Here is a 90,329-nt window from a genome sequence, read left to right as displayed (position 1 = left end):
CCGACAATCGCCACAAAACCTAATCCAAAATAACAAACCCGCCGAAATCGACGGGTTTGTCAGCGGTCTGAAGGGCGGCCCCGCGGGCCGCCCTTTTTCATTTTCCTGTTCCGCTTCGGACCGCTTACATTGCCGTGACCACGGGACGATCCGGACAGCCATGACGCCTGCCACACTCAGCATTTGCGATATCGACGAGGCGGTTCGCCGGGAAGCCGCCGAGGCGCAGACGAAAATCCAGGACGCCTGGTATTGGGGGGCGGTCGGCAACCAGCAGGCCCATGCGGTTCACTGCGCCATCGGGATCATCCGGCAGCATGTCGATGAAAACGGCACGGTCGCGCTGGAGCCGTGCCTGGCGGCGCTGAGACAACAGCGCCAGACCTTCATGGACGGCAGCTACGACGCGGACGGCTACGCGGCCGCGACCATCCGGGCGATCCTCCAGCCGTTCGAGGCCGCACTTGCTTCGAACGCCGGTTCAGGAAAATTCCGAATGGGAAGGTTCTTCCGCAAACGGCGTGCCCGGCGGGTCCTGGCCTCCCCGCCATGGTCGGTTCAGTACACCCAGCAATGACGCCCGGACACGACATGTGGACCGTCCCCGCCCGCCTTTGACATTTTGCCCATAGCCGTTACGCTTGGCGGACACCAAGAGAACCTGCGCTAAATGCGTGGCCTCGCACACTCACCGTCCCCAAAAAATCCCAGACAGAATTGAGAGACACGCGATGACCGAAGTCAAAGCGGGCGATACCGTATCCATTCACTACAAGGGCACGCTGGAAGACGGTTCCGTTTTCGACAGTTCCGAAGGCCGGGATCCGCTGCAGTTCACCGTTGGCACCGGCCAGATCATTCCCGGCCTCGACAGTGCCATTCCGGGCATGAAGGTCGGCGACGAGAAAACCGTTCACGTTCCCGCCGACAAGGCCTACGGACCGGTTCAGCCCCAGGCACGCCAGCCGGTGCCGCGCGACCAGTTCCCGTCGGAAATTCCCCTCGAGGTCGGCCGGCAGCTGCAGGTCCAGACCCAGGACGGCCAGACCCTGCAGGTGGTGATCGCCGAAGTGGGCGACGACAACGTCATTCTGGATGCGAACCATCCGCTCGCAGGCAAGGACCTGACCTTCGCGATCTCGCTGGTCGCGATAGCCTAGAGCCATCTGATGCGCGTGCCGGTCATCGGGAATTTGCGACCGATGGCCGGTGACGAACAGAACTGGCGCACACTCTATTTTCGGATAATCTCCCGCCGACGCATTTGATCAGTCGGGGAGATTATGCGTGGACTTGCTTTCCGGTTTTTCTTCACAGCCTACTTCTATGCCATCGCCGGCATGGCCTTCGGCATTCATATGTCAGGGCGCAGGACTTCGAGCGCCCGCCCATGTCCACCTGAACCTGCTCGGCTGTGTGAGCATGACGTTTTTCCTCGTGATCGTTTTCCTGTCCCGCAGCTGGCAAGACGCTCGCGCCTGACCGAGTGACATTTACAGCAATTGTCCCGCACCGGACCGTATCACAGGTCCGGTAACGGGCCGGTCTGCGCATTGCCCGGGTTCTCGTCGCCAACCGATCACGGAATCGTGAAAACTTCCTTCGGATCGCCGTCCGGGGGTGGAACGAAAGATCGCAGAATGCCGCTCTAGGCATTCGCCCGCACAAGTGCGAGAATGCGGACAGGTGAGACCAATGCGGGAACCTTCGCTAAAACATTTGCAAATAATTGCATTTTCGGCCGCCTTGATCCTATTTAGGGGCCAGACTCACATTCAATCCGGTTAGGGACAAATAGTCAGACATGAGCCTTGATGCAGACGCCTTGGTGGACCGCAGACGGATGCGACGCAAACTGTCCTTTTGGCGCGGGGCCGCCTTTCTTCTGGTCGCAATCGCCATCATCACCGGCATCGCCTACGCGGCCGGATTTGCAGGCATCGGCAAGCGCTCCGCCCATATCGCGCGCTTGTCCATTGACGGCGTGATCCTGGAAAACCGGGACCAGTTGAAGCTGATCGAAAAGATCTCCAAGTCGGCGGCCGTCAAGGGCGTGATCCTCTCGATCAATTCCCCGGGCGGCTCCACCACCGGCGGCGAGGCCCTTTACGACGCCTTGCGCAAACTGGCCGAAAAGAAGCCTTTGGTCGCGGAAATCCGCACTGTTGGAGCCTCTGCCGGTTATATGATCGCCCTGTCTGCGGACCACATCGTCGCCCGCTACAACTCGATTACCGGATCGATCGGCGTCCTGTTCCAGTTCGGCAACATCGCCAAGCTGATGGAAACCGTGGGCGTCCAGATGGAAGCGGTCAAGAGCGCACCCCTCAAGGCCGAACCGGACTTCTATTCGCCGACGTCGCCGGAAGCCCGCGCCATGCTGAAAACGCTGGTGATGGATTCCTATGACTGGTTCGTGAAGCTCGTGGCGGAACGTCGCGGGTTGAGCGAAGAAGATGCCCGCAGCCGCGCCGACGGGCAAATCTACAGCGGGCACAACGCTCTTAACCTCAAGCTGATCGATGCCATCGGCGGCGAAGACGCGGCGATCTCCTGGCTGGAGACGGAACGGTCCGTGGCAAAGGACCTGCCAGTGATCAACTGGAGCGTGGATGAGGACAAGGACGGGCTGCCGCTGGCCAGCCGCATGAGCCAGGGCCTGGGCGAAGGCTTCGCAAAAGGTCTTACAGGTAGTCTTGGAGCCGCTAAAGGGCTGATTCCGCGAGGGCTTACGCTTGACGGCCTTGTATCGGTTTGGCAGGCTCCTGAGGCGGCAGACGAAAATCCATAATTCGAGGGGGCGCGGCCAATGATAAAGTCAGAGCTGGTTCAACATATCGCGGAACAAAATCCACACCTCTACCAGCGCGATGTCGAAAACATCGTCAATGCTATTCTGGACGAGATTACCGAGGCGCTGATGCGCGGTGACCGGGTGGAACTGCGCGGCTTCGGCGCGTTCTCCGTCAAGAACCGGCCGGCGCGGGTCGGTCGCAACCCCAGGACCGGCCAGAAGGTGGAAGTCGACGAAAAATTCGTCCCCTTCTTCAAGACCGGCAAGGAAATGCGTGTACGCCTGAACGACGGTGTGGACCACGGCGACGACTAAGGGGTACACAGGAATATATCCGTATCGACGGCTGCCAACCGCAGAGATTGGCAGAGACACCGTCCCTGCATGAAAACGGCTTCAGGAGGCCCCTGTGACCCGGTTTATCAAGAACATCATTCTTCTGGCCATTGCCGTGGTGCTTGTTCCCCTGTCTGTCGCCAACCGGCACGCGGTCTCCCTGTCGCTCAATCCCTTCGACCCGCAGGACCCGCGTCTCACCATTCCGGACATTCCGCTGTTCTGGGTGATTTTCGCCAGCCTGGGCGTGGGCATCCTTGTCGGCGGCCTCGGCGCCTGGGCCAAGCAGGGACGCTGGCGCAAGGAAGCGCGCGTCAAACGCCGCGAAGCCGACAAATGGCATCGGGAAGTCGATCAGTTGCGCGAACAGACCGAAGCCATGGCACCAGGCGCCACGTCGTCGGCTCCGAAGCTTTCAGGGCCCGACAGCAGGCACGCCGCCTGATTGCGTCTGCTGCATGCGTATCCTTTCCAGCGATGAAATCGACAGCGCACTTGCCTATCCGGAGCTGATCGAAACCCTGTTGCGTGCCTACCGCTCCCGAGTCGTCGTGCCGCAACCAGCGGGTTTTTCCATTGCACGGCCTCATCAGACCGCAGGTATCCTGAAAGCGGTCCCGGCCTGGTCCAATTTCGTGGCCCAGGGCCACACCGACCGGGGCTATATCGGCTGCGGGATCACACTTGAGCTTCCGCAATCGGACGATGCGCCCGACATCGGTTCCTCGCAGTCGGGTTCCGCCCTCTACCTGCTCCTGTCCGGCACGACCGGCCATCCCGTCGCCCTTCTCGACGGTGTGCGCCTTGCCGTCTGGCGACGCTGTGCCCTGCATGCCCTGGCCACGCGCTATCTGGCACGAGAGGATACCAGCCGTCTGCTGGTCATCGGCACAGATCCCATGCTGCCGAGCCTGTTGGGCGCCTACGCGGCGGTTCGCGACATCCGTTCCGTGCTGCTGACGGCAGGCGCGGAAGCCTTCCTCGACAATCTCCGGACCCATCCGAAGCTGAAACGCATCACCTTTGGGGTGACGGACGACCTGGCCGGTGCGGTTGCGGGGGCGGATATGATCTGCTGTGCATCCCGCGCCCCTGTCGACCTGCCTGGACCAGCCCTTTCGCCCGGTGCGCACATCGATGTTCTGGACCCGGATAGCCGCCTCGACGAAGGCACTCTGTCCCAGGTGCGGATCTTCGTCGGAGACCGGAACGAGGCCGGAGCGCTGGCAGACGAGGATATCGCCGCCGACCTTCGCGAACTGGCAAAGGGCGAGAAGGCCGGGCGACGGTTTTACGGACAGATGACCCATTTTCATCCCGCCGGATCGTCCGGGCTGGCGGATCTCGCGGTTGCCGGACACGTTTTTTTGAGAAGCTGATCCCCTTTCGGGATCCACAATTCCTCCCCATATACCGCCATGAGAAGAGAGGACAGACAAAACACCTGTATCTGCTTGAAAGGAACAGACCATGCTCAGAACGCTGGTCTATGCGGCAGGCCTGCCAATGCTGGCCCTCGCCGTTATCGGACTGACGGCATCGCTTAGTTCGATATAACTTCGGATCCCGCTGCTGAAATAGCCGGCCGTGAGGCCGGCATTTTCATTTCCGCGCCGCAGTCGCCCCTCCCCGATGATTAGGATTTCGGGCTGCTGTAACCAGGCAGCGTCCAGCCGAACTGAATGGCGCCGCCGCGCAGAACGAACGCCAATGCGGCCGAGGCAGCGGCCGCTGCCCATCCTCCGATCCCCAGTGTTGCCAGAAGCACATAGCAACCGGCTCCGGCAAAAGCGGCAGATACGTAGATTTCGGACTTGATGATGGCGGAAGGCTCACCGGCGATGACATCGCGCAGGATGCCGCCGAAGGTCGCCGTCGCCACGCCCATCGATACAGCCACCAGGGCCGTATCGCCAACGCTGAGCGCCTTGGCTGCCCCCATGACCGAATAGGCCGATATGCCGACGGCATCCGCCCACCTGAGCGGTTTTCCGAAGCCTTCCACGATATGGGCGAAAAACCACATAGTGACGCTGACCGCCACGCAGACCAGGAGATACGCGTTAGAGTGAATCCAGAAAACCGGCACACCCAGCAACAGGTCGCGCAGCGTTCCGCCGCCAATTCCGGTGAGGGTGGCGAAGAACAGAAAGGCGATGAAGTCCATCTGTTTGCGCGACGCGACGATGGCGCCGGAAATGGCAAAGACGCCAACACCAAGATAATCCAGAACCTGCAGCAGCATGCCGCCCCCAAACAAAAGCCGCCTCCCCGGCGTCCGGGGAAGCGGCATTATAGAGTTCAATCGGGCTTTAGAAAGCGTCAGGCGGTCTTGTCGACCGTCTGTCCGGCTTCCTCGTCGCCGTCCTTCGCTGCCGCCGAAGCGTCCTTTGGGGCTTCTTTCGGGCCGCCCTTGGATACGCCGACCATGGCGGGACGGAGGACACGGTCGCCGATCTGGTAACCGGCCTGCACGACCTGGACGACCGTGTTGTTCGGCACTTCCGTATTCGGAACCTCGAACATGGCCTGATGGAAATTGGGGTCGAACTTCTGACCCGCCGGATCGAGCTTCTTGACGCCGTTCTTTTCAAGCTGGTTGAGAAGCTCGCGCTCGGTCATCTCCACGCCTTCCAGCAGTGCCACAAGTCCGGCATCGGCATTCTGGCGCAGTTCGTCCGGCACGGCGTCGAGCGCCCGGCGCAGGTTGTCGGAGACCGTCAGTATGTCGCGTGCAAAGCCTGCGACGGAATATTGCCGGGTGTCCTTCAGCTCCTTTTCCGTGCGGCGGCGCAGGTTTTCCATTTCCGCCATGACACGCAGGGCCCGATCCTTGAGCTCGGCGTTTTCCGCCTTCAGCGCCTCGATCGGATCAACAGCCTCGTTGTCCGCAGATGCGTCCTCGGCGGCGGTTTCCGCAGCCTGAGCGGCGACCTCGGGCTCTTGATCTTCAGGGGTAGTGTTGTCGTTGCTCATATGTGGTCCGTAAGATTGCGTTCGGTCGGTTTAAACGGCTCGGGCGGATATGCCATAAGCATACCCGCCTGAAAACCTCCGATCATGTCACCCGCCGATGCGGGACGACTGGTCCAAAGGCCTCTGCGGCCCGTTTTGGAATCAGAGCGCGCTCTTGATCCAGTCGGCGATCTTGCCCTTCGGCGCGGCGCCAACCTGGCTTGCAGCCGGCTCGCCATCCTTGAACAGGATCAGCATCGGGATGGAGCGGACGCCATATTTCATGGCCATGTCCTGGTTCTCGTCGATGTTAAGCTTGGTGATCTTCACCTGGCCCGACATTTCCTCCGAGATTTCTTCAAGGGCAGGAGCGATCATTTTACAGGGGCCGCACCATTCCGCCCAGAAATCGACGACGACCGGTTCGGAAGACTTCAGAACGTCTGCTTCGAACGTAGCGTCAGTGGTTTTGTTGGTAGCCATGTCTTGCCTCTTTCGATAGGTCATGCGGACGCTGACAAACGTACACGCGCGTTGCGCCGAACGTAGGTAGCCATGGGCGATCCGTCAAGCGGGCGAACCGTCGCTGCGCAGGCGCGAAAACGTCTCGTCCAGAACCTCTGACGGCACCATCATGAGCGACGGGGTTACGGTCCACAGGAGAGCGGCTTCCACCGGCCGGTCCGAATAGATCCCGCAAAGCAGTTTCCGGTAGACGCTGAGCTGGGCAAGATATTCGGGCGGAATCCCCTCCGCCGCCACCGGCGGGCGCAGGTTGGTCTTGTAATCGACGATCAGGACCCGGTCCGGTTCGACGACCAGACGGTCGATCTGCCCGGAGATGGCCACCTCCTTGCCGTCGGACGCGATCAGATTGCCGACCACCGCAACCTCGGCCCGGGCCGAGCTTGCAAAAAGCGGGGAGAATTCGGCGGCGTTCAGAATCTCGTGAACTTCGCCGAGAAGTGCCTCGGCGTAGCCTGCGAATTCCTCCGCCAGCGCGGCGGCGATAAACCGTTCGGCGGCCGCTTCCCGTTCACCCGGCGCAAGGTCTGGAAGGGTTTCCAGCAGCCGGTGAACGAGCCGGCCCTTTTCCAGAGGCCAGTGGGCGGGTTGTCGGCGCGCTTCCAGCCTGGAAGCGGCGGGAACCGGTTCGATCCCTTCCTTTTCCTCCATGATCTCGAAAACACGGGACGGCTGCAGCCGGGGTTTTCGGGCGAAGGCCGGCGCCTTTTGCGTTAGCCAGGTCGGCAGCTCCGGCTTTTGCGCTTCGACAGGAGCCGCTGTTTCGACGGCAGGCGGTGCACGGTGTTCCGCGGCCGGCGCCTGTTCCTTCCGCCAACGCCAAGCGGCCGTCTCGCCATCGGTGCCTTTGATCTCGTCCGCCTCCGGTCTCAAAGCGCGGGCGACGATGTTGTACCAGCAATCGTCATGAGCGCCGCGTTTCGGTTCCCAGCCGCAGACGATGAGGCGGTCTTCTGCTCGCGTGAGCGCAACATAGAGCAGGCGGCGGTATTCCTCCTCCTGTCCCTCCCGCAGGCCGTCAATCGCCTCCGCATGCCAGGAGGTCCGTTCCTCTTTCACCGGCAACCAGACAAGAGCCGGCGGCAGCAACGGATTGTTGTGCCTTTGCCGCGGCAGGAAGGCCGGGTCGTGGATCGCGCTGACCGGCGCCCCGCCCGGATCGACCAGAAAGACGATCTTCGCCTCCAGCCCCTTGGAGCCGTGGACGGTCATGATCCGGACCATGCCCTTGGAGTTGGTCAGTTCGCGCTTGATCTCCGTCGGGGCCGCATCCATCCAGGCGAGGAAGCCTTCCAGCCCCGGCGTCCCGGTCTGTTCGTAAGCGATCGTGAGTGCCAGGAACTCGTCGAGGACGTCATCGACCTCGACGCCGAGGCGGGCCCGGAAGCCGTGCCTGCCGCCGTCCGCGGCAAGCAGGCGGGCATAGAACTCGTAGGGCGGCATGAAGTCGGCCCGCGCGCGCCAGACGTCGAGTTTCTTTCGGACCTCATCCCATTTCGGACTTGCTTCGGCCCTGCGCACGAGCATCTGCCACAGGGTTCCGGCCCGCTCCTTCTCCGGCGTTTCGCGGGCGATTTCCAGAAGATCGTCGTCATTCAGGCCGACGAGCGGGCTTTTCAGGACGGCGGCCAGCGACAGGTCGTCTTCGGGCAGAAGCAGGAAGCGGCCGAGCGCCGCCAGGTCCTTGACCGCGATATGGTCGGTCAGGATCAGCCGGTCGCTGCCGGCGGCTGGAATGCCGAGTTCCTTCAGTTCCCGGTTGAGCGCCTCCACGAAGGGCCCGCGCTTGCGCACCAGGATCATCACGTCGCCCGGATCGGCGGTACCGTCGCGCATCCAGCTGCCGATCGTCGCCGCGATCCGGCGCGCGACCTTGAGCATGGGGCTGCCGGAGCCGACCCGGTCGATCGGAACAACCCAGTCTTCCGGCTCCGTCATGTCCTCTTCCGTTTCCAGCGGCCAGAGTTCGACGATGCCCGGATCCTTGCGGATCGCCTCGTGCACCGGCGCCTTGACCTCCTGCGAGAGGCCGCGATGCGCTTCCTCATCCTTGAACACCCGGTCGACGGCGCCGAGCACGTCCGGGGTGGAGCGGAAGGAAAGCTGCAGGTCGACGGAGTGAAACAGTCTTTCCGCCGCGGCCGAGCGTTTGGAGAATTCCCGGCGCATTTCGTCGAAATAGGCGGGCACCGCGCCCTGGAAGGAATAGATCGACTGTTTCTCGTCGCCGACGGCGAAGACGGTGCGCACCTGGCCGCGCGCGCCCTCGCCTGTAAAGAATTCTTCCGCCAGCGAGCGGACAACCTCCCACTGGCGCGGGCTGGTGTCCTGCGCCTCGTCGACCAGGATATGGTCGAGGCCCTGATCAAGCTTGTACTGCACCCACTGGGCAGCTTCCGCTTCCCTGAGCATCTTGGCGGTGCGCACGACCAGATCCTCGAAGTCGAGGAAGCCGCGCGCGGTCTTGGCCATTTCGTAGTGACCGATCACCGCATCGGCGAGCCTCAGCAGCGCTGCCGTCCCCTCGAAGGTGACGGCGAGCCGGCGCTCCTGGAGAAGCTCCATGAGGCGGGCCTGTTCGGCCTCCAGCAGCTCGACGACATCCGGCGCGGTTTCGACGATCTTTTTTGTCGCAAGCGACTTCCGCGGCTCCAGCTTCCCGGTCAGGAAAATCGGCAGCCAGGTGTCCTTGAAGGCCTCGGGCTCGGAGAGTTTCCTGGCCTGGACGAGTTGATCGGCCCTCGCCTGATCGGTCTTGCTGCCGCTTCCCAGGATCTCCGCGGCACGGCGGGACGCCAGTTCATCGAGCACGGCCTCGTCGCGAAAACGCCGGTCCAGATCGCGCAGGTTCATCCCAGGCCGGACGCCGAGATCGGTCGCCAGATGGCTGAGCGCGGTTTCCAGATCGCCCTCGTCCGCGGTCCAGCGGCGGAAAGCATCCCGGTTCTGGATCAGTTCGTCGAGCGCTTTTTCCACCCCGGCATCGCTCATCAGGTCGATGACGGCGGCCAGCGCCCGACCGAAGGGACTGTCGGGTGTCGTTTCGGCGATATGGAAAACCGACGCGCGTGCATCGGCCATCAGTTCGGCGCCCTGGCGATCGTCGAGGACGGTGAAGTGACCGGCGACATTGGCCTCCAGCGGGAACTGGTGCAGCAGCGCCTCGCAGAAGCCGTGAATGGTCTGGATCTTCAGGCCACCCGGGGTTTCCAGGGCGCGGGCGAACAGACGCCTTGCCAGCGCAATCCGTTCCGCATCGGGCTTGCGGCCTTCGACCGCTTCCAGCTCAGCTGCCAGAGCTTCATTGTCCTTGGTCACCCAGTCGCCCAGGATCCTGAAGACACGGGTCGCCATTTCGGCGGCAGCCGCCTTGGTGAAGGTCAGGCACAACAGGCGCGAGGGATCGGTGCCGTCGAGCAGCAGTCGCACCACCCGGCGGGACAACACGAAGGTCTTGCCGGAACCGGCATTGGCGCTCACCCAGGCGGAGGCGCGCGGCTGGGAAGCGAGATCCTGCCTTTTGCGGGTCAGTTCGGGGATCTGGAAGCCGCTCATTCGCCCTCCTCCGATCCGACCGACCATTCCTGGACACGGGCCAGATGATCGTAAGGCCCGTCGATCTGCCGCTCACGCAGCACCCGCGCCCGGGACAGATAGCCGGTGGTCTCCTTGCCATAGTGGGCAATCAGCTGCTCCAGCCGCGTCCAGGCTTCCTCGATCAGATCGGCAAGATCCTTTTCCTTGGGATCGCGGCGCAGGGCCGCAACGGGATCGGAGCCGCCCTTGAGTTGCAGATAGAGGAGTTCGGAGACGGGCCGGTCGCCGGGCACGTCCTTGAAGCCGAGCCGCCGGATCATCGCTGCCTCCAGTGGCATCTGCGGCGACAGCAGGCTTTCCACCTGTTTGATCGAGGGTACCTGACCGGTCTTGTAGTCGAGGACGGCGATGGTGCCGTCGGTCATCAGGTCGATCCGGTCGGCGCGTCCGCGCAGGCGGAACTCGATCCCCGGCAGGGCCAGTTCCGCGCCGCCGGAGACTTCCAGAAACCGGGTCTCGACCGCCGGTGCACGTTGCGCCTCGAAGGCGACGAAGCCGCCGGCAATGCGCACGAAACGCGGCCACCACAGAGCCCGGACCGCCGGAAAGGCTTCAAGCGGCGCAAACAGGTCTTCCCCAATCTCGATCAGGCGGCGGACCGCGCTGTCGTCAAAGGGCCCGGTCCATTCGCCCAGGAAATGCGCCAGCGCGTCGTGGATGATGGTTCCCTTGTCGGCGGCATCCGGTTCCCCGCCGATCGGGTCGACCGGCTGGAGCTCCAGCACATGCCGGGCGAAGATGGCATAGGGGTCGCGAACGAGACGTTCGATCTCGGTGACGGACAGGCCCTTCGGCCGCGCGGCCAGGGGCGGCATCGGCTCCGGACGGCGCGCGGAGCGCACGGGGCCCTCCGGACGGTCGAGCAGACCGGCAAGGTCGGTATATCTGGTTCCGCGCGCTTCCATCTCCTTTGCGATGTCCGGACCGGCCAGGGTCAGAAGCCGCTGCAGCCAGCGGGAGGCGACGGTCGGTGCGCCGTCGGCGCGGGCGGAGCGGGAGAGAAGCACTCGTTTGGCGCCGAGCCCCTGGACGAAATCATGGGCGGAGGCGCCGATCCGGCGCTCCGGCGGATCGAGCCCGAGATCGCGTTTCATCGGCCGGTTGAGCCACGGGTCGTTGCGGGTGCGCTGCGGCCAGATGCCTTCGTTGAGACCGCCGAGGATCACCAGATCGGGCGCCTGCAGACGGGCTTCCATGGGGCCGAGGATCTGAATGCGCGGATCTCCCGGCAGCCGGCGGCGTACGGCCGTTCCCGACATCAGTGCCGGAAACACGGACGGCCACTCGGAAGGCTTCAGTTCCAGGCCGCTGTTCTGTGCTTCCAGAAGGCCGGTGAACATCAGCGCAAGCGCCTCGCCGGTTTCGCCTGAATAAAGCTCCGCGTCGGAGCCTGCCTCATCGCGGGCGATCCGGCTCAGCACCTCCGCATGCGCGCGGGCAAGGTCGGCAACGTTCAAGCTGTCCGTGCTGTCGGCAAGATCCTCCAGCGGCGCCAGAGCGTGCGTCAGGCGGTCCACCAGATCGCCGATGGCCTCCCAGTCCGCCTCGTGGATCTTCTTCCAGCGCGGCGTATGGGATGCGGTCCCTGCGGTCTCACGGCTGGCGGCAACGGCATCCCTCAGGCCTTGGGTTCCGGGCCTTGCCCTCGGCCCGCGCAGAACGCCGCGTTCAAGCGCGCGGGCGGCGGCGCGCATGTCCTTGATCGGAAGGCCGAGGCGGGCAAGCGGGTGCTTCAGGAGCGACAGCAGATCGACCGGTTCGCAGCCGTTGAAGGCAAGTTTCGCGGCCAGGCTGGCGAGGATTGCCGGTGGCGTCTGGTCGAGCGGGCGGCCTGCACTGTCGTCCACCTGGATCTGCCAGCGGGCCAGTTCGCTTGCGACCCGTCGGGTCAGCATCCGGTCCGGCGACACAAGGGCTGCCGTCTCGCCTCTTTCCAGCGCCTCGCGCAGGGCGACGGAAACGCTCAAGGCCTCATCGGCCTCGTTGCGGGCGGTAATCACCCCGACATCCGACAGCGCCTGCCGTCTTTGCGGTTCGGGAAACCCCGCCAGGAACGCCATCCAGTTCTCGGAGGTTTCGGCCGGGCGCAAGGCCTCAGACACAATCACCTCGCGATCGATGAGGCTCTTTTCCGGAAGGGCGCCGAGAACATGGACATCCCTGCGGGTGAGCCCCAAGGTCTCCAGAAGCAGTTTCAGGCTGAATTGGGGATGGCCGGGGACCGATACGGACGTGCGGAAGTCGGCGCCTGCCGGACGGCCGCCAAGGGCCGTCCAGGAGGTGTCGTCCATGTGCATATCAAGACCGGGCAGAACGATGACGCCGTTGTCCAGCCTGGCGACGGTCTTCAGGAGGGCTGCGGTTGCCGGTACCGAGCCGGTGGTTCCGGCAACGATCACCGGTCCCTTGGGCGGCTCAGCGGCGAGGCGCTCGGCTTCCCGGCGAATGAGGGCGGAACGGCGCGCCTTCGGGTCCATCCGGCCCTGTTCGGCCAGATGCCCCGGCCAGGCCTCCTGGACGATCTTCAGAAAATCCAGGGTGATCTGCCAGTAGCGGGCGTAGTCGTCCGGCACCAGGCCGGCGAGATCGGACCAGTCCGCCTCTTCCACCTCGATCTCGTCCATCAGCGTCAGGAGATCGGCGGCAAGCCAGGCGGCATCGGCGGCAGAGGCCGGCACGCCGAGGGGCTCGTCGGAGCGCAGGTTCAGGGCCTCGCGGCGCAAGGCGCCCTTCCATGCCATGACAAGGCGCGTCATCGCCAGATGGCGTTCCAGCACGGGCATGGCGGGCGGCAGGGGTTCTCCATCGGCTTCCGCCGACAGGGCCTGGGCATCTTCGTCGACATCGCCAAGCGGCCGGATAGCGGGAAGCAGGACGGGACGCCCGCCGAAAACTTCCTGGAACAGGTCGGGCAGGAGCCGCGCGGCGCGGCGGGTCGGCAGGTAGAGCGTTGCGGCCGACAGGAGAAGCGGGTCGTCGAGCGGGCGGAAGCCCGGGATCAGGGTGCCGTCGGCCAGGGTTTCGACCAGGCGCCTCAGGAAGGGAACCGAAGGCGGGATGGTAAAAATGCGCGGTGGTGTTCCCTGGCCCGGCATCGATCAGGCGGCGCTGTCGCGCACGGCGTATTCGGCGGCGCGGATCGCATCCGGCGTGCCGATGTGCAGCCAGATCCCTTCCATCTCCACCCCGAAAAGCCGACCCTCTTCGATCGCCTTGTCGAACAGGAGGTTCATGGAGAATGGCCCTTCCGGAGCGCCGTCGAAGAGACGGGGATGCAGGATCGCCGCCCCCGCATAGGCAAAGGCCGTCACGCTGCGTTCCGGACGCCGGATCAGGGAGCCGTCCTTGGCCATATCGAAATCGAAATCACCCCGGCCGGAATAGCCGACCGACTTCACGGTTTCCGCCACCAGAAGCAACGCATCCATGCGGCTCTCGTCCCAGGCATCGATCATGTGCTCCAGGTTGGGCTTCACGCCCTCGATCCAGTAGGCGGTGTCGGCATTGAGCTGGAAAAACGGCCGATCGCCCAGGAGCGGCAGCGCCTTCTTGATGCCGCCTCCGGTTTCGAGCAGTTCCTCGCGCTCGTCGGAAATCAGGATTTCCATGTCCTTGCGGCGGCGGGCATGAACCTCCACCAGGTCGGCAAGGTAATGGACGTTGACGACGCAGGAAGAGACCCCGGCTGCCGCGAGCCGGTCGAGCCCGTGGTCGATCAGGGCCTTGCCGTTGACCTCGATCAGCGGCTTCGGTGTGGTGGCAGTGATCGGACGCATCCGTTTGCCCCGGCCCGCGGCCAGGATCATTGCTTTCGAAGGACGAAACGTCTTCTCGTTCATTTCCCGTTCCAGTTTCGGTTTCCGGAACCGCTCGGGCTTCTAGCCGCGATTCCCGTCATACCAGAGCTTCAGATCCGACAGAACAGGATGCATCAGAACCCGGTCAAGGTAAGATTGCATCCTTGGCAAATGATCCAGATACGCCGGTTTGCCGTCCCGTTCAGCCAGGCGGATGAATATCCCCAGGATCTTGGTGACCCTCTGGGCCCCCATGACCGCATAGGCGGCGGAAAAGCCGGCTTCATCGAAATCCGGATCGGCGGATTGCCTCGCCTGCACATAGGCCTGATAGAGGTCTTTTTCCAGAGCTTGCGGAATGTCGGCGCGGGCATCGAGCAGAAGCGAGGCGACGTCATAGGCGACGGGCCCGATCACCGTGTCCTGATAATCGATCAGCCCCACCCGGGACGCTCCTTCCCGATCCTCCCGCCAGATCAGGTTGGGCGAATGATAGTCGCGCAGCACCCAGCCGGTTTCGGCATCGGCAATGGCGTCGAAAGCGGACTGCCAGAGCCGGCGAAAGTCCTCGCGCGCAGACGCGCTCGCCGCCGTACCGGTGGCATATTTCACATACCAGTCGAGATAAAGATCGGCCTCCGTCTGCAGCGCGTCGCGGGAATAGACGGGGACACTGTATTCAGAACCGTCGGGCAGACGGACAGCCTTCGGCCACTGAACACCATGCATCTCCGCCAGAACAAGAACCGCCTGCTCATACCGGTCCGCGATCGGTGTCCCGTTCGACAGCACGCTGCCGGAACCCAGATCCTCCAGCACCAGCAGCCCTGCATCGAGATCGGACGCAAAGACCGCAGGCGCGACAAACCCCTTGCGGCGCAGTTCTTCACCGACGGCGACAAAAGCGCGAACACCGGGCGCACGATGAACGAGGCGATTATAGGTGAGCGCCGCTTCGGACCCGGCTTCCCCTTTCGGCTCCGGCCAGTTCATGACGACGGCGGTCCCATTGTCGGAGGAGACCCGCTCATAGCTGCGTGTGGAGGCGTCGCCGGTCAGATGGCGCCGGTGCGCTGCCCCAAGGCCGGACTGCGTCAGCAACTGCCGGATTTTGAGCGTCCGGTTCAGGCGCTCCGGCCAGTCGGTCTTGTCGGAGGCAAACCAGACACGGCGGCTGTCATCATCTTCCCCGGCCTCGAAGCGAAGCCAGAGAGCGCCCCCGGGCAGAAGGTCTCCGCCCTGCTCCGGCCATTCGACCAGAGCCGCGCCGGTCTCCAGCAACTCGTCCAATCCCAGTTCCTCCAGTTCCTCCGGCTCCTCCAGCCGGTAGAGGTCGAAGTGGGAAACCGCGAATCGCTCGAAATCATAGGTCTGGACCAGGGTGAAGGTCGGGCTCGGGACTTCCAGATCTTCGTCGTCGGCAAGCGTCCGCAGGAGCGCGCGGGCGAAGGTGGACTTGCCGGCGCCGAGATCACCGGAGAGCGCGATCAGGTCGCCCGGAGACAGACTAGCGGCAAGGTCTTCCGCCAGACGAACGGTCGCCGCCTCATCCTCCAGGACGAGCGACAGGAAGGGATCGGAAATGTCACGAAGTTCCGGGCCGGACATGGTCCTGCCCGCTCATTCGGCAGCAATGCGGCCGGTCAGTTCCGGCTTGGCGGGAAAGATACAGGTGACCGTCGTGCCCTTACCTTCCTCGGAATCGATTTCCACCTTGCCGCCGTGCAGTTCGACGAAGCTCTTGACGATGGCGAGACCAAGTCCAGCGCCCTGGCGCTTGGAGCCGGTGTCGTGGCCGACGAAGCGGTTGAACACCTGCTGCAGCACATCGGCGGGGATGCCGTGGCCATGGTCCTGGACGACGAAAACGACGTTTTCGTCCTTGCGGTCGCAGCTGACATCGACCACGCCGTGTTCGTCGGAATAGCGGATCGCGTTGGAAATCAGGTTGAACAGCACCTGGCGCAGGCGCTTTTCGTCCGCCAGGATGGTGCCGACATTGTCGGGCACATGCGTGTGCAGCGTGATTTGCGTCTCGGCAATCCGGTCCTTCAAGCCCTCGACCGCCGCTTCCACGGTTGCCGCGACATCGACCTCGCTCAGATCCAGCTCCATGATGCCCGCATCGAGGGTCGCCAGATCGAGAATGTCGTTGATGATCGCCAGCAGGGCGGAGGACGACGAGCGGATGTAGTCGGCGTATTCGCCCTGCTTGTCGGACAGCTCACCGAACTTGGGATCGGTCAGGAGCTGGGCGAAGCCGATGATGTTGGTGAGCGGCGAGCGCAACTCGTAGGAGACGTGCTGGATGAAGGCGTTCTTGAGCTGGTCGGCCTGCTCGAGCGCCTCGTTCTTTTCCACCAGGGCACGCTCGACATTCACGCTGTCGGTGACATCGACGAACGTCACCAGCGTGCCGCCATCGGGGAGCGGAACGGTCGCGTAGTCCAGAACCGAGCCGTCATGGCGCTCCATACGGTTGGCGGCCTGCATGCGATTGTCGACCAGACCGGTCACACTGCCGGCAAGCTGTTGCCAGGCCTCGACCTCGTCCTCGCGCTTGGCGCAGGCATCGACCACGTTCTTCACATGCGGCATGTCGGAGAGCATGTCTTCCGACAGGTTCCAGATGCGGGCGAAGGCCGGGTTCCAAAGACGGAGACGGCCGTCGGAGCCGAACACGGCAACGGCTTCCGACAGGTTGTCCAGGGTTTCGCCCTGAACCCTTGCCAGAGCGTTGTAGCGGCTTTCCAGATCGAGGCGTTCGGTGACGTTTTCGTAGATATAGGTCACGCCGCCCTGGGGATGCGGGTTTGCGATGACGCGCAGGGTGCGGCCGTCGGGCAGATGCCACCAGCTCTCCTGGGCCTCCAGGGACTGGTAGCTGTTGAGCATCTTGTTGCGCCAGACCCGATAATCGGCCTGCTCGGGCAGCTTTCTTGCGGCCCGCAGCGCATCGAGGACCGCGCCGTCCTCGGGGCTGTTTTCCAGGAAGACCGGATCCAGATCCCAAAGCTGGCGGAAGGCGGCATTGTAGAACTGCAGCTTGCGGTCGGCGGAGAAGATGGCGACCGCGGTCGCAAGCTGGTCGAGCGTGCGGCCGTGGAATTCCTCGGCGCGGGCGAGCTCCTTGCGAACCTGTTCGAGTTCGCTGATATCGACCGCGACCCCTGCGCTGCCCACATTGGCGGACACGTCGGTGACTTCGAAGACGCAACGCTTGCCGGCGGCCACGATCGGAATACGGGCATGGAAGCTGCCGTCCTCGTCCCGCTCGCTTGCCATGGCTTCCTGCGCGGCGGCGTCGAGGAACGGTGCGCCATCGCGCAGGGCGGAGGCCGCATCCGGCGCGTCGACCGCATGTGCATAAGCGGCATTCGCCCAGATCAGCTTGCCTTCTGCATCGCGCTGCCAGGCGGGCGCCGGCATCGCGTTCAACAGGGCATGAAGCATATAGAGTTCGCCCGAGATCCGGGCATTGCGGGCGGCAAGTTCGGCCTGCATCTGGCGTTCGCCGGTGAGATCACGCAAGCGCAGCACGACGGCGCCGCCGGTGGTGCGGCCAGCCGCCTCGACATAGGTGCCGGTCCGGGTTTTCAGGGTCGTGGAAAACTGTTCGCCGGTGTTGAACAGGGTGTCGAGGCAATCTTCCAGATCGGCGGAGCCTTTGGCGGTCAGCCAGTTGCCGAAGGACAGCAGCTGCGCTTCGTTGCGCGGCACACCGGATTCCTCAGGCAGCACGCCCCAAACCTGCGGCACTGCGCCGTTGCCCGTCCACACGACCACCCGCTGCTCGTCGGTATTGAGCATGGATTCCAGCCGGTCGACCTGGAACCTGAGATCGCTGGTTTCGCGTTTCATCGCCTTGGCGAATTTCGCGGACTGTTTTTTGTGGCGAACCAGTGCAATCGCGGTGGTGACGGCAAAGGCACACATACCGCCGACGGCACCGAAAAGAACCATCGTGTCCGGATTGATCTGCACGGAAGAGACTGGGAAGAGTTCGGCAGACCATGCGGCAGGAACGGAAACCATCGACGCGGCGGCAGCAGAGCCCACCAACCTTACCGATGTTAGAATCCTTCCCCGCAACGTCGCGTTCTCACGCGCGCCGTCATAGCTGCCTGCCGGCATTCCATGATCCCCTTAGCCGCCGTTTTCCCCGTAAATACGGGCTGAATCAGAAGCGTGTGCCTCATGGCTACTGATTCGCTAAAACCATAACCTTTTTGGGAATCGCGAAGAAGAGTCAGTTTCTGAAAAGTTAACGGAAATGCTAAATTCTTAAAAATTCGACTCAAAAGACGTCGAGCAGGATTTCACCCGCCCCACCAGATGTAGTGGGGCGGGTGATGCATATCAGTACTTGTAGTGCTCGGGCTTGAACGGGCCAGCCTTGTTAATCCCCAGGTAATCCGACTGGGAATCCGTCAGCTCGGTCAGCGTCACGCTGAGCTTCTCAAGGTGCAGACGGGCGACCTTCTCGTCGAGGTGCTTCGGCAGCACATAGACTTCGTTCTTGTACTGCTCGCCACGGGTAAACAGTTCGATCTGCGCCAGCACCTGGTTGGTGAAGCTGGCAGACATCACGAAGCTCGGGTGGCCGGTGGCGTTGCCGAGGTTCACGAGACGGCCCTGGGACAACAGGATCATGCGCTTGCCATCCGGGAACTCGTACAGGTCGACCTGGTCCTTGACCGGACGGCACTTGGTGTTCTTCAGGGCAGCGACCTGGATCTCGTTATCGAAGTGGCCGATGTTACAGACGATCGCCATATCCTTCATCCCCTTCATGTGTTCGAAGGTGATGATGTCCTTGTTGCCGGTCGCGGTGACATAGATGTCGCCTTCCGGCAGGGCCTGTTCGATGGTCTTGACCTCGTAACCGTCCATGGACGCCTGCAGGGCGCAGATCGGGTCGATTTCGGTCACGATCACACGCGCGCCGGCACCTGCCAGAGACTGTGCGGACCCCTTGCCGACGTCGCCGTAGCCGCAGACGACGGCAACCTTGCCGGACATCATGACGTCGGTACCGCGGCGGATACCGTCGACGAGCGATTCACGGCAACCGTAGCGGTTGTCGAACTTGGACTTGGTGACACTGTCGTTGACGTTGATCGCCGGGAACGGCAGCTGGCCCTTCTTCTGCATTTCATAAAGGCGCATGACGCCCGTGGTCGTTTCTTCCGACACGCCCTGGATCAGGTCACGCTGTTTGGTGAACCAGCCCGGGTTCGCGGCCATGCGCTTCTTGATCTGCGCGAAGAGGCATTCCTCTTCCTCAGACGTCGGGTTTTCGATGAGGTTCGTCTCGCCGGCTTCGACGCGAGCGCCCATCAGGATGTAGAGGGTCGCATCGCCGCCATCGTCGAGGATCATGTTGGCGCCGCCGTCGAAGTCGAAGATCTTGTCGGCGTAGTCCCAGTATTCTTCCAGCGTCTCGCCCTTGATGGCGAAGACCGGAACGCCGGCCTTGGCGATTGCAGCGGCGGCCTGATCCTGGGTGGAGAAAATGTTGCACGACGCCCAGCGCACTTCGGCGCCCAGGGCAACCAGGGTCTCGATGAGGACAGCCGTCTGGATCGTCATGTGCAGGGAACCTGCAATGCGCGCGCCCTTCAGCGGCTTGGAAGCACCGAATTCCTCGCGGCAGGCCATCAGGCCCGGCATTTCGGTTTCAGCGATCTCGATTTCGGTCCGGCCCCAGTCAGCGAGCCCGATGTCCTTAACGATATAGTCGTTCATAAAAACGTCCTGAAGTTTGCCCGGACCGGCATTCGGCCGGGCCTGGTGATGGGGATACGGGTTGCCGAACGGCAAGCCGCCTCACGGAGGCAGCACGCCTCCCGATGTATACAGGCGGTGTTATAGCGCGCAGCTCATCAACTAGCAATGCGGATATAAAGATTTCTTTATATCATTTACAGCTCATGAATAAAGGTCCGCCCGACTCGGTGGCAAACCGGACGGCCCCTTGTCCCGTTTCGAGGAGACAGTCTGGAAAATGGACAAGGTGCCACGCTGGAAACTCAGGGACACGCCCGTCAGATAAAGCAGCCAAAGCCGGTATTTCGGTTCGCCGACCTCCGCGATGGCGGCCTCTTTCTCCCGAGCCAGGTTCTCCGCCCACAGGCGGGTCGTGCGTGCATAATGCTCCCGCCAGCCTTCCACGTCATGGACCTCAAAGCCGTGGTGCTCGAGGTTGGTCAGCGTCCAGCCGATATGATCGACTTCACCTCCGGGGAAAATGTAGCGCACCATCGCTTTGTATTCCGCCCGCTTGTGGCGAAACGCCTTGAGGCTCTTTTTGCCTTTACGTGTAATGGCATGATGCAGATAAATACCGCGGGGCCGCAGCAGCCGGTGGACCTCCCGGTAATAGGCGTCGTGGTTGTCAATCCCGACATGTTCGAACATGCCGATGGAGGAAATCTTGTCGAACTGGCCCGTCAGATCGCGGTAATCCTTCAGTTCGACCGACACGCTGTCTTCCAGTCCGCGCTCCGCGATCCGCTGCCTCGCCAGCTCCAGTTGCTCTTCTGCCAGGGTCACGCCCAAGGCGGTGACGCCGTAATGCTCGGCAGCATGACAGATTAGCGCCCCCCAGCCGCAGCCGATATCAAGCATCCGATCGCCCGGCTTCAGGCGCAGCTTGCGGCAAATCATGTCCAGCTTGTCGGTCTGGGCCGTCGCCAGATCGTTCGACCAGTCAGCGAAATAGCCGCAGGTGTAGACCATCATCGGATCGAGAAACAGGCGGTAGAACTCGTTCGAGACGTCGTAGTGAAAGGCGATGTCGCTCTTCGCACTGCCGGAGCTCCGGTCCGCTTCCCGCCCTGCATCCAGACCGGAGACAACCGGAGAAGCCGAGCCTTTTCCCGGCCCGAACAGGAGCGGCAACGCGCTCTTCAGGATCAGCTTCTTATTCAGCCGCTTGCGGAATTCGCGACTGCGCACACGCGGACGCTTGTCGGCAAGATCGAAAATGCTGCCGCCGCGCGGATCGATATGCCCTTCCGTATAGAGATCGATCAGCGTCTTCGCGCCGGGCCGGCGCAGCAACCGCGGCAGGGCGGCTTCGGACAACGCAATCCTCAAACCGTCAGCCGGAGCATCGGCGGGAATGGTCGATCCATCCCAAAGTTCGAAGCCGAATTCCATCTCAAGGGCATCGTGAATGTGCGACAAGGCTGCCCTGGCTGCCTCAAGGCGCCGATCTTGCGGAGGGTTCGCCATAAAATCTCCTGATGTAAATCTCAATAGACGGTTTGGCGGCTTTCGCCCTGGAAGGCAACGGCCTTATCGGGAAACATATACAGGCAAACCAGTGAAACCGGCCTGCCGTCGAACACGACGGCAGGCTCGCAGCTAGTCCGCCTCGCCGAAGCCGTCCTCCACAAGGGCGGTAATGGCTGCCATGGCCTCTTCGGCCTGCGCACCGGAGACGGACACGCGGATGCAGCAGCCGGGGCTGGCAGCAAGCATCATCAGTCCCATGATCGACGTCCCGTCGACGGTCTGTCCGTCCCTGGAGACATTGACCGCCGCATCGAACCCCTCGACCAGCTTCACGAGCTTGGCCGAGGCGCGGGCGTGCAAGCCGCGCTGGTTGACGATGGTCAGTTCTTTTTCGAGGTTTTGGGCGGTCACGGGCCGTAATTTCCGTCAGTTCTGGCCCGACAGCACCTGGCTTGCGACGGAAATGTATTTCTGTCCGGCCTGGCGTGCTTCATCCACCGCGTCCGCAAGGCCCCGGTCTCCGCGAACGCTCGCGAGCTTGATCAGCATGGGCAGATTGACACCGGCCACGACCTCCACCGACTTCCCGTCCATGACGGAAATCGCCAGATTGGAGGGCGTCCCGCCGAACATGTCCGTCAGCAAAACGACACCCTGACCGGAATTGGCCGATTCGACCGCCTTCAGAATATCCTGTCGGCGCTGTTCCATGTCGTCGTCAGGACCGATGGAGATCGTCTCGACCTGCTCCTGAGGTCCGACCACATGTTCCAATGCCGCCTTGAATTCTTCTGCAAGACGCCCGTGGGTTACCAATACGAGACCGATCATACGTACCCTGATCCAGCTTGATGAGGCGAATACGGACACAAGGCCCGTTTCACGTCTGGGTGCACTGTCGACAAGAGGCCCGCCCGTTGCAAGTAAAAAAGGCCATGCGGTCAGATGTAATCGGGGCTTTTGGGGAAAAGCCCGCGCATCCTCCAGCGCAAACGGCGCAGATTCTCCATCGGCCGGCCTTCCTCGAGCCCGACAAAGGGAAGGTCAACGCCTTCAAGCTCGACACACAGCGCCTCGTCCTCGGGATATCTTTCCAACTCCCCGGAAGGGACAAGGTCGGCAACAAGATGAAGCACCGCCTCCGGCTCGTTGGTCAACTCGACGATACCGAGGCCCCGCACTTCCAGTTTTCCGGCGATCGCAGGGGCGGGCGACGCGACGACCTTGCCGTTTTCCCGGCGAAGACAGGTCCGGTCATCGGCAACATGGGCTGCAAAGTGCCCCTTGGTTCCTGCGGCCTCGACCAGCAGATCGCACAGGCTCGACTTGCCGGTGCCCGATTTGCCGCGCAGCAGAATACCGCGCGTTCCGACAATGACGCAGGCAGCATGCACGGTCGGGGGAAGCCCGTCCGCCGTGCTCATTTCGCGGCCTTGGCCGGCAGGGTAATGGTGAAGCGCGCACCGGCAACCCTGCTCTTGCCCGTCTTGGCGTCGTCTTCCGTCCGGTTGGCCGCATCGATCGTTCCGCCGTAGGCCTCAATGATCTGGCGCGAGATGGACAGGCCCAGACCGGAATTGTTACCGAAGCCTTCGCCATCCGGGCGGTCCGTGTAGAAGCGCTCAAAGATACGGTCGGTGTTTTCGGCGCGAATGCCGGGACCGTCGTCATCGATGGTAATCCGGATCATGGAGCCTGACCGGCTCAGGCCGATCCGTACCGTTCCGTTTTCCGGCGAGAATGAACGGGCGTTATCGAGAAGATTGCTGATCACCTGGCCCAGACGGATATCGTGACCCATGACCTGATAGGGCGAGGGGCCCTGCGCATCGGCAACAGTCACCAGGATTTCGGCCATATCGCCTTCCGCACGCTGGTTGGCGGCATTGGCAATGGCGCGCAGCAGGTCGGCCAGATCGACCTTCTGGGCATCGGCGCGCGCCAGTTCGGCATCGAGGCGGGAGGCATCGGAAATGTCCGTAATCAGCCGGTCGAGGCGGCGCACGTCGTGCTGAATGATCTCCAGAAGCTGTGCCTTGGACTGGTCCGACTTCGCCAGCGGCAAGGTCTCCACCGCGCTGCGCAGCGATGTCAGCGGGTTCTTCAATTCATGAGCGACGTCGGCCGCGAACTGCTCGATCGCGTCGATCTTGTTGTAGAGCGCATGGGTCATTTCCCGGAACGCCCGCGCCAAATGGCCGATCTCGTCCTGTCGCTCGGCGAATTCGGGAATTTCCTGACGGGAAGTCGATCCCATGCGGACACGCTCGGCGGCGGCAGCCAGGCGCCGGACAGGTCCGGCAATGGTGCCGGCCAGCAGGATCGACAGAAGCGTGGTCACCGTCGCCGCGACCAGGAAGACGCGCATGATGGCAATACGCTCGGCGCGCACGATGGCATCGATGTCGCCGCCTTGCGTCGACAGCAGCAACGTGCCGAGGACCGCGCGGAACCTCTGGATCGGCACGGCCACGGAGACGATCAGTTCGCCGCGCGGAGACACACGGACGACGCTTGCCGGCGAGCCCGCAAGGGCCGCTTCCACTTCCGGATAGGCCCGGCCGTCGCCGCCGCCGACTTCCTGATAAAGCGGCAGGTCGCCGCGCCTCAGCCAGAGTTTGACCGACTGCCAGATCCTGTCCCACAGATTGTCCTCCTCCGCATTGGGCGGAGGAAGATCGAAGCGCAGGATCTGAGCACTGGAATAAAGATGGCGCGAATCCAGGATCAGGATCCCGTCCGGGTCATAGATCCGGGCCCGGGTCTTGGTCGGGGAAATCAGCCGCCGGAGGACCGGCCCGACCCGCTCCGGGTTCACCGGAAAGTCGAGCGTGTCGAGGTCATCGCTGCCCGGCGCGATACTCTCGCCAGCCTGGAGCTGGAGCAACCGTTCCGGATCGACCGTAATGGCGCCGGTGTCGACGGTGGCGGAGGCGGCAATCGCACCTGCGATGATCTCACCCTGGGTCAGCAGACTTTGCACCCGGGCATCGATCAGGCCGGCGCGAAACTGGTTGAGATAGAGGATGCCGACAACGAGCGCGACCAGGCCGACGAGATTGATCGCGACGATCCGCCGGGTCAGGGAGGAAAGCACATAGGTGCCGAAAATCCGGCCGAACCGGTTGAGCAGCCGGCGCCGGATCCGCTTGTTGCCAAGCCTGCGCAACTGGGATCGCTCGGGCGCACCTTCCGGCGCAGCCGCCCCTTCCGCCTTCTCGCTCTCTACCGCCATGGACGGGGTCTTCAGACCTCCTTGAACCTGTAACCGACGCCGTAAAGCGTTTCGATCATGTCGAAATCGTCGTCAACGACCTTGAACTTCTTGCGAAGGCGCTTGATGTGACTGTCGATCGTCCTGTCGTCAACATAAACCTGATCGTCGTAGGCCGCATCCATCAGGGCGTTTCGGCTTTTCACCACGCCCGGACGCTGTGCGAGCGCCGACAGGATCAGGAATTCGGTCACCGTCAGGGTAACCGGCTTGTTGTTCCAGGTACAGGTATGACGCTCCGGATCCATCACGAGCTGGCCGCGCTCCAGGAGCTTGTCGGCCGCATCCCGGGGCGCCGAGGCATCGCGCGGCTGAACCCGGCGCAGCACCGCCCGGACACGCTCCACCAGCAGACGCTGGGAGAACGGTTTGCGGATGAAATCGTCGGCGCCCATCTTCAGGCCGAACAACTCGTCGATCTCATCATCCTTCGAGGTCAGGAATATGACCGGCAGATCGGTCGTCTGGCGCAGGCGGCGCAGCAGTTCCATGCCATCCATGCGCGGCATCTTGATATCGAAAATCGCCAGGTCCGGCTGATCGCCCTGCAGCCCCTCCAGGGCCGAAGTGCCATCCGTGTAGCTCTGCACCCGATAGCCTTCCGCCTCCAGGGCGATTGAAACCGAAGTCAGGATGTTGCGGTCGTCATCTACCAATGCAATCGTCGGCATAATCTGGATCCGTATCTTTCAGGTAACAGGCCGCGTATCGGCCCCCTCGACAGTTCTTAAGCCTTTGGCCTGCTAAATGCGCATAAAATATGGCAATCGTACAGTTCGCGGCACTTTGAGTTGCAGTCCGGGCACCAGCAGTCCCCGCCTCCCGATATCAGTCTATTTACGTATGCTGCTCCAAATGAACGGCATTTCTTGGTGCGAACCTCGAATGGTCCTTCTGGAATGAATTTATTCGGAAAGCAAATTAATCATCTCACGCAGGTTGATTGTATTTAATCGATTAAACCGACGATTCAATTGCCCCGCAGTCTTGTTGGATGCCTGCGTATCCACTAGTTTCGCCACCGCTCGCAGGCGTGGCTTAACAAATTATTACTTGCCGCCCCTAGGGCAGGAAACGCCAAATTCACAAGGACAGCGGGATATGCAGGAAGTAGGTGTCAGGAATGGCTCTCACGGCGTCGAGACTTTCGGACTCGAGGGTCTGAAGGCAATCTATTGGAACCAGAGCGAGCCTGCACTTTACGAGCATTCGATCTCGCGCGGCGAAGCTCAGATTGCAGCGAACGGACCGCTGGTCGCCGATACCGGCATGCACACCGGCCGGTCTCCGAAGGACAAGTTCGTGGTCGTCGACGACAACACGGCGGATACCGTGTGGTGGGACAACAACCAGCGCATGTCGCTCGACCACTTCGAAACGCTCTTCGCCGATTTCCGCGAACACGTGAAGGATAAGGAACTCTTCGCGCAGGACCTTTATGGCGGCGCCGAGAAGGCCTACCGGCTGCCGGTTCGCGTCTACACCGAATACGCCTGGCACTCGCTGTTCATCCGCAACCTGCTGCTGCGTCCGGAAACGTCCGAACTCGCCGGCTTCATTCCGGAAATGACGATCATCGATCTGCCGAGCTTCAAGGCCGATCCGGAGCGTCACGGCTGCCGCACCGAAACCGTCATCGCCTGCGACCTGACCCGCAAGATCGTGCTGATCGGCGGATCGTCCTATGCCGGTGAAATGAAGAAGTCGGTCTTCACCTTCCTGAACTACCTGCTGCCGCTGCAGGGCGTCATGTCGATGCATTGCTCCGCCAATGTGGGTTCCGAAGGCGACACCGCGATCTTCTTCGGCCTGTCGGGCACCGGCAAGACCACCCTTTCCGCCGACCCGAACCGGACCCTGATCGGCGACGATGAACACGGCTGGGGCAAGACCGGTGTGTTCAACTTCGAAGGCGGCTGCTACGCCAAGACGATCAAGCTGTCGGAAGAAGCCGAGCCGGAAATCTATTCCACGACCCAGCGTTTCGGCACCGTCCTGGAGAACGTCGTTCTGGACGAGAACCGCGTTCCGGACTTCGATGACGATTCGAAGACGGAAAACACCCGCGCGGCCTATCCGATCCACTTCATCTCCAACGCCAGCCCGACCGGCACGGCCCCGATGCCGAAGACGATCATCATGCTGACGGCGGATGCCTTCGGCGTCATGCCGCCGATCGCCAAGCTGACCCCGGCCCAGGCCATGTACACGTTCATTTCCGGCTACACCGCCAAGGTCGCCGGCACCGAGCGTGGCGTGACCGAGCCGCAGGCCACCTTCTCCACCTGCTTCGGCGCACCGTTCCTGCCGCTGCATCCGTCCCAGTACGGCAACCTGCTGCGCGACCTGATCGCCGAACACAATGTGGACTGCTGGCTGGTCAACACCGGCTGGACCGGCGGCGCCTATGGCGTCGGCAGCCGCATGCCGATCAAGGCAACCCGGACGCTGCTGGCCGGTGCGCTCGACGGCTCGCTGAAGAACGCGACCTTCCGCACCGACCCGTATTTCGGCTTCGCGGTTCCCGAAGAAGTGCCGGGCGTCGATTCCAGGATCCTGAACCCGCGGGAAACCTGGGACGACAAGCAAGCCTTCGATCGCCAGGCCGCCAAGCTGGTGCAGATGTTCATCGACAACTTCGCGACCTTCGAGCCGCATGTGGACGGCGACGTGCGCGACGCTGCCCCGGTGCTGCGCTCGGCTGCCGAATAAGACGAACAGGTTTCCCCTGACACGAAGCGGCGCACCGGAAACGGGGCGCCGCTTTTTCATGCGCAATTTTCGCGACGCGGCGCTTTCATCTGAATTCAATGGGTCTATATTTCCCGAGAGGGAGAATTCTTTCATGACCCACGATATCCAGTCATCAACAACCGATGTGCTCGGCACCGCCGAGGAATGGCGCCGGTCCGGGCGGCAGGTCGCGCTTGCGACCGTGGTCGAAACCTGGGGGTCCGCGCCGCGGCCGGTCGGTTCCCACCTGGTCATCGACGAGGACGGCAATTTCGAGGGATCGGTCTCCGGCGGCTGCGTCGAAGGCGCCGTGGTCTCCGAGGCCATTGACGTGATTGAAAGCGGCAAGCCGACGACGCTCGAATTCGGTGTCGCCGACGAAACCGCATGGCGCGTCGGACTGTCCTGCGGCGGACGCATCAGCGTCTATGTCGAACCGATTGCCTGAACCGGAAACCAGAAATGCCAGCCTATGAAACCCTGATGGCCTTCGCCGCCGCGACCCTTCTGTTCGCCTATTTTCCCGGTCCGGCCCTGCTTTACACGGCCGCGCAGACATTGTCGCGCGGGCGCGCCGCGGGCTTCTGGGCCGCGTTCGGTATCCACATCGGCTGCTATGTCCATGTGATCGCCGCGACCTTGGGTCTGTCGGCGGTCTTCGCCGTCGTTCCGGCCCTTTATGCTGCCTTGAAGCTCGCGGGCGGCGCCTATCTCGTCTGGCTCGGCATCCAGATGATCCGGACCCGTACGGTGGCGGGGCCAACGCCCGAGCTGCCGAAGCGCAGCCGTCGGCGTGCGTTCCTCGACAGCGTGATCGTGGAAGTTCTCAATCCCAAGGTCGCGGTGTTCTTCATCGCCTTCCTGCCCCAGTTTGTCGATGCCAATGCCGCCCTTCCCGTCTGGGGCCAATTCCTGATCCTGGGCACGATGGTGAACCTGAGTTTTACGTCGGCCGATATTTTCACCGTGCTGTTTGCCTCCCAGGTTCAAAAACAGCTTCGCAGGTCTTCCCGGTGGCAGGATGTGAGCCGCTGGATCACCGGATCGATCCTGGTGGGGCTTGGGCTCAAACTGGCAACGGAGCGTAGCTGATCGATGGACCTTTCCCTTCTCTCCGCACTCAACGAAGAACGCACGGCCCGGCGGGCGACGATCCTCGTCACCGACATGGCGAGCGGCGAACAACGGCTGATCAAGAAAAGCTCCGATTTTTCGGCCGATCCGTTGCACGTAGACCTGACAAAGCGGTTCCGGTCCGGAAAATCCGGCATGATCGAAACCGAAAGCGGCAACATGTTCCTCACGGTTTCCGTCCCGCCACCCCGGCTGGTCATCATCGGCGCGGTTCATATTTCTCAGGCGCTGGCGCCAATGGCGGAAATCGCGGGTTTCGACGTGACCATCATCGACCCCCGCACCGCCTTTGCCACGAAGGAGCGATTCCCCGGAGAAACGCTGATTGCAGAGTGGCCGGAGGATGTCCTCAAGAACATGCCGTTCGACGCCTTTACCGCCGTGGCCGCAGTGACCCACGATCCGAAGATCGACGACCTGCCGCTGCAGGAAGCGTTGAAGGCCGGTTGCTTCTACGTCGGCGCCCTCGGCAGCCGGAAGACCCACGCCAAACGGGTGGAACGTTTCCTGGAAGCGGGAATCGCGCAAGCGGACATTGATCGGATCGACGCCCCGATCGGGCTCGATATCGGCGCCGCATCGCCGGCCGAGATTGCCGTCGCTGTGCTTGGCAAGGTGATTGCCGCCCTGCGCAAGGAACCGGAGGCCGCCTGATGGAATTCGGCCCCAGGCCGATCCTGGAAGCGGAAGGGTGCGTCCTTGCCCATTCCACCAGGACCGGAACCGCCACGTTCAAGAAGGGGCGCGTGCTCAGCGCGGACGATATAAAAACGCTTCAGCAGGCCGGCGTCTCAACTGTTACCGTGGCCTGTCTGGCGGCGGATGATTTGAATGAAAATCTCGCGGCAGACCGCATCGCGAGGGCGGCCAATGGCGGCGGGTTGATCAGCGACCCTCCCTTCACCGGCCGGGTCAACCTCTATGCGGAACAGGCCGGGGTCCTCGTGATCGACCGGCAAGCGGTCGATGCGATGAACCGGATCGACCCGGCGATCACCATCGCCACCCTGCCCGAATACGCCAGGGTCCTGGCCGGACGCATGGTCGCGACCGCCAAGATCATTCCCTTTGCAGCGCCCGCACGGTTCGTTGCCGAAGCCGAGGAGCGGATTTCGGGCGCCCTCAAGGTTGCCCCGTTCAAGGCCCGCAGGGTCGGGCTGATCGCAACCAGGCTGCCGCACCTGAAGCCGAGCACCATGGACAAGACGCGGCGCGTGCTGGAAGCCCGCCTTGCCGCGAGCGGCAGTACGATCCTCTCAGAAGAGCGGGTGGACCACCGGGAAGAAGCCGTCGCCGAGGCCATGGCGAAGCTTGCCGGGCAGGGTGCGGATTTTCTGATCCTGTTCGGAGCTTCGGCCGTCGTCGACCGGAAAGATATTCTGCCGGCGGCGATCGAGCGTGCCGGCGGGGCGGTGGAGCAGTTCGGCATGCCCGTGGATCCGGGCAACCTGCTTATGATCGGGACTTACGAAGGCCTGCCGGTCATTGGAGCGCCTGGCTGCGCCCGCAGCCCCAAGGAAAACGGCTTCGACTGGGTCCTCGATCGGAAGCTCGCCGGACTGGAGGTCACCGCCCATGACATTACCGGAATGGGCGTCGGCGGCCTTTTGATGGAAATCGGGACGCGACCGCAACCACGCGAGGTCAAGACGGTGCCTGACAAGCCCAAAATCGGCGCCATTATCCTGGCGGCCGGAAAATCGAGCCGCATGGGTGGTCCCAACAAGTTGCTTGCCGAACTGGACGGCAAGACCCTTGTCCGGCATGCCGTGGAAGCCGCGCAAGACGCGGATCTGGTGCAGACCATTCTGGTCACGGGCCACATGGCCGACCGGATCGAGGCGGAAATATCGGATTACGGGATCGACGTGGTTCACAATCCGGATTTCGCCGAAGGCATGGCCGGGTCGATTGGCGCCGGTATGGAAGCGCTGGACCCGTCCGTGGATGCGGTCCTCATATTGCTGGCGGACATGCCGCGGATTACGTCAGAAACCCTGAAAGGCATGATCGGCAGCTACGCCGACAGTCCCAATGCCCTGATCGTGACCGCAACGGCGGAGGGTAAGAGAGGCAATCCGGTGCTCTGGGACAAACGTTTCTTTGACGCGCTCAAGACCCTGCGCGGCGATATCGGCGCAAGACATCTGATTGCGGAAAATCCGGAATTCGTTCTGGAACATGAAATCGGCGCGGCTGCCCGTCTCGACCTGGATACGCCCGAGGCCCTGGAACAGGCCGGAGGCAGATTATCGGACAGGTGAGACGAGACGTCGCGATTTGCAATAAATAACTGACTGGTAACACTGTTTTTGCAGAAGTGCTTAGCTATAGCAGAAGCTATGCATCAGTCGCAGAGCCTCCATGCGGAGCAACTATTGCAATTTTGTGACTGTTCCACTATCTAACTCTTGCGTTCGGCGCTCACCGTCCATCGGGCGGATTTACGCGCGGCGAACGTGACTATAACTCCGATAATCGCAAAGGCTGTTCGGATCCTCGAAGAGAGGATGCTCGAGCGCTTTTTGCCGCGCGTAGAAAAAGAAGGAAAAGAACATGACTTCATTGAGCCTCCCGCGTCCCGGTTGCTGCAAATGGGCAGAAGGCGATGCCGGCAACTACTCGTTCCCGTGCAACAACCGGGTTGAAGCCGGTGTGTCCTACTGCGACGAACACCGCGCCCTGGTTTACATCCCGCCGGAAGAGCGCCGCCGCAACCGTTCCGGTGGCGGTATGACCAATACCTTCAAGCGCATTGCCGCCTGATCGCGTTTCTGGTGTGAAATTTTTGAACCCGGCCAAATGGCCGGGTTTTTTTATGAGCCCATTTTTATCAGTCGGGCGAACTTTATCGGTCAGGCAAACAAAAAACGCGACCCGATGGGCCGCGTTCTGAAAATCCGTCCTCACGCGCGATGCGCGGGAAATCAGATCTTTTTCAGCGAATCCTTGATATCGACCAGCCGTGCCAGGGTGTCCTGGGCCTTGCGCAGGGTTTCGGTGTCCTTGGCATCGGCAACGTCGTCTTCAGCGTTCTTGATCTGCTCGTCCAGGTGCTCGACCTTCAGGTCTTCGACCGCGATTGCCTGTTCTGCCAGAATGGTCAGACCACCTGTAGCCACGTCGGCAAAACCGCCGCGAACGAAATATTCGTCCAAGCCTGCGCCCTGTTCGCGGCGCACCTTCAGAATGCCGGCCTGAATGGTGGACATGAAGGGGCTATGATCCTTCAGAACACCGAATTCACCTTCGGTACCGGGAACGATTACTTCGAGAACCTGTTCGGACAGGAGCTGGCGCTCCGGCGAGACCAACTCGAACTGGAATAACTCAGCCATTTGGCATGTCCCTTGTCAGTCTGGTGCGGACGGCGGCGAAACCGCCGGTCCGAATTCAGGAACGGGCGCCTTCGACCTGAAAGCGCCCGATCTCTGTCTTATCAGGCAGCTTCCGCAGCCAGTCTCTGAGCCTTCTCGACCGCTTCGTCAATGGAGCCGACCATGTAGAAGGCCGCTTCCGGAAGGTGGTCGTATTCGCCGTTGACGAGACCCTTGAAGCCCTTGATCGTGTCCTCGAGAGCCACGAGCTTGCCCGGAGAACCGGTGAAGACCTCGGCCACGAAGAACGGCTGGGACAGGAAACGCTCGATCTTACGGGCGCGGGCAACGGTGAGCTTGTCCTCTTCGGACAGTTCGTCCATGCCCAGGATGGCGATGATGTCCTGGAGCGCCTTGTAGCGCTGCAGGGTCACCTGAACCGCACGGGCTGTTTCGTAGTGTTCTTCGCCGATGATGCGGGCGTCGAGCATACGCGAGGTGGAATCCAGCGGATCCACGGCCGGGTAAATGCCCTTTTCCGCGATCGAGCGGTTCAGAACCGTCGTTGCGTCCAGGTGGGCAAAGGTCGATGCCGGTGCCGGGTCGGTCAAGTCATCGGCCGGAACGTACACGGCCTGAACGGACGTGATCGAGCCCTTGGTGGTGGTGGTGATGCGTTCCTGCATGGCACCCATGTCGGTTGCCAGCGTCGGCTGATACCCCACGGCCGAAGGAATACGACCGAGAAGCGCGGACACTTCGGAACCGGCCTGGGTGAAGCGGAAAATGTTGTCCACGAAGAACAGCACGTCCTGACCCTGGTCGCGGAAGTGTTCGGCAACGGTCAGACCGGTCAGAGCGACACGGGCACGGGCTCCGGGGGGCTCGTTCATCTGGCCGTAAACGAGGGCTGCCTTGGAGCCTTCGCCGCCGCCTTCCTTGTTCACGCCGGATTCGATCATTTCCCAGTAAAGGTCGTTGCCTTCACGGGTCCGCTCGCCAACGCCTGCGAACACGGAGTAACCGCCGTGCGCCTTCGCGACGTTGTTGATGAGTTCCATGATCAGAACCGTCTTGCCCACGCCGGCGCCGCCGAACAGGCCGATCTTGCCGCCCTTTGCGTAGGGAGCCAGAAGGTCCACGACCTTGATGCCGGTAACCAGGATTTCCGCTTCGGTGGACTGTTCGATGAACTCCGGAGCTTCCTGGTGGATGGCGCGCTTGGCGTCATGCGGAATTGCGCCGGCTTCGTCCACCGGTTCGCCGATCACGTTCATGATGCGGCCCAGCGTACCGTCGCCGACCGGCACTTCGATCGCGCTGCCGGTGTCGACCACTTCCTGACCGCGAACCAGACCCTCGGTGGAGTCCATCGCGATGGTACGAACCGTGTTCTCGCCAAGGTGCTGGGCAACTTCCAGCACCAGGCGAACGCCATGGTTGTCCGCTTCAAGAGCGTTCAGGATCAACGGCAGGTGGTCATCGAACTTGACGTCGACAACGGCGCCGATGACCTGGGTGATCCGTCCGACCTTTTTGTCAGCCATATCCCTAATCCTCGTATCGATCCCGTTAGAGCGCTTCAGCGCCCGAGATAATTTCAATCAGTTCCGTCGTGATCTGTGCCTGACGCTGGCGGTTGTAGCTGATCGTCAGTTTGTCGATCATTTCGCCTGCGTTGCGGGTCGCGTTGTCCATTGCGGACATACGCGCGCCCTGTTCACTTGCAGCATTTTCCAGGAGAGCCCTGAAAACCTGAACGGAGATGTTGCGCGGCAGGAGATCCTCGAGGATCTCCGCTTCGTCCGGCTCATATTCGTAGACCGCTGCGGCGCCGCCCTGTTCGGACGCACCTTCCGCGGCTTCGATATGGGCCGGAATGAGCTGCTGGGCCGTCGGCTCCTGAGCGATCACCGACTTGAACTTCGAATAGAACAACGTGCAGATATCGAATTCGCCGTCGGCAAACATCGACAGGATGTCCGTGCCGATGTCGTTTGCATTCGAGAATCCGACGTTCTTCACGCTGCGCAGATCAACGGTCTTGATCACATGGGACCCAAGGTCCCGCTTGAGCGCATCATAACCCTTCTTGCCCACGCAGATGATTTTCACCGTCTTGCCCTGGGCGATCAGGCTGCGTGCCTTTTCACGTGCCAGTTTGGCGATATTGGTGTTGAAACCACCGCACAGTCCGCGTTCGGCCGTAGCAACCACCAGGAGATGAACCTGGTCGCTGCCCGTGCCGGACATCAGCTTCGGTGCGTCATCACGGCCCTCAAAGGCGACCGCGAGGTTGGCCAGCACCTGCTCCATGCGTTCAGCATAGGGCCGGGCGGCCTCCGCAGCTTCCTGAGCACGACGCAGCTTCGCCGCGGCCACCATCTGCATGGCCTTGGTGATTTTCTGCGTCGCCTTCACGGAAGCGATGCGGTTTCGTAAGTCCTTCAGGCTCGGCATGGCCGCCCCTGCTCCTTATCCCGACTGCGTTCTCAGGCGAAGTTCTTGGCGAAGCTGTCGAGCACGGCCTTAAGCTTGCCCGTCAGTTCGTCATCGAGTGCCTTTTTCTCCCAGATCGCGTCCAGAAGATCGGCATGTTCGCCGCGCAGGTGCAGCAGCAAGGCCTCTTCGAACTCGCGAACCTTGTTCACGGGAAGCGGATCCAGATAGCCGTTCACGCCGGCGTAGATGACCGCAACCTGTTCCTGGGTCTTCAGCGGCGAGAACTGCGGCTGCTTCAGGAGTTCGGTGAGGCGGGCACCGCGGTTCAGCATGCGCTGGGTGGTGGCGTCGAGATCCGAACCGAACTGGGCGAAGGCGGCCATTTCACGATACTGGGCGAGTTCACCCTTAATCGGACCGGCAACCTGCTTCATCGCCTTGATCTGAGCGGACGAGCCCACGCGGGAGACCGACAGACCGACGTTCACGGCCGGGCGGATACCCTGGTAGAACAGGTCCGTTTCCAGGAAGATCTGACCGTCGGTGATCGAGATCACGTTGGTCGGAATAAACGCGGACACGTCGTTGCCCTGGGTTTCGATGACCGGCAGAGCGGTCAGCGATCCGCTGCCGTTGTCTTCGTTCAGCTTCGCGGCGCGCTCCAGCAGACGGGAGTGCAGGTAGAAGACGTCGCCCGGGAAAGCTTCACGTCCCGGCGGACGGCGGAGCAGCAGGGACATCTGACGGTAGGCAACGGCCTGCTTGGTCAGATCGTCGTAGCCGATCACGGCGTGCATGGAGTTGTCGCGGAAGTATTCACCCATCGCACAGCCGGCGAACGGCGCCAGGTACTGCAGCGGAGCGGCGTCCGAAGCGGTCGCGGCAACGACGATGGAGTATTCAAGAGCGCCTGCGTCTTCCAGGGTCTTCACGAACTGTGCGACCGTGGAGCGCTTCTGACCGATGGCCACGTAGATGCAGTACAGCTTGACGTTTTCGTCGTCGCTTGCGTGCAGCGGCTTCTGGTTCAGGAAGGTGTCGAGGATGATCGCGGTCTTGCCGGTCTGGCGGTCGCCGATCACCAGCTCGCGCTGGCCGCGGCCGACCGGGATCAGGGCGTCGATGGCCTTGAGGCCCGTGGACATCGGCTCATGCACCGACTTACGCGGCAGGATGCCCGGTGCCTTCACGTCCACACGGCGCTTTTCGGTGGCTTCGATCGGGCCCTTGCCGTCCAGCGGGTTGCCGAGCGGGTCGACAACGCGGCCGAGCAGGCCCTTGCCGACCGGAACTTCCACGATGGCGCCGGTCCGCTTGACCGTGTCGCCTTCCTTGATGGTACGGTCGGAACCGAAGATCACGACGCCGACGTTGTCGGTTTCGAGGTTCAGCGCCATACCCCGGATACCGCCCGGGAATTCGACCATTTCACCGGCCTGGACCTTGTCCAGACCGTAAACACGAGCAATACCGTCACCGACGGACAGCACCTGACCGACTTCAGAAACTTCGGCTTCCTGGCCGAAACTCTTGATCTGGTCCTTGAGGATAGCGGAGATTTCCGCGGCCCGAATATCCATCAGCCGACCTCTTTCATCGCGAACTTGATTGAATTGAGCTTGGTACGCAGCGACGTGTCGATCATGCGGGACCCGACCTTGACCACAAGGCCACCGATCAGAGCAGGATCAACCTTCGCTGCGATGTTTACGGACTTGCCCAGAGAAGAAGCCAGAGCTTCCGTCAGGGCTTTGACATGATCATCCGAGAGCGGCGCGGCGGAGGTCACCTCTGCCGTTTCCTCTCCCCGCTTTTCCGCAAGCAGGGCGCGGAACGCCTTGATCATGTCAGGAAGGACGAAGAGGCGCCTGTTTTGGGCGGCCAGCTTCACAAAATTAGCAGCAAGACCGGAAATACCGGCCTTGTCCAGAAGTGCACCCAGAGCAGAAATCTGCTCCTCTGCACTGAACGACGGGCTCTTTACGAGACGGATGAGATCTTCGCTTTCATTGAGGTAGCCCTCAAATTTGCCAAGATCCCGTTCCACGTCGGCAGTCACGCCTGTTTCCTCGGCTAGATCGAGGAGGGCGGACGCATATCGCTTAGCCACGCCGGATACGAGAGATACGTTGTCAGTCACCAGGTCCGAGCTCTCTGACGTCTTTCAAGCCCCACTAAGCAGTTATCCGCTCGTAAGGCATTGAAATAATGAATGATTTCAGGGTCAGAAGGTATGACGGTTAAACCGTTCCCCCAAAGCCGCGCCTCACTTAGCACAGGGTTTCCCAGTGTGCAACTTCGCCTAATGGCGGTGTTTGGCGATTTCTGGCTCTTTTTTCGTTCTTGCTCATAAAAAGTGCTGCGGATCGATGTCCACCTGGACCCGTAATCCCTTCACAGGACGGGGCGCCTGTTCCAGCCAGGCGCGCAGATAAGCCTGCAGATCCATCTGGCGGGGCGCCATCGCCAGCAGCCGGTAACGATAGCGTCCGCGCACCATGGCAAGGGCCGCTTCCGCCGGCCCCAGCAAGGTGATCGCGGGTTCCCTCGGAGCGGCACGGACGAAGGCGCGGGCAAAATCTTCGGCAAAGCGTTTGTCCGGTCCGGAGATAACAATGGCGGCCAGCCGGCCGAAGGGCGGCAGCCCGGCCGCCTGCCTTGCCGCAATTTCCGCCGCATAGAAAGCGTCCCGGTCGGAAGACAGCAGCGCCTTGATGACCGGGTGGTCGGGCGAATAGGTCTGCAGAAACCCCTTGCCCCCACCGGTAACACGCCCGGCCCGGCCCGTGACCTGGGCCAGAAGCTGGAAGGTCTTTTCCGCCGCGCGCGGGTCGCCATGGGCCAGGCCGAGATCCGCATCGATCACGCCGACCAGGCGCATTTTCGGAAAATTGTGCCCCTTGGCGACGAGCTGGGTGCCGATCACGATGTCGGCGCCGCCTTCCTCGACGATCTTCATTTCCCGGCGCAACCGCTCCGGCCCGCCGGGCAGATCGGACGAAAGTATAAGAGTGCGCGCCTGCGGGAACCGGTCCGCGACTTCCTCGGCGACCCTTTCCACACCCGGCCCACAGGCAATGAGCGACTCCGCCGAGCCGCAGGACGGACAGCTTTCGGGCACCTTCTCGTTGTGGCCGCAATGATGGCAGACCAGACGCCCCTGAAACCGGTGCTCGACCAGCCATGCGCTGCAATGGGGACACTGAAATCTGTGGCCGCAGGTGCGACAAAGTGTCAGGGGGGCATAGCCGCGCCGGTTCAGGAACAAAAGCGTCTGGGCGTCGTCCGCAAGCGCCTCTTTCATGGCCGCCAACAGTTCCGGCGCGATCCATCGGCCCCGCTCCGGCCCATGATGACGCATGTCGATGGCCTTCAGTTCCGGCAGGGCGGCCCCGGAGGCCCGCTCGGGCAGGAGAAAGCGCCGGTAACGGCCCATGTCGGCATTGACCCGGCTTTCGATCGACGGCGTTGCCGAGGCGAGCACCACCGGAAAGCGGGAGATGTGGCCGCGCACGACGGCCATGTCGCGCGCCGAATAGGGCACGCGATCATCCTGCTTGAAGGCGGAATCGTGCTCTTCGTCGACGATGATCAGGCCGAGTTCGACAAACGGCAGGAACAACGCGGAACGGGCACCGATCACGACACGGACATCGCCGGAGGCTACGCCACGCCAGGTGCGCGCCCGGTTTTTCGGGGTGACCTCGGAGTGCCATTCGGCCGGATAGACGCCGAACCGCTGCTCGAACCGGCGCAGGAACTGCTCGGTCAGCGCGATTTCCGGCAACAGCACCAGCACCTGCTTGCCGCGCCTGAGCGCTTCGGCCACCGCCTCGAAATAGACTTCCGTCTTGCCGGAGCCGGTCACCCCGTCGATCAGCGAGACGGCCGCGCCCTGGTCGAAGCCTTCGACAAGGCCTTCAGCGGCCTCTTTCTGGGCCGGGGTCAGATCGGGCTTGCAGAAATCCACCTGGGGCTGTGGCGGCGGCGGCGCTGCCGGAAGCGAGACGACCTCCAGGACCTCCTGATGCAGCAGGCCGTCGATCACGGAAGGGGACACCCCCGCGGCATGGGCCAGACCGCTCTTGGTCCAGGCAAAACCGTCTTCCATGGTTTCCAGCACCCGGCTGCGCGCCGGCGTCATCCGTTCAGGGGCAGCTCCCTCGATCTTGCGCACACCGGCAACGGGCGGTTCCTCCTCCAGGGCCTCTTCCGACCGCAGCACCATGCGCAGGACCATGCCCGGCGCAGCCAGGGTCCAGTTGGCAACCCAGTCGATGAAGCGGCGCAGGTCCTGATCCAGCGGCCGCGCACCTTCATAGACATGGGAAATGCTTTTCAGCTTCTTCGGATTGATCGCCGGGTCCGGCTCATTATCCCAGACGGCGCCGAGCACCTCCCGGGGACCCAGCGGAACGCGGACGATGGTTCCCGGCACGACACTGACGCCCGGCGGCACCTTATAGGTATAGGGACCGGGCACGGCGACCGGCACCATCACGCTGGCAATGGTCTCACGCTGCAACGGGTCGTCATCAAACAGCACCGGCTTCTTCGTCCTGCTTCCTAATGTGCCTTCAGTGGTTTTTGAGGTACGTACCGCAAAAATCGCACCCAAACTCGAATCGCGGGGTTCTTCTTAACCGCATCCTACGGTAAAGAAACCGCGAGCAGAGAAACATTCAACGGACCATTTGCCCGGTCCGCCCTCTTTCGCCGCCTCACCGGCACGCCCAACGGGAGCAGTACCCCATGAAATTTTTCGTCGACACGGCCGACACCGCTGAAATCAAGGAGCTTGCCGCAACCGGTCTGCTTGACGGCGTCACCACCAATCCCTCGCTGATCGCCAAGAGCGGACGGCAGTTCAAGGAAGTGATCGCCGAGATCTGCTCCATCACCGATGGCGACGTGTCGGCTGAGGTTGCCGCCACCGACTACGACACGATGATCAAGGAAGCCAAGGAACTTGTGAAGATCGCCGACAACGTGGTGATCAAGCTGCCGCTGACCCTCGAAGGACTGAAGGCCTGCAAGACGCTGACCGGCGACGGCCACAAGACCAATGTCACCCTTTGCTTTTCCGCCAACCAGGCGCTGCTGGCCGCCAAAGCCGGCGCGACCTACATCTCGCCCTTCATCGGCCGCCTCGACGACATCCACCTCGACGGACTGGAACTGATTCGCGAGATCCGCGTCATCTACGACAATTACGACTTCGACACCGAGATCCTTGCCGCCTCGATCCGCACCGCGAACCACGTCCGCGACTGCGCCATCATCGGCGCCGATGTGGCAACGGTGCCGCCGGCAACCCTGAAGGGACTGGTCAAGCATCCGTTGACCGACAAGGGGCTTGAAGCCTTTCTTGCCGACTGGGCCAAGACCGGACAGAGCATTCTTTAAGGCGACCTTCTGTTATCAGTATTGCAGAGCCCGGCTTCGGCCGGGCTTCTTTGTCATCGGGCTATTGGCCGAGCTGCCATATCAATGCGCGAGCCAATCTCTCAGCATTCATGTATCAGAGGTTCTTGTAATTATAATCTGGAGTGAGCACGATGGAGTTGAATGATCGTAATTTCCCACTCACGCCTCTTAGATTTTATTTTTAGATGACAAGAAAATCTTTCAAAAATACATTGCTTGTTATTATTTTAATAATAAATTCAATTTTCTTATATTATTCAATTAAAAAAGGTGATTATTATTATATATCCAGAGAAATAATATTATATTTTATAATATTGATAGGTTTTGTTCATAGCAATTATTGATGGCGCATAATGACTGCGTCCTGAAGTGCGCGGCATGAATTCTGTTCTTGCAGGTGACGGCTGCAGAGGAGGCACGGCCTCGGCCCACACTCAAAACAAACAACCCCGGCCTTGAGCCGGGGCCTACTCGCAGATCCATTTGCCGCAGCTTCGCGCAAGAGAACATCGGCTCTGCAAACGAGTAGGCCCCGGGTCTCACTGCGTTCGCCCGGGGTGACGGTGGAGAGAAAGGATCTTATCGGATAGCGGCATCCCGTTAACCGAACGCTTGGCTTCATTATCCTAAAATCAAGCCATGTCCCCGAACCCCGCAGATACCGATGCCCTTCTCGTCACCGCCCGCCCCGATCTCAATCAGAGGGTCGGCTCATGGCTCGACCATCTGTCCGACGAGCGCCGGCTTTCCGACAAGACACTGATCGCCTATGAGCGCGATCTGAGGCAGTTTCTGCGGTTCCTCACCGATCATCTGGGCGGCGCGCCGGCGCTGAAGGATATCAAGGCCCTCAAACCCGCCGACTTCCGCGCCTTCCTGGCCCGCAGACGGCAAGGCGGAACCCAAAGCCGGTCCCTGGCGCGCGGGCTTGCGGGCATCCGGTCTTTCCTGCGCTTTCTGGAGCGGCGCGGCGAGGTCAATGCGGCTGCGGCCGGTGCGGTCCGTCCGCCGAAACAACCCCGGTCCCTGCCCAAACCGGTCTCCGCGCGCGATGCGAGAGACATTACCGGCGGCGATCTTGCCATGGAAAGCGAACCCTGGATCGAGGCCCGCAACGCCGCCGTCCTGACCCTGCTTTACGGCTGCGGACTGCGCCTGTCGGAAGCCTTGTCGCTCACCGGCGGCACGGCGCCGCGTCAGGGAACGAAGACGCTGAGGATCAAGGGCAAGGGCGGAAAGGAACGGCTGGTGCCGATCCTGCCCGTCGTCTCGGAGGCGATCGACACCTATCTGGATCTTTGCCCCTACGGGATTTCGAAGGACGGTCCGCTGTTCGTCGGTGCGCGCGGCGGGCCGCTCAATCCGCGGCTGGTGCAGCTCGCCATGGAAAAACTGCGCGGCGCGCTCGGCCTGCCGAAAAGCGCGACACCGCATGCGCTGCGTCATTCCTTCGCGACACACCTTCTGGCGGGCGGCGGCGACCTGCGCACGATCCAGGAGTTGCTCGGCCACGCCAGCCTGTCGAGCACCCAGATCTACACCGAAATCGACAGCGCCCGGCTGCTGGAAGCCTATGACCGGGCCCATCCGCGCAGCTGAAGCTGCATAAAAATCAAAAAACGCCCTTCAATCAGCGATTTTCCGGGACTTGGGGGGTGCATTCTGCCGAAAAAGTGGTAGTGTCCCGGCCTTCATGGGAGGGTCCCTCCTCCGCTAACCAGCGCAGTGCCCGATACTCGGGGCATTCCACCAACCAGAAAGTCAGGAGACAACTTGCAAGTCCTCGTCCGCGATAACAATGTCGATCAAGCCCTCCGCGTGCTGAAAAAGAAGCTGCAGCGCGAAGGCGTATTCCGTGAAATGAAGACCCGCCGGGCCTTCGAAAAGCCGTCCGAAAAACGCGCCCGTGAAAAGGCAGAAGCTGTCCGCCGCGCCCGCAAGGCTGCGCGCAAGCTCGCCCAGCGCGAAGGCATCATTGCCGGCGGCCGCAAGCGCTAATTCGCTTCCGATACCTGCTTAAATCCCGGACCGCGCGGCTTGTTTGAGCCTGCGCGCCGGGTTTTGGCGTGCCTGAACGAAGGTAAGGTCCAGGCGAGCGTCCGGGGTTCGCAGGCGGCACAGGTCGGCCGCCAAATAATCTTAACAATTCGTTCACACCAGGCCTGCATCCTTGGCGCGCGGAGATGCCCGATGCCGACCCGATGCGCTGCCCTCTTTCTGTTTCTGTCTCTGATCCTGATCGGTCTGGCCAGCCCGTCCGAGGCGCAAATCTACTGCCCGCTTCCAGAGGACGGCATCTGGGTCAACCCGAATGCAAAACCGAAGGAAATCACCCGGATCGAAATCGAATCGAGCTGTCACGACGGCAGGGTCGACAGCCGCATCCGCGCTTTCACGTCCTGCATTCCACGCGACTGCAAATGGGGCTGGACCGCGGCCGAACTCCGGGACGGCGGCGGTCTGCAGGTGGCCCTTCTGGGTTTCCTGGGCGGCAAGGTGATCCGGGTCCGCCGTTTCGGCGACATCCTGGACACCCATGTCCTGGATGTTCCCTACGACCGATCGCTGCCACGCGACGAACAGGTCTATAATCTCCAACGCAAATAGGCGCAGGCTTCTTAGAGCGCGTTCGGATGGCCGTGACGGAATTCCCGTAGCGCCTGCGCCAGGATCTGGACAGCGGAATTCAGGAACAGGGTCGCCATCAGACCGGCGACGATCAGATCCGGCCAGGCGGTCGCGGTTCCCCACACGCCGAGCGCGGCGAGCATCACCGCCACGTTGCCGATGGCATCGTTGCGCGAACACAGCCAGACGGAGCGGACATTCGCATCGCCGTCCTTGTAGCGGACCAGCAGAAGCACACTGGAGAGGTTGACGATCAGCGCGAGAAAGCCCACCGCGCCCATGACACCCGCTTCGGGCACGCCGAAGACCAGCACCTGATAGGCTGTCGATCCGCCGACCCAAAGTCCCATCAGCAAAAGGCTCAGGCCTTTGATCAGGGCCGCTGTCGAGCGGATCTTCAAGGAAGCCCCAATCACCGCCAGCGACATGCCATAGGTGACCGCATCCCCGAAGAAATCGAGCGCATCGGCCTGAAGCGCCTTCGAGCCGGCCACCTGACCGGCGACCATCTCCACCAGAAACATGCCGCCATTGAGTGCGATCACGAGCCAGAGCCGGCGCTTGTAGTCCGCCGACAAGCCGTCGAATGTGGCCGAGTGATCGTGTCCGCAGCAGGAACCCATAAAAGTATCTCCTTGTTTCCGGTGGCAAAGGCCTGTCTGCTTTCCCATCTACAACCTATAGCGACTAGAGCTTCAAGGGGTGATCATGGATTTTTCGATCGGCGACATGTCCCGGCAGACCGGCGTCAAGATCCCGACGATCCGGTATTATGAAAAGGAAGGCCTGCTCGCCGCCCCCGTGCGCAGTGAGGGCAACCAGAGAAGGTATGGCGAGGCCGACCTCGACCGGCTCGGCTTCATCAAGCATGCCCGGGACCTCGGGCTGCCCATGGCGGCAATTCGCAAACTCCTGGAGCTGAGCGAACATCCCGATCGCCCGTGCGAGGATGCCAACCGGATCGCCATCGAACAGCTTGCCGCCGTCCGGCGGCGGATTTCCCATCTGAAAAAACTGGAAAGCGAACTTGTCCGCATCGCAGCAAGCTGCGACGGTCATCAACAGGTCGCCGACTGCAATGTACTGAAAGCCTTCGGCGATCACGGCCAGTGTCGGGGAGACCATTGACGGTCTCCACTAAATAGAAAGGCCGGGCGATTGCCCGGCCTTCTTGTCAATCAATTGTCTTCCGATCAGGTGTGGATCGGCTTGAAGAAGGTGGCGAGACCCGCTTCCTTGACGGCTTCCGACATGGTCGGGTGCGCGTGGCAGGTGCGGCCGAGGTCTTCCGACGAGCCGCCGAATTCCATCAGGACGGCAACCTCGTGGATCATCTCGCCTGCGCCAAAGCCGACGATATGGGCGCCGAGCACCCGGTCCGTTTCCGCATCCGCCAGAACCTTGACGAAGCCGTCGGTGTGGTTCATGGCCCGCGCCCGGCCGTTGGCCGCGAACGGGAACTTGCCGGCCTTGTAATTGACGCCGGCTGCCTTCAGTTCTTCTTCGGTCTTGCCCACGGAGGCCACTTCCGGCTGGGTGTAGACCACGCCCGGAATGACGTCGTAGTTCACATGGCCTGCTTGACCCGCCAGCATTTCGGCAAGGGCAACGCCTTCGTCTTCGGCCTTGTGCGCCAGCATCGGCCCGACGATCACGTCGCCGATGGCATAGATGCCGTCCACGTTGGTGCGGTAGTGATCGTCGGTCTTGACCCGGCCGCGTTCGTCGAGCGCGACACCGGCCTCTTCCAGGCCGAGGCCTTCGGTGTAGGGCTTGCGACCGATGGCGACCAGCACGATGTCGGCCTCGATGGTTTCCGCGTCGCCACCGGCAGCCGGTTCGACCGTCACTGCCAGGCCTTTGCCCTTCTTGGCAACGCCGGTCACTTTCGAGGACAGCTTGAATTCCATGCCCTGTTTTTTCAGCATGCGCTGGAACTGCTTGGAGACGTCGCCGTCCATCGGTCCGAGGATCTTGTCCATGAACTCGACCACGGTGACCTGGGAGCCCAGGCGGTTCCAGACCGATCCCAACTCGAGGCCGATCACCCCGCCGCCGACGACGACCAGCTTGCCCGGAACCTTGTCCAGCTCCAGCGCGCCGGTGGAGGAGACCACCTGCTTTTCGTCGATCTTCACACCCGGCAGGGGCATGACGTCGGAGCCGGTGGCGATGACGATGTTCTTTGCCTCAATCTGCGAGACCTTGCCGTCCTCGGCGGTCACCTCGACCTTGCCTGCGGACAGGATCTTGCCGGTGCCGTGGAAGGCATCGATCTTGTTCTTCTTGATCAGGAAGCCGACCCCGCCGACGTTGGAGTCGATCACATCCTGCTTGTGTTTCATCATGACCGGCAGGTCGAGCTTCGGCTTGTTGACCTTGATGCCGAGCACGTCGAAGCCGTGACCGGCCTCCTCGAACATTTCCGAGGCATGCAGCAACGCCTTGGACGGAATGCAGCCGATGTTGAGACAGGTGCCGCCGTGGGTGGCGCGCTTTTCGACAACAGCCACCTTCAGACCGAGCTGGGCCGCCTTGATCGCACAGACATACCCCCCCGGGCCGGTTCCGATGACGACGAGATCGTATTGGGACATTTCGGTTGCCTCTGCCTTTGCTCTTGGTTCGTTTTCCGTTCGGATCAGGGAAGAATGGCGCGGCCGCCGGAGACGTCCAGGATCGCGCCGGTTGTGTAACTGGAGTCGTCGGACAGGAGCCACTTGATGGCCTTGGCGACCTCGTCCGCCGTGCCCGCCCGCTTCATGGGAAGGGAGGATTCGATTTTCGCCACCCGGTCGGGCGCGCCGCCGGAGGCATGAATTTCGGTATCGATGATGCCGGGACGGACCGCGTTGACCCGCACCCCTTCCGTGGCGACCTCAAGTGCCAGACCGACCGTCATCGTATCGATGCCGCCCTTTGAGGCGGCATAGTCGACATACTGGTTTCCGGATCCGAGCTTGGAGGAGGCCGACCCGATATTGACGATGGCACCGCCCTTGCCGCCGTGGCGGGTCGACATGCGCTTCACCGCCTCACGGGCGCACAGGAAGGACCCGACCAGATTGATGGCGAACATGCGGTTCAGCCGTTCGAGCGTCATCTCGTCGACCCGCTGATGACGGTCCACGACGCCGGCGTTGTTGACCAGCCCGACAAGCCGGCCGAAATCATCGCATGCGGCGAACATGGCAAGCACGTCCGCTTCCGACTGAACGTCGCCCGGCACCGCCCGGGCCCTGCCGCCGGCGCGCTCGATCTGCGCGACGACCTCTTCGGCGGCCTGCCTGTTCGAGACGTAGTTCACCAGGATCCCGTGGCCGAGTTCTGCGGCCCGCAGACAGGCGGCTGCGCCGATCCCCCGGCTGCCGCCGGTCACCAGGACTACATTTTCGGTGTGTGTCACGATCCTGCCCGCCCGCTACTTTATTGAATCCGCACAAGGCGTTCGGACGCCCTGCCGCCGGCCCAGACACCGTCCGGGCTGCCATCCTGTTTCACCACGACATCCTCTCCCCGTCACCGTTCCGTCAGGGCCAGACGCAATCCGAAAGCGGCGAAGGTCGCCGCGATCGAGCGGCGCATCCAGGTGAGCACCCGCTCGCTTCCGAGCACCTTTTGGCCGACGAGGCCTGCGAACTGGCCATAGACGATGAAGACGCCCAGGGTCATGGCCATGAACACGCCCCCCATCGACAGCATCTCGACAACCGGGTGGGTGGCGTCATGGGCCACGAACTGCGGCAGGAAGGCCAGGAAGAACACCGTCAGCTTGGGATTGAGAATGTTGATCAGAGCGCCGGTCACGGCGATCGAGACCGGCGATTTCGCACGGCCGTCGTCTGCTTTCAGATCCATCGGGCCCCGGTCCTTCAGGGTCTGCCAGGCCAGATACAGAAGATAGGCCACGCCCGCGTATTTCAGAACCTGAAACACGAGGGCGCTGGTGTGCAGCAGGGCGGACAGCCCGAGGACGGAGGCCAGGATGGACGGCAGAATGCCGAAGGTGCAGCCGATGGCGGCCGCCACACTTGCCAGCCGCCCTTTTCCGAGCCCGACCGCCACGGTGTAGACGACGCCGGTGCCGGGCACCAGGACGACCACAAGGGCGGTGATAAGAAACTCCAGGCTCATGATCCGGACCTCCCCGGGTTCAGGTCTTTGATTAAAGATCCAGAACGAGGCGTTGCGGATCTTCCAGGCTTTCCTTGACGCGGACCAGGAAGGTCACGGCTTCCTTACCGTCGACGATCCGGTGGTCGTAGGACAGCGCCAGATACATCATCGGGCGGATGACCACCTGACCGTTCACGGCCATCGGACGATCCTGGATCTTGTGCATGCCCAGGATGCCGGACTGCGGCGCGTTCAGGATCGGCGACGACATGAGCGAACCATACACCCCGCCATTGGAGATGGTGAAGGTCCCTCCGGTCATATCAGCCATGCCCAATTTGCCGTCCCGGGCCTTGCGGCCGAGGTTGCCGATTTCCTTCTCGACTTCGGCAATCGACATCTGGTCGGCATCGCGCACCACCGGAACCACCAGGCCCTTGTCGGTGCCCACGGCCACGCCGATATGGCAGAACTTCTTGTAGATGATGTCCGTGCCGTCGATCTCGGCGTTGACGGCCGGGACTTCCTGCAGCGCGTGGCAGACCGCCTTGGTGAAAAAGCCCATGAAGCCGAGCTTCACGCCGTGCTTCTTCTCGAACAGGTCCTTGTACTGCTTGCGCAGGTCCATGACCGGGCCCATGTCGACCTCGTTGTAGGTGGTCAGCATGGCCGCCGTGTTCTGGGCGTCCTTCAGGCGGCGCGCAATGGTCTGGCGCAGCTTGGTCATGCGCACGCGTTCCTCGCGCGCCTCGTCTTCGGTAGCCACCGGACCACGGGCCATCGCCGGTGCGGGTGCCGCAGCGCCCGAAATGCCGGACTGAACGGCGGCAATCACGTCGCCCTTGAGCACCTGGCCGCGCTTGCCGGAACCGGCAACCTGATCGGTGGAAAGGTTCTTCTCGGCCATCATCTTGGAGGCCGACGGTGCCGGCGGCATGGACGTGCCGCCTGCGGTCGGAGCGGGATCAGCTGCCGGGGCGGCTTCCGCCGGCGCGGCTTCTGCCTCGGCCGGAGCGGCAACGGCTGCGCCGCTTGCATCGATCTGGCACAGCAGGTTGCCGGGCTCGACCGTGTCGCCGGTCTGGGCAACGATCTTGACGACGGTTCCTGCGACCGGCGCCGGGATTTCCTGGGCAGCCTTGTCGGTTTCCAGTTCGACCAGAACGTCGTCGGCCTTGACCGTGTCGCCGACCTTCACGCTCCATTCGCCGACTTCCGCCTCGGTGACGGATTCGCCGGCGCTCGGCGTGACGACGTCGACGAGGTCGCCGGACTTCGAAGTAGCTTCCGGCTTGCTCTCAGCCTTGGCCTCCGCCTTGGCGGGCTTTGCCGCGGCGGCAGCGCCGCCTTCGGAGATCTGGCCGAGAAGGGCGCCGACCTCAACCGTATCGCCCTCGTTGACGACAATGCTTTCCAAGGTGCCGGCAGCCGGAGCGGGAACCTCGACGGTCACCTTGTCGGTTTCCAGTTCCACCAGCGGTTCGTCGGCCGCAACGGCATCGCCCGGCTTCTTGAACCACTGGGCAATGGTAGCTTCGGATACGGATTCACCCAGTGTGGGCACGCGAATTTCGGTTGCCATGGTCGCCTTCTCTTAAGTTTGCCTGGCCGGTTCCGGTAAACGGGAGGCTGTCGCCAGCCTCCGTTAAATTATTCAAACGCCTCGTCGAGGAATGCCTGCAGCTGGGCGAGGTGGGACGACATGAGGCCGGTCGCCGTCGATGCCGATGCCTGGCGGCCCGCATAGCGCGGCCGCGTCGTCTTCGCACCGATCTGCTGGAGGACCCATTCGATATAGGACTCCACGAAGAACCAGCTGCCCATGTTCTTCGGCTCTTCCTGGCACCATACCATATCCGCATTCTTGAAGCGGTTGAGTTCCTTCGCCAGAGCCTTTTTCGGGAACGGATAGAGCTGTTCGACGCGCAGCAGATAGACATCGTCGATGCCACGCTTCTCGCGTTCTTCCAGGAGGTCGTAATAGACCTTTCCGGAGCACATGACGACGCGGCGGATCTTGTCGTCGGCCACCAGCTTGGTTTCCGACACGCCCATTTCCGCATCGTCCCAAAGCAGGCGGTGGAAAGAGGTGTCCTCGGCCAGTTCGGAGATCTTGGAAACGCAACGCTTGTGCCTGAGCAGCGACTTTGGCGTCATCAGGATCAGCGGCTTGCGGATGTCGCGGTTCAGCTGCCGGCGCAGGATGTGGAAGTAGTTCGCAGGCGTCGTGCAGTTGGCGACCTGCATGTTGTCTTCCGCGCAAAGCTGCAGGAAACGTTCCAGACGGGCGGAGGAATGCTCCGGTCCCTGGCCCTCGTAGCCGTGCGGCAGCAGGCAGACAAGGCCGGACATGCGCAGCCACTTGCGCTCGCCCGACGACAGGAACTGGTCGAAGATCACCTGCGCGCCGTTGGCGAAGTCGCCGAACTGGGCTTCCCAAAGGGTCAGCGCGTTCGGTTCGGCCAGCGAATAGCCGTATTCGAAGCCAAGCACGGCCTCTTCGGAGAGCATGGAGTTGATGACCTCGTAACGGGCCGCTCCCTTGCCGAGGTTGTTCAGCGGGATGTAGCGGCCTTCGTCTTCCTGGTCATAAAGGACCGAATGACGCTGGGAGAAGGTGCCGCGTTCGCAGTCCTGGCCGGACAGGCGTACCGCGTGACCTTCGCGCAGCAGCCCGCCGAAGGCCAACGCCTCCGCAGTTGCCCAATCGATCCCCTCGCCGGTCTCGATCATGCGCTCGCGGTTTTTCATGAAGCGCGCAACCGTCCGGTGAATATTGAAGCCGTCGGGAACATGCGCCAGCTTGCGGCCGATGTCCTTCAGCTCCTCGAGCGGAATGCCGGTGGCACCGCGGCGCGGATCGTCCTCGCCTTCGGCACGCTTCAGACCCGACCACTTGCCGTCGAGCCAGTCGGCCTTGTTCGGCTTGAAGGCCTGTCCGGCTTCGAACTCGTCATCGAGATGCTTGCGCCAGTTCGCCTTCATCTCCTCGACTTCTTCCGCCGATACGACGCCTTCCTTGACCAGGCGCTCGGAATAAATCTGCAGCGTCGTCGCATGCTTGCGGATCTTGCGGTACATGATCGGCTGGGTGAAAGCCGGCTCGTCGCCCTCGTTGTGGCCGAAGCGGCGGTAGCAGATCATGTCGATCACGACCGGACGGCCGAAGATCTGACGGTATTCGATGGCGATCTTGGCGGCGAAGGTGACCGCTTCCGGATCGTCGCCGTTGACGTGGAAGATCGGCGCCTCGATCACCTTGGCCATATCGGAAGGATAAGGCGAAGAGCGCGAGAACCGCGGGTTCGTGGTGAAACCGATCTGGTTGTTGATGATCACGTGGATCGAACCGCCGGTGCGGTGGCCGCGCAGGGCCGAAAGGCCGAAGCATTCGGCAACGACGCCCTGGCCGGCAAAGGCCGCATCGCCGTGCAGGAGCAGCGGCAGCACCTTGGAGCGATCGACTTCCGTGGTCTCGACCCAATGGCCGTCGACGGCGGAAAGCTGATCCTGCTTGGCGCGGGATTTGCCGAGCACGACCGGATTGACGATCTCCAGGTGCGACGGGTTGGCCGTCAGCGACAGGTGGACGTCATTGTCGTCGAAGGTCCGATCGGAGGACGCGCCGAGGTGATACTTCACGTCGCCGGAACCTTCCACTTCGTCCGGCGCATAGGAGCCGCCCTTGAACTCGTGGAAGATGGCGCGGTGCGGCTTGCCCATCACCTGGGAAAGCACGTTCAGGCGGCCGCGGTGGGCCATGCCGAAAACGATTTCCTTCAGGCCCAGCTGGCCGCCGCGCTTGATGATCTGCTCCAGCGCCGGGATCAGGGCTTCGCCGCCATCGAGGCCGAAACGCTTGGTGCCGGTGTACTTGACGTCCAGAAACTTTTCGAAGCCTTCGGATTCGATCAGCTTGTTGAGGATCGCCTTCTTGCCTTCCTTGGTGAAGGCAACCTGCTTGTCCGGACCCTCGATGCGTTCCTGAAGCCAGGATTTCGCCGCCGGATCGGAGATGTGCATGAATTCGACGCCGAGGGTCGAACAATAGGTCCGCTTGAGGATGTCGAGCATCTCGCGGATCGTGGCGTATTCCAGACCCAGGACATGATCGATGAAAATCTTGCGGTCCCAGTCGGCTTCCGTGAAGCCGTAGGAGGCCGGATGCAGTTCCTCGTGATCCTTCAGAGCGGCAAGGCCGAGCGGGTCGAGGTTCGCGTGCAGATGGCCGCGCATGCGGTAGGCGCGGATCATCATCAGCGCACGGACGGAATCGCGCGTCGCCTGATGGACTTCCGCCTCGGTGGCCGGCGCGCCCTTGGCTTCCGCCTTCTTCTTCAGCTTGTCGCCGAGCTCTTTTTCGATCGGCGCCCAGTCGCCGTCAAAGGCATTGACGAGATCGCCACTCGCCGCAATCGGCCAGTCCTTGCGTTTCCATGGAGCGCCGCGCGCTTCCTTGAGCACGTCTTCCTTGGTGTCCTGGAAACTGGCAAAGAAATCCTGCCACTCGGCTTCGACCGAGTTCGGATTTTCCTTATATTGCGCGTAAAGATCTTCGATATAGGCTGCGTTGGCGCCGTAAAGCAACGACGTCAGTGCGAAGACTTTGTTCGCTTCCTGCCGTGCCATGTCCATCCAGCGGAGGTCTGCTCCGCCCTTATACTGACGGTCGGACCTGACGGCCCGATCTGGTTTCCTTTTCAGACCGGCGCAATTGCCGGCCCCTCGAATGCGGATCGAGGCACTTTCGCGCCTCGTTCCAATCCTGTCATTATGCCTTACGAAACGTAAACAATTTCCGTCCCGTGTGGGGCATAAATATTGGTCAGCCCTTCAGGACTTCAAGAAGCGTCTCGCCGAGTTTCGCCGGAGATGGCGAAACCTTGATGCCGGCCGCTTCCATGGCCGCGATCTTGTCTTCCGCGCCGCCCTTGCCGCCGGAGATCACCGCGCCTGCGTGACCCATGGTGCGGCCCGGAGGAGCAGTCCGTCCCGCGATGAAGCCGGCCATCGGCTTCTTGCGGCCCTTCTTGGCTTCGTCGATCAGGAACTGCGCGGCTTCTTCTTCCGCGGAGCCGCCGATTTCCCCGATCATGATGATCGACTGGGTTTCGTCATCGGCAAGGAACATTTCCAGGACGTCGATGAACTCGGTGCCCTTGACCGGGTCGCCGCCGATGCCGACGGCGGTGGTCTGGCCGAGGCCGGCGTTGGTGGTCTGGAACACGGCTTCGTAGGTCAGCGTACCGGAGCGCGACACGACACCGACGGAGCCCTTCTTGAAGATGGAGCCCGGCATGATGCCGATCTTGCATTCTTCCGGCGTCAGGATGCCCGGGCAGTTCGGGCCGAGCAGGCGCGACTTGGACTTCTCCAGCTTCGCCTTGACCTTGACCATGTCGGCGACCGGGATGCCCTCGGTGATGCAGACGATGAAGGGAACTTCCGCATCGATCGCCTCGATGATCGCCGCACCGGCGCCTGCCGGCGGAACGTAGATCACGGAGGCGTCCGCGCCCGTTGCTTCCTTCGCTTCGCCGACGGAGGCGAAGATCGGCAGGGTCGCGGAGGCGTCGACACCGGAGGTCCAGGTTTCGCCGCCCTTTTTCGGATGCACGCCGGCGACCATCTTGGTGCCGTAGTACTGCAGCGCCTGTTCCGTGTGGAACGTGCCGGTCTTGCCGGTCAGGCCCTGAACGATGATTTTCGTGTCTTTATCGACGAGAATGGACATTTACGCGCCCCCCTTGACGGCTTTCACAATCTTCTGGGCGGCGTCGTCGAGATCATCGGCGGCGATCACGTTCAGACCGCTTTCGTTGATGATCTTCTTGCCGAGTTCCACGTTGGTGCCTTCCAGGCGGACAACGAGGGGAACCTGCAGGCCGACTTCCTTGACGGCCGCGACCACGCCTTCCGCGATCACGTCGCAGCGCATGATGCCGCCGAAGATGTTGACCAGGATGCCCTTCACGTTCGGATCGGAGGTGATGATCTTGAACGCGGCCGTCACCTTTTCCTTGGAAGCGCCGCCACCGACATCGAGGAAGTTCGCCGGCTCGGCGCCGTAGAGCTTGATGATGTCCATGGTCGCCATGGCCAGGCCCGCACCGTTGACCATGCAGCCGATGTCCCCGTCGAGAGCGACATAGGCGAGGTCGTATTTGGACGCCTCGATTTCCTTGGCGTCTTCTTCGGTCTCATCGCGCAGGGCGAGGATATCGTCGTGGCGGAACAGGGCGTTGCCGTCGAACGAGACCTTGGCGTCGAGAACGCGCAGGCGGCCGTCTTTCATGACGATCAGCGGATTAACCTCAAGCAGGCTCATGTCCTTTTCCATGAAAGCCTTGTAGAGGATCGGGAACAGCGTCATGCCGTCTTCGCGGGCCACGCCTGAAAGCTCCAGCGCATCGCAGAGCTTGCCGGCATCGGCCGCCGTCACGCCGGTGTCCGGATCGATCGGCAGGGTGACGATCTTGTCCGGGGTTTCCTCGGCAACGGCCTCGATGTCCATGCCGCCTTCGGTGGAAACCACGAAGGCCGGACGGCCGACGGTGCGGTCGACCAGGATGGAGAGGTAAAGCTCGCGCTCGATGTCGGCGCCGTCTTCGATGTAGAGACGGTTGACGACCTTGCCGGCCGGGCCGGTCTGTTTGGTCACCAGCGTGTGGCCGAGCATTTCCCTGGCGTTGGCGATGACTTCGTCGAGCGTGAAGGCAAGGCGGACACCGCCCTTGGCATCCGGGCCCAGTTCCTTGAACTTGCCCTTGCCGCGACCGCCGGCATGGATCTGGGACTTCACGACCCAGAGCGGTCCGGGAAGTTTCTTCGCTGCAGCTTCCGCCTCGTCGGCGGAGAAGATGGCGACGCCTTCAGCGACGGGCGCGCCGTATTCCTTCAGGACCGCCTTGGCTTGGTATTCATGGATATTCATGCGTTTCCTCCGGTTGCGGAGGACCGCCGCCGTTTTTCAGGCGGCGGTCTTCGGATTCCGTATGGCGGCTCAGGCGAGCGCCGGCTGGATCTTCTTGCAGGCCTCGACGAGACCCTCGACAGAGGCGACGGACTTGTCGAACATCGCCTTTTCGTCTGCATTCATGTCGATTTCGATCACACGCTCGACACCCTCGGCGCCGATGACAACCGGAACACCGACATAGGTGTCCTTGAGGCCGTATTGGCCGCTCAGCGCTGCCGCACAGGGCACGACGCGCTTCTTGTCCTTGAGGTAGCTCTCGGCCATGGCAATGGCGGAAGAGGCCGGGGCATAGAAAGCGGAACCGGTCTTCAGCAGACCGACGATCTCCGCGCCGCCGTCACGGGTGCGCTGGACGATTTCTTCCAGGCGCTCCGCCGTGCACCAGCCCATCTTGATCAGGTCCGGCAGCGGAATGCCGGCAACGGTGGAGTAGCGGGTCAGCGGCACCATGGTGTCGCCGTGGCCGCCGAGCACGAAGGCCGTCACGTCTTCCACGGAGACGTTGAATTCGTCCGCCAGGAAGTAACGGAAACGGGCGCTGTCGAGCACGCCGGCCATGCCGACGACCTTGTTCGCCGGCAGGCCGGAGAACTTCTGCAGCGCCCAGACCATGGCGTCGAGCGGGTTGGTGATGCAGATGACAAAGGCGTTCGGCGCGTATTTCGCGATGCCGGCGCCGACCTGCTCCATGACCTTCAGGTTGATTTCGAGGAGATCGTCGCGGCTCATGCCCGGCTTGCGGGGAACACCTGCGGTGACGATGACGACGTCGGAGCCCTCGATGGCTTCGTAGTCGTTCGCGCCGGCGAGCTTGGCATCGAAGCCGTCGACCGGGGAGGATTCCGCCAGGTCCAGCGCCTTGCCCTGCGGAACACCTTCCGCAATATCGAAGAGAACAATGTCTCCAAGTTCCTTCAAGCCAGCAAGATGAGCGAGCGTACCGCCGATTTGACCTGAGCCGATCAAAGCAATCTTGTTCCGCGCCATATCCGAAAGTTTCCCTTTACGTAAGATGGAACCTTGTGCCATCCGCTGATGACGGGATGGCACTACTCTCTTTGGGTTCCCTGCGCAAGCTAATCTAAAGACTATTGCGCCTGAAACCCGAAATTCCTGTCCGGACTCACGCTGAGATCATTGACCTATACGTAATGTATACTCAGGATTGTCCGTGGTGATTTTCTCCCGTCAGGTAGGCCTCCGACCGCATCTCGATCAACCGGGAAACGGTCCGGTCGAATTCGAAGGCTTCCGTCCCATCCGGCGCCACATAAAGCCCCGTCGGTTCCGCCTCCGCCGAGATGATGACCTTCACCCCGCTGTCGTAAAACGTGTCGATCAGGTTGATGAACCGCTTGGCCTCATTGCGGCGCGGCTTGTCCATGACCGGAATATTCTCGATAAAGACCGTCCGGTAGGCATGGGCTATCCGCAGATAGTCCGAGGCGCCGAGAGGACGGCTGCACAGTTCCTCGAAGGTAAACCGTGCGACACCGGATGCAACCCTGCCGACGGAAATCTTCCGTCCCTTGTTTTCCAGCTCTTCCGCATGGGGCGCCACACCATTGGTGAGCTTGCGCCACAAGTCCCCGATCTTTTCGTCCGCCTGCGGGCCGAGCGGCGTGACGTAGACCGGCGCGCCCGCCAGCTTGTCCAGGCGATAGTCGGTCGGACTGTCCAGCTTGGCGACCTCGACATGGCGGGTCAGAAGATCGATGAAGGGCAGGAACAGCTGGCGGTTGAGCCCGTCCTTGTAGAGATCCTTCGGATCCACGTTGGAGGTCGCCACGACGACGACGCCGAGTTCGAACAGCCTTGCGAACAGTCGGCCGAGGATCATCGCATCGGCAATGTCGGTGACGGAGAATTCGTCGAAGCACAAAAGCCGGGTCTCGACGGCGATCTGCTCGGCGACCGGCACAATCGGATCGTCCCCCTTGACCTCGCCGCGCTTGAGCGCCTGGCGGTGGGCGTAGATGCGGTCGTGAACGTCGGCCATGAACTCGTGGAAATGCGCCCGGCGCTTGCGGCGGATGACGGTGATCTCGAAAAAGAGATCCATCAGCATCGTCTTGCCGCGCCCGACGCCGCCCCACATGTAGAGGCCGACCACGTCCTTCCAGAGATCCTTGTTGCGGCCGAAAAGCCAGCCAAGCGAACTTTTCTTGGAGGCGAGCCGGACCTCTGCCAGACGGCTGTTCAGAAGATCGAGCTTGCGGACCGCTTCGATCTGCGCGGCGTCCCGGGTGATTTCGCCAGCGGCGACCAGCGCGTCGTAGCGCGCTTCCAGTGCTCGGTTGACCGGCAGTTCGAGTTTCAAGTCTGGCGCTCCATGCGAGAATGCCACATCCGCAACCCGGGCTGCCCGGAACGCGGGTACAAATTGTCGCATGGCGAATACGGTCTATTGCGTCCGGATGCAAGGCCGGGCGCGAACCTAATCGGTTGATTGGCTAAAATTAGTTTTCATTCGCCCGGATCGGGACGTCAAAAGGCGTATACCGACCAGACCGCCCTATTCCGGAAGAAGTTTTGTTATCCGTCCGGCCTGCAGTTCCTGGAGATAAAGCAGTTGGGCGACCAGGCTGCGTTCGGTTTCGTCCTCGAAGTTCGCCTTGCGCCCCCGGCCGTCGGTCAACAGCCAGGCATTGCCCAGCTTGACCGCATCGCATTCGACGGGTGTCGTCCGGTTCAGCCCCAGGGACACCAGAAGGGTGCTGTCGTTTTCCGGACCTTCGTCCTTCATCGCCATGCGCAGGCGGCTGTAACATTGCTGGACGGAACCGGCCGGAAAGATCAGGGAACTGGGTTCGCCTTCCCTGAGGCTCACCGCCCTCACGATGCCCGGCCCTTGAGGAATATTCGTCGCCGAACAGGGAACCTTGTGCAGATTGCCAAGCGTGGTCCATTCCGCACGCAGCGTGACCGTCACGGGCTGGCGCAGGGCCGGCATGGACTTCGCCAGCCGCCGCTCCGCATCGCTGCTTTTATCCCGAGGCTGCGGCCGGGCCTTGCCGTTGCTGCCGGCAAGCGCGGTTCCGCCGATTCGCAAACGGCGGAACACGACCACATTGCGGTTCAGGTCGGTTCTCTCCACCCGCCAGCCCGCATCGAGCCACGCATTCTGATGGACGAGCGTGCCGCCCGAATTCGCCCACCACGTGCGATGTTCGCGCGCGCTTCTAGGCAAATGAGATCCAAGGATATCTTCGACATCGTCGAGTTTGGCGGCCCAGACCACATCTTCCAGGCGCGCCAGATGTTCACGCAACGGATCGTATTTGGACATGTCTCAGCTGTCTCCCTTGATGAACCAAGTTTACAGCCTTAACGCGTGTCGTCTAGTGAAAAATACCTCAGGTTGTTAACGGTAAAGCGACGCCGGCACACCTTGCGCGGTCTGTCCGCTGAACTGCTGCGCGGTCGTTGCGTAGAGCTGGGCGACGGTTTGTCCGTTCGCATCTTTCAGCACCACCTGCTTCCCGCTCAGGTCCCAGGCGGAAACTCCGCTCAGGAGCGGACTGGTGCATCCGCGGGTATTGGCGCGGTAGCCGCCGGACCATGTGGTCAGCGTCATGAAGGCCATGCAATTATCGGTGCCGGAACTCAGCTTCCAGCCGCCGAGCATATCGCTGCGGCTTACCTCGATGGCCCCCGTCGGCTCGGCGAGCGTGTTTACAGCGACATCCGTTCCCGTGCCCGTATCACCGTACTGGCCGCCCGGAACGGACCCGTCAAGCGGCTGCAGGTCGCCCTGACCGACCGGTGTCGTCGGCGTCGCCGGCAACGGAGCCGCGTATTGCCTGTTGCCTGAAAACCTCTGACACCCTGTCATGCCGACCAAAATACACATCCCGACAACAATCGTCGCATTCCGCATCATATCGTCCCGTCCCGTTCCGCCGCGAACATTCTTTCCCAAGTCTTAGCCCACAATTGGTGAAAACGCCAAAACCCGACTCAAGTCTAAGAGTTGCCCTATTGAAAAAGGGCAGATACGGCCTTTATATGACTACCAACGTCTGGGAGGACGCCTTGGGAGGGCTATTTTGACAGGAGCCTTCCATGCTGCAGTCCGCCAAAACGTGGTTCCGGGCCAAACGGCAAGAGAACAACGACACACCGTTTTCCGGGCTTCCCGGGACGATTCGTCCCCTTCGCCACGATGAAAAAGCAGAATTTCGCAATCTTCTTTTACGCCTGGATCCCGAAGGCCGGCGCAACCGATTCGCAATGACGGTCGATGATTCGTTCATGGTGTCCTATGCGGAAACCAGCTTTGCGCAAAGTCCCGTCATTTTCGGCTACTTCGAAGACGGCGTCCTGCGCGGAACCGCGGAATTGCGCACCTTGCCCGAACCGCACATGGCCGAAGCCGCATTTTGCGTGGAAAAAGGCTGGCGCCGCCACGGCGTCGGCACCCGGTTGATGGACGCCCTCCTCAACGAGGCGCGCGACCTGCGGATCGAACACATTTATATCAGCTGCCTTGCGGCCAATCACACCATGCAGGCGCTGGCGCGCAAGTTTTCCGCCAGACTGACCTATCAGTCCGGCGACATGATCGGCCTGATCAAGGCGCCGAAGGCGCGGATGAAGGACTGGATCCGCAACACCATGGTCCGGACGCTGACGCAACCCCGCAGGCTGGTTTCGACCGCTTCCGGGCCGCAATCCTAGAGCCTTTCTCGGCTAGATTGATCCATTCTGCCGGAGCCGGTTTGGTTCAAGGCCAAGGGATTTGACGAAGACCGTGCTGACCGCACGGTCAAGGCATAGCCCGACTGCATTGGGCCAAACCGGCCCGGCCCCTATCATGCGAACCGCATCGGGGGTTCGAATGATCTGTAATTTGAGCTGCGGCTTGTTTGCCGACGGCAAACAACGCGGCGGGTTTCCGTCCGGCGGACGCCTGCTTTGTCGAGCCGCTTGCCCATAGCCCCGCTATGGGCGGCGCACCTCTCCGCGTAGAGCGCCTCGCCGGACGACAAACAGAATGATTCAATCTAACCGAGAAAGGCTCTAACCAGCGAGAGCTCTAGGGATCGCTTCGGGATGCACCGGCGGATCCAGAACATCGTCGATCGCATTGCATATGCTGTCGAACATGGTGACGCAGGCATCGAAGGATTCCGGACGCGGCAGCCCATCGGCGATCTTCCAGACATCGATCGCCGGAGCATCGCCCCAGATGGCGCTCAGGTCGCTTTTCGGCAGGTCTGCCAGATAAATGATACGGTCCAGGGCGGGCGCAAGCGGCTGGAGGAACACGTCCAGGCTTTTCGGGGTCAAACCGTCCGTCTGCATGCCATGGGCGGACAACAGCCGCCGGACCGCCGCATGCAGTTCCAAAGCCGGCGCGAGGCCGGCCGAAAAGGCCCTGACGATGCCGTTTCCCCTTGCGTTCATATAGGCCTCCGCGAGCGGGCTCAGGAAAGCATTGTCAGAACAGACAAACAGCACGGTTGTTTTGGACACGGCGAACCTCCGAATTACCGTTACGCGAATCGCCCCAGCGCGCCGGCACCTCCTCTACCCCCGCGTTTGGAAAAGAATGTGACAATCCAGGTCGCATTCTCACAATTGAGGCTGCGACCTGACCAATTCAGGTTCCAACGCGGACGGACGTTCCTATATATTCAATAGTTCGGATATAAGACACCGACATCCAACCCACTTCCCTCCCAGCCAGGAAAGGACCGCACTCATGGCGGAAACGGAAATTATCAACGGCGGCACGCTGCAGACGCTTTCGGTTGCCGAAGTCAAGGAAATGTATGATCGGAACGCAATTGTCCTGATCGATGTGCGCACCCCTTCCGAATATGACTTCGAGCATGTGGGCGGCGCCCTTCTGGCACCCATGTCGGCGTTCGACCCGGCCCGCCTGCCGACATCGCAGGAAGACCGTCCGATCGTGCTTTACTGCGGTTCCGGTATGCGGTCGCGGCGCATGGCGGAAAAATGCCTGGCCGCGGGCTTTTCGAAAATCGCCCACATGGCCGGCGGATTCAACGCCTGGAAACAGGGCGGCAACGGTTATCTCGGCACCGACCCGTCGACCGGCGCCCACGTACCGCGTCCCTGATTGCGATCAGGCTTCCGCCTTCGGTGCAAAGGCATCGAAGGCGGCAAGCGCTTCGGCACCGTAAATCATGGATGGGCCGCCGCCCATGTAAACGGCAACCCCGATCGTCTCCATGACTTCCTCCCGGGTCGCACCGTATTTTGCGGCCGCCTTGGCATGATAAGCCAGGCAGCCGTCGCAGCGCGCCGTAATGCCGATGGCAAGCGCAATCAACTCCTTGGTCTTCGAATCCAGCACACCGGGTGAAATCGCCGCGCGGGCGACTTCGTGAAATCCCTTGGTAACGCCGGGAATTCCGCCACGCAGCTCTGCCATACGCTTGTCTGTCTGTGAAATGAAGGATTGCCAATCGGATACGGACATGTCTTCCCCTCCTTGGAGCGCAACGCCTGCCGGACCGTCCCGACAGGCAAATGCAATTGCGCTATACCAACCGCGATTGGACGCAGGCTTCGTTGATTTCACTCAATTGACGCGCCGAATGTTCAGTCTGTTATCCTGTTAATAACGCCTCGGCCTGTTTCCGCCGACCGTCAACCCGCTCGTTCAAGCAAGAGGACCTGCTCCGTGCCTGTTTCCGTCTGGTGCATTCTGATCGCCGCAATCCTGCCCGTGGCCGCCGTGTTCCCGGCCAAGCTCAGCAAGGACTACGACAATGCCAATCCCCGTGACCCGGACTATTGGCGCGACGGCTTCCGGTCCCGGGCCCAGGCTGCCCAGGCCAACGGGTTCGAAGCCTTTCCGTTTTTCGCCATCGCCGTGATCGTCGGACTCGGCCAGGGCGGCGATCCCTCCTGGATCGACCGGCTGGCGGTCCTGTTCGTCGCCATGCGGCTCATCTACATCTTCTGTTACTGGACCGACCGGGCGACACCGAGATCGCTATCCTGGGCCGTCGGTTTTCTATCCGTCGTAGGTATTTTCACGTCGCCGGTCTGGAGCTGATTTCGCCGAAACGGGTATCTGTTCGCAACGATTCGCGACAACTGGCATTTGCGCCAAGCCACGGCATTCGGTAACCATGCTGCACTAAGAACCAACGAAAGACCCAAGGACACTTCGTGCCGACGACCGACCAGACGACTGCGGCATTGCCAGCCGACCACAGTCAGCCGTTGCAAGGCGGAATGCATATTGTCGACACGCTGATTGTCGAACGCGGCGAAAAGGTCATGTCCAGCCCGTGGTGGCCTCTGATCCGGCCGATCGCGCATAAGATCCTGCGGTATCGGTCGGCGGTCGAGATGGCCGACACCATCGGCCCTATGGAAGCCAAGGCCGTGTTCGATCACCTGAGCGGCCTGCTGAGCCTGAACATGACGACGCTCGGGCTGGACCGGGTTCCGGCCAGCGGACCAGTGGTGCTGGTCTCGAACCATCCAACCGGCATCGCCGACGGGATCGCCCTCTACGACGCCATCAAGCCGCAGCGCACGGACCTTGCGATCTTCGCCAACCGGGATGCCATCCGCATCAACCCGCGCCTTGCGGAGATGATCGTGCCGGTGGAATGGCGCGACGATTTCAAGACCCGCGAGAAGACCAAGGAAACGCTCCGGATTGCCGCCCACGCCTTTTCCAGCCAGCGGGTGGTGGTGCTGTTTCCCTCCGGCCGGCTCGCCTACTGGCACGACGGCAAGCTGACCGAACGGCCGTGGATGAGTTCGGCCCTGGCGCTTGCGCGAAAGAACAAGGCGCCGATCATTCCGATCCACATGGGCGGGAGGAACTCCGGGCTCTTCTACTTCCTGGCGCGGGTGTCGACGGAACTGCGCGACATGACAGTCTTCAACGAACTCCTCAACAAGAAGAACGCGGAGTTCCGGGTTCATTTCGGCAAGCCGATCGGCCCGGACGTTCTGGAAGGCGACCTCGCCGAACTGACCGAACGCCTGCGCGTCCACTGCGCGGAGACGCTCGCAAGCGAGCCGGACGCGGAATTTTGATCAAGACTCTTCATTTTCTGAAAGTCATCCACAGCCCCTGATTGCCCAAAACCGGCGAATAAGAGATGGTTCGGCAAGACCTAAGGAATCATCGGCTTGTCCTCCATTCAGCCGCTTCGCAGCGAAGCTCCGGAAATTACAGCGCTCCCCGACCCCGGTTCCGACCCCAGTTCCGACCCTGGGGACATTCTGCGCCGGGTTTTCGGCTATGACGCTTTTCGCGGCCGGCAAAAGGAAGTCGTCGACGCGCTCGTTGCCGGCCGGGATGCGGTGGTTCTGTTTCCCACCGGTGCCGGCAAGTCGTTGTGTTACCAGATCCCGGCGCTGTGCCGGCCCGGCATCGGCATCGTCATCTCGCCGCTGATCGCCCTGATGAAGGATCAGGTCGGCGCGCTTCTGGCCGCGGGGGTCCGCGCCGCGGCCCTCAATTCCGCGCTTTCTCCCGACGAACAGGACGCGGTGCGCGCCCGGGCGCTGTCGGGCGATCTCGACCTTCTTTACGTCACGCCGGAACGGCTTGCCACGGAGAACTTCCGCCGGTTCCTGGATAATCTGCCGATCGCGCTGTTTGCCATCGACGAGGCCCATTGCGTCAGCCAGTGGGGCCATGATTTCCGCCCCGAGTACCTGAGCCTGTCCTCTCTCGCGGATCGGTATCCGGGCGTGCCGCGCGTGGCGCTGACGGCAACCGCCGATCCGCACACCCAGGAAGACATTCTCAAGCGCCTCACACTGGAGGACGCGGATGTCTTTTCCACCAGCTTCGACCGGCCGAACATCCGTTACGAAATCGTCGAGCGCACCAACCAGCGCCAGCAGCTTCTGGACTTCCTGACCCGCCACAAGGGCGAAAGCGGCATCGTCTACTGCCTGTCGCGCGCCAAGGTGGAGGACATCGCCGAGTGGCTGAGCTCCAAGGGCATCCGCGCGCTGCCCTATCACGCCGGTCTGCCGCCCGATGTCCGTGCCGCGAACCAGGACGCCTTTCTGCTGGAAGAGGGCCTGTGCCTTGTGGCCACGGTTGCCTTCGGTATGGGGATCGACAAACCGGACGTACGTTTCGTCGCCCATCTCGACCTGCCGTCTTCCGTGGAGGCCTATTACCAGGAAACCGGCCGCGCCGGCCGGGACGGCGCGCCGTCGGAAGCCTTCATGGCCTATGGCATGGCCGATGTGGTTCAGCGCCGGCGGATGATTGCCGAAGGCGATGCGCCGGACGAGATCAAGCGGGCGGAAAACGCCAAGCTGAACGCCCTGCTCGGCATCTGCGAGACCGCCGGCTGCCGCCGCCAGGCGCTGCTTGCCCATTTCGGCGAGACCTATCCTGAGCCTTGCGGCAATTGCGACACCTGCCTGTCGCCGGTTGAAACCTGGAACGGGCTGGAAGCGGCGCAGAAATTCCTGTCCACCGTCTACCGGACCGGCCAGCGCTTCGGCTCCGGCCACGTGATCGACGTGCTGCTCGGCAAGGAAACGGAAAAGACGACCCGCTTCGGCCACGACCGCCTGTCGGTCTATGGCGTCGGCCAGGAGCATTCCGCCAAGACCTGGCAGTCGGTGGCCCGCCAGCTCGTCGCCGGTGGTTTGCTTGATGTGGACCACGCCAATTTCGGCGCCCTGATCCTGACCGAGGAGGCCCGTGCAGTTTTCCGGGGCGAACGGGACGTCCTTCTCCGCAAGGACCGGGGAACGGCGAGCCTGAAGAAGACCCGCGGCAAACATTCCGCGTCGCTCGCCGACGAGCTCGATGCGGAGGACCGGCTGCTGTTCGAACGGCTGCGCCGGCTGCGCACCCAGATCGCGCGCGACGCCGAAGTGCCGCCCTATGTGGTCTTTCCGGACGCGACGCTTGCCGGCATCGCCAAGGCCCGGCCGGTGTCCGCGGACGCGCTGCTTGCCGTTTCCGGCGTCGGCCAGACGAAACTGGACCGCTACGGCGAAGCCTTCATCGATCTGGTGGAGGCCTTCGAGGCGGGGGTTTAGAACCAATCGCCCCCGATATTAACCGCATGGTCAGGCCATTGGATTGCCCGGACTTCGCCGTGCACTGACACCGGGAAAAGGGAAAGGCTTCTCCCCCCGGAACAACGTCATCACACGGCGAAGTCCGGGTGAGCCAATCCACCTCGCGACGTGTTGTGCACTCCGGCGGCATGGCACCGCCGTCATCAAGCTCGTGATATTGAGCCCAATGCCCTGTTAGTGGGTAGCGATAGGCAGCCCCTTGAAGGCCTCCGCGCCCCAGACCGCCTTCACCCGCGCATCGCGGCCGCAGCCTTTGCGATAGCCCTTGTAGGCATCGGAACGCTTGACGTAGCCGAAGCGGGTGAGCGTGCGGGTGCTGCTCTTGTAATAGTCCTGATGATAGTCCTCCGCCGGCCAGAAGATGGCGGGCTTTTCCACCGGCGTGACGATCTTCTTGCCGAGATCCTTTTGCGCATCTGCGATGGCGGCCCTCGCCTCCTTCGCCTGCTTTGCGTCCAGCGGATAGATCGCGGTGGAATAGCCATGCCCGCGGTCGCAGAACTGGCCGCCGGCATCGGTGACGTCGATGGTACGCAGGAAGATCCCGACAAGATCGCGGTAGCTCAGCTTGCTTTCGTCGAAATCCACCTTGACCACCTCGCGGTGATCGCCGTCGTGATAATTTCTGTAAGTGGGATTTTCGGTCGTTCCGCCCGCATAGCCCGAGATGACCTCGCGCACGGCCGGCAGGCCTTCCAGATCGGATTCCACGCACCAGAAGCAGCCGCCGGCAACGACGGCGGTTTCGGCCTTCACAGGCAAAACGGTCAGTGCGCTGGACACGGCGACGAGGGCAGCAAGGACTAGGGCACGCATGGGCGGGGACCTCCTGGGTTTTCCAGTCCCAGACCTAATGCACCCGAACGGCGTCGTCACCCTCCGGAAGCGCCGGCTCGCGTGTCTTTGATGGCACGTGAACGACGCAGACACGCTGGAGCCGTCAAACTTCCCAGACGTTGGCGTTTTCCTCAAAATCCGGGCGCTGCGGTTCGACGACACAGAAGCGGTGTCCGCTCGGCGCCTCCATCACCACCCAGGTTTTGCATTTGCCGGTCTCTCTGGCACCGAGCCCGGTCAGCCGCGCGACTTCTGCGGGGATGTCGTCCGTTTCGATATCGAGATGCACCCGCGGGCTGTGATCGACGGATTGCACCATCAGGAGCATCTCTCCGTCCGGGCCGATCAGGTCGCGATATTTCGGGTCTTTCGGCCGACCTTCCACGGTTCTTCCAAGAGCGCTTGCCCAGCAGGCCGCATATTCGCCGAGATCGCCTTCCTGGCAGTCGATGACCGCCACCGCCAGTCTGCTCTTGTGCATGCGGATATCCTCCTGTTCCAAACCCGTCTTGGCCCTTCATTCGGGGCGATGGCAGACCGCCTCGATGTTGTGGCCGTCCGGATCGAGCACGAAGGCGCCGTAATAGTTTTCGTGATAATGCGGCCGCAGTCCGGGCGCGCCGTTGTCCCGACCGCCGGCGGCCATCGCGGCTTCGTAGAACGCATCGACAACCGCCCGGCTCGGAGCGGTAAAGGCGACGTGCAGGCTGCCGGTGAGCGGCTCGCCGGTGCCGATCCAGAATTCCGGCTTGTCGGTGCCAAAACCGCAATGCGCGTCACAGCCGGTCATCTCGGCCGTGACCTCCATCAGGACCTTGATGTCGAGCGGCGCCAGTGCCTTCTCGTAAAAGGCCTTGGATTTTTCAAAATTGGATACCGCGAAACCGATATGATCGAGAATGCCCATGGGTCCCGTTCCTTGCTGAAAAATAATGAGAACAAATAAAGAACATTTTATCGCAACCCGCAAGGGCAAAAAGGAAGCGTGCGGTATCGCCCCCAGGTATTGCGGACGCCGAGGATTAAGCGGCCGGAGCCAGTTCGCGCGACCAGTAGCGCCAGAATTCGTCTACGATCGGCTCACGATCTGACACGGAGGGAGCGGCGAAACTCCAGGGTTCCAGACGCTGAAACGTCGAAAAGAGGAAATCCGCGAGGGACGGATCCAAAAGGTCCGTACCGATTTCCCCGGTTTGCGCCTTCAACCGAAGCAGCTCATCCATTTTTTCAGAGACATGCTCCGGAACATCCGCCGACGCCCTCAGTTCATGAAAATCCATGGGAGCGACGGCTGCGTCCGGGTTTGCTTCCAGCCAGAGGATGGCCATGAGCGGCCGGAGCGCATAGAGAACCTTCTTGAGGGCAACCGGCTCGCCGAGTGTGATGAACCGTTTCATCTGGTTCTGCGCCAGATGATAATAATGCTTGCCGATCAGCCTTCTGTCGCAGACGTCCTCCGCCAGCTGCAACGCGGCTTCCCGAAATTCCCCGTTCTCCTGATAGGCGAAGGTCGATCTGAGCCATTCGACAATCACCGCATTGCCGGCGAGCATCAGGCGCAACGCCTTGGAAAGTTCCCAGCCGTTGATGTCGAAGACCTCGGTCAGCGGTTCCTCGATGACATCCCGCCGGGGGAAAAGGGTGAAGGTTTCGGCAAGCGGCCGGACATAGACAAACCGGCAGTCGTAGTCGCTGTCCGGAGACGGAAATCCCCAGGCCCGGCTACCGCTTTCGATGGCAAGCGGAATAGTCACCCGCTCCTGCGCTTCCAGCATCTTCAGCCGGGACCGGATTTCGGCAACAATAGTATCGTCCATGGGAACCTGATGGTGGGAGACCTGCGGGAGCGCCTTATTTTTTGCTCAGTCCGCGAAGAAAGTCCAAAACGTTGTTCGTGCGGACAGCGCTCGGACGGGAGATATCAAGCAGCTCGGTGACGCCGGCACGATCGAAGGCATCGGTCAGCACGTCCGTTCCTTGCTGCAGCTTGACGTCTCTTTCGTCATCGTAGAGGAACACCACGCTCAGGAACGTGAGGTCGCGGCCGTTCTTCAGCTTCATGTTGTATTGCTCCGGCTGCCAATGCACCGGCACCAGAAGGAGCGCGTTCGAGAGCTTCGTATTGCTGGAATAGGGTTCGGTGGGATCGCCATTGGGAAAGGAATGGCCGTACCAGACCCAGCTTTCGTACTCGTGCGGGAACCTGGCCAGCCACTGCAGCATTTCCACGGGCCAGAATTTTTGCTGGTCCTCCATCACATCAGCTGCAACCAAACCCTTCTCGTCGGCAACAAACCAATCCTTCGGCAACAGCAGGACAAGCTCGGCAAGTTCAACTCCTTCCGGATTCTCAAGTCCGTCCGGAACCGTCATCGGCAGGTCACTCATCCCGCTCGTCACCAGCGTCCACCATTCCTGTCCCGGCCGTGGCGGGAAATACAGGACATCGATGCGGACCTTGTCCGATTCCGTTTCGCGGAAAACGCCCGTGTTCTCGCCGAGAAAGCCTTCCAGGAAATCCGTGATCTCGTCCAGGTTCCTGCCTTCCCCTTCCGGGGCGCGAAACTCGTACTCGTAACCTTCGTAGCGAAGGACCCTCGATCCGCCGGGCGTGATCTCATCCTCGGACATCGCCCCTCCAACGCTCACGATCGATAAAAGCACCCAAAGAAAGCCGATGGCCAATCCCTGAAAACAACGATGCATCATGAGGCGCCACTCTATTTCCGGTATCAGAAATTCAAATCACTCTTTTTGCGAACAATGGCTTACCAAGCCCCATCATGCAATTTTGATATTCGGAAGACCGGGAGAAAACCGGCCGGGAGGTAGGCCTTAAACCCTGAGGCCGTCATTTCCAGCAAAAAGGCGGGCCGAAGCCCGCCTTTCGAAGTCTTCAAGACTGGGTGCCAGTCATTCACACCCGCCGTTCGACCATCATCTTCTTGATCTCGGCGATGGCCTTGGCCGGGTTGAGGCCTTTCGGGCAGGCTTGCGAGCAGTTCATGATGGTGTGGCAGCGGTAGAGCCGGAACGGGTCTTCCAGGTTGTCCAGGCGCTCGCCGGTGGCCTCGTCGCGGCTGTCGATCAGCCAGCGATAGGCCTGCAGCAGGATGGCCGGGCCAAGGTAGCGGTCGCCGTTCCACCAGTAGCTCGGGCACGACGTCGAGCAGCAGGCGCAGAGGATGCACTCGTAGAGGCCGTCGAGCTTGGTCCGGTCGTCGTGGGACTGGAGCCATTCCTTTTCCGGCGCAGGCGACACGGTCTGCAGCCAGGGCTCGATGGAACGGTGCTGGGCGTAGAACTGGGTCATGTCCGGCACCAGATCCTTGACCACCGCCATGTGCGGCAGCGGGTAGATCTTGACCACATCGCCGGCAACCTCATCCACGCCCTTGGTGCAGGCCAGCGTGTTGGTGCCGTCGATGTTCATGGCGCAGGAGCCGCAGATGCCTTCGCGGCAGGAGCGGCGGAAGGTCAGCGTCGGGTCGATCTTGTTCTTGATGTAGATGAGCCCGTCGAGAACCATCGGGCCGCAGTCGTCGGCATCGACGAAATAGGTGTCGACACGCGGGTTCCGGCCATCGTCCGGGTTCCAGCGGTAGATCCGGTATTCGCGCAGGTTGGTCGCGCCGGCCGGCTTGTCCCATACCTTGCCTGCCGTCACCTGGGAGTTCCGGGGAAGCGTCAGCTGAACCATTTTTCATCGCTCCGCGTTTGGGCCCGCTTTATCGCGTCCGGGCCACATCTGTGCGGCGTTCAGGCGGGAAGCTCGAACACCGTGTTGTCATTCGTCACACCGGCTGCGCGGTAGCCGAGGGTTTCCAGCTCGGAAACACAGTCCTCGGCCCAATGCGGCCGGCAATTCGTTTCAAGCATGATGACCCGCGGCCAGGCGGACCGATCCGTGTTGCGCAGGTACGGCAGGACCACCCGGTCCTCGAAGCCTTCCACATCGACCTTGAGCACATCGACCCGGCCCACACCCTCGTCGGCCAGCACGTCCGCCAGCGGGCGCACGGCCACGTCCTTCGGCGACCAGTCGCCGGCCCATTCGCCGGTGGTCAGGTCTTCCACCAGGGTGGCGAAGCCGCAGTTGGACGGCTCCAGCCAGAGCGACAGGGTGCCTTCGGTTTCGCCGATGGCGACCCCGGCAAGCGTCACCTGATCGAGGCCGTTGGCCTTGATGTTGAAGGCGAGCTTCTGTGCCGTTTCCGGGTTGGCCTCGACCGCCAGCACCTGCGCGCCGCAGCTTGCGGCGAACAGCGTGTAGCTGCCGATGTTGGCGCCCACATCCACAAACGTCGTGCCGGGCTCCAGATAGGGGCGCAGCAGCTTGTGCTCGTCCTTTTCCGGCAGCCGGCCCTTGGCCAGGATCTTGCGGTCGTCGTAGTTCTGGCCCGGATAGATCCGGAACTTCAGGCCGTCGGCCTCGGTGTCGTAGGGCCCGGTGAACAGGCGCGCCACCAGGGCACGGATCCGCTTGCGCAGGGAGGCCGACAGATCGTGATGATCCGCCAGTTTCCAGGCGTAGCGGACGAGCCCTTCGGCCTTGTAGGTGCCGAAGGGGCTTTCCGTATCCATAATGGCAGCCGATGCGCTCACGGGACCTGCCTTAGTAGACGCGCGCCTTCGGCGCGATCTTCTTCGGGTCGATGCCGCCGTCCTCAAGCTTGGTCAGCGGTTCGGTGACAACGGGACGATACTCCAGCTTGACCTCGCCGGCCTCGCTTACGCGGGCGAGCGTGTGCTTGCGCCAGTTCTCGTCGTCGCGGCCGGCGAACGGACCGTCCTTGAAGTCCTCGCGGGCATGGGCGCCGCGGCTTTCCTTGCGGGCTTCCGCGCCGAACACCGTGGTGATGGCGTTGGCCATCAGGTTTTCCAGCTCCAGCGTTTCCACCAGATCTGAGTTCCAGATCATCGACCGGTCGGTGACTTTGATGTCCTTCAGCTCGCCCCAGATCTCCGTCAGGCGCTTGCAGCCCTGCTCCAGGCTTTCCTGGGTGCGGAAAACGGCGGCGTCTTCCTGCATGGCGCGCTGCATCTTTTCGCGCAGGTCGGCGGTCGGGGTCTTGCCGTCGGCGTTCCTGAGCCGATCGAAACGTTCCATGATCTTTTCGCAGGAGGTTTCGTTCGGCGTCGGCACGGCGGCCTTCCGGTCGATCACCTGGCCGGCACGGATCGCGGCGGCGCGGCCGAAGACCACAAGGTCGGTCAGCGAGTTGGAGCCGAGGCGGTTGGCGCCGTGCACCGAGGCGCAGGCGGCTTCGCCGACGGCCATCATGCCCGGCTGGATGCGGTCGGGATTGTCCGCGTCCGCGTTCAGCACTTCGCCCCAGTAGTTGGTCGGAATGCCGCCCATGTTGTAGTGGACCGTCGGCAGGACCGGGATCGGCTCCTTGGTCAGGTCGACACCGGCAAAGATCTTGGCCGATTCGGAAATGCCCGGGAGACGTTCCGCCAGCAGGGCCGGATCCAGGTGATCCAGGTGCAGGAAGATGTGATCCTTCTTCGGGCCGACGCCGCGGCCTTCGCGGATCTCGATGGTCATGCAGCGGGAGACCACGTCGCGGGACGCCAGGTCCTTCGCCGACGGCGCATAGCGCTCCATGAAGCGCTCGCCTTCGGAGTTGGTCAGGTAACCGCCCTCGCCGCGCGCGCCTTCGGTGATCAGGCAGCCGGCGCCGTAGATGCCGGTCGGGTGGAACTGCACGAATTCCATGTCCTGCAGCGGCAGGCCCGCACGGGCGACCATGCCGCCGCCGTCGCCGGTGCAGGTATGGGCCGAGGTACAGGAGAAATAGGACCGGCCGTAGCCGCCGGTCGCAAGCACGACCATCTTGGCGGAGAAACGGTGGATGGTGCCGTCGTCCAGGTTCCAGGCGATCACGCCCTGGCAGACGCCGTCATCCGACATGATCAGGTCGAGGGCGAAATACTCGATGAAGAATTCCGCATTGTTGCGCAGCGACTGGCCGTAGAGCGTGTGCAGGATGGCGTGGCCGGTCCGGTCGGCAGCGGCGCAGGTGCGCTGCACGGGGGGGCCTTCGCCGAAGTTCTGCATGTGGCCGCCGAACGGGCGCTGGTAGATCTTGCCTTCCTCGTTACGGGAGAAGGGCACGCCGTAGTGTTCCAGCTCGATGACGGCGGCGGGCGCTTCGCGGGCGAGGTATTCCATGGCGTCGGTGTCGCCGAGCCAGTCGGAGCCCTTCACCGTGTCGTACATGTGCCACTGCCAGCTGTCCGGCGTCATGTTGACGAGGGAGGCCGCGATCCCGCCCTGGGCGGCAACCGTGTGGGAGCGGGTCGGGAAGACCTTGCTGATGCAGGCGGTGCGGAGCCCCTGCTCGGCCATGCCGAGGGTCGCACGCAGGCCGGCGCCGCCGGCACCGACCACGACCACGTCGTAGCTGTGGTCGACGAATTCATATGTTTTGGCCATCAGGGTCAGCCTCCAAAGCCAATTTTCAGCACGGCGAAGATGCAGCCGAGGCCGATGAATACACTAAAGAACGTGTTCGCCATCAGGCTCAGTACCTTCAGGCCCTCGCCGTGGACGTAGTCCTCGATGATGACCTGCATGCCGAGCTTCATGTGATAGATGCCCGACAGGATCACCAAGAGAAGGACGATCGAGACGAGAGGGTTCTTCAGGCATTCGATAACGTCGCCGTGGGAAGAGCCCTGCAACGAAATCACCAGAATGACGAAGAAGGAGATCAGGAACACGTTGGCGAAGGCCGTCAGACGCTGCTTCCAGAAATGATCGGTGCCTTCCTTGGCGGAGCCGAGGCCGCGGACCTTACCGAGGGGAGTGCGCATATCAGTCATTGTCTTCTCCCTCAGCGAACCGCGTAGCCGATGATCCAGAGCACGATCGTGAGCGTGACCGAGCCGATGATCGTGGCGCGCGCCAGCCACTCGCGGGCCTCGCGTCCGAAACCGGCGCCCATGTCCCAGATGAAGTGGCGCAGTCCGCCGAGCATGTGGTGCACAAGGGCCCAGGTGAAGCCGAACAGAATCAGCCGGCCGATGAACGAGCCGTAGATCCCGTTGACGAAATCGAAATACTCCGGTCCCGCGGCAGCGGCGATCAGCCACCAGGCGAGCAGGATCGTTCCGAAGTAGAGGGCTGCGCCGGTGATACGGTGCAGGATCGACATGACCATCGTCAGGATCGGCTTGTAGATCTGTAGATGGGGCGACAAGGGGCGGTTGCCCCGCAGGTCGGCATTCGACATGGAACTTCTCTCCCGTACGACGCCTGCTTACGTTTACGTTAGCGTAAGCAATTCAAGGCGTTGTCCTGATGCGTTCTAGCGCTAAGATACCGTCCCGTCAAAGCATCCAATGGATGAATCTGAATTGTTTTTCGCTGGAGCGGTTCAAAATCGCATGCACCTCAAGCCTCAAAAGGCAGCTAAGCATTGAAGCAAAAGGAACTTGCGCTCAGCCGAAGACGGACCAACCGGTTTTTCTGGCAAACATTTCCATCGCTTCGGTGCCGAGTTTGGAGTTGCCGTAGCGGTTGAGCCCCGGAGACCAGACCGCGATCGAGGCCTTGCCCGGCGCGATCACAAGAATGCCGCCGCCGACCCCGCTTTTGCCCGGTAGGCCGACACGGAAGGCAAAGTCGCCGGAACCGTCGTAGTGACCGCAGGTCATCATCAGGGCCGCAATCCGCCGCCGGCGTTCGGGAGACACCAGCTTCGGGCTGTCTTCTGCCTCGACCAGGAACCGGCCGGCCAGGGCGAGCTGGCGGCAGCTCATCTCGATGCCGCACTGGTGGCAATAGGTGCCGAAGACCTGATCCGCCGGGGAATGCAGATTGCCGAAGGAGGCCAGATAATGCGCGAGCGCGATGTTCCGATGACCGGTCGCGATTTCCGAGCGGGCCACCATTTCATTGATGTGGATGGCATCGTCATCGGAAGCGGCGCGGACGAAACGCAGGAGTTGCCCAAGGGCCTCCTTCGGCCTCGCCCCGGTCAGATAGATGTCGGTCGCGATCAGCGCGCCGGCATTGATGAAGGGATTGCGCGGGATACCCTCTTCCCGTTCAAGAAGAAGAAGCGAGTTGAAGGAAAGGCCGGACGGCTCACGGCCGACCCGGCGCCACAATTGATCGCCGACCTTGCCCAGCGCCAGGGCAAGCGCGAAGACCTTGGACACCGACTGGATGGAAAACGGCACATCCGCATCGCCCGCGACATGGACCTCGCCATCGGCGGTGGCGACGCAAATGCCGAACTGGTGCGGATCGATCTTGGCAAGTTCGGGAATATAGGTGGCCACGCCGCCGCGATCCGGGGAGAGGCCGATTTTCGTGTAGATGTCGTCCAGGAGATCCTTCATGCCGGCCCGTCAGCAAGTTTTCAAACGGCCACGCCGCTATCCCCTCCCAGCTTCTCCATAACGCGCGGCCTGTCCAGCGGAAACCTGCTTGAACACATGCATCATGAAGATCGTGGCGAAGATGGGCGTGATCAGGTTGAGGATCGGAACGGCCAGAACGCCGGCGATAACCAGCCCGCCCATGAAGACGGTCCCGTTTTTGGCCTTGCGCAGACGTTTTGCCTCCTCGACCGGCATGAAGCGGGTCGCGGCGAATTCGAAGAACTCCCGGCCGAGCAGGTAGCCGTTGACGACGAAGAAGGCGACCAGGTTGATGCCGGGAACCAGGAGCAGCAGCAGCGCGAAGATGTTGCCGAGGATCACCACGCCGGTGAACTTCACCGCCAGGAAGATCGAAGGCATCAGGGCCATGGCCTTGCCCGGCGGGTCGGACGGATAGTGCTGCGTCTCGACGATATCGGCGATCTCGTCCTGAAACAGGCCTGCGAACAGGGCGGAGACGGGCGCGATCAGGAAGCCGAGACCGATGATGGCGCCGACCCCGGTCAGGATCGAGAGCGCCGTGTCCAGCCAGGGATAGGGAAGGTCGACGAAGCCTGCGACCAACCCTTGAAGCGCGATCCAGATGACCAGAAGAACCGCGAGGGTAAAGCCCAGCATTTTCCAGAAAATGGCCCGAAAGGGCTTTTCGAAGACCTGCCCGAAGGCACGGGAAGCGGCTGAGAGCATCTGGTTCCTTGCGCGGTTAGAAACGGACAGCCCCGACATAAGTGCGCAGGCGTTGTGGTGCAAGGGCAATGTGGACAAAGGCTCAACCACCGGATTGGCCCTAATAAGGGGCTGGTTTCATGCCTTCGTACTCCCAATTAAAATGCTCCCGGAGGCAATCCATCCATTGCTCGAAACGATCCGACGCACAGCGGTCGACAAGCGCCAGGATCTGCGCTTCGACTTCATCCGGATCGAACCGCTCACATTTGATGAATTTCCAGCTGGCCTTCTGTTTACCCGACTGTCTGACGTTATACCGGTCTCGGCCACACAGAATCGTTATACTGAAGTCGTCGCCGTAGGGCTTTCCGGTGTCATTAATTGTCAGCCGGGCGAGCATCGTCAGGTCATCGGCTGGCAGAATTTCCCGAATGTCGAAAACGGGCCAGTAGCCGTTTCCGGCGTACCGGAATTCCCAAGCCACGACATAGAGTTTTCCGGTCACGCTGCTCCCCCTAGAACTGCGTGCGTGCCTTCAGTGCCTGGGCAAGGGTGCCCTCGTCGAGATAATCGAGTTCTCCGCCGACCGGAACGCCGTGGGCCAGGCGAGTGACCTTTACGTCAAGGTGAGACAGTTGATCGGTGACGTAATGGGCCGTGGTCTGGCCCTCCACGGTGGCATTGATCGCCAGGATCACTTCCTCGATGGCCTCGCTGCCGCAGCGCTCGATCAGAGGGGCGATGTTGAGGTCTTCCGGTCCGACACCGTCGAGCGGCGACAGGTTTCCGCCAAGCACATGATAGCGCGCGTTGATGGCCGCGGCCCGTTCCAGGGCCCAGAGATCGGCGACGTCTTCCACCACCACCAGAACGCTCTGGTCGCGGCGCGGATCGGAACAGATGGCGCAAGGGTCGGAGGTGTCGACCGTTCCGCAGACCGAACAGATGCCGATCTTGTCCACCGCCACGCCCATGGCCTCGGCGAGCGGCACCAGAAGCTGATCTTTCTTCTTGATCAGATGCAGCGCGGCGCGGCGCGCCGAGCGCGGCCCCAGTCCGGGCAGCTTCGCCAGAAGCTGAATCAGCCGCTCGATTTCCGGTCCGACGACCTTGTTCTGCGCCATTTACGGGCCTGACCTTAGAACGGCAGCTTCATTCCGGCGGGAAGGCCGAGGCCGCTCATCATTTCCTGGGTCTTTTCCTGCATGGCCTGCTCTACCTTGGCCTTGGCCTCGTTGTGAGCCGCGATGATCAGGTCCTCGAGGATCTCGACGTCTTCTTCCTTGAACATGGACGGGTCGATCTTGACGGCGCGCAGCTCGCCCTTGCCGCCGACCTTCACGCTCACCATGCCGCCGCCGGCGGAGCCTTCGGCTTCGATTTCGGCGATCTCTTCCTGCAGGGAGCCCATCTGCTCCTGCATCTGCTTTGCCTGTTTCATCATCTTGAGGAAGTCCATGGGCTCATTCTCCATCTGATGCGCCTTGCCCGATCCAATTCGGACTTTGCTTGTGGCAGGCTTAGTCTAAGGGAAAACAGAGAGCAAACGGGAATTTCGTCTACTCGTCGTCGGCATCGTCGTCGCCCAGCGCCTCGACCAGAAGCGGATCGGCAAGCTCTTCGTCCTCGTCGGTCTCCTGGACGCTGACGTTGACGATCTTCGCGCCGGGAAACTGGCCGAGCAGGGCGGCGACCGTCGGGTGTGCACGGGCATCGGACAGGAGCATTTCCCGGTTTGCCTCACGCTCCTCGTGAATCGTCGGACGCCCTTGCGCGCGGCTGACGCTCACGATCCAGCGGGTGCCGGTCCACTCCGTCAGCTTGCGGCCGAACTCGCCGGCAATATCCGCCGAAGCGTCTTCCGTCGGTTGGATCTCGATCCGGCCCGGCTCGAACTTGACGAGGCGCATCTGGCGTTCGATGGCGACCTTCATCGGGATATCACGCTTTTCCGAAGCGAGTGCCGCGCAGTCCTGCAGGGAGCCGAGAGCAACCGCCGGAACGGCCGGCTGAACCTGGGGGGCGGCCTGAGGCCGGATCTGGGGCGGCCGTTGCGCGCCGCCGCCGGCGATGGCGGCAAGCTTCGGACGCGGCTCGAAGGAGGCGGTCGGGCCGCCGCCGCCGGGTCCGCCAGACCCGCCAGAAGAACCACTTGGGGCAGGCGCCCCGCCACCGGCGGAAATCGTTCCGCCGCTTTTCAGAAGTGCCAGCGCCTCGCCCGGATCGGGCAGATCGGCCGCATAGGCCAGGCGGACCAGGACCATGTCGGCGGCCGCGAGCGGCTTGGGGGCGGCCTGCACTTCCTGAACGCCTTTCAGAAGGATCTGCCAGGCGCGGGACAAGGCGCGCACAGACAGCTTTTCGGCGAACTCGTGGCCTTTCAGCCGTTCCGTTTCGGTGACCGATACATCCTCGCCCGCCTTCGGCACGACCTTCATCCGGGTGACCAGATGGGTGAAATCGGCCAGATCCGTCAGCACGATCGCAGGGTCGGCGCCGACCTGGTACTGGGCGGCGAGTTCTTCCATGGCTTCGGCGACACGGCCGGCCATGACATGGCCGAACAGATCGATCACCCGCGCCCGGTCGGCAAGACCGAGCATCTGGCGGACCTCATCGGCCTCGATCGCGCCGGCGCCGTGGGCCATGGCCTGATCGAGCAGGGAAAGCGAGTCGCGCGCCGAGCCTTCGCCGGCACGGGCAATCAGGGTCAGGGCCTCGTCGGTGATCTGAATGCCTTCGGCACCGGATATGCGGCGCAGGAGACCGACCAGCTTCGGCTGCTCGATCCGGCGCAGGTCGAACCGCTGGCAGCGGGACAGGACCGTGATCGGAACTTTTCGGATTTCGGTGGTGGCGAAAATGAACTTCACATGCTCGGGCGGCTCCTCGAGCGTCTTCAGCAGGCCGTTGAAAGCCGCCGTCGACAGCATGTGCACTTCGTCGATGATGTAGACCTTGTAACGTGCCGTCGCCGGGCGGTAGCGCGCCGCGTCGGTGATCTCGCGAATGTCGTTGATGCCGGTGTGGGAGGCGGCGTCCATCTCGATGACGTCCACGTGCCGGCCTTCCATGATGGCGCGGCAATGGGTGCCTTCCTTCTCCAGCCTGACCGTCGGCTTGTCGGCCTCACCGGGAACCTCGTAGTTGAGGCCACGGGCCAGGATGCGGGCGGTGGTGGTCTTGCCGACCCCGCGCACGCCGGTCAGCATCCAGGCCTGGGCGATGCGCCCGGTCTCGAACGCGTTTTCCAGCGTCTGTACCATAGGCTCCTGGCCGACCAGATCCTCAAAGGTCTGGGGCCGGTATTTACGGGCCAGCACCCGGTAGGCGCCGTCTTTCGCAGCCCCGGTCTTCACGCCGTCTTCAGGAAAAGCCATCTCGTCCATGGGCGCACCATACCGCCTTTTTTGCGCCGGTGTCGTGATCCTTTTCCGATTTTTCTGTGAACCATCGGCAAAAGAAATCAGGGCAAGGCGTGGCAACCTTGCTGACCAGTCGAACACGGACTTTCAGGAGAGGGTGGGAGGCTGGCACGGTGACCCGTGCCGAGATCTCGTTAGGGCTGCTTCCTTCCGGACCTGACCCGGTTGGCGAGTGGCTCGTCCACCACCAACCTCCCGAGGCCCTTATATCAGAACGAAGGGGGCCTTTGGCAAGGGGGAGAACGGAATTGTTTGACGGCCGGGCTGATACCGTAAAAACCGGTCCGCCAAGCCCCTCGCCCAAGCCTCTCGCCAAGGCTTCTTTTCATGGTGTAGGCTGTCCGCGTTTTCATTCCTGATGCGGACCCCCATTCCATGATCCAGTTCGATCTCAATCCCCGTCTCGAAGGGGACAGCTACCCGGTCGCGGACCTCGACCTGTGCGCCATCCGGCTGATGAAGGATGCCAATTATCCCTGGGTCCTGATGGTGCCGCGCAAGTCCGACCTGATCGAAATCATCGATCTGGACGCCCAAGAGCGAGGGCGGCTGATGGAGGAGATCGCCGCCGTCTGCGAGGCCTTGAAGAAGGTGACCGACTGCGAGAAGCTCAACGTCGGAGCGCTCGGCAACCAGGTTCCCCAATTGCATGTGCATGTGATCGCCCGCTTCCGGGACGATGCGGCCTGGCCCGGCCCGGTCTGGGGGGTCGTGCCGCCCAAACCCTACGACCATGACAAGGCGGATCAGGTCATCGCCGCGCTCAAGTCCGCGCTCACCGGTTCATCGGACTGATATCCACCGGCGACACCGACCGCCGGACGCCCCCCGCATTCAACGCCAAGGATCTTCTCATGACGGCATCGGCAGAAAAGCCGCATGATCGTGCACCGGTCATGAATTTCATCGACAACAGGCTCGACCGCCTCGCAAACCTGCGGGGCGACACGGACTGGATCAAGGGCCAGCTTTCCCGCAGCGATACCGAGATCGTCCTGTCCACCGCGAACCGGCTGGTTCTGCCCGCAGGCAGCCCTTCACAAATCGGACTGCCGCTCGGCAGAGCAGTCGAACTGGGCGCCGATCTTGAGGAGATGATTTTCCTCGGTCTGGATGGCGAAGGAACCCGCCCTTACTTCGCCGCCACGCTTCCGGGCAGCGACGAGGAAATGGAGGCGATCGACGGTGTCAGGGTCATCGACCTGCGTACGCTGGCGCTGGAGGCGGAGCATTCCCGGGAACACCTGAGTGTCCTGTCCCAGGCCAGGGCGCTGGTTCACTGGCATCGCACCCACCGGTTCTGTTCGCGCTGCGGGAAGCCGACGAAGCTCGCGGAAGCCGGCTACCGGCGCGATTGCCCGTCCTGCGAGGGGCAGCATTTCCCGCGCACCGATCCATGCGTGATCATGCTGATCACCGACGGCGACCGGGCTCTGCTCGGACGGCCGCCGCGGCTGGCGGAAGGCATGTTCACCACCCTTGCCGGCTTCATGGAACCGGGCGAGACCATCGAGCAGGCGGTCCGCCGGGAAACCTTCGAGGAAGCCGGTATCCGGGTCGGCGACGTGCGTCTGATCTCCAACCAGCCCTGGCCCTTTCCCGCCAATCTCATGCTCGGTTGCCACGGCGACGCTCTGTCGAGCGAGATTTCCATCGGCGACGACGAACTGGAAGCCTGCCGCTGGTGCGACCGGGCGGAAGTGCGCCAGATGGTGGACGGCACGCACCCGCTGGGTCACCGTATTCCCCCGGCCATTTCCATCGCCCATGAGCTGATAACCGGTTGGCTTGAAGAAGCAAATTGAGTTTTTGCGTCTATCTCACCCACCCCGAAGTCGCCATCGATCCTGAGGTTCCGGTTCCCGACTGGGGGCTTTCCGACCTGGGCCGAAGCCGCGCACGTCTGGCCATCGACCAGCCATGGGCGCCTGTGATCCGCCATGTGGTTGCGAGTGGAGAGAGGAAGGCGGTCGAGACGGCCGAAATCTTTGCATCTGCGTTCGGGCTTCCCGTCCGGAAAATCGACGCGATGCATGAAAACGACAGGTCATCGACCGGATTTCTGCCACCTGAGCGGTTTGAACCCATGGCCGATGCCTTCTTCGCCAACCCAACAAGCTCCGTTCGCGGCTGGGAACCGGCAGCAGACGCGCAGACCCGGATCGTCGAAGCGGTCCATGCAGTCCTGGCCGCGATCCCAAAAGACGACCCGGTGCTGTTTGCCGGCCATGGCGGTGTCGGAACGCTTCTCAAATGCCACCTCCTCAACACGCCGATTTCACGCGCATATGACCAGACCGGCGGCGGGCATTGGTATCTGTTCACCAGGCAGCAGTTTGCGGAGCAATCTGCAGAGGCCCTCGACTGGATCCGACTCTAGGAGAGTTCCCGCATGTCGGGTGAGGCATCTATGCTAGGTTTGCTTCCGGTCCCCGATCAAAGGAGCGATTCGTGATCAAGGCACTTGGTATCTTCCCGCTGATTTTCATGCTGGCCGGATTTGCCCTGCCGGCCTGGTCCGGGCCTTATGACACCGAGTTCAAGGCCTATCTGGAAAACGACGTGATCCCCGCCGCAAGGAAGGCCGGCGTCTCGTCCCAGACGCTTCAGCGCGAACTCAAAGGCCTGACACCGGACACATCGCTTCCCGGCCTCGTCGGTCCGGGCGGCAAGGGAGAACCGCCGAAGATCAATTTCCAGGCGGAGTTTCGCGAACCGGCGAATTATTTCAAGGACAGCCAGTTCAACGCCCTGGTCGGACCGGGACGCCGGAAGATGCAGCAGCATGCGGCGGTCCTTGCGAAAATCGAACAGCGCTACGGCGTGCCGAAGCGGATCATTCTGGCGATCTGGGCCCGGGAATCGGGCTATGGGGGCGCGAAAATTCCCCATGACGCCATCCGGGTCCTGGCAACGCGCGCCTTCATGGGACAGCGCCCCGAGTTCTTCAAGGACGAACTCATTGCCGCGCTCAAGATCCTGCAAAGCGGCGACGTTTCAAGGGCGGCGATGAAAAGCTCCTGGGGCGGGGCCATGGGCCAGCCGCAATTCCTGCCGTCGAGTTTCCTGAAATACGCCGTCGATTTCGACGGAGACGGGCACCACAACATCTGGAACTCCGATGTCGACGCCATGGCGTCGATCGCCAACTATCTTGCAAAGCATGGCTGGGTCAGCGGCCGGGACTGGGGCTACGAGGTGTTCCTGCCGGACACGGTTTCCTGCACGCGCGAAGGCCCGGACAACCGCCAGCCCATCCGCGACTTCGTCAAGGAAGGCGTGAAACGGGTCAGTGGCAAGCCGTTTCCCGATCATGAACTCTCACGGCCGGGCAACATCCTGATGCCCGCCGGCCGTTACGGTCCGGCCTTCATCGCAACGGAAAACTTCTACGTCCTGAAGGACTATAACGAGAGCGACACCTACGCGCTTTTCGTCGGTCATCTCGCGGACCGGTATTCCAGCAACAACGGGTTTGCCGGCGCATGGAAGCCGACGAAGAAGACCACTCGCGGCGCCGTGCGTACCCTCCAGCAGGTTCTGGAGAAAAAAGGCTATGACGTGGGCGGCGCGGACGGTCTCATCGGCTACAAGACCCGCCGGTCCATCGGCAAGGACCAGGAAAAGAACGGCTATTTCGCAACCTGCTGGGTGGGTTAGAGCATCGTGCGATAACTTTGATCCATTTGATGTCTGAAAGCAGTTCACTCGGTCAGGCGCGTCGTGAAGCACGATGCGGTGCATCGTGCGAGCGGCGCAACGCAGCCGATGGGCTTCTTTCAGACACCCGAAGGGCCGGGCTCTTTTGCCCGCTGACTGTGTTGGCTCGCGCTTGTGGTGGGAAACACCACGGCGCGCAATCCGCCTTGTCAGCAGACAAAAGCGCGCCGGTCAAATGGTTCAAAGTTATCGCACGATGCTCTAGGTCTATTCGCTGACCACACCCTCCGGCGCGGTTTCCAGATGGAATGCCGCTGCCATGAGCGCCTTGGTATAGGCGGTCTTCGGACTTTCGAAGATTTCCTCCGCAGACCCCGCCTCGACCACCTTGCCCTGCCGCATGACAATCACATCGTTGGCAAGTGCGCGCACGACCTTGAGATCGTGGGAAATGAACAGGTAGGCCAGCCCATGGGCCTTCTGCAGGTCGCGCAGGAGATCGACCACCTGGGCCTGCACGCTCATGTCCAGCGCGGAGGTCGGTTCGTCCAGCATGACGAATTTCGGTTCCAGCACCATGGCGCGGGCGACCGAAATGCGCTGGCGCTGGCCACCGGAAAACTCGTGCGGATAGCGGAAGCGTGTCGAGCCATCGAGCCCGACCTCCTCCAGGGCCTTGGCGACCTTGCGGTCGCGCTCCTGTGCGGACAGATCCGGAAAATGCACCTGCAGGCCCTCGCCGACGATATCGGACACCGACATGCGCGGCGACAGCGCGCCGAACGGGTCCTGGAAGACGATCTGCATGTCCCGGCGAAGCGGGCGCATTTCCTTCCAGGAATTCTCCTGGATGTCGCGTCCGTTGAAGCTGATCTTTCCCGTCGAGGAAATCATCCGGAGAATGGCAAGGCCCAGCGTCGTCTTGCCGGATCCGCTCTCCCCGACGATCCCGAGCGTCTGTCCTTTGCGGACGGTAACGTCGATGCCGTCGACGGCCTTCACGTGGCCCACCGTCTTGCGCAGAAAACCGCGCTTGATCGGAAACCAGACCTTCAGGTCCTCGGCCTCGACCACGACCGGCTTCGTCTGGTCGGAAACGGGCGGCTTGCCCTTGGGCTCAGCGGCAAGCAGATGTCTGGTGTAGGGATGCTGCGGATTATCGAAGATATCCTTCACCGGCCCGTGCTCGACGATCTGACCCTTTGTCATGACGCAGACCCGATCGGCGAACTTGCGCACGATGCCCAGATCATGGGTGATGAACAGCATGGCCATATGGCGCTCGGCCTGCAGATCCTTCAATAGCTTCAGGATCTGCGCCTGCACGGTCACATCGAGCGCCGTCGTCGGTTCGTCGGCAATCAGGAGGTCCGGTTCGTTGGCAAGCGTCATGGCGATCATGACGCGCTGACGCTGACCGCCCGAGAGCTGGTGCGGGTAGGAATTGAGCCGGCTTTCCGGATCGTGGATGCCGACCTGGTTCAAGAGCTCCAGAACGCGCGCGCGCGCCTTGGTGTCGCTCATGCCCCTGTGGACCTTCAGGATCTCCGATACCTGCCGCTCGACCGTGTGCAGCGGATTGAGCGAGGTCATCGGCTCCTGGAAGATCATGGAGATCTCGTTGCCGCGCACCTTGCGCATCGCCTTTTCGTCGGCCTTGAGCAGGTCGTCGCCGCGGTAAAGGATTTCGCCCGAGGGATGGGACGCCGCCGGATAGGGCAGCAGCTTCAGGATCGACAGGGCGGAAATGGACTTGCCCGATCCGCTCTCGCCGACGAGCGCAACCGTCTCGCCCTTCCGGATGTCGAAGGAAACGCGGTCCAGCGCCAGATTGGTCTTGCCGGCCTGGGTGAAGGCGACGGAGAGATCCTTGACGGAAACCAGGGTGTCTGAGGTCATGTCGGTCATCCCATCCTCACCCGAGGCTCTTGCGCGGATCGAAGGCGTCGCGGACGGCTTCGCCGATGAAGATCAGCAGGCTCAACATGAGCGAGATCACGATGAAGCCGGTGATGCCGAGCCAGGGCGCCTGAAGGTTGTTCTTGCCCTGGGCAAGCAGTTCGCCAAGGGAAGCCGATCCGGGCGGCAGACCGAAGCCGAGGAAGTCGAGGGCCGTCAGGGTCGAGATCGATCCGTTCAGGATGAAGGGCATGAAGGTCAGGGTCGCCACCATCGCATTGGGAAGCAGGTGGCGCCACATGATGACCGGGTTGGAAACGCCCAGCGCCCGCGCCGCCGCGATGTATTCGAAGTTCCGGCCGCGGAGGAATTCCGCGCGCACCACACCGACCAGCGCCACCCAGGAGAAGGCGAGCAGGATCGTGAACAGGGTCCAGAAGCCGGGAACCAGCACGGAAGAGACGATCAGGATCAGGTAGAGCGTCGGGATCGCCGTCCAGATCTCGATGAACCGCTGGAAAAGCAGATCGACCCAGCCGCCGTAGTAGCCCTGAACCGCACCGGCGGCAACGCCGATCACCGAGGAGGCCAGGGTCAGGGCAAGACCGAACAGAACGGATATCCGGAAGCCGTAAACAAGACGAGCGAGCACGTCGCGGCCCTGGTCGTCGGTTCCGAACCAGTTCCAGTTGCCGATAACACAATTCGGATCGTCCGCGCCCAGCGGATAGCGCTGGCAGCGCTCCTTCTTGTCCATCATCCAGGACGGCGGCGCCGGCGCGGGCACCGGAATCGCGTTGTTCACGGTGCGATAGGAGTAGCGGACCGGCGGCCACAGCATCCAGCCGTTGGCGTTGATCTCGTCCTGAACGAACGGATCGCGGTAGTCGGTGATCGCAAGGAAGCCGCCGAACTTTTCTTCCGGATAATTGACGAAAATCGGCGCCAGGATCTCGCCCTTGTAGGAGACGAGGACCGGCCGGTCGTTGATCAGGAATTCGGCACCCAGTGACAGAACGAAGAGAACCAGAAAGATCCAGAGCGACCAGAAACCGCGCCGGTTCGCCTTGAAATTGACAAGGCGACGTTTGTTGATCGGCGACAGGGCAAAGCGGGCGGGCGGCGGCGCGGTTTCCTCGGCCAGAGGGTTCATGACGTCGAGGCCGGTGTCTTCGAGGTCTTTATTCAGGCGGCTATCCACTTGTCAGACCTCCCTGCTCTCGAAGTCGATGCGGGGATCGATCCAGGTGTAGGTAAGGTCGGAGATGAGGTTCACCAGAAGGGCCATCAGCGAGAAGATATACAGCGTGGCGAAGACCACCGCGTAGTCGCGGTTGATCACCGATTCGAAGCCCAGCAGTCCGAGCCCGTCGAGCGAGAAGATCGTCTCAATCAGCAGGGATCCCGCGAAGAATGATGAGATGAAGGCACCGGGGAAGCCTGCGACCACGATGAGCATGGCATTCCGGAACACGTGGCCGTAGAGCACCTGCCGCTCGGTCAGCCCCTTGGAGCGGGCCGTGACCACATATTGCTTACGGATCTCGTCCAGGAACGAGTTTTTTGTCAAAAGCGTCGTCGTCGCAAAGGCCGACAGGGCCATTGCGGTCAGCGGCAGGACCAGATGCCAGAAATAATCGGCGATCCGCGCCGGCCAGGACAGGCTTTCCCAGTTCTCCGAGGTCAGCCCGCGCAAGGGGAAGATATCGAAGAACGACCCCCCGGCGAAAAGCACGATCAGGAGCACCGCGAACAGGAAGCCGGGAATGGCATAGGCGACGATGATGACGCCCGAAGTCCAGATGTCGAACTTCGTGCCGTCCGATACGGCTTTTCGAATCCCGAGCGGAATCGAGATCCCATATGAGATCAGCGTCATCCAGAGGCCGAGCGAAATCGAAACCGGCATTTTCTCCAGGATCAGGTCGGTAATCCGGATATCCCGGAAATAACTGTCACCGAAGTCGAACCGCGCATAGTCCCAAAGCATGGTCAGGAAACGTTGCAGAGGCGGCTTGTCGAACCCGAACTGGGCCTCCAGCTGCTTGATGAATTCCGGGTCGAGCCCCTGCGAGCCGCGGTATTTCGACGTGACGCTGTCGCCGGCACCGCCGCCGGAGGCCTCGCCCATGGTTCCGCCCATATCGCTGCCGCCGCCGGAAATGCGTGCCGTAGCGGACACATCGGTTCCCGAAAGTTGAGCGATCACGCGCTCCACCGGTCCGCCCGGAGCGAACTGGATGATGGCGAAATTGATTGCCATGATGCCGATCAGGGTCGGGATCATCAGGAGAAGGCGTCGGAGAATATAGGCGCCCATATCGGTCTTTCACTGCCTCTTTCGCTGCGGCATGTCAGGTTTTATCCTAACCGTCCTTGCCGATCTTTTTCGCCTTTTCCGTGTCGACCCACCATGTGGTTTCAACAGGCAAATCGTAAAACGGCGGTTTGCCCGGGCGACCGAACATATCCCAATAGGCCACCAGATGGTTCGGATTATACCACTGCGGCACCGCATAATAGCCGGCGCGCAGGACCCGATCGAGCGCGCGGGCGGCAATCGTCATATCCTCGCGGGTTTCGGCCGCCAGGGCCGTCTCGATCAGGGCATCGACCACCGGATCCGCAATACCCGCCGCATTGTGACTGCCCGGCTGGGAGGCCGCGCGGGACCCCCACAGCTGCCGGATGGAATCACTCAGCGTCGCGCCGGTCATAACCCTCTGGGTCGTGACATCAAAATCGAAGTCCTTCATCCGGGACTGGTACTGGGCCGGGTCGACCAGGCGGAAATTGGCCTCGATCCCGAGGAGCCTCAGGTTCTCCGCATACGGCAGCACAACCCGCTTGAACACAGGCGCCCGGTCGAGGAACTCGATCGTCAGCGGCTTCCCGTCCGGACCATTGAGAATAGTCCCGTTCCGCGTGCACCCCGCCTCGCTCAACAGCCGGGCGGCCTGACGCAACAGCGACCGGTCGGATTTCGACCCGTCGGAAACCGGCGGCACCGGAGCTTCTTCGAAAACGTCCGCAGGCACCTGATCCCTGAAGGGTTCCAGAAGGGCAAGCTCCGCCGTCGACGGCTTGCCTTCCGCCTTCATGTCCGAATTCTCGAAATAGGACGCCGATCGGGTGTAAAGGCCGTAGAAAAGCACCTCATTGGTCCATTCGAAGGCGAAGGCCAACCCGAGAGCCTTGCGGACCCGGGGATCCTTGAACTTGTCGAGGCGGGTGTTGAAATACCAGGCCTGGGCGCCCGCAGGCCGGTTGTCCACGATCTCCTCGCGGACCACCCGCCCGTCCTGAACTGCGGGGAAGTCATATCCCGTTGCCCAGATCTTGGAGGTGAACTCCTCCTGAAACGTGATCACGCCTTTCTTGAAGGCTTCGAACCCGGCCTGGCGTTCACGGAAGAAATCCACACGGATGATATCGAAATTATAGTGTCCGACGACGGTAGGCAGGTCCTTTGCCCAGTAGTCCTTCACCTTTTCATATTCGACATAACGCCCGACCGCATGATCCCCGACCCTGTAGGGGCCTGAGGACACCGGCGGTGTCAGCGTCGACTGTTTGAAGTCGTAATCGGTGTAGTAGCGTTTGGAGAAGATCGGCAGGCCGGCGACGAACAGAGGCAATTGCCGGGTCTGTTTGCCGGAAAACCGGACGGCGACACGGGCTTCGTCCAGCACCTCGGTATCGACCAGTTCCTGGAGGGTCTGGCTGATCTGCGGGTGGCCGTCGGCCTTGAGGAGCATGATCGAAAACGCGACATCCTCCGCCGTCAATTTCGAGTCGTCGTGAAATTTCGCTTCCGGGCGCAGGTTGAACACAAAGGTGTTGCCATCGTCCGAAACCTCGACGCTTTCGGCCAGCAGCCCGTACATGGCGTCCGGTTCGTCCAGGGCCCGAACCATCAGCGTATCGAAGCACAGTTCCATACGCGGCGGAGCATCGCCCTTCAGGATGAAAGTGTTGAAGGTATTGTAGGTCTGTGTGTTCTGATTATAGGCCCAACTGGGCGGCCGGAAATTGATCCTGCCGCCCCTGGGGGCTTGCGGGTCGACGTAGTCGAAATGAGAAAAGCCCGCCGGGTATTTCAGGTCCCCGAAGACCGACAGGCCATGCACCCTGTCACCGGCAAGGGCGGGAAGCATCAGGCCCGGAACATTCCAGAGCGCGGCGGCGGCGCCCGCGCCCTTCAGGATCGTACGTCTGGAAACCATATTAAATTCCGTCACTTCGGCATCCCGGTCTTGGCGGCTTTGGCTTCGTCGTACCACCAGATGGTCGGAAAACCGGTCGTATATTCGGGAATATTATCCGGATGGCCGAACCGGTCCCATCGGGCTGTCCTGTCGATGTCTACGTACCATTGCGGGATCACGTAGTTGTGGAACATCAGGACACGGTCGAGCGCGTGGGTCGCGGCGACCAGTTCGTCCCGGTCGCTGGCATATATCACCTTATCGATCAACGCATCGACGCCGGGATCCTTGATGCCTGCGTAGTTCTGGGAACGCGGCAGGTCCGCGGACTCCGAGCCCCAATTGTCCCGCTGTTCGTTTCCGGGCGACAGGCTTTGGCCCCAGACCCAACCGATCATATCGAAATCCCGGCTGCGTATCCTATTGATATACTGAGGCGTATCCAAAACCCGCAGGGTCATGTCGATGCCGATAAGCTTGAGATCTTTCGCATAAGGCAAAACGTACTTTCCGGCGCTTGGGTCCTGCGCAATGAATTCGATTGTGAACGGCTCACCGGTCTTCGCATTGATCAGCTTTCGCCCGTCGAGCTTGTAACCGGCCTCGGACAACAGCTTGAGGGCCTCGCGCAGGTTGGCGCGAAGCTTTTTCGGATCGCCATTGACCGGGTTTTCGTACGGCTCGGTAAAGACCTCCGGCGGAATCAAATCCCGAACGCTCTCCAGAATTTCCAGCTCCCTGCCCTCGGGCAGGCCGGATTGTGCCAGCTCGGTTCCGGCAAAGAACGACGATATCCGCTTGTACTGATCGTAGAAGGCCGTGCGGTTGATGGATTCGAAGTCGAACGCCAGATTGAGTGCTCGTCTGACGCGTTCGTCCTGGAATTTTTCCCGGCGCAAGTTGGGAACGAAAGCCTGCATGCGTCCCGAGGCCTTGGACGGAAAGGTCTCCAGGATCACCTTTCCTTCCCTCACGGCCGGAAAATCATAGGCGGTTGCCCAGTTTTTCGCGATGTTTTCCGAGCGCCAGTCATATTGGTCGCCCTTGAACGCTTCCAGCGCCACGACGCTGTCCCGATAGGAATCAAAACGGATTTCGTCGAAATTGTTGGTGCCGATCCGAATGGGCAGGTCCTTGCCCCAATAGTCGTCCACCCGTTCGTAGGTGACCTGGCGGTTGAACTCGAAATCCTTGATCCGGTATGGACCCGATCCGAGAGGCGGTTCCTGCAAACCGCTGCCAATATCGCGTTTTTCGCCCTTGGCATTGGTGCCTTCCCACCAGTGCTTGGGCATCACGGTCAACTGGCCGACGATGTGCGGCAGCTCGCGGTTGTTCGCGCTGTCAAACTCGAACCGGACAATGTTGCCCGGTAAGGCTTTCGCGTTGACGACGTTATGATAGTAGAATTTCTGCCGCGGATTAAGTTCTACGGCTTTCTCAAAAGACCAGACGACGTCTTCGGCCGTGATCGGCACACCGTCATGCCAGCGCGCCTTCGGGTTGATCCGGTATTCGACCCAGGAGAAGTCGTCCGGATAGCGCAGCGCATCGGCAATCACGCCGTATTGAGCGCTGATATCGGCCTCATCGAAAGACGACTCCATCAGACTGTCATAGATCAGACCGGCGCCCGGTGCCGGGCTTCCCTTCGGCAGAATGATGTTGAAGGTATCGAAGCCGCCCATGTCCGACAGCCGCACCCGCCCGCCCTTGGGGGCATCCGGATTGACGTAGTCGAAGTGTTTGACATCCGGGCCGTATTTCGGCGTGCCGGTCAAGGCGGTCGCGTGATGCCATTCGGGCTCCGCCGCCTGAGCCAGTGTGGCCGCCAGGCCCATAGCCAGAACAGTGCAGCAGGCAAACATCCCCGCCCGTACGGTCCAGAACCACTGTTGCCTACCCGACATTCATTCCTCCGCAAGACTGATCATTTCCCGAAACGCGCCACATGCGGTGCCGGGTGCACAACCGGATACTAGGGAGCAACAGGGGCGCCGTCACCCGTTCTTGGCCAACATGACAGAAATTTAACCGGTCTGGGTCGCCAGAACGGCTTTCTGCTTCGCAACAGGGTGCCTTGTTTTCTGATTATACATGCGCGCGTCGGCGATCCGGAGCAGGTCCTCGATGGTGCGGGCATCCTTCGGATAGCTTGCAAAGCCGATGCTTGCCGACAGGCCGATCGTGGCTCCGGGAAGGATGAAATCCTGGCTTATCTGATCCATCAACCGGTTCAGGAAACCTTGACGCTCGTCCTCTTTCATCGCGCCGGACGCCAGGACGATGAATTCGTCGCCGCCCACCCGCGCGACCGTATCGGTCTGACGTGTCTCGATCTGCAGGCGGTGACCGACTTCCCTCAACACCTTGTCTCCGACCGCGTGACCGTAGCTGTCGTTGATCGGTTTGAAAGCATCCAGGTCCAGATAGAAGATCTCGAAGCCGGACCCGTTGCGATCGGAGATGGCGGCAAGCTGCTCCATGCGGTCTTCCAGAAGACGGCGGTTCGCCAACGCGGTCAAAGGATCACGCAGAGCCATGGCGCGAACCTTGGCGACTTCCTGAATCAGCAGGAACGCCATGGTCGATATGATCAGGGTAACGGCGATGCCCAGAATGCGGGTCATCCATACTTCCTTGCTGTCGGTTAACCAGCCGCCGACGGGATAGCTCAGGATTTCCCATTTGTTGTCGCCCGGGAGAACCAGCGGAAGACTGACAGCATCGCTGTGGACCAGTTCGCTGTCGCCGAAAATCAGGGTCGGTCCGGATGCGGACTGCCTGGACGATATGATCGCGAAGCGATAGCCATCGGCACGTTCGTTTAAGCCGGCGGCCTTGAACAGGGCGTTCTCATCGAGAACCAGGGTGGCAAGGCCCCAGTAGGGGCGTTCCGCGATCGGCTGTTTCGGATAAGCCGGTGGGAGTACGGGGACGCGGACCACCAGGTGGCGCTCCCCCTGAACCATCTCGACCGGACCGGACAGGATGCTGGACCGGCTTTCCATCGCCTTTTTGACCGACAGCCATTGTCCCGGGACCAGGCGGTAATCCAGCCCGACAGCGGCCTCGTTGCCTTCAAAGGGATAGATGAATTTGACGACATTGTCCGGTGCAAGACCCAATGATCGGATAAAGGGAACATCGTCGATCAGCTCGGAACCGAATTTGGAAAACTCATCCTGGGTCAGTTCGTCCTGGATGACATAGCCCCTGAGCCCCTTGCCCAAAGATATCGCCGCACCGACCTGTCCTTCAAGGCGTGTGCGCGCTTCGGACAGCTTGGCCAGCGCCTTTTGCTGATGCTGCGCGGCGATGATGTCCTCGACCAGACCGGCAACATGGGAGGTTATCAAAAAACCGCCGATGAGGCTGAAAACCGCTACGGTCACCGCCACCCAAAACCCCTTCGGATGGGGCATGGTAAACATCCGGGCGGTTTTCACTCCCATAGACGCATCAGCCTTTCGCTCGACGGATCCTCACTTTACGTAACGATAGAATTGCCTAGAAACGTTAAAAATTATTTCAGACAAAACAAAGAAAGCCGCGCATTCAAAGCGCGGCTTTCCAATCTGAACTCGGCGTAAAGCCTTGTATTGCGGAATGATTATTCCGCAGGAAGCGGAACCGGATTCGACGCCTGTTCGCGCATATAGGCGATCAGGTCCGCCCGGTCTTCCGGTTTGCGCAGGCCGGCAAAGCCCATCGCGGTGCCGCTGATATAATCTTTCGGCTTGGCCAGGAAATGATCCAGCGCCTCAAAGGTCCACGCATCATGCTCTTCGCCGAAGGCTGTCATAGCCGCGGAATAACTGAAGCCCTCGTGCGCGGCGGGCTTGCGGCCAACCACGTCCCAAAGCGCCGGGCCGA

At 61.9% G+C, this 90,329-nt stretch carries 84 protein-coding genes and 1 other RNA gene (1 of these 85 running past the window's edge); 26 read left to right on the top strand and 59 right to left on the bottom strand.

Features of this window, described 5'->3' with window-relative positions:
- The first annotated feature begins 160 nt into the window (after positions 1 to 160).
- From ACN0SO_RS15735 to ACN0SO_RS15710, 6 genes are all read left to right on the top strand, one after another.
- Positions 161 to 577, top strand: coding sequence for a hypothetical protein (locus ACN0SO_RS15735; protein ID WP_417679357.1), 417 nt, complete (start codon positions 161 to 163; stop codon positions 575 to 577).
- Positions 578 to 731: 154 nt separating this feature from the next.
- Positions 732 to 1,160 carry an FKBP-type peptidyl-prolyl cis-trans isomerase gene (locus tag ACN0SO_RS15730; protein ID WP_417679355.1) on the top strand — a complete coding sequence of 143 codons (429 nt, stop codon included), beginning with the start codon at positions 732 to 734 and terminating at the stop codon, positions 1,158 to 1,160.
- 644 nt (positions 1,161 to 1,804) lie between these two features.
- Positions 1,805 to 2,791, top strand: a complete 987-nt coding sequence (gene sppA, locus ACN0SO_RS15725) for a signal peptide peptidase SppA (protein WP_417679353.1) — start codon at positions 1,805 to 1,807, stop codon at positions 2,789 to 2,791.
- An 18-nt stretch (positions 2,792 to 2,809) separates the two neighbouring features.
- Positions 2,810 to 3,109: an integration host factor subunit beta gene (ihfB, locus tag ACN0SO_RS15720; protein WP_190292501.1), complete on the top strand. Its 300-nt coding sequence runs from the start codon at positions 2,810 to 2,812 to the stop codon at positions 3,107 to 3,109.
- A 94-nt stretch (positions 3,110 to 3,203) separates the two neighbouring features.
- On the top strand, positions 3,204 to 3,575 hold the full coding sequence (locus tag ACN0SO_RS15715; protein ID WP_417679350.1) for a lipopolysaccharide assembly protein LapA domain-containing protein: 372 nt from the start codon (positions 3,204 to 3,206) through the stop codon (positions 3,573 to 3,575).
- Positions 3,576 to 3,588: 13 nt separating this feature from the next.
- On the top strand, positions 3,589 to 4,509 hold the full coding sequence (locus ACN0SO_RS15710) for an ornithine cyclodeaminase (protein WP_417679348.1): 921 nt from the start codon (positions 3,589 to 3,591) through the stop codon (positions 4,507 to 4,509).
- 257 nt (positions 4,510 to 4,766) lie between these two features.
- Here the strand turns inward: ACN0SO_RS15710 and ACN0SO_RS15705 are convergent, their stop codons facing one another.
- The 15 genes from ACN0SO_RS15705 to ACN0SO_RS15635 form a co-directional block, all read right to left on the bottom strand.
- Positions 4,767 to 5,375: a trimeric intracellular cation channel family protein gene (locus ACN0SO_RS15705; RefSeq protein WP_417679346.1), complete on the bottom strand. Its 609-nt coding sequence runs from the start codon at positions 5,373 to 5,375 to the stop codon at positions 4,767 to 4,769.
- Between the two features lie 77 nt (positions 5,376 to 5,452).
- Complete coding sequence (gene grpE, locus ACN0SO_RS15700) at positions 5,453 to 6,106, bottom strand: nucleotide exchange factor GrpE (protein WP_417679344.1); 654 nt, start codon at positions 6,104 to 6,106, stop codon at positions 5,453 to 5,455.
- Between the two features lie 141 nt (positions 6,107 to 6,247).
- Positions 6,248 to 6,568 (bottom strand): thioredoxin, encoded by a 321-nt coding sequence (gene trxA, locus ACN0SO_RS15695; RefSeq protein WP_190292497.1) that lies wholly within the window; start codon positions 6,566 to 6,568, stop codon positions 6,248 to 6,250.
- Between the two features lie 84 nt (positions 6,569 to 6,652).
- Positions 6,653 to 10,165 (bottom strand): double-strand break repair helicase AddA, encoded by a 3,513-nt coding sequence (gene addA / locus ACN0SO_RS15690; RefSeq protein ID WP_417679341.1) that lies wholly within the window; start codon positions 10,163 to 10,165, stop codon positions 6,653 to 6,655.
- A complete protein-coding gene (gene addB, locus ACN0SO_RS15685; RefSeq protein WP_417679339.1) occupies positions 10,162 to 13,302 on the bottom strand; it encodes a double-strand break repair protein AddB in 3,141 nt (1,046 codons plus the stop codon). The genes addA and addB overlap by 4 nt, the downstream gene beginning before the upstream one ends.
- 3 nt (positions 13,303 to 13,305) lie before the next feature.
- A complete protein-coding gene (locus ACN0SO_RS15680) occupies positions 13,306 to 14,046 on the bottom strand; it encodes a nucleotidyltransferase family protein (RefSeq protein ID WP_417679337.1) in 741 nt (246 codons plus the stop codon).
- Positions 14,047 to 14,085: 39 nt separating this feature from the next.
- A complete protein-coding gene (tsaE, locus tag ACN0SO_RS15675) occupies positions 14,086 to 15,612 on the bottom strand; it encodes a tRNA (adenosine(37)-N6)-threonylcarbamoyltransferase complex ATPase subunit type 1 TsaE (RefSeq protein WP_417679335.1) in 1,527 nt (508 codons plus the stop codon).
- A gap of 12 nt (positions 15,613 to 15,624) precedes the next feature.
- The gene (locus ACN0SO_RS15670; RefSeq protein WP_417679383.1) at positions 15,625 to 18,039 is read right to left on the bottom strand and encodes a PAS-domain containing protein; all 2,415 of its coding nucleotides are present in this window, start codon (positions 18,037 to 18,039) and stop codon (positions 15,625 to 15,627) included.
- A 324-nt stretch (positions 18,040 to 18,363) separates the two neighbouring features.
- Positions 18,364 to 19,752 carry an adenosylhomocysteinase gene (ahcY, locus tag ACN0SO_RS15665; RefSeq protein WP_417679333.1) on the bottom strand — a complete coding sequence of 463 codons (1,389 nt, stop codon included), beginning with the start codon at positions 19,750 to 19,752 and terminating at the stop codon, positions 18,364 to 18,366.
- 183 nt (positions 19,753 to 19,935) lie between these two features.
- Complete coding sequence (locus ACN0SO_RS15660) at positions 19,936 to 21,243, bottom strand: class I SAM-dependent methyltransferase (RefSeq protein WP_417679331.1); 1,308 nt, start codon at positions 21,241 to 21,243, stop codon at positions 19,936 to 19,938.
- A 132-nt stretch (positions 21,244 to 21,375) separates the two neighbouring features.
- Entirely contained in the window at positions 21,376 to 21,657 is a 282-nt protein-coding gene (locus tag ACN0SO_RS15655) for an HPr family phosphocarrier protein (RefSeq protein WP_417679329.1), read from the bottom strand.
- Positions 21,658 to 21,672: 15 nt separating this feature from the next.
- Positions 21,673 to 22,077, bottom strand: coding sequence for a PTS sugar transporter subunit IIA (locus ACN0SO_RS15650; RefSeq protein ID WP_346906913.1), 405 nt, complete (start codon positions 22,075 to 22,077; stop codon positions 21,673 to 21,675).
- A gap of 110 nt (positions 22,078 to 22,187) precedes the next feature.
- The gene (locus ACN0SO_RS15645; protein WP_417679326.1) at positions 22,188 to 22,670 is read right to left on the bottom strand and encodes an HPr kinase/phosphorylase; all 483 of its coding nucleotides are present in this window, start codon (positions 22,668 to 22,670) and stop codon (positions 22,188 to 22,190) included.
- Positions 22,667 to 24,481, bottom strand: coding sequence for a stimulus-sensing domain-containing protein (locus tag ACN0SO_RS15640; RefSeq protein ID WP_417679324.1), 1,815 nt, complete (start codon positions 24,479 to 24,481; stop codon positions 22,667 to 22,669). The genes ACN0SO_RS15645 and ACN0SO_RS15640 overlap by 4 nt, the downstream gene beginning before the upstream one ends.
- 11 nt (positions 24,482 to 24,492) lie before the next feature.
- Positions 24,493 to 25,191 (bottom strand): response regulator transcription factor, encoded by a 699-nt coding sequence (locus tag ACN0SO_RS15635; RefSeq protein ID WP_417679322.1) that lies wholly within the window; start codon positions 25,189 to 25,191, stop codon positions 24,493 to 24,495.
- Between the two features lie 430 nt (positions 25,192 to 25,621).
- On the opposite strand from ACN0SO_RS15635, the gene ACN0SO_RS15630 reads away from it, so the two are divergent.
- From ACN0SO_RS15630 to ACN0SO_RS15605, 6 genes are all read left to right on the top strand, one after another.
- Complete coding sequence (locus tag ACN0SO_RS15630; protein WP_417679320.1) at positions 25,622 to 27,232, top strand: phosphoenolpyruvate carboxykinase; 1,611 nt, start codon at positions 25,622 to 25,624, stop codon at positions 27,230 to 27,232.
- 133 nt (positions 27,233 to 27,365) lie between these two features.
- On the top strand, positions 27,366 to 27,701 hold the full coding sequence (locus ACN0SO_RS15625) for an XdhC family protein (protein WP_417679318.1): 336 nt from the start codon (positions 27,366 to 27,368) through the stop codon (positions 27,699 to 27,701).
- Positions 27,702 to 27,715: 14 nt separating this feature from the next.
- The gene (locus ACN0SO_RS15620) at positions 27,716 to 28,345 is read left to right on the top strand and encodes a LysE family translocator (protein ID WP_417679316.1); all 630 of its coding nucleotides are present in this window, start codon (positions 27,716 to 27,718) and stop codon (positions 28,343 to 28,345) included.
- A gap of 3 nt (positions 28,346 to 28,348) precedes the next feature.
- Positions 28,349 to 29,041: an XdhC family protein gene (locus tag ACN0SO_RS15615; RefSeq protein WP_417679314.1), complete on the top strand. Its 693-nt coding sequence runs from the start codon at positions 28,349 to 28,351 to the stop codon at positions 29,039 to 29,041.
- Positions 29,041 to 30,651: an NTP transferase domain-containing protein gene (locus tag ACN0SO_RS15610; RefSeq protein ID WP_417679312.1), complete on the top strand. Its 1,611-nt coding sequence runs from the start codon at positions 29,041 to 29,043 to the stop codon at positions 30,649 to 30,651. The genes ACN0SO_RS15615 and ACN0SO_RS15610 overlap by 1 nt, the downstream gene beginning before the upstream one ends.
- A 292-nt stretch (positions 30,652 to 30,943) precedes the next feature.
- Positions 30,944 to 31,153, top strand: a complete 210-nt coding sequence (locus tag ACN0SO_RS15605; protein ID WP_417679310.1) for a hypothetical protein — start codon at positions 30,944 to 30,946, stop codon at positions 31,151 to 31,153.
- 161 nt (positions 31,154 to 31,314) lie between these two features.
- On the opposite strand, the gene ACN0SO_RS15600 is transcribed toward ACN0SO_RS15605, so the two are convergent.
- The 6 genes from ACN0SO_RS15600 to ACN0SO_RS15575 all read right to left on the bottom strand — a co-directional run bounded on the left by ACN0SO_RS15600 (position 31,315) and on the right by ACN0SO_RS15575 (position 38,689).
- Positions 31,315 to 31,725: a F0F1 ATP synthase subunit epsilon gene (locus tag ACN0SO_RS15600; protein WP_417679308.1), complete on the bottom strand. Its 411-nt coding sequence runs from the start codon at positions 31,723 to 31,725 to the stop codon at positions 31,315 to 31,317.
- Positions 31,726 to 31,826: 101 nt separating this feature from the next.
- Positions 31,827 to 33,251, bottom strand: a complete 1,425-nt coding sequence (gene atpD / locus ACN0SO_RS15595) for a F0F1 ATP synthase subunit beta (protein ID WP_417679306.1) — start codon at positions 33,249 to 33,251, stop codon at positions 31,827 to 31,829.
- A gap of 25 nt (positions 33,252 to 33,276) precedes the next feature.
- Entirely contained in the window at positions 33,277 to 34,164 is an 888-nt protein-coding gene (locus ACN0SO_RS15590) for a F0F1 ATP synthase subunit gamma (RefSeq protein ID WP_417679304.1), read from the bottom strand.
- Between the two features lie 32 nt (positions 34,165 to 34,196).
- Positions 34,197 to 35,726: a F0F1 ATP synthase subunit alpha gene (gene atpA, locus ACN0SO_RS15585; protein WP_417679302.1), complete on the bottom strand. Its 1,530-nt coding sequence runs from the start codon at positions 35,724 to 35,726 to the stop codon at positions 34,197 to 34,199.
- Entirely contained in the window at positions 35,726 to 36,286 is a 561-nt protein-coding gene (locus ACN0SO_RS15580; RefSeq protein WP_417679300.1) for a F0F1 ATP synthase subunit delta, read from the bottom strand. Before ACN0SO_RS15580 ends, atpA begins: the two co-directional genes overlap by 1 nt.
- A gap of 207 nt (positions 36,287 to 36,493) precedes the next feature.
- The gene (locus tag ACN0SO_RS15575) at positions 36,494 to 38,689 is read right to left on the bottom strand and encodes a primosomal protein N' (RefSeq protein ID WP_417679381.1); all 2,196 of its coding nucleotides are present in this window, start codon (positions 38,687 to 38,689) and stop codon (positions 36,494 to 36,496) included.
- 209 nt (positions 38,690 to 38,898) lie between these two features.
- On the opposite strand from ACN0SO_RS15575, the gene fsa reads away from it, so the two are divergent.
- The 4 genes from fsa to ACN0SO_RS15555 all read left to right on the top strand — a co-directional run bounded on the left by fsa (position 38,899) and on the right by ACN0SO_RS15555 (position 42,183).
- Complete coding sequence (gene fsa / locus ACN0SO_RS15570) at positions 38,899 to 39,552, top strand: fructose-6-phosphate aldolase (protein WP_417679298.1); 654 nt, start codon at positions 38,899 to 38,901, stop codon at positions 39,550 to 39,552.
- A gap of 663 nt (positions 39,553 to 40,215) precedes the next feature.
- Positions 40,216 to 41,175 (top strand): tyrosine recombinase XerC, encoded by a 960-nt coding sequence (locus ACN0SO_RS15565; RefSeq protein WP_417679296.1) that lies wholly within the window; start codon positions 40,216 to 40,218, stop codon positions 41,173 to 41,175.
- A gap of 174 nt (positions 41,176 to 41,349) precedes the next feature.
- Entirely contained in the window at positions 41,350 to 41,574 is a 225-nt protein-coding gene (gene rpsU / locus ACN0SO_RS15560) for a 30S ribosomal protein S21 (RefSeq protein ID WP_190292472.1), read from the top strand.
- A 192-nt stretch (positions 41,575 to 41,766) separates the two neighbouring features.
- Positions 41,767 to 42,183, top strand: coding sequence for a serine/threonine protein kinase (locus ACN0SO_RS15555; protein WP_417679294.1), 417 nt, complete (start codon positions 41,767 to 41,769; stop codon positions 42,181 to 42,183).
- An 11-nt stretch (positions 42,184 to 42,194) separates the two neighbouring features.
- Here the strand turns inward: ACN0SO_RS15555 and ACN0SO_RS15550 are convergent, their stop codons facing one another.
- Positions 42,195 to 42,827: a cation transporter gene (locus ACN0SO_RS15550; RefSeq protein WP_417679292.1), complete on the bottom strand. Its 633-nt coding sequence runs from the start codon at positions 42,825 to 42,827 to the stop codon at positions 42,195 to 42,197.
- A gap of 85 nt (positions 42,828 to 42,912) precedes the next feature.
- Between ACN0SO_RS15550 and ACN0SO_RS15545 the strand changes: the two genes are divergently transcribed.
- A complete protein-coding gene (locus ACN0SO_RS15545) occupies positions 42,913 to 43,332 on the top strand; it encodes a MerR family transcriptional regulator (RefSeq protein ID WP_417679290.1) in 420 nt (139 codons plus the stop codon).
- 65 nt (positions 43,333 to 43,397) lie between these two features.
- Here the strand turns inward: ACN0SO_RS15545 and lpdA are convergent, their stop codons facing one another.
- From lpdA to ACN0SO_RS15490, 11 genes are all read right to left on the bottom strand, one after another.
- Positions 43,398 to 44,801, bottom strand: coding sequence for a dihydrolipoyl dehydrogenase (gene lpdA / locus ACN0SO_RS15540; protein WP_417679288.1), 1,404 nt, complete (start codon positions 44,799 to 44,801; stop codon positions 43,398 to 43,400).
- Positions 44,802 to 44,845: 44 nt separating this feature from the next.
- Positions 44,846 to 45,610, bottom strand: coding sequence for an SDR family oxidoreductase (locus ACN0SO_RS15535; protein ID WP_417679286.1), 765 nt, complete (start codon positions 45,608 to 45,610; stop codon positions 44,846 to 44,848).
- Between the two features lie 113 nt (positions 45,611 to 45,723).
- Positions 45,724 to 46,338, bottom strand: a complete 615-nt coding sequence (locus tag ACN0SO_RS15530; RefSeq protein ID WP_417679284.1) for a LysE family translocator — start codon at positions 46,336 to 46,338, stop codon at positions 45,724 to 45,726.
- A 31-nt stretch (positions 46,339 to 46,369) separates the two neighbouring features.
- Positions 46,370 to 47,902: a 2-oxoglutarate dehydrogenase complex dihydrolipoyllysine-residue succinyltransferase gene (odhB, locus tag ACN0SO_RS15525; protein WP_417679282.1), complete on the bottom strand. Its 1,533-nt coding sequence runs from the start codon at positions 47,900 to 47,902 to the stop codon at positions 46,370 to 46,372.
- Positions 47,903 to 47,970: 68 nt separating this feature from the next.
- Positions 47,971 to 50,949, bottom strand: coding sequence for a 2-oxoglutarate dehydrogenase E1 component (locus tag ACN0SO_RS15520; RefSeq protein WP_417679379.1), 2,979 nt, complete (start codon positions 50,947 to 50,949; stop codon positions 47,971 to 47,973).
- A gap of 196 nt (positions 50,950 to 51,145) precedes the next feature.
- On the bottom strand, positions 51,146 to 52,054 hold the full coding sequence (gene sucD / locus ACN0SO_RS15515; protein WP_417679280.1) for a succinate--CoA ligase subunit alpha: 909 nt from the start codon (positions 52,052 to 52,054) through the stop codon (positions 51,146 to 51,148).
- On the bottom strand, positions 52,055 to 53,254 hold the full coding sequence (gene sucC / locus ACN0SO_RS15510; protein WP_417679278.1) for an ADP-forming succinate--CoA ligase subunit beta: 1,200 nt from the start codon (positions 53,252 to 53,254) through the stop codon (positions 52,055 to 52,057).
- Between the two features lie 69 nt (positions 53,255 to 53,323).
- On the bottom strand, positions 53,324 to 54,286 hold the full coding sequence (gene mdh / locus ACN0SO_RS15505; protein ID WP_417679276.1) for a malate dehydrogenase: 963 nt from the start codon (positions 54,284 to 54,286) through the stop codon (positions 53,324 to 53,326).
- A 172-nt stretch (positions 54,287 to 54,458) separates the two neighbouring features.
- Positions 54,459 to 55,619, bottom strand: coding sequence for a cell division protein ZapE (gene zapE, locus ACN0SO_RS15500; RefSeq protein ID WP_417679274.1), 1,161 nt, complete (start codon positions 55,617 to 55,619; stop codon positions 54,459 to 54,461).
- Positions 55,620 to 55,814: 195 nt separating this feature from the next.
- Positions 55,815 to 56,588, bottom strand: a complete 774-nt coding sequence (locus ACN0SO_RS15495) for a hypothetical protein (protein ID WP_417679272.1) — start codon at positions 56,586 to 56,588, stop codon at positions 55,815 to 55,817.
- 75 nt (positions 56,589 to 56,663) lie between these two features.
- On the bottom strand, positions 56,664 to 57,179 hold the full coding sequence (locus ACN0SO_RS15490) for a protease inhibitor Inh/omp19 family protein (RefSeq protein ID WP_417679270.1): 516 nt from the start codon (positions 57,177 to 57,179) through the stop codon (positions 56,664 to 56,666).
- Positions 57,180 to 57,364: 185 nt separating this feature from the next.
- On the opposite strand from ACN0SO_RS15490, the gene ACN0SO_RS15485 reads away from it, so the two are divergent.
- Positions 57,365 to 57,979 (top strand): GNAT family N-acetyltransferase, encoded by a 615-nt coding sequence (locus ACN0SO_RS15485; protein WP_417679268.1) that lies wholly within the window; start codon positions 57,365 to 57,367, stop codon positions 57,977 to 57,979.
- Between the two features lie 342 nt (positions 57,980 to 58,321).
- On the opposite strand, the gene ACN0SO_RS15480 is transcribed toward ACN0SO_RS15485, so the two are convergent.
- Entirely contained in the window at positions 58,322 to 58,777 is a 456-nt protein-coding gene (locus ACN0SO_RS15480; RefSeq protein WP_417679266.1) for a low molecular weight phosphatase family protein, read from the bottom strand.
- 229 nt (positions 58,778 to 59,006) lie between these two features.
- Here ACN0SO_RS15480 and ACN0SO_RS15475 point away from each other — a divergent pair, with 229 nt between their 5' ends.
- A complete protein-coding gene (locus ACN0SO_RS15475) occupies positions 59,007 to 59,387 on the top strand; it encodes a rhodanese-like domain-containing protein (RefSeq protein ID WP_417679264.1) in 381 nt (126 codons plus the stop codon).
- Positions 59,388 to 59,393: 6 nt separating this feature from the next.
- Here the strand turns inward: ACN0SO_RS15475 and ACN0SO_RS15470 are convergent, their stop codons facing one another.
- Positions 59,394 to 59,750, bottom strand: coding sequence for a carboxymuconolactone decarboxylase family protein (locus ACN0SO_RS15470; RefSeq protein ID WP_417679262.1), 357 nt, complete (start codon positions 59,748 to 59,750; stop codon positions 59,394 to 59,396).
- A gap of 204 nt (positions 59,751 to 59,954) precedes the next feature.
- On the opposite strand from ACN0SO_RS15470, the gene ACN0SO_RS15465 reads away from it, so the two are divergent.
- From ACN0SO_RS15465 to recQ, 3 genes are all read left to right on the top strand, one after another.
- Positions 59,955 to 60,332: an MAPEG family protein gene (locus ACN0SO_RS15465; protein WP_417679260.1), complete on the top strand. Its 378-nt coding sequence runs from the start codon at positions 59,955 to 59,957 to the stop codon at positions 60,330 to 60,332.
- Between the two features lie 182 nt (positions 60,333 to 60,514).
- Positions 60,515 to 61,333, top strand: coding sequence for a GNAT family N-acetyltransferase (locus tag ACN0SO_RS15460; RefSeq protein WP_417679258.1), 819 nt, complete (start codon positions 60,515 to 60,517; stop codon positions 61,331 to 61,333).
- Positions 61,334 to 61,468: 135 nt separating this feature from the next.
- Positions 61,469 to 63,316 carry a DNA helicase RecQ gene (gene recQ, locus ACN0SO_RS15455; protein WP_417679377.1) on the top strand — a complete coding sequence of 616 codons (1,848 nt, stop codon included), beginning with the start codon at positions 61,469 to 61,471 and terminating at the stop codon, positions 63,314 to 63,316.
- A gap of 216 nt (positions 63,317 to 63,532) precedes the next feature.
- Here the strand turns inward: recQ and msrA are convergent, their stop codons facing one another.
- The 17 genes from msrA to ffs all read right to left on the bottom strand — a co-directional run bounded on the left by msrA (position 63,533) and on the right by ffs (position 76,882).
- Entirely contained in the window at positions 63,533 to 64,174 is a 642-nt protein-coding gene (gene msrA / locus ACN0SO_RS15450; RefSeq protein WP_417679256.1) for a peptide-methionine (S)-S-oxide reductase MsrA, read from the bottom strand.
- Positions 64,175 to 64,298: 124 nt separating this feature from the next.
- On the bottom strand, positions 64,299 to 64,676 hold the full coding sequence (locus ACN0SO_RS15445; protein ID WP_417679254.1) for a VOC family protein: 378 nt from the start codon (positions 64,674 to 64,676) through the stop codon (positions 64,299 to 64,301).
- 36 nt (positions 64,677 to 64,712) lie between these two features.
- A complete protein-coding gene (locus ACN0SO_RS15440) occupies positions 64,713 to 65,096 on the bottom strand; it encodes a VOC family protein (RefSeq protein WP_417679375.1) in 384 nt (127 codons plus the stop codon).
- 121 nt (positions 65,097 to 65,217) lie between these two features.
- The gene (locus ACN0SO_RS15435; RefSeq protein WP_417679252.1) at positions 65,218 to 66,012 is read right to left on the bottom strand and encodes a DNA polymerase beta superfamily protein; all 795 of its coding nucleotides are present in this window, start codon (positions 66,010 to 66,012) and stop codon (positions 65,218 to 65,220) included.
- Between the two features lie 34 nt (positions 66,013 to 66,046).
- A complete protein-coding gene (locus tag ACN0SO_RS15430; RefSeq protein WP_417679250.1) occupies positions 66,047 to 66,826 on the bottom strand; it encodes a suppressor of fused domain protein in 780 nt (259 codons plus the stop codon).
- Positions 66,827 to 67,112: 286 nt separating this feature from the next.
- A complete protein-coding gene (locus tag ACN0SO_RS15425) occupies positions 67,113 to 67,895 on the bottom strand; it encodes a succinate dehydrogenase iron-sulfur subunit (RefSeq protein WP_346893632.1) in 783 nt (260 codons plus the stop codon).
- A 59-nt stretch (positions 67,896 to 67,954) separates the two neighbouring features.
- A complete protein-coding gene (locus ACN0SO_RS15420; RefSeq protein ID WP_417679247.1) occupies positions 67,955 to 68,800 on the bottom strand; it encodes an FkbM family methyltransferase in 846 nt (281 codons plus the stop codon).
- Positions 68,801 to 68,810: 10 nt separating this feature from the next.
- Positions 68,811 to 70,637 (bottom strand): succinate dehydrogenase flavoprotein subunit, encoded by a 1,827-nt coding sequence (gene sdhA, locus ACN0SO_RS15415; RefSeq protein WP_417679245.1) that lies wholly within the window; start codon positions 70,635 to 70,637, stop codon positions 68,811 to 68,813.
- A 5-nt stretch (positions 70,638 to 70,642) separates the two neighbouring features.
- Entirely contained in the window at positions 70,643 to 71,026 is a 384-nt protein-coding gene (sdhD, locus tag ACN0SO_RS15410) for a succinate dehydrogenase, hydrophobic membrane anchor protein (protein WP_417679243.1), read from the bottom strand.
- Positions 71,027 to 71,037: 11 nt separating this feature from the next.
- Positions 71,038 to 71,436 (bottom strand): succinate dehydrogenase, cytochrome b556 subunit, encoded by a 399-nt coding sequence (gene sdhC / locus ACN0SO_RS15405; RefSeq protein ID WP_417679241.1) that lies wholly within the window; start codon positions 71,434 to 71,436, stop codon positions 71,038 to 71,040.
- Positions 71,437 to 71,644: 208 nt separating this feature from the next.
- Positions 71,645 to 72,550 (bottom strand): glutaminase, encoded by a 906-nt coding sequence (locus ACN0SO_RS15400; protein ID WP_417679239.1) that lies wholly within the window; start codon positions 72,548 to 72,550, stop codon positions 71,645 to 71,647.
- 36 nt (positions 72,551 to 72,586) lie between these two features.
- A complete protein-coding gene (locus tag ACN0SO_RS15395; RefSeq protein ID WP_417679237.1) occupies positions 72,587 to 73,279 on the bottom strand; it encodes a sulfate transporter family protein in 693 nt (230 codons plus the stop codon).
- Positions 73,280 to 73,379: 100 nt separating this feature from the next.
- Positions 73,380 to 73,766 (bottom strand): Imm8 family immunity protein, encoded by a 387-nt coding sequence (locus ACN0SO_RS15390; protein ID WP_417679235.1) that lies wholly within the window; start codon positions 73,764 to 73,766, stop codon positions 73,380 to 73,382.
- Between the two features lie 10 nt (positions 73,767 to 73,776).
- Positions 73,777 to 74,385, bottom strand: coding sequence for a recombination mediator RecR (recR, locus tag ACN0SO_RS15385; RefSeq protein ID WP_417679233.1), 609 nt, complete (start codon positions 74,383 to 74,385; stop codon positions 73,777 to 73,779).
- Positions 74,386 to 74,399: 14 nt separating this feature from the next.
- Positions 74,400 to 74,720 carry a YbaB/EbfC family nucleoid-associated protein gene (locus ACN0SO_RS15380; RefSeq protein WP_417679231.1) on the bottom strand — a complete coding sequence of 107 codons (321 nt, stop codon included), beginning with the start codon at positions 74,718 to 74,720 and terminating at the stop codon, positions 74,400 to 74,402.
- A gap of 100 nt (positions 74,721 to 74,820) precedes the next feature.
- Entirely contained in the window at positions 74,821 to 76,650 is a 1,830-nt protein-coding gene (locus tag ACN0SO_RS15375; protein WP_417679229.1) for a DNA polymerase III subunit gamma/tau, read from the bottom strand.
- Between the two features lie 133 nt (positions 76,651 to 76,783).
- An RNA gene (ffs, locus tag ACN0SO_RS15370) (signal recognition particle sRNA small type) lies at positions 76,784 to 76,882 on the bottom strand.
- A gap of 179 nt (positions 76,883 to 77,061) precedes the next feature.
- Here ffs and ACN0SO_RS15365 point away from each other — a divergent pair.
- The 4 genes from ACN0SO_RS15365 (at position 77,062) to ACN0SO_RS15350 (ending at position 80,346) form a co-directional block, all read left to right on the top strand.
- On the top strand, positions 77,062 to 77,481 hold the full coding sequence (locus tag ACN0SO_RS15365; RefSeq protein ID WP_417679227.1) for an HIT domain-containing protein: 420 nt from the start codon (positions 77,062 to 77,064) through the stop codon (positions 77,479 to 77,481).
- Positions 77,482 to 77,540: 59 nt separating this feature from the next.
- Complete coding sequence (gene nudC / locus ACN0SO_RS15360; RefSeq protein WP_417679224.1) at positions 77,541 to 78,491, top strand: NAD(+) diphosphatase; 951 nt, start codon at positions 77,541 to 77,543, stop codon at positions 78,489 to 78,491.
- Positions 78,488 to 79,066 (top strand): histidine phosphatase family protein, encoded by a 579-nt coding sequence (locus ACN0SO_RS15355; protein ID WP_417679222.1) that lies wholly within the window; start codon positions 78,488 to 78,490, stop codon positions 79,064 to 79,066. Before nudC ends, ACN0SO_RS15355 begins: the two co-directional genes overlap by 4 nt.
- Before the next feature lie 107 nt (positions 79,067 to 79,173).
- Positions 79,174 to 80,346 carry a lytic murein transglycosylase gene (locus tag ACN0SO_RS15350; protein ID WP_417679373.1) on the top strand — a complete coding sequence of 391 codons (1,173 nt, stop codon included), beginning with the start codon at positions 79,174 to 79,176 and terminating at the stop codon, positions 80,344 to 80,346.
- A gap of 267 nt (positions 80,347 to 80,613) precedes the next feature.
- On the opposite strand, the gene ACN0SO_RS15345 is transcribed toward ACN0SO_RS15350, so the two are convergent.
- The 7 genes from ACN0SO_RS15345 to ACN0SO_RS15315 form a co-directional block, all read right to left on the bottom strand.
- The gene (locus ACN0SO_RS15345; RefSeq protein WP_417679220.1) at positions 80,614 to 82,245 is read right to left on the bottom strand and encodes an ABC transporter ATP-binding protein; all 1,632 of its coding nucleotides are present in this window, start codon (positions 82,243 to 82,245) and stop codon (positions 80,614 to 80,616) included.
- A gap of 16 nt (positions 82,246 to 82,261) precedes the next feature.
- Entirely contained in the window at positions 82,262 to 83,398 is a 1,137-nt protein-coding gene (locus ACN0SO_RS15340; RefSeq protein WP_417679371.1) for an ABC transporter permease, read from the bottom strand.
- A gap of 51 nt (positions 83,399 to 83,449) precedes the next feature.
- Positions 83,450 to 84,565, bottom strand: a complete 1,116-nt coding sequence (locus ACN0SO_RS15335; protein WP_417679218.1) for a microcin C ABC transporter permease YejB — start codon at positions 84,563 to 84,565, stop codon at positions 83,450 to 83,452.
- 46 nt (positions 84,566 to 84,611) lie between these two features.
- Positions 84,612 to 86,471, bottom strand: a complete 1,860-nt coding sequence (locus ACN0SO_RS15330; protein ID WP_417679216.1) for an extracellular solute-binding protein — start codon at positions 86,469 to 86,471, stop codon at positions 84,612 to 84,614.
- Positions 86,472 to 86,482: 11 nt separating this feature from the next.
- The gene (locus tag ACN0SO_RS15325) at positions 86,483 to 88,363 is read right to left on the bottom strand and encodes an extracellular solute-binding protein (protein ID WP_417679214.1); all 1,881 of its coding nucleotides are present in this window, start codon (positions 88,361 to 88,363) and stop codon (positions 86,483 to 86,485) included.
- A gap of 120 nt (positions 88,364 to 88,483) precedes the next feature.
- On the bottom strand, positions 88,484 to 89,878 hold the full coding sequence (locus tag ACN0SO_RS15320; RefSeq protein ID WP_417679212.1) for a diguanylate cyclase: 1,395 nt from the start codon (positions 89,876 to 89,878) through the stop codon (positions 88,484 to 88,486).
- 188 nt (positions 89,879 to 90,066) lie between these two features.
- Positions 90,067 to 90,329, bottom strand: partial view of a c-type cytochrome gene (locus ACN0SO_RS15315; protein ID WP_417679210.1) — the final stretch only. It continues 289 nt past the right edge of the window; 263 of the gene's 552 nt are visible here — the last part of the coding sequence; its start codon lies beyond the right edge, outside the window — the gene reads right to left on this strand; it ends in the stop codon at positions 90,067 to 90,069.

The sequence above is a fragment of the Roseibium sp. genome, from assembly GCF_048260565.1.
Classification (GTDB): Bacteria; Pseudomonadota; Alphaproteobacteria; order Rhizobiales; family Stappiaceae; genus Roseibium.
Note: the sequence above shows the minus strand (reverse complement) of the source record. Positions and strands in the feature narration are given on the sequence as shown.

What these genes read in the sequence shown, in the direction of transcription:
- ACN0SO_RS15735 (WP_417679357.1), top strand. Translation starts at nt 161, where the DNA reads ATGACGCCTGCCACACTCAGCATTTGCGATATCGACGAGGCGGTTCGC.
- ACN0SO_RS15730 (WP_417679355.1), top strand. Translation starts at nt 732, where the DNA reads ATGACCGAAGTCAAAGCGGGCGATACCGTATCCATTCACTACAAGGGC.
- sppA (WP_417679353.1), top strand. Translation starts at nt 1,805, where the DNA reads ATGAGCCTTGATGCAGACGCCTTGGTGGACCGCAGACGGATGCGACGC.
- ihfB (WP_190292501.1), top strand. Translation starts at nt 2,810, where the DNA reads ATGATAAAGTCAGAGCTGGTTCAACATATCGCGGAACAAAATCCACAC.
- ACN0SO_RS15710 (WP_417679348.1), top strand. Translation starts at nt 3,589, where the DNA reads ATGCGTATCCTTTCCAGCGATGAAATCGACAGCGCACTTGCCTATCCG.
- ACN0SO_RS15705 (WP_417679346.1), bottom strand. Translation starts at nt 5,375, where the DNA reads ATGCTGCTGCAGGTTCTGGATTATCTTGGTGTTGGCGTCTTTGCCATT.
- grpE (WP_417679344.1), bottom strand. Translation starts at nt 6,106, where the DNA reads ATGAGCAACGACAACACTACCCCTGAAGATCAAGAGCCCGAGGTCGCC.
- trxA (WP_190292497.1), bottom strand. Translation starts at nt 6,568, where the DNA reads ATGGCTACCAACAAAACCACTGACGCTACGTTCGAAGCAGACGTTCTG.
- addA (WP_417679341.1), bottom strand. Translation starts at nt 10,165, where the DNA reads ATGAGCGGCTTCCAGATCCCCGAACTGACCCGCAAAAGGCAGGATCTC.
- addB (WP_417679339.1), bottom strand. Translation starts at nt 13,302, where the DNA reads ATGCCGGGCCAGGGAACACCACCGCGCATTTTTACCATCCCGCCTTCG.
- ACN0SO_RS15680 (WP_417679337.1), bottom strand. Translation starts at nt 14,046, where the DNA reads ATGAACGAGAAGACGTTTCGTCCTTCGAAAGCAATGATCCTGGCCGCG.
- tsaE (WP_417679335.1), bottom strand. Translation starts at nt 15,612, where the DNA reads ATGTCCGGCCCGGAACTTCGTGACATTTCCGATCCCTTCCTGTCGCTC.
- ACN0SO_RS15670 (WP_417679383.1), bottom strand. Translation starts at nt 18,039, where the DNA reads ATGGTTTCCGTTCCTGCCGCATGGTCTGCCGAACTCTTCCCAGTCTCT.
- ahcY (WP_417679333.1), bottom strand. Translation starts at nt 19,752, where the DNA reads ATGAACGACTATATCGTTAAGGACATCGGGCTCGCTGACTGGGGCCGG.
- ACN0SO_RS15660 (WP_417679331.1), bottom strand. Translation starts at nt 21,243, where the DNA reads ATGGCGAACCCTCCGCAAGATCGGCGCCTTGAGGCAGCCAGGGCAGCC.
- ACN0SO_RS15650 (WP_346906913.1), bottom strand. Translation starts at nt 22,077, where the DNA reads ATGATCGGTCTCGTATTGGTAACCCACGGGCGTCTTGCAGAAGAATTC.
- ACN0SO_RS15645 (WP_417679326.1), bottom strand. Translation starts at nt 22,670, where the DNA reads ATGAGCACGGCGGACGGGCTTCCCCCGACCGTGCATGCTGCCTGCGTC.
- ACN0SO_RS15640 (WP_417679324.1), bottom strand. Translation starts at nt 24,481, where the DNA reads ATGGCGGTAGAGAGCGAGAAGGCGGAAGGGGCGGCTGCGCCGGAAGGT.
- ACN0SO_RS15635 (WP_417679322.1), bottom strand. Translation starts at nt 25,191, where the DNA reads ATGCCGACGATTGCATTGGTAGATGACGACCGCAACATCCTGACTTCG.
- ACN0SO_RS15630 (WP_417679320.1), top strand. Translation starts at nt 25,622, where the DNA reads ATGCAGGAAGTAGGTGTCAGGAATGGCTCTCACGGCGTCGAGACTTTC.
- ACN0SO_RS15625 (WP_417679318.1), top strand. Translation starts at nt 27,366, where the DNA reads ATGACCCACGATATCCAGTCATCAACAACCGATGTGCTCGGCACCGCC.
- ACN0SO_RS15620 (WP_417679316.1), top strand. Translation starts at nt 27,716, where the DNA reads ATGCCAGCCTATGAAACCCTGATGGCCTTCGCCGCCGCGACCCTTCTG.
- ACN0SO_RS15615 (WP_417679314.1), top strand. Translation starts at nt 28,349, where the DNA reads ATGGACCTTTCCCTTCTCTCCGCACTCAACGAAGAACGCACGGCCCGG.
- ACN0SO_RS15610 (WP_417679312.1), top strand. Translation starts at nt 29,041, where the DNA reads ATGGAATTCGGCCCCAGGCCGATCCTGGAAGCGGAAGGGTGCGTCCTT.
- ACN0SO_RS15605 (WP_417679310.1), top strand. Translation starts at nt 30,944, where the DNA reads ATGACTTCATTGAGCCTCCCGCGTCCCGGTTGCTGCAAATGGGCAGAA.
- ACN0SO_RS15600 (WP_417679308.1), bottom strand. Translation starts at nt 31,725, where the DNA reads ATGGCTGAGTTATTCCAGTTCGAGTTGGTCTCGCCGGAGCGCCAGCTC.
- atpD (WP_417679306.1), bottom strand. Translation starts at nt 33,251, where the DNA reads ATGGCTGACAAAAAGGTCGGACGGATCACCCAGGTCATCGGCGCCGTT.
- ACN0SO_RS15590 (WP_417679304.1), bottom strand. Translation starts at nt 34,164, where the DNA reads ATGCCGAGCCTGAAGGACTTACGAAACCGCATCGCTTCCGTGAAGGCG.
- atpA (WP_417679302.1), bottom strand. Translation starts at nt 35,726, where the DNA reads ATGGATATTCGGGCCGCGGAAATCTCCGCTATCCTCAAGGACCAGATC.
- fsa (WP_417679298.1), top strand. Translation starts at nt 38,899, where the DNA reads ATGAAATTTTTCGTCGACACGGCCGACACCGCTGAAATCAAGGAGCTT.
- ACN0SO_RS15565 (WP_417679296.1), top strand. Translation starts at nt 40,216, where the DNA reads ATGTCCCCGAACCCCGCAGATACCGATGCCCTTCTCGTCACCGCCCGC.
- ACN0SO_RS15555 (WP_417679294.1), top strand. Translation starts at nt 41,767, where the DNA reads ATGCCGACCCGATGCGCTGCCCTCTTTCTGTTTCTGTCTCTGATCCTG.
- ACN0SO_RS15550 (WP_417679292.1), bottom strand. Translation starts at nt 42,827, where the DNA reads ATGGGTTCCTGCTGCGGACACGATCACTCGGCCACATTCGACGGCTTG.
- ACN0SO_RS15545 (WP_417679290.1), top strand. Translation starts at nt 42,913, where the DNA reads ATGGATTTTTCGATCGGCGACATGTCCCGGCAGACCGGCGTCAAGATC.
- lpdA (WP_417679288.1), bottom strand. Translation starts at nt 44,801, where the DNA reads ATGTCCCAATACGATCTCGTCGTCATCGGAACCGGCCCGGGGGGGTAT.
- ACN0SO_RS15530 (WP_417679284.1), bottom strand. Translation starts at nt 46,338, where the DNA reads ATGAGCCTGGAGTTTCTTATCACCGCCCTTGTGGTCGTCCTGGTGCCC.
- odhB (WP_417679282.1), bottom strand. Translation starts at nt 47,902, where the DNA reads ATGGCAACCGAAATTCGCGTGCCCACACTGGGTGAATCCGTATCCGAA.
- ACN0SO_RS15520 (WP_417679379.1), bottom strand. Translation starts at nt 50,949, where the DNA reads ATGGCACGGCAGGAAGCGAACAAAGTCTTCGCACTGACGTCGTTGCTT.
- sucD (WP_417679280.1), bottom strand. Translation starts at nt 52,054, where the DNA reads ATGTCCATTCTCGTCGATAAAGACACGAAAATCATCGTTCAGGGCCTG.
- sucC (WP_417679278.1), bottom strand. Translation starts at nt 53,254, where the DNA reads ATGAATATCCATGAATACCAAGCCAAGGCGGTCCTGAAGGAATACGGC.
- mdh (WP_417679276.1), bottom strand. Translation starts at nt 54,286, where the DNA reads ATGGCGCGGAACAAGATTGCTTTGATCGGCTCAGGTCAAATCGGCGGT.
- ACN0SO_RS15495 (WP_417679272.1), bottom strand. Translation starts at nt 56,588, where the DNA reads ATGTCCAAATACGATCCGTTGCGTGAACATCTGGCGCGCCTGGAAGAT.
- ACN0SO_RS15490 (WP_417679270.1), bottom strand. Translation starts at nt 57,179, where the DNA reads ATGCGGAATGCGACGATTGTTGTCGGGATGTGTATTTTGGTCGGCATG.
- ACN0SO_RS15485 (WP_417679268.1), top strand. Translation starts at nt 57,365, where the DNA reads ATGCTGCAGTCCGCCAAAACGTGGTTCCGGGCCAAACGGCAAGAGAAC.
- ACN0SO_RS15475 (WP_417679264.1), top strand. Translation starts at nt 59,007, where the DNA reads ATGGCGGAAACGGAAATTATCAACGGCGGCACGCTGCAGACGCTTTCG.
- ACN0SO_RS15470 (WP_417679262.1), bottom strand. Translation starts at nt 59,750, where the DNA reads ATGTCCGTATCCGATTGGCAATCCTTCATTTCACAGACAGACAAGCGT.
- ACN0SO_RS15460 (WP_417679258.1), top strand. Translation starts at nt 60,515, where the DNA reads ATGCATATTGTCGACACGCTGATTGTCGAACGCGGCGAAAAGGTCATG.
- msrA (WP_417679256.1), bottom strand. Translation starts at nt 64,174, where the DNA reads ATGCGTGCCCTAGTCCTTGCTGCCCTCGTCGCCGTGTCCAGCGCACTG.
- ACN0SO_RS15445 (WP_417679254.1), bottom strand. Translation starts at nt 64,676, where the DNA reads ATGCACAAGAGCAGACTGGCGGTGGCGGTCATCGACTGCCAGGAAGGC.
- ACN0SO_RS15435 (WP_417679252.1), bottom strand. Translation starts at nt 66,012, where the DNA reads ATGGACGATACTATTGTTGCCGAAATCCGGTCCCGGCTGAAGATGCTG.
- ACN0SO_RS15430 (WP_417679250.1), bottom strand. Translation starts at nt 66,826, where the DNA reads ATGTCCGAGGATGAGATCACGCCCGGCGGATCGAGGGTCCTTCGCTAC.
- ACN0SO_RS15425 (WP_346893632.1), bottom strand. Translation starts at nt 67,895, where the DNA reads ATGGTTCAGCTGACGCTTCCCCGGAACTCCCAGGTGACGGCAGGCAAG.
- sdhA (WP_417679245.1), bottom strand. Translation starts at nt 70,637, where the DNA reads ATGGCCAAAACATATGAATTCGTCGACCACAGCTACGACGTGGTCGTG.
- sdhD (WP_417679243.1), bottom strand. Translation starts at nt 71,026, where the DNA reads ATGACTGATATGCGCACTCCCCTCGGTAAGGTCCGCGGCCTCGGCTCC.
- sdhC (WP_417679241.1), bottom strand. Translation starts at nt 71,436, where the DNA reads ATGTCGAATGCCGACCTGCGGGGCAACCGCCCCTTGTCGCCCCATCTA.
- ACN0SO_RS15400 (WP_417679239.1), bottom strand. Translation starts at nt 72,550, where the DNA reads ATGAAGGATCTCCTGGACGACATCTACACGAAAATCGGCCTCTCCCCG.
- ACN0SO_RS15395 (WP_417679237.1), bottom strand. Translation starts at nt 73,279, where the DNA reads ATGCTCTCAGCCGCTTCCCGTGCCTTCGGGCAGGTCTTCGAAAAGCCC.
- recR (WP_417679233.1), bottom strand. Translation starts at nt 74,385, where the DNA reads ATGGCGCAGAACAAGGTCGTCGGACCGGAAATCGAGCGGCTGATTCAG.
- ACN0SO_RS15380 (WP_417679231.1), bottom strand. Translation starts at nt 74,720, where the DNA reads ATGGACTTCCTCAAGATGATGAAACAGGCAAAGCAGATGCAGGAGCAG.
- ACN0SO_RS15375 (WP_417679229.1), bottom strand. Translation starts at nt 76,650, where the DNA reads ATGGACGAGATGGCTTTTCCTGAAGACGGCGTGAAGACCGGGGCTGCG.
- ACN0SO_RS15365 (WP_417679227.1), top strand. Translation starts at nt 77,062, where the DNA reads ATGATCCAGTTCGATCTCAATCCCCGTCTCGAAGGGGACAGCTACCCG.
- nudC (WP_417679224.1), top strand. Translation starts at nt 77,541, where the DNA reads ATGACGGCATCGGCAGAAAAGCCGCATGATCGTGCACCGGTCATGAAT.
- ACN0SO_RS15350 (WP_417679373.1), top strand. Translation starts at nt 79,174, where the DNA reads ATGCTGGCCGGATTTGCCCTGCCGGCCTGGTCCGGGCCTTATGACACC.
- ACN0SO_RS15345 (WP_417679220.1), bottom strand. Translation starts at nt 82,245, where the DNA reads ATGACCTCAGACACCCTGGTTTCCGTCAAGGATCTCTCCGTCGCCTTC.
- ACN0SO_RS15340 (WP_417679371.1), bottom strand. Translation starts at nt 83,398, where the DNA reads ATGAACCCTCTGGCCGAGGAAACCGCGCCGCCGCCCGCCCGCTTTGCC.
- ACN0SO_RS15335 (WP_417679218.1), bottom strand. Translation starts at nt 84,565, where the DNA reads ATGGGCGCCTATATTCTCCGACGCCTTCTCCTGATGATCCCGACCCTG.
- ACN0SO_RS15330 (WP_417679216.1), bottom strand. Translation starts at nt 86,471, where the DNA reads ATGGTTTCCAGACGTACGATCCTGAAGGGCGCGGGCGCCGCCGCCGCG.
- ACN0SO_RS15325 (WP_417679214.1), bottom strand. Translation starts at nt 88,363, where the DNA reads ATGTCGGGTAGGCAACAGTGGTTCTGGACCGTACGGGCGGGGATGTTT.
- ACN0SO_RS15320 (WP_417679212.1), bottom strand. Translation starts at nt 89,878, where the DNA reads ATGCCCCATCCGAAGGGGTTTTGGGTGGCGGTGACCGTAGCGGTTTTC.